The organism is Streptomyces sp. NPDC047000 (genome assembly GCF_040644295.1).
Classification (GTDB): domain Bacteria; phylum Actinomycetota; class Actinomycetes; order Streptomycetales; family Streptomycetaceae; genus Streptomyces.
Genome location: NZ_JBEYWE010000005.1, coordinates 49,108 through 164,450 on the forward strand (window position 1 = coordinate 49,108; position 115,343 = coordinate 164,450).

The 115,343-nt window shown below is 71.3% G+C and carries 98 protein-coding genes, 2 tRNA genes and 1 pseudogene (1 of these 101 running past the window's edge); 39 read left to right on the forward strand and 62 right to left on the reverse strand.

The genetic code is table 11. The annotated features are described in order from the left end of the window. Both ABZ862_RS10780 and ABZ862_RS10785 read right to left on the reverse strand, forming a co-directional pair. Nucleotides 1-489, reverse strand: a pseudogene (locus ABZ862_RS10780) (ribonuclease E/G); the annotation flags it as partial. A gap of 261 nt (nt 490-750) precedes the next feature. Then, a complete protein-coding gene (locus ABZ862_RS10785) occupies nt 751-1,527 on the reverse strand; it encodes a TIGR03936 family radical SAM-associated protein (RefSeq protein WP_360955599.1) in 777 nt (258 codons plus the stop codon). Nucleotides 1,528-1,786: 259 nt separating this feature from the next. On the opposite strand from ABZ862_RS10785, the gene ABZ862_RS10790 reads away from it, so the two are divergent. Beyond that, the gene (locus tag ABZ862_RS10790) at nt 1,787-2,170 is read left to right on the forward strand and encodes a hypothetical protein (RefSeq protein WP_360955601.1); all 384 of its coding nucleotides are present in this window, start codon (nt 1,787-1,789) and stop codon (nt 2,168-2,170) included. Nucleotides 2,171-2,338: 168 nt separating this feature from the next. Further along, a complete protein-coding gene (arsM, locus tag ABZ862_RS10795) occupies nt 2,339-3,166 on the forward strand; it encodes an arsenite methyltransferase (RefSeq protein ID WP_360955603.1) in 828 nt (275 codons plus the stop codon). A 52-nt stretch (nt 3,167-3,218) separates the two neighbouring features. Here the strand turns inward: arsM and ABZ862_RS10800 are convergent, their stop codons facing one another. Next, complete coding sequence (locus ABZ862_RS10800; RefSeq protein ID WP_360955605.1) at nt 3,219-3,575, reverse strand: carboxymuconolactone decarboxylase; 357 nt, start codon at nt 3,573-3,575, stop codon at nt 3,219-3,221. Between the two features lie 271 nt (nt 3,576-3,846). Between ABZ862_RS10800 and ABZ862_RS10805 the strand changes: the two genes are divergently transcribed. Further along, the gene (locus tag ABZ862_RS10805) at nt 3,847-4,377 is read left to right on the forward strand and encodes a flavodoxin domain-containing protein (RefSeq protein ID WP_360955607.1); all 531 of its coding nucleotides are present in this window, start codon (nt 3,847-3,849) and stop codon (nt 4,375-4,377) included. A gap of 86 nt (nt 4,378-4,463) precedes the next feature. Here ABZ862_RS10805 and ABZ862_RS10810 read toward each other — a convergent pair whose 3' ends face one another. The 11 genes from ABZ862_RS10810 to ABZ862_RS10860 all read right to left on the reverse strand — a co-directional run bounded on the left by ABZ862_RS10810 (nt 4,464) and on the right by ABZ862_RS10860 (nt 20,571). Beyond that, nucleotides 4,464-6,458 carry a TIGR03960 family B12-binding radical SAM protein gene (locus tag ABZ862_RS10810; RefSeq protein ID WP_360955609.1) on the reverse strand — a complete coding sequence of 665 codons (1,995 nt, stop codon included), beginning with the start codon at nt 6,456-6,458 and terminating at the stop codon, nt 4,464-4,466. A gap of 75 nt (nt 6,459-6,533) precedes the next feature. Next, the gene (locus ABZ862_RS10815; RefSeq protein ID WP_360955611.1) at nt 6,534-8,084 is read right to left on the reverse strand and encodes a CYTH and CHAD domain-containing protein; all 1,551 of its coding nucleotides are present in this window, start codon (nt 8,082-8,084) and stop codon (nt 6,534-6,536) included. A gap of 238 nt (nt 8,085-8,322) precedes the next feature. Beyond that, nucleotides 8,323-9,519: a rod shape-determining protein RodA gene (gene rodA / locus ABZ862_RS10820; protein ID WP_360955613.1), complete on the reverse strand. Its 1,197-nt coding sequence runs from the start codon at nt 9,517-9,519 to the stop codon at nt 8,323-8,325. Further along, on the reverse strand, nt 9,516-11,765 hold the full coding sequence (gene mrdA / locus ABZ862_RS10825; RefSeq protein ID WP_360955615.1) for a penicillin-binding protein 2: 2,250 nt from the start codon (nt 11,763-11,765) through the stop codon (nt 9,516-9,518). The genes rodA and mrdA overlap by 4 nt, the downstream gene beginning before the upstream one ends. A gap of 156 nt (nt 11,766-11,921) precedes the next feature. Further along, nucleotides 11,922-12,602 (reverse strand): rod shape-determining protein MreD, encoded by a 681-nt coding sequence (gene mreD, locus ABZ862_RS10830; RefSeq protein WP_360955617.1) that lies wholly within the window; start codon nt 12,600-12,602, stop codon nt 11,922-11,924. 15 nt (nt 12,603-12,617) lie between these two features. Beyond that, nucleotides 12,618-13,559, reverse strand: a complete 942-nt coding sequence (gene mreC / locus ABZ862_RS10835; RefSeq protein WP_360955619.1) for a rod shape-determining protein MreC — start codon at nt 13,557-13,559, stop codon at nt 12,618-12,620. Between the two features lie 159 nt (nt 13,560-13,718). Then, nucleotides 13,719-14,738: a rod shape-determining protein gene (locus ABZ862_RS10840; RefSeq protein WP_360956077.1), complete on the reverse strand. Its 1,020-nt coding sequence runs from the start codon at nt 14,736-14,738 to the stop codon at nt 13,719-13,721. Between the two features lie 494 nt (nt 14,739-15,232). Beyond that, entirely contained in the window at nt 15,233-15,646 is a 414-nt protein-coding gene (gene ndk, locus ABZ862_RS10845; protein ID WP_360955621.1) for a nucleoside-diphosphate kinase, read from the reverse strand. A 64-nt stretch (nt 15,647-15,710) separates the two neighbouring features. Beyond that, a complete protein-coding gene (locus ABZ862_RS10850; RefSeq protein WP_360955623.1) occupies nt 15,711-16,073 on the reverse strand; it encodes a DUF4233 domain-containing protein in 363 nt (120 codons plus the stop codon). 9 nt (nt 16,074-16,082) lie between these two features. Further along, nucleotides 16,083-17,603, reverse strand: coding sequence for a folylpolyglutamate synthase/dihydrofolate synthase family protein (locus tag ABZ862_RS10855; RefSeq protein WP_360955625.1), 1,521 nt, complete (start codon nt 17,601-17,603; stop codon nt 16,083-16,085). 343 nt (nt 17,604-17,946) lie between these two features. Further along, nucleotides 17,947-20,571: a valine--tRNA ligase gene (locus tag ABZ862_RS10860; RefSeq protein WP_360955627.1), complete on the reverse strand. Its 2,625-nt coding sequence runs from the start codon at nt 20,569-20,571 to the stop codon at nt 17,947-17,949. Nucleotides 20,572-20,709: 138 nt separating this feature from the next. Here ABZ862_RS10860 and ABZ862_RS10865 point away from each other — a divergent pair, with 138 nt between their 5' ends. Next, a complete protein-coding gene (locus ABZ862_RS10865; RefSeq protein ID WP_360955629.1) occupies nt 20,710-21,669 on the forward strand; it encodes a hypothetical protein in 960 nt (319 codons plus the stop codon). 76 nt (nt 21,670-21,745) lie between these two features. Here the strand turns inward: ABZ862_RS10865 and clpX are convergent, their stop codons facing one another. From clpX to ABZ862_RS10890, 5 genes are all read right to left on the reverse strand, one after another. After that, complete coding sequence (clpX, locus tag ABZ862_RS10870; protein WP_360955631.1) at nt 21,746-23,032, reverse strand: ATP-dependent Clp protease ATP-binding subunit ClpX; 1,287 nt, start codon at nt 23,030-23,032, stop codon at nt 21,746-21,748. 252 nt (nt 23,033-23,284) lie between these two features. After that, nucleotides 23,285-23,965 carry an ATP-dependent Clp protease proteolytic subunit gene (locus ABZ862_RS10875; RefSeq protein ID WP_360955633.1) on the reverse strand — a complete coding sequence of 227 codons (681 nt, stop codon included), beginning with the start codon at nt 23,963-23,965 and terminating at the stop codon, nt 23,285-23,287. A gap of 219 nt (nt 23,966-24,184) precedes the next feature. Then, complete coding sequence (locus ABZ862_RS10880) at nt 24,185-24,793, reverse strand: ATP-dependent Clp protease proteolytic subunit (protein WP_360956079.1); 609 nt, start codon at nt 24,791-24,793, stop codon at nt 24,185-24,187. A gap of 707 nt (nt 24,794-25,500) precedes the next feature. After that, nucleotides 25,501-26,901: a trigger factor gene (tig, locus tag ABZ862_RS10885; RefSeq protein ID WP_360955635.1), complete on the reverse strand. Its 1,401-nt coding sequence runs from the start codon at nt 26,899-26,901 to the stop codon at nt 25,501-25,503. 185 nt (nt 26,902-27,086) lie between these two features. Next, nucleotides 27,087-27,163, reverse strand: a tRNA-Pro gene (locus tag ABZ862_RS10890). 266 nt (nt 27,164-27,429) lie between these two features. Here ABZ862_RS10890 and ABZ862_RS10895 point away from each other — a divergent pair. After that, nucleotides 27,430-27,503, forward strand: a tRNA-Gly gene (locus ABZ862_RS10895). A gap of 66 nt (nt 27,504-27,569) precedes the next feature. Here the strand turns inward: ABZ862_RS10895 and ABZ862_RS10900 are convergent. The 15 genes from ABZ862_RS10900 to ABZ862_RS10970 all read right to left on the reverse strand — a co-directional run bounded on the left by ABZ862_RS10900 (nt 27,570) and on the right by ABZ862_RS10970 (nt 34,787). Further along, nucleotides 27,570-28,715, reverse strand: a complete 1,146-nt coding sequence (locus ABZ862_RS10900) for a site-specific integrase (RefSeq protein WP_360955637.1) — start codon at nt 28,713-28,715, stop codon at nt 27,570-27,572. Continuing rightward, nucleotides 28,715-28,927, reverse strand: coding sequence for a helix-turn-helix domain-containing protein (locus tag ABZ862_RS10905; protein WP_360955639.1), 213 nt, complete (start codon nt 28,925-28,927; stop codon nt 28,715-28,717). The genes ABZ862_RS10900 and ABZ862_RS10905 overlap by 1 nt, the downstream gene beginning before the upstream one ends. Continuing rightward, entirely contained in the window at nt 28,920-30,323 is a 1,404-nt protein-coding gene (repSA, locus tag ABZ862_RS10910; RefSeq protein ID WP_360955641.1) for a replication initiator protein RepSA, read from the reverse strand. Before repSA ends, ABZ862_RS10905 begins: the two co-directional genes overlap by 8 nt. Next, entirely contained in the window at nt 30,320-30,490 is a 171-nt protein-coding gene (locus ABZ862_RS10915; RefSeq protein WP_360955643.1) for a hypothetical protein, read from the reverse strand. Before ABZ862_RS10915 ends, repSA begins: the two co-directional genes overlap by 4 nt. Nucleotides 30,491-30,495: 5 nt before the next feature. Continuing rightward, entirely contained in the window at nt 30,496-30,681 is a 186-nt protein-coding gene (locus tag ABZ862_RS10920) for a hypothetical protein (RefSeq protein ID WP_360955645.1), read from the reverse strand. A gap of 92 nt (nt 30,682-30,773) precedes the next feature. Next, nucleotides 30,774-30,980, reverse strand: a complete 207-nt coding sequence (locus ABZ862_RS10925; RefSeq protein WP_360955647.1) for a hypothetical protein — start codon at nt 30,978-30,980, stop codon at nt 30,774-30,776. A gap of 89 nt (nt 30,981-31,069) precedes the next feature. Further along, nucleotides 31,070-31,303, reverse strand: coding sequence for a hypothetical protein (locus tag ABZ862_RS10930; RefSeq protein WP_360955649.1), 234 nt, complete (start codon nt 31,301-31,303; stop codon nt 31,070-31,072). 1 nt (nt 31,304) lies between these two features. After that, nucleotides 31,305-31,637: a SpdD protein gene (locus tag ABZ862_RS10935; RefSeq protein WP_360955651.1), complete on the reverse strand. Its 333-nt coding sequence runs from the start codon at nt 31,635-31,637 to the stop codon at nt 31,305-31,307. Between the two features lie 24 nt (nt 31,638-31,661). Next, nucleotides 31,662-31,817, reverse strand: coding sequence for a hypothetical protein (locus ABZ862_RS10940; protein WP_360955653.1), 156 nt, complete (start codon nt 31,815-31,817; stop codon nt 31,662-31,664). A 13-nt stretch (nt 31,818-31,830) separates the two neighbouring features. Next, nucleotides 31,831-32,019 (reverse strand): mobile element transfer protein, encoded by a 189-nt coding sequence (locus ABZ862_RS10945; protein WP_360955655.1) that lies wholly within the window; start codon nt 32,017-32,019, stop codon nt 31,831-31,833. A gap of 4 nt (nt 32,020-32,023) precedes the next feature. Continuing rightward, entirely contained in the window at nt 32,024-32,203 is a 180-nt protein-coding gene (locus ABZ862_RS10950; protein WP_360955657.1) for a hypothetical protein, read from the reverse strand. An 18-nt stretch (nt 32,204-32,221) separates the two neighbouring features. After that, complete coding sequence (locus ABZ862_RS10955) at nt 32,222-32,896, reverse strand: DUF2637 domain-containing protein (protein ID WP_360955659.1); 675 nt, start codon at nt 32,894-32,896, stop codon at nt 32,222-32,224. A gap of 22 nt (nt 32,897-32,918) precedes the next feature. Beyond that, on the reverse strand, nt 32,919-33,107 hold the full coding sequence (locus tag ABZ862_RS10960; RefSeq protein ID WP_360955661.1) for a hypothetical protein: 189 nt from the start codon (nt 33,105-33,107) through the stop codon (nt 32,919-32,921). Between the two features lie 5 nt (nt 33,108-33,112). Further along, nucleotides 33,113-34,459 (reverse strand): FtsK/SpoIIIE domain-containing protein, encoded by a 1,347-nt coding sequence (locus ABZ862_RS10965; protein WP_360955663.1) that lies wholly within the window; start codon nt 34,457-34,459, stop codon nt 33,113-33,115. A gap of 1 nt (nt 34,460) precedes the next feature. Next, nucleotides 34,461-34,787 (reverse strand): hypothetical protein, encoded by a 327-nt coding sequence (locus ABZ862_RS10970; protein WP_360955665.1) that lies wholly within the window; start codon nt 34,785-34,787, stop codon nt 34,461-34,463. Between the two features lie 190 nt (nt 34,788-34,977). Between ABZ862_RS10970 and ABZ862_RS10975 the strand changes: the two genes are divergently transcribed. Beyond that, on the forward strand, nt 34,978-35,736 hold the full coding sequence (locus tag ABZ862_RS10975; protein ID WP_360955667.1) for a GntR family transcriptional regulator: 759 nt from the start codon (nt 34,978-34,980) through the stop codon (nt 35,734-35,736). A 1,250-nt stretch (nt 35,737-36,986) separates the two neighbouring features. On the opposite strand, the gene ABZ862_RS10980 is transcribed toward ABZ862_RS10975, so the two are convergent. Then, a complete protein-coding gene (locus ABZ862_RS10980; RefSeq protein ID WP_360955669.1) occupies nt 36,987-37,211 on the reverse strand; it encodes a hypothetical protein in 225 nt (74 codons plus the stop codon). Between the two features lie 98 nt (nt 37,212-37,309). Continuing rightward, a complete protein-coding gene (locus ABZ862_RS10985) occupies nt 37,310-37,504 on the reverse strand; it encodes a hypothetical protein (protein ID WP_360955671.1) in 195 nt (64 codons plus the stop codon). Nucleotides 37,505-37,953: 449 nt separating this feature from the next. On the opposite strand from ABZ862_RS10985, the gene ABZ862_RS10990 reads away from it, so the two are divergent. After that, nucleotides 37,954-39,228, forward strand: a complete 1,275-nt coding sequence (locus ABZ862_RS10990; RefSeq protein WP_360955673.1) for an acyltransferase family protein — start codon at nt 37,954-37,956, stop codon at nt 39,226-39,228. A gap of 114 nt (nt 39,229-39,342) precedes the next feature. Here ABZ862_RS10990 and ABZ862_RS10995 read toward each other — a convergent pair whose 3' ends face one another. Together ABZ862_RS10995 and ABZ862_RS11000 are read right to left on the reverse strand one after the other, a co-directional pair. Then, the gene (locus tag ABZ862_RS10995; RefSeq protein WP_360955675.1) at nt 39,343-39,852 is read right to left on the reverse strand and encodes an HD domain-containing protein; all 510 of its coding nucleotides are present in this window, start codon (nt 39,850-39,852) and stop codon (nt 39,343-39,345) included. A gap of 56 nt (nt 39,853-39,908) precedes the next feature. After that, a complete protein-coding gene (locus ABZ862_RS11000; protein WP_360955677.1) occupies nt 39,909-41,084 on the reverse strand; it encodes a PP2C family protein-serine/threonine phosphatase in 1,176 nt (391 codons plus the stop codon). 186 nt (nt 41,085-41,270) lie between these two features. On the opposite strand from ABZ862_RS11000, the gene ABZ862_RS11005 reads away from it, so the two are divergent. After that, on the forward strand, nt 41,271-42,536 hold the full coding sequence (locus tag ABZ862_RS11005; RefSeq protein WP_360955679.1) for a GNAT family N-acetyltransferase: 1,266 nt from the start codon (nt 41,271-41,273) through the stop codon (nt 42,534-42,536). A 108-nt stretch (nt 42,537-42,644) separates the two neighbouring features. On the opposite strand, the gene ABZ862_RS11010 is transcribed toward ABZ862_RS11005, so the two are convergent. The 4 genes from ABZ862_RS11010 to ABZ862_RS11025 all read right to left on the reverse strand — a co-directional run bounded on the left by ABZ862_RS11010 (nt 42,645) and on the right by ABZ862_RS11025 (nt 45,788). Continuing rightward, nucleotides 42,645-43,478 carry a DNA-formamidopyrimidine glycosylase family protein gene (locus ABZ862_RS11010; protein ID WP_360955681.1) on the reverse strand — a complete coding sequence of 278 codons (834 nt, stop codon included), beginning with the start codon at nt 43,476-43,478 and terminating at the stop codon, nt 42,645-42,647. 136 nt (nt 43,479-43,614) lie between these two features. Further along, entirely contained in the window at nt 43,615-44,100 is a 486-nt protein-coding gene (locus tag ABZ862_RS11015) for a ribose-5-phosphate isomerase (RefSeq protein ID WP_360955683.1), read from the reverse strand. A 140-nt stretch (nt 44,101-44,240) separates the two neighbouring features. Further along, nucleotides 44,241-44,825: a biotin transporter BioY gene (locus tag ABZ862_RS11020; RefSeq protein ID WP_360955685.1), complete on the reverse strand. Its 585-nt coding sequence runs from the start codon at nt 44,823-44,825 to the stop codon at nt 44,241-44,243. A 297-nt stretch (nt 44,826-45,122) separates the two neighbouring features. Next, a complete protein-coding gene (locus ABZ862_RS11025; protein ID WP_360955687.1) occupies nt 45,123-45,788 on the reverse strand; it encodes a DsbA family protein in 666 nt (221 codons plus the stop codon). Between the two features lie 287 nt (nt 45,789-46,075). Here ABZ862_RS11025 and pepN (ABZ862_RS11030) point away from each other — a divergent pair, with 287 nt between their 5' ends. Next, complete coding sequence (pepN, locus tag ABZ862_RS11030) at nt 46,076-48,661, forward strand: aminopeptidase N (RefSeq protein WP_360955689.1); 2,586 nt, start codon at nt 46,076-46,078, stop codon at nt 48,659-48,661. Nucleotides 48,662-48,904: 243 nt separating this feature from the next. On the opposite strand, the gene ABZ862_RS11035 is transcribed toward pepN (ABZ862_RS11030), so the two are convergent. The 4 genes from ABZ862_RS11035 to ABZ862_RS11050 form a co-directional block, all read right to left on the reverse strand. Beyond that, on the reverse strand, nt 48,905-50,602 hold the full coding sequence (locus ABZ862_RS11035) for a GMC family oxidoreductase (RefSeq protein ID WP_360955691.1): 1,698 nt from the start codon (nt 50,600-50,602) through the stop codon (nt 48,905-48,907). A 152-nt stretch (nt 50,603-50,754) separates the two neighbouring features. Then, entirely contained in the window at nt 50,755-51,837 is a 1,083-nt protein-coding gene (locus tag ABZ862_RS11040; RefSeq protein WP_360955693.1) for an ROK family glucokinase, read from the reverse strand. A gap of 11 nt (nt 51,838-51,848) precedes the next feature. Continuing rightward, nucleotides 51,849-52,850: a sugar phosphate isomerase/epimerase gene (locus ABZ862_RS11045; RefSeq protein ID WP_360955695.1), complete on the reverse strand. Its 1,002-nt coding sequence runs from the start codon at nt 52,848-52,850 to the stop codon at nt 51,849-51,851. A 125-nt stretch (nt 52,851-52,975) separates the two neighbouring features. Further along, nucleotides 52,976-54,220 (reverse strand): ROK family protein, encoded by a 1,245-nt coding sequence (locus tag ABZ862_RS11050; protein WP_360955697.1) that lies wholly within the window; start codon nt 54,218-54,220, stop codon nt 52,976-52,978. A 192-nt stretch (nt 54,221-54,412) separates the two neighbouring features. On the opposite strand from ABZ862_RS11050, the gene ABZ862_RS11055 reads away from it, so the two are divergent. The 6 genes from ABZ862_RS11055 to ABZ862_RS11080 all read left to right on the forward strand — a co-directional run bounded on the left by ABZ862_RS11055 (nt 54,413) and on the right by ABZ862_RS11080 (nt 61,697). Continuing rightward, on the forward strand, nt 54,413-55,525 hold the full coding sequence (locus tag ABZ862_RS11055) for a Gfo/Idh/MocA family oxidoreductase (RefSeq protein ID WP_360955699.1): 1,113 nt from the start codon (nt 54,413-54,415) through the stop codon (nt 55,523-55,525). A 246-nt stretch (nt 55,526-55,771) separates the two neighbouring features. Further along, the gene (locus ABZ862_RS11060; RefSeq protein ID WP_360955701.1) at nt 55,772-57,193 is read left to right on the forward strand and encodes an MFS transporter; all 1,422 of its coding nucleotides are present in this window, start codon (nt 55,772-55,774) and stop codon (nt 57,191-57,193) included. Between the two features lie 213 nt (nt 57,194-57,406). After that, on the forward strand, nt 57,407-58,585 hold the full coding sequence (locus ABZ862_RS11065) for an ROK family transcriptional regulator (RefSeq protein WP_360955703.1): 1,179 nt from the start codon (nt 57,407-57,409) through the stop codon (nt 58,583-58,585). 101 nt (nt 58,586-58,686) lie between these two features. Beyond that, on the forward strand, nt 58,687-59,130 hold the full coding sequence (locus ABZ862_RS11070; protein WP_360955705.1) for a DUF6379 domain-containing protein: 444 nt from the start codon (nt 58,687-58,689) through the stop codon (nt 59,128-59,130). Next, entirely contained in the window at nt 59,127-60,116 is a 990-nt protein-coding gene (locus ABZ862_RS11075) for a TIM barrel protein (RefSeq protein WP_360955707.1), read from the forward strand. Before ABZ862_RS11070 ends, ABZ862_RS11075 begins: the two co-directional genes overlap by 4 nt. A gap of 105 nt (nt 60,117-60,221) precedes the next feature. Beyond that, a complete protein-coding gene (locus ABZ862_RS11080) occupies nt 60,222-61,697 on the forward strand; it encodes an MFS transporter (protein ID WP_360955709.1) in 1,476 nt (491 codons plus the stop codon). A 19-nt stretch (nt 61,698-61,716) separates the two neighbouring features. Here the strand turns inward: ABZ862_RS11080 and ABZ862_RS11085 are convergent, their stop codons facing one another. After that, nucleotides 61,717-61,866: a hypothetical protein gene (locus ABZ862_RS11085; protein ID WP_360955711.1), complete on the reverse strand. Its 150-nt coding sequence runs from the start codon at nt 61,864-61,866 to the stop codon at nt 61,717-61,719. A gap of 407 nt (nt 61,867-62,273) precedes the next feature. On the opposite strand from ABZ862_RS11085, the gene ABZ862_RS11090 reads away from it, so the two are divergent. Next, nucleotides 62,274-63,320, forward strand: a complete 1,047-nt coding sequence (locus tag ABZ862_RS11090; protein ID WP_360955713.1) for a hypothetical protein — start codon at nt 62,274-62,276, stop codon at nt 63,318-63,320. Between the two features lie 333 nt (nt 63,321-63,653). Here the strand turns inward: ABZ862_RS11090 and ABZ862_RS11095 are convergent, their stop codons facing one another. From ABZ862_RS11095 to ABZ862_RS11105, 3 genes are all read right to left on the reverse strand, one after another. Continuing rightward, nucleotides 63,654-64,847 (reverse strand): glycosyltransferase, encoded by a 1,194-nt coding sequence (locus ABZ862_RS11095; RefSeq protein WP_360956081.1) that lies wholly within the window; start codon nt 64,845-64,847, stop codon nt 63,654-63,656. Between the two features lie 161 nt (nt 64,848-65,008). Continuing rightward, complete coding sequence (locus tag ABZ862_RS11100; protein ID WP_360955715.1) at nt 65,009-66,772, reverse strand: TIGR03767 family metallophosphoesterase; 1,764 nt, start codon at nt 66,770-66,772, stop codon at nt 65,009-65,011. A gap of 281 nt (nt 66,773-67,053) precedes the next feature. Beyond that, nucleotides 67,054-67,566, reverse strand: a complete 513-nt coding sequence (locus ABZ862_RS11105; RefSeq protein WP_360955717.1) for an NUDIX hydrolase — start codon at nt 67,564-67,566, stop codon at nt 67,054-67,056. A 249-nt stretch (nt 67,567-67,815) separates the two neighbouring features. Between ABZ862_RS11105 and ABZ862_RS11110 the strand changes: the two genes are divergently transcribed. Next, nucleotides 67,816-71,154, forward strand: a complete 3,339-nt coding sequence (locus ABZ862_RS11110; protein ID WP_360955719.1) for a S8 family serine peptidase — start codon at nt 67,816-67,818, stop codon at nt 71,152-71,154. Between the two features lie 75 nt (nt 71,155-71,229). Here ABZ862_RS11110 and ABZ862_RS11115 read toward each other — a convergent pair whose 3' ends face one another. Together ABZ862_RS11115 and ABZ862_RS11120 are read right to left on the reverse strand one after the other, a co-directional pair. Further along, the gene (locus ABZ862_RS11115; RefSeq protein WP_360955721.1) at nt 71,230-72,054 is read right to left on the reverse strand and encodes a hypothetical protein; all 825 of its coding nucleotides are present in this window, start codon (nt 72,052-72,054) and stop codon (nt 71,230-71,232) included. 1 nt (nt 72,055) lies between these two features. Further along, nucleotides 72,056-72,535 carry a sigma-70 family RNA polymerase sigma factor gene (locus ABZ862_RS11120; protein WP_360956083.1) on the reverse strand — a complete coding sequence of 160 codons (480 nt, stop codon included), beginning with the start codon at nt 72,533-72,535 and terminating at the stop codon, nt 72,056-72,058. Nucleotides 72,536-72,927: 392 nt separating this feature from the next. Between ABZ862_RS11120 and ABZ862_RS11125 the strand changes: the two genes are divergently transcribed. Then, the gene (locus tag ABZ862_RS11125) at nt 72,928-73,944 is read left to right on the forward strand and encodes an aspartate-semialdehyde dehydrogenase (RefSeq protein WP_360955723.1); all 1,017 of its coding nucleotides are present in this window, start codon (nt 72,928-72,930) and stop codon (nt 73,942-73,944) included. A gap of 154 nt (nt 73,945-74,098) precedes the next feature. After that, nucleotides 74,099-76,669 carry an aminopeptidase N gene (gene pepN, locus ABZ862_RS11130; protein WP_360955725.1) on the forward strand — a complete coding sequence of 857 codons (2,571 nt, stop codon included), beginning with the start codon at nt 74,099-74,101 and terminating at the stop codon, nt 76,667-76,669. 154 nt (nt 76,670-76,823) lie between these two features. Here the strand turns inward: pepN (ABZ862_RS11130) and ABZ862_RS11135 are convergent, their stop codons facing one another. Both ABZ862_RS11135 and malQ read right to left on the reverse strand, forming a co-directional pair. After that, complete coding sequence (locus ABZ862_RS11135; protein ID WP_360955727.1) at nt 76,824-77,063, reverse strand: hypothetical protein; 240 nt, start codon at nt 77,061-77,063, stop codon at nt 76,824-76,826. A gap of 88 nt (nt 77,064-77,151) precedes the next feature. Next, nucleotides 77,152-79,188 (reverse strand): 4-alpha-glucanotransferase, encoded by a 2,037-nt coding sequence (gene malQ / locus ABZ862_RS11140; RefSeq protein ID WP_360955729.1) that lies wholly within the window; start codon nt 79,186-79,188, stop codon nt 77,152-77,154. Between the two features lie 740 nt (nt 79,189-79,928). Between malQ and ABZ862_RS11145 the strand changes: the two genes are divergently transcribed. Then, on the forward strand, nt 79,929-85,979 hold the full coding sequence (locus ABZ862_RS11145) for a DNRLRE domain-containing protein (protein WP_360955731.1): 6,051 nt from the start codon (nt 79,929-79,931) through the stop codon (nt 85,977-85,979). Nucleotides 85,980-86,070: 91 nt separating this feature from the next. Next, entirely contained in the window at nt 86,071-86,379 is a 309-nt protein-coding gene (locus ABZ862_RS11150; RefSeq protein WP_360955733.1) for a hypothetical protein, read from the forward strand. Nucleotides 86,380-86,585: 206 nt separating this feature from the next. Here ABZ862_RS11150 and ABZ862_RS11155 read toward each other — a convergent pair whose 3' ends face one another. Further along, nucleotides 86,586-87,137: a hypothetical protein gene (locus tag ABZ862_RS11155; RefSeq protein WP_360955735.1), complete on the reverse strand. Its 552-nt coding sequence runs from the start codon at nt 87,135-87,137 to the stop codon at nt 86,586-86,588. Nucleotides 87,138-87,230: 93 nt separating this feature from the next. Between ABZ862_RS11155 and ABZ862_RS11160 the strand changes: the two genes are divergently transcribed. Further along, nucleotides 87,231-88,001, forward strand: coding sequence for a transposase (locus tag ABZ862_RS11160; RefSeq protein ID WP_360955737.1), 771 nt, complete (start codon nt 87,231-87,233; stop codon nt 87,999-88,001). 422 nt (nt 88,002-88,423) lie between these two features. Here ABZ862_RS11160 and ABZ862_RS11165 read toward each other — a convergent pair whose 3' ends face one another. Beyond that, entirely contained in the window at nt 88,424-88,675 is a 252-nt protein-coding gene (locus tag ABZ862_RS11165; RefSeq protein WP_360955739.1) for a DUF397 domain-containing protein, read from the reverse strand. A 3-nt stretch (nt 88,676-88,678) separates the two neighbouring features. After that, nucleotides 88,679-89,560: a helix-turn-helix transcriptional regulator gene (locus ABZ862_RS11170; protein ID WP_360955741.1), complete on the reverse strand. Its 882-nt coding sequence runs from the start codon at nt 89,558-89,560 to the stop codon at nt 88,679-88,681. Nucleotides 89,561-89,697: 137 nt separating this feature from the next. Between ABZ862_RS11170 and ABZ862_RS11175 the strand changes: the two genes are divergently transcribed. Continuing rightward, nucleotides 89,698-90,150 (forward strand): ATP-binding protein, encoded by a 453-nt coding sequence (locus tag ABZ862_RS11175; protein ID WP_360955743.1) that lies wholly within the window; start codon nt 89,698-89,700, stop codon nt 90,148-90,150. Nucleotides 90,151-90,268: 118 nt separating this feature from the next. On the opposite strand, the gene ABZ862_RS11180 is transcribed toward ABZ862_RS11175, so the two are convergent. Next, nucleotides 90,269-90,805 carry an HNH endonuclease gene (locus ABZ862_RS11180; protein ID WP_360955745.1) on the reverse strand — a complete coding sequence of 179 codons (537 nt, stop codon included), beginning with the start codon at nt 90,803-90,805 and terminating at the stop codon, nt 90,269-90,271. A 317-nt stretch (nt 90,806-91,122) separates the two neighbouring features. Between ABZ862_RS11180 and ABZ862_RS11185 the strand changes: the two genes are divergently transcribed. From ABZ862_RS11185 to ABZ862_RS11255, 15 genes are all read left to right on the forward strand, one after another. Further along, nucleotides 91,123-92,229 (forward strand): mechanosensitive ion channel family protein, encoded by a 1,107-nt coding sequence (locus tag ABZ862_RS11185; protein WP_360955746.1) that lies wholly within the window; start codon nt 91,123-91,125, stop codon nt 92,227-92,229. A 247-nt stretch (nt 92,230-92,476) separates the two neighbouring features. Further along, nucleotides 92,477-93,100: a Uma2 family endonuclease gene (locus ABZ862_RS11190; RefSeq protein ID WP_360955748.1), complete on the forward strand. Its 624-nt coding sequence runs from the start codon at nt 92,477-92,479 to the stop codon at nt 93,098-93,100. Nucleotides 93,101-93,325: 225 nt separating this feature from the next. After that, a complete protein-coding gene (locus ABZ862_RS11195) occupies nt 93,326-94,576 on the forward strand; it encodes an ROK family transcriptional regulator (RefSeq protein WP_360955750.1) in 1,251 nt (416 codons plus the stop codon). Between the two features lie 103 nt (nt 94,577-94,679). Next, entirely contained in the window at nt 94,680-96,026 is a 1,347-nt protein-coding gene (locus tag ABZ862_RS11200) for an ABC transporter substrate-binding protein (RefSeq protein WP_360956085.1), read from the forward strand. Further along, nucleotides 96,026-96,973 carry a sugar ABC transporter permease gene (locus ABZ862_RS11205; RefSeq protein WP_360955752.1) on the forward strand — a complete coding sequence of 316 codons (948 nt, stop codon included), beginning with the start codon at nt 96,026-96,028 and terminating at the stop codon, nt 96,971-96,973. The genes ABZ862_RS11200 and ABZ862_RS11205 overlap by 1 nt, the downstream gene beginning before the upstream one ends. After that, nucleotides 96,973-97,866 (forward strand): carbohydrate ABC transporter permease, encoded by an 894-nt coding sequence (locus ABZ862_RS11210; protein ID WP_360955754.1) that lies wholly within the window; start codon nt 96,973-96,975, stop codon nt 97,864-97,866. The genes ABZ862_RS11205 and ABZ862_RS11210 overlap by 1 nt, the downstream gene beginning before the upstream one ends. 7 nt (nt 97,867-97,873) lie before the next feature. Further along, nucleotides 97,874-99,139 (forward strand): 6-phospho-beta-glucosidase, encoded by a 1,266-nt coding sequence (locus tag ABZ862_RS11215; protein ID WP_360955756.1) that lies wholly within the window; start codon nt 97,874-97,876, stop codon nt 99,137-99,139. Next, nucleotides 99,130-100,176 (forward strand): BadF/BadG/BcrA/BcrD ATPase family protein, encoded by a 1,047-nt coding sequence (locus ABZ862_RS11220; protein ID WP_360955758.1) that lies wholly within the window; start codon nt 99,130-99,132, stop codon nt 100,174-100,176. Before ABZ862_RS11215 ends, ABZ862_RS11220 begins: the two co-directional genes overlap by 10 nt. A 390-nt stretch (nt 100,177-100,566) precedes the next feature. Next, nucleotides 100,567-102,018, forward strand: coding sequence for a hypothetical protein (locus tag ABZ862_RS11225; protein WP_360955760.1), 1,452 nt, complete (start codon nt 100,567-100,569; stop codon nt 102,016-102,018). Between the two features lie 86 nt (nt 102,019-102,104). After that, on the forward strand, nt 102,105-103,073 hold the full coding sequence (locus ABZ862_RS11230; RefSeq protein WP_360956087.1) for a glutamate ABC transporter substrate-binding protein: 969 nt from the start codon (nt 102,105-102,107) through the stop codon (nt 103,071-103,073). 159 nt (nt 103,074-103,232) lie between these two features. After that, the gene (locus ABZ862_RS11235) at nt 103,233-104,567 is read left to right on the forward strand and encodes a hypothetical protein (RefSeq protein WP_360955762.1); all 1,335 of its coding nucleotides are present in this window, start codon (nt 103,233-103,235) and stop codon (nt 104,565-104,567) included. Then, nucleotides 104,564-107,164: a tetratricopeptide repeat protein gene (locus tag ABZ862_RS11240; RefSeq protein WP_360955764.1), complete on the forward strand. Its 2,601-nt coding sequence runs from the start codon at nt 104,564-104,566 to the stop codon at nt 107,162-107,164. The genes ABZ862_RS11235 and ABZ862_RS11240 overlap by 4 nt, the downstream gene beginning before the upstream one ends. 2 nt (nt 107,165-107,166) lie before the next feature. Beyond that, a complete protein-coding gene (locus tag ABZ862_RS11245) occupies nt 107,167-108,624 on the forward strand; it encodes a protein phosphatase 2C domain-containing protein (protein ID WP_360955766.1) in 1,458 nt (485 codons plus the stop codon). A 256-nt stretch (nt 108,625-108,880) separates the two neighbouring features. After that, a complete protein-coding gene (locus ABZ862_RS11250) occupies nt 108,881-110,251 on the forward strand; it encodes a VWA domain-containing protein (protein WP_360955768.1) in 1,371 nt (456 codons plus the stop codon). 35 nt (nt 110,252-110,286) lie between these two features. Next, on the forward strand, nt 110,287-111,897 hold the full coding sequence (locus ABZ862_RS11255) for an FHA domain-containing protein (RefSeq protein WP_360955770.1): 1,611 nt from the start codon (nt 110,287-110,289) through the stop codon (nt 111,895-111,897). Between the two features lie 46 nt (nt 111,898-111,943). Here ABZ862_RS11255 and ABZ862_RS11260 read toward each other — a convergent pair whose 3' ends face one another. After that, a complete protein-coding gene (locus tag ABZ862_RS11260) occupies nt 111,944-112,930 on the reverse strand; it encodes a methyltransferase domain-containing protein (protein ID WP_360955772.1) in 987 nt (328 codons plus the stop codon). A gap of 84 nt (nt 112,931-113,014) precedes the next feature. On the opposite strand from ABZ862_RS11260, the gene ABZ862_RS11265 reads away from it, so the two are divergent. Next, a complete protein-coding gene (locus tag ABZ862_RS11265) occupies nt 113,015-113,419 on the forward strand; it encodes a globin (protein ID WP_360955774.1) in 405 nt (134 codons plus the stop codon). Nucleotides 113,420-113,451: 32 nt separating this feature from the next. Here the strand turns inward: ABZ862_RS11265 and ABZ862_RS11270 are convergent, their stop codons facing one another. The 3 genes in view from ABZ862_RS11270 to ettA are tightly spaced (at most 9 nt apart) and all read right to left on the reverse strand, a layout consistent with a single transcriptional unit that may run on beyond the window. Then, nucleotides 113,452-114,153 carry a hypothetical protein gene (locus ABZ862_RS11270; protein ID WP_360955776.1) on the reverse strand — a complete coding sequence of 234 codons (702 nt, stop codon included), beginning with the start codon at nt 114,151-114,153 and terminating at the stop codon, nt 113,452-113,454. Further along, on the reverse strand, nt 114,150-114,593 hold the full coding sequence (locus tag ABZ862_RS11275) for a thioesterase family protein (protein ID WP_360955778.1): 444 nt from the start codon (nt 114,591-114,593) through the stop codon (nt 114,150-114,152). Before ABZ862_RS11275 ends, ABZ862_RS11270 begins: the two co-directional genes overlap by 4 nt. Nucleotides 114,594-114,602: 9 nt before the next feature. Then, nucleotides 114,603-115,343, reverse strand: partial view of an energy-dependent translational throttle protein EttA gene (ettA, locus tag ABZ862_RS11280; RefSeq protein ID WP_360955780.1) — the 3' portion only. The gene runs 924 nt beyond the window's last position; only the last 741 of its 1,665 coding nucleotides appear in the window; the start codon falls outside the window, past its right edge; its stop codon occupies nt 114,603-114,605.

Genomic DNA, 115,343 nt, shown 5'->3' on the forward strand with positions numbered 1-115,343 from the left:
CGGCGCCCCGGCGGGCGCGGAAGCCCGACGCGTCGCACGGCGACGCGCACGCGGAGCAGGCGCCACCTCCTCCATGGCCTCGGCCTCGTCCGCCACGACAGCCTCGTCGGCCACCGGAGCGGCCTCGGCCACCGGCACCACGGTCTCCACAGCCTCACCACCACCCGGCGCCCCGGCGGGCGCGGAAGCCCGACGCGTCGCACGGCGACGCGCACGCGGAGCAGGCGCCACCTCCTCCATGGCCTCGGCCTCGTCCGCCACAACGGCCTCGTCGGGCTTCTCCTCGGGGTCCACGGCGGACTCCACGCCGGGATCGGCGGGGGCAGCGAGGTCCGTGGAGTCAGTGGAGTCCGTGGGGTCCACGGCTGTCCCGGCGGCCGCCGGCGGACCTGCCGGCCGGGACGCGGCGCGGCGCCTGCGGCGCGGCGGCAGCGTGTCGCTGGGAGTGTTGAATTCGGAACCCTCGGTGGGTTCGGTCGGTTCGAGCATGCGGGTGGTTCTCCCGTCAGGCTCCCGGGCGCCGCGCCTGGTCCGGTGCCGGTCTTTTCGACCGGCCTCCGTTGACGTCCGCGGCGCGCGCGACTGCGCGTTCGCCGCCGTCCGGGGCGCGGGCGCCGCACGGGAGCTCTCTGTGTCCTGTCTCGCCGGTTCCGTACCCCTTGTCGTGCACGGCCTGGCGAAAGTCTTGTGGTGGGTGCGCTGCCCGACCCAGATGGCTCCCGAGTCAGAGGGCGGCGCTACGGCGTGTCCTTACGCGGAACCTTCCGGCGCGGGCGGCGTCGCGGTGGCAGCAGCCGCGGCCGTGAGGGCCGGTACTGCCTCGCGGTCGGGCGCGAGCGGGTCGGTCACCGCACCGGTCTCTTCATCGAACAGCCCCTGCGCCAGCCTGGTCACCGCTGCGGGGACCGGCGGCGCCAGGTCGGCCACGGCGCGGAGACCGGACAGGACGTCGTCGGGTCGTACGGCAGGCGTCACGTGCCGAACCACCAGCCGCAGTATCGCACAGGGCCGGTCGTCAGGCCTATCGGCCCGCGCATCGTACGCTTCGAGTCGCGCCACGGCGGCCCGCGTGTCGAAGCTGCGCAGCCCGTTCTTGGTCATGCGCTGGACCTCGACGGCCCCGGCCGACTCGAACGCGGCGACCGCGTCGGCGGCCTCCGCCGGGTCGACGCCGTCCAGCCGCAGCTCCCACACGGAAGCCGTGAGCCGGTCGGCGAGGCCCGAGGTGCGGACCTCCACCGCGTCGACGATGTCCAGCCCGGTGGGGAGTGACTCGTCGAGGAGCAGCCGCAGTTCGCCGGGATCACGCGCCTCGGTGAGCGCGATCTCGAGGTACTCCGCCTCACTGCCCGTGCCGGTGGGTGCGGCATTGGCGTACGACACCTTCGGATGCGGCGTGAAACCGGCCGAGTACGCCATCGGCACCCCGGCGCGGCGCAGCGCACGCTCGAAGGCGCGCTGGAAGTCACGGTGGCTGGTGAACCGGAGGCGGCCGCGCTTGGTGTAGCGCAGTCGGATGCGCTGCACCGCGGGTGCGGGCGGCGGGCCTTCGGGCTGTCGCTTGCCCAGTGTCGCTCAGTCCTTCGTGAGTGCGGTCGTACTGCTACCAAGAGTACGTGTGCCGCGCCCCGGGGGTTCCCGCCACCCCACCGACACGGGCTTCCGCTTCCCGGGGCGGCGCGGGGCGCACCCTGGGCCGGGTGGCCCCGGGCCGCCGCCCGACCGGCCCCGCGGTGGGGTCCGGCGGCATCTGCAACGGGCCGCGCGGGCACGGGACGCTGGCTCCATGACCGCCAACCAGGCACGACCCGGCGCAGGTTCACGGACCCCCAGCGGTTACATGATCCTCACACCGGCACAGATCGAGGTCACGGCCGGGGAGGACTTCTCGTCCTCGGTGACCGTGTGGCCCGCCGGGCCGAGGCACAGCGTGAGCGCGTCCGTCCCCGACGGTTCCGGGCTCCGGGTGGAGGTGGCGGGCCACAAGGTGACCGTCACCGGCTGCCTGGACTGCGCGGGCGAGCAGCACGACGTCGTGGTGACGACCGTACGGGACGGGGCGGAGATCGCCCACGACGTCCTGACGGTCGAGGCCGCCACGCTCGCCGCGCGGCAGGCGGTGCCCCGTCCGGCCCCGTTCACGGCCCGTTCCCGCCGTCTGGGCGCGTAGCGCCTGTCCGGCGGATCGCTGATTCGACGGACGCCTATGTTGACGTTTGTCGATCCAAGGCGCACCCTTGTCACATTGCATCGACAAACGTCGATACGGCCGTGTCGCCGTGCGGTCCTGAGGCCATGCGGCCTGCGGCGGCCGTACGGAAAGCCGAGGGAGCGACGGATGCCCGACGAGACCACGACCCGCCCCACCCACCCCACCCCCGATCCCACCGCCGAGACGACGACCGGCACGACGACCGGCACGCCGACCGACCTGCGGGAGACCGTCCGGCAGCGCTACGCCGCGGCGGCCCTCCGGGTGACGGCGGGCAGCACCGCCTGCTGCGGCCCCGAACCGGTCGAGGTGGACGACCGGTTCGGCGCGCACCTCTACGACGCCGACGACCGCGACGCCCTGCCCGCCGAGGCCGTCGCCGCCTCACTGGGCTGCGGCAACCCGACCGCGGTGGCCGAACTCCGCGAGGGCGAGCGCGTCCTCGACCTCGGCTCGGGAGGCGGGATCGACGTCCTGCTCTCGGCCCGCCGGGTCGGCCCCGCCGGCAAGGCGTACGGCCTGGACATGACCGACGAGATGCTGGCGCTGGCCCTGGCGAACGCGAAGAAGGCCGGCGCGGCGAACGTGGAGTTCCTCAAGGGCACCATCGAGTCGATCCCGCTGCCGGCCGGCACGATCGACGTGGTGATCTCCAACTGCGTCATCAACCTGTCCACGGACAAGTCCGCGGTCTTCGCCGAGACCTTCCGCGTCCTCAGGCCCGGCGGCCGCCTGGGTGTCTCCGACATCGTCGCCGAGGACACCCTGAGCCCGGCCCGGCGCGCCGAACTCGGCGACCACGCGGGCTGCGTCGCGGGCGCCCTCTCGTTCACGGAGTACCGCGAGGGCCTGGCCGCGGCCGGTTTCACCGGCATCGAGATCACCCCGACGCACGAGGCCGCGAACGGTATGCACTCGGCGATCGTCCGCGCCGTGAAACCGTCCGCGGCCTGACGGGCGGCAGTCTCCGGGACGTGCCGCCGAGGCGTCCTGCTACGGCGTGCCGCTACGACTTGCCGCGGCGCTTCGCGTCGGCCGAGGCCATCGCCTCCGCGTCGCTCTCGGCCACCGCGACGGCGAAGCCCAGCGCCTCGGTGATGTGCCCCGCGGCCGCCATGACACGCGCGGTCCCCACGACGGGCGCGATCGCCACGAGGACGTCCTGCACGTGTTCCAGTGTCAGGTTGGCCTTCAGGGCGGGATCGACATGGGCGAGGTACGAGATCGCCGGCGCGTCCATGGCCGCGAGCGCGGCGATACGCGTGAGGATCAGCGTCGCGTCGTCCATGTTGCAGCGCTCTATGGAGTCCATCGTCATCGCGGCGAGTGTCTCGAGAACGGGGGCGTCGGACGTGGTGGCCATGGGCAACCGCCTTCTGGTTCTGTTCTGTGGGAAGCCGACGCGCGGCACGGCAAACCCCCCGGCGTCCGCGCGCCGTCTGCTTGCCCTCCCAACGTAGGGTCCCGGTGCCCCTCCCGCACGCCGGGACGGCGCCGGTCCCGCCCCGGCCCGCCGGGTCCGGGGCCAACGGCCCTGTCGGGTCCGGACGCGGCGGCGTTCACTGGAGACATGGCGTTCGCCGTACCGGACGCCCCGGCCACGGCGTCGCCCGTCACGGAGGGAGCGCGCCCTGATGACCGTTCTGGTGGGATACGCGACCGCGCACGGCTCCACCCGGGAGATCGCGCGGCGGATCGGCTCGAGGATGCGGACGGCCGGCGTCGAGGCGGAGGTGCTCCCGCTCGACGCCGTCCACGACGTGAGCGGGTACGACGCGTTCGTCGTCGGCAGTGCCGTGCACGGCCAGAAGTGGCTCGCCCCGGCCCGGGACTTCGTACGCCGCCCCGACCTCGCCGCCGGGTCCCGGCCGGTGTGGCTGTTCAGCGTGGGCATGCCGGGCGCGCTGCGCGGCCCGTGGAAGCGGCTGATGGACAAGGAACTGCCGGTCATCGAGTCGGACCTCGCGGCCCCGATCACCGTCCGCGCCCATCGCCTGTTCTCCGGGGTGATCAGACCCGGGCACCTGAACCGCACCGGCAGGCTGCGGTTCCGCCTGATGGGCTGCCGCTACGGCGACCACCGCGACTGGCCGGAGATCGACACCTGGGCCGACCAGATCGCGGCATTCCTCCCCCACCCCAGCCCCGGCCCTCTCCGCGATTGAGGGCACTTCAGGACAGCCGGCCCTCCGTTTCACCCCGATATGGCCGGATCGGATCCTGAACCGTCCGGCGTTCCCCCGTGCCCCGTTCAGCCCGCCGGAGCCGGCTTCTCGACCGTCAGAGGCAGCAGCTTCCTGCCGGTCGGGCCGATTTGAATATGAGTGTCGAGGGCGGGGCACACGCCGCAGTCGAAGCACGGTGTCCAGCGGCAGTCCTCGACCTCGGTCTCGTCGAGGGAGTCCTGCCAGTCCTCCCAGAGCCAGTCCTTGTCGAGGCCCGAGTCGAGGTGGTCCCAGGGGAGGACCTCCTCGTAGGTGCGTTCGCGGGTGGTGTACCAGTCGACGTCGACGCCGTAGGGGGCGAGGGCCTTGTCGGCGCAGGCCATCCAGCGGTCGTAGGAGAAGTGCTCGCGCCAGCCGTCGAAGCGGCCGCCGTCCTCGTAGACGGCGCGGATGACGGCGCCGGTCCGGCGGTCGCCGCGGGAGAGGAGGCCCTCGACGATGCCGGGCTTGCCGTCGTGGTAGCGGAAGCCGATGGAGCGGCCGTACTTCCTGTCGCCGCGGATCTTGTCCCGGAGCTTCAGCAGGCGGGCGTCGGTCTCGTCGGCGGACAGCTGCGGGGCCCACTGGAAGGGGGTGTGGGGCTTGGGGACGAAGCCGCCGATGGAGACCGTGCAGCGGATGTCGTTGGAGCCGGAGACCTCGCGGCCCTTCTGGATGACGTGGGTCGCCATGTCGGCGATCTGCAGGACATCCTCGTCCGTCTCGGTGGGCAGGCCGCACATGAAGTACAGCTTCACCTGGCGCCAGCCGTTGCCGTAGGCGGTGGCGACCGTGCGGATCAGGTCGTCCTCGGAGACCATCTTGTTGATGACCTTGCGCATCCGCTCCGAGCCGCCCTCGGGCGCGAAGGTGAGGCCGGAGCGGCGGCCGTTGCGGGTCAGTTCGTCGGCCAGGTCCACGTTGAACGCGTCGACCCGGGTGGAGGGGAGCGAGAGGCCGACCTTGTCGTCCTCGTAGCGGTCCGCCAGGCCCTTGGCGATGTCCGTGATCTCCGAGTGGTCCGCGGAGGAGAGGGACAGCAGGCCGACCTCCTCGAAGCCCGTCGCCTTCAGGCCCCGCTCCACCATCTCGCCGATGCCCGTGATGGAGCGCTCGCGCACCGGACGGGTGATCATGCCCGCCTGGCAGAAGCGGCAGCCGCGCGTACAGCCGCGGAAGATCTCCACCGACATGCGCTCATGGACCGTCTCGGCGAGCGGCACCAGGGGCTGCTTGGGGTAGGGCCACTCGTCGAGGTCCATCACGGTGTGCTTGGAGACGCGCCACGGCACGCCCGAACGGTTGGGGACCACGCGGGCGATCCGGCCGTCGGGGAGGTACTCGACGTCGTAGAACGCGGGGACGTAGACACCGCCGGTGCGGGCCAGGCGGTACAGGACCTCCGTACGGCCGCCGGGGCGGCCCTCCGCCTTCCAGGCGCGGATGATGCGCGTCATGTCGAGCACGGCCTGCTCGCCGTCGCCGACGACGGCCGCGTCGATGAAGTCCGCGATCGGCTCCGGGTTGAAGGCCGCGTGGCCGCCGGCCAGGACGATCGGGTCGTCCTCGGTGCGGTCCTTCGCCTCCAGCGGGATGCCGGCGAGGTCGAGCGCCGTCAGCATGTTCGTGTAGCCGAGCTCCGTGGAGAAGCTCAGGCCGAAGACGTCGAATGCCTTCACCGGGCGGTGGCTGTCCACCGTGAACTGCGGGAGGCCGTGCTCGCGCATCAGCGCCTCGAGGTCCGGCCACACGCTGTAGGTGCGTTCGGCGAGGACGCCCTCCTGCTCGTTGAGCACCTCGTAGAGGATCATGACGCCCTGGTTGGGCAGCCCGACCTCGTAGGCGTCGGGGTACATCAGCGCCCAGCGGACGTCGCAGCCGTCCCAGCTCTTGACGGTGGAGTTCAGCTCGCCGCCGACGTACTGGATGGGCTTCTGCACATGCGGGAGCAGGGCTTCCAGCCGCGGGAACACGGACTCCCCGGACCGGGTGGACCGGGCGGACGGCGTGGATTCTGCGGCCGCAGAGACTTCGGCAGGCATCTCGCGAACCTTCGTGACTCGGGTGGCGGGGTGACCACTCAGCCTAACGCGATCCGGCCATCCGCCCCGCATCGCTCAGAGATCCGTCTTCTCCCGCACCGACGCCCACAGCCCCGGCAGCTCCGCCTCGTAGCCGGCCGCGCTGCTCTCCTCGCGGCCGTAGAGGAGGCCGTAGGTGAAGGCGCTCTCGCCCGCCGCGTGCGCCTGGGCGGCGATGTCGCGGATGGCCCCGCGGGCCATGACGCTGTCCTGGTGCTCGCCGAGCAGGTTCTGCAGGGACTTGGCCGACTTGACCAGCGTGGCGGCCGGATCACCGAGTGCCGGTACGGCCGATTCGGCGGCGTAGCGGGTGCGCTTGGCCTTCTTGCGGGCCTCGTGCAGGGCGAGGTCGCGGTCGTGGCCGGGCGGCAGGTCGATCGCCTGGTCCACCAGGGACGCGAGGCGGCCGTAGTCCTTGCGGACCGCCTTGCCGATCACCTTCGCCGGGTCGCCGGACGCCTTGTCCAGCCAGGGCGGCTCCGCGATCAGCGCGTCCAGGACGTCGAGGAGGGTCAGATAGCGGCGTCCGTCCAGGACGGCGATCAGCCGACGGCGGGAGCCGGAGCGGCGGGCGTTGCCCCAGATGCGCAGCCGGTTGCGGATCGGCCCCGTGACGAGGGTGCGGGGCAGCCGGCCGACCGCGGCGGCGATCCGCTCGGCCAGCACCTCCTGGTCGCGGTCGACGCCGAGTTCGCCCCCGAGCCACCTGAGTTCCTCGCTGACGGGGTCGGTGACGGTGCGGTCGAGGACCTTGCCATAGGAGTGCAGGACGCTGCGCATCCGGCGGGCGGCGACCCGCATACGGTGCACGGAGTCGTACTCGTCGCGGCGCACCGCCGGGTCGAGGCCGACGATCGCGTCCCGCTGGGTGCGCAGGTAGGCCAGGACGTGGTCGCCCGCGGTCACCGGTTCGGACGGCTCGGCGGCAGCGGCGGCGGCCTCGGCCTCGGCCGCGGCCGAGGCCTTCGCCTTGCGGGCCTTCTTGCCTCCGGGAGTGGTCTCCGCGAGCGCCCTGGCGAGCTTCGACGGCGCCTTCGCCGGGCGTACGCCCGCCTTGCGCAGGCGTTTCTCCACCTTGTCGAGGAAGGCCGGGTCCCCGTCGTCGGCCAGCTCGACCTCCAGTTCGGTCCACTGGACCTCGCCCCCGTCCCCGGTCAGCCGCTCGGCGCGTACGGCGTCCACGCTGACCTCGGCGAGGAGGGTGCCGTCGGCGTCCACCAGATGGCGGATGTCGCGGGCGGTGCGCAGTCTGACCTCGGGCCGCAGCCCGGCGTTGCGGACCCGGGAGCGGATCAGTCCGGTGAGGACGCGCGGCACGGCGTCGGAGAGCGGGGCGTGGATCTCGTCCCGTACGCCTTCGGAGACCGGGAACTTCAGGTGCCAGCCCTCGTCGGAGCCGCCGGTGCGGCGGCGCAGCGTGATGTGCGCCGAGGCGAGGCGTTCGTCCTGGGTGTCGTAGTAGGTGGCGTCCAGTTCGACCAGGCCCTTGTCGATGACGTCCGCCACCCCCGCGACACCGGTGAGGTCGGGCAGCCCGCTGTCGTCGGACTCGTATTTACGCTCGATCTCGCGCTTTATGTCCGCCATAAGTCGAATCTAGTGCCCGCGATGGGGCGGTGGCATGTCCGGCGAAGGGTGAACGGAGGGAAAAATACCGGGGGCCTGGAGTTGTCCGGAATTCACCCCCGGACGACTCCAGGCCCCGTGCGCCGCTCCGTGGCGGGGGCGCCGCACCGTGGCGGGGGCGCCGCACCGTGGCGGGGGCGCCGCACCGTGGCGGGGGCGCCGCACCGTGGCGGGAGGCGCCGCACCGTGGCGGGAGGCGCTACGCCGACAAGGGGCGCTGCACCTTGATCGACTGGAGCAGTCCGACGGCCACCCACACCGCGAACATCGAGGTGCCGCCGTAGGACACGAACGGCAGGGGCAGGCCGGTGACCGGCATGATGCCCAGCGTCATGCCGATGTTCTCGAAGGCCTGGAAGGCGAACCAGGCCACGATCCCGGCGGCGACGATCGTGCCGTACAGCTCGGTGGTCTCGCGGGCGATCCGGCAGGCCCGCCACAGCACCACCCCGAGCAGGACGATGATCAGTCCGGCGCCGAGGAAGCCGAGTTCCTCGCCCGCCACCGTGAAGACGAAGTCGGTCTGCTGCTCGGGGACGAACTGGCCGGTGGTCTGCGAGCCGTGGAACAGGCCCGCGCCGGTGAGGCCGCCGGAGCCGATGGCGATGCGGGCCTGGTTGGTGTTGTAGCCGACGCCGGCCGGGTCGAGGTCGGGGTTGGCGAAGGCGGCGAAGCGGTTGATCTGGTACTCGTCGAGGATGTGCAGCTGCCAGACGGCGACCGCGCCGAGCACGCCCGCGCCGAGCAGGCCGAACACCCACCGGTTGGAGGAGCCGGAGGCGAGCAGCACGGCCAGCACGATGATCACCATGACCATGACCGAGCCGAGGTCCGGCATCAGCATCACGATGAGCATCGGGACGGCGGCCAGGCCCAGGGCCTGGAGGACCGTGCGGTGGTCGGGGTAGGGCTTGTCGCCCGCGTCGACCCGGGCCGCCAGCAGCATCGCCATGCCGAGGATGATCGTGATCTTCACGAACTCGGAGGGCTGGAGCGAGAAGCCGCCGCCGAGCACGATCCAGGAGTGCGCGCCGTTGACGGTGGAGCCGAGCGGGGTCAGCACCAGGAGGATGCCGAACACGGACAGGCCGTAGAGGACCGGCACGGCGTTGCGCAGGGCCCGGTGGCCGAGCCAGACCGTGCCGGTCATCAGGGCGAGCCCGATGCCGGTGTTCATGAGGTGCCGGAGCAGGAAGTAGTACTGGTCGCCCTGGTTGATCTCGGTGCGGTTGCGGGTCGCGGACCAGACCAGCAGCGAGCCGATCAGGGAGAGCGCGAGGCAGGCGAGCAGTATCGGCCAGTCCAGGCGCCGGGCCACGGAGTCCCGGGCGAGGACCCGGGTCCAGCCGGCCCGCTCGGGGCCGTACCCGGAGACGGAGAAGCTGTTGCCGGTCACGTGAGCATCCTCCGGCTTCCCCGGCGGCGCGGGCGCCTGCGGGTGGTGCGGCTGGTCGAGGTGGGCGACGGGGTGGTCGCGGCGGGCGTGGTGCCGTCACCGGTGGTGCCGGCCTGCTGGGCGGCGCGCTCGTCCTTGGCGGGGTCCTGGGAGATCTTCGGCGCGGCGATGGTGCCGTCGGTGCGGACCTTGGGCAGGCCCTTCTGCGGGGTGGGCAGCAGGGCCTTCTTGTTGTCGACGGAGCCGTCGGCCTGGACGCCGTAGAGGGCGCTGTAGATGTTGCGGACGGCCTCACCGGAGGCGCCGGAACCGGTACCGGCCTGGGCGATCGTCATGATGACCGTGTAGTCCTTGGAGTACGTGGCCAGCCATGAGGTGGTCTGCTTGCCGTAGACCTCGGCGGTACCGGTCTTGCCGTGCAGGGCGATCTTGTCCTGCGGCCAGCCGCCGAACTTCCAGGCGGCGGTACCGCGGGTGATGACGCCCGCGAACGCCTCGTCCATGCCCTTGAGGGTGGCCTGGGTGACGGGGAGCTTGCCGGCCTTCTTGGGCTTGATCTGGGTGACGGTCTTGCCGTCGGCGCTGATGACCGCCTTGCCGATGGTCGGCTGGTACAGGGTGCCGCCGTTGGCGACGGCGCCGTAGATCACGGCCTCCTGGATCGGGGTGACGAGGGTGTCGCCCTGGCCGATCGAGTAGTTGATCTCGTCGCCCTCCCGCATCTTGTTGCCCTCGAGGCAGTTCTCGTAGGCGATCTTCTCGACGTAGGTGCCGTCCTTCTTCCCCGTCTTGCACCAGGAGTCCTTGTTGGCCTTCCAGTAGTCCAGCTTCCACTGGCGGTCCGGGACGCGGCCCTTGATCTCGTTGGGCAGGTCCACGCCGGTGGTCTTGCCGAGGCCGAACTGGTGGGCCGTCTTGAAGAACCAGTCCTTCGGCTCGCCCTTCTTGGGGTTGATGCCGCCGTCCTTCTTCCACTGCTGGTCGGCGAGACCGTAGAAGACGGTGTCGCAGGACACCTCGAGGGCGCGGCCGAGGGAGATGGGGCCGAAGTTCTCGCCCTCGAAGTTCTTGAAGACCTGGCCGCCCACCGAGTAGGAGCTGGTGCAGGGGTAGCCGCCGTCCCACTCGTAGCCGGCCTGGACCGCGGCGGCCGTGGAGACCACCTTGAAGGTCGAGCCGGGCGCCGCCTCACCCTGTATGGCGCGGTTGAGCAGCGGGTAGTCGGAGTTCTTGGCGGTAAGGCTCTTGTAGTCCTTGGCGGAGATGCCGCCGACCCAGACGTTCGGGTCGTACGTCGGCGCGGACGCCATGGCGACGACGCGGCCGGTCTTGGCCTCCATGACGACGACGGCGCCGGAGTCCGCCTTGTAGTTGGTGCCGGTGATCTTGTCGTACTGCTGACGGGCCGTCTTCATGGCCTGGTCCAGCTCGTACTCGGCGACCCGCTGCACCCGCGCGTCGATGCTGGTGACCAGGTTCGAGCCGGGTTCGGCGGCGTCGGACTCGGCCTTGCCGATGACCCGGCCCAGGTTGTCCACCTCGTAGCGGGTGACGCCCGCCTTGCCGCGCAGCACCTTGTCGTACTGCCGCTCCAGGCCGCTGCGGCCGACCTGGTCGGAGCGCAGGTACGGCGAGTCGGTGTCCTTGGCCTGCTGGATCTCGTCGTCGGTGACCGGGGAGAGATAGCCGAGCACCTGCGCGGTGTTGGACTTGCCGGGGCCGGCGTAACGCCGTACGGCCTCGGGCTCGGCGGTGATGCCGGGGAAGTCCTCGGAGCGCTCCCGGATCTGCAGGGCCTGCTTGGCGGTGGCCTCGTCGGTGATCGGGATGGGCTGGTAGGGCGAGCCGTTCCAGCAGGGCTGCGGGGTCTTGGCGTCGCACAGCCGGACCTTCTGGATGACCTCCGCCGCGTCCAGCCCGAGGACACCGGCGAGCTTGGTGAGGACCGCCTTGCCGTCGTCCTGCTGCTTCAGCAGGTCGGTGCGGGAGGCGGAGACCACCAGACGGGTCTCGTTGTCGGCGAGCGGCACACCGCGCGCGTCCAGGATGGAGCCGCGTACGGCGGGGTCGACGACCTGCTGGACGTGGTTGCCGGAGGCTTCCTTCTGGTACGCGGCGCCCTCCCGGATCTGGAGGTACCACAGGCGCCCGCCGAGGGTGCCGAGCAGGGAGAGGACGAGGATCTGGATGACGACGAGGCGGATCTGGACGCGGGGGGTGCGGCCCGTCTCGGGGATGTTGGTCATGGGCGCGGCCCATTCGCTCGAGGGTGGTGGGTGGGTGACGGGCGGGAGTGCGTCACGGCGCCTGCCTCCCCCTCTCCGGGGATGTACGAGTCATGGTGGTACGTGTCTTATACGACGGAGCTGTGAGCCCTGCCGCCGCGGCCGGGTGACGTGCGGTCACAGCCGCTTGACCCCCTTGATGCGCCCGGCGCGGGCGGTGCGGGTGCGGGCTCTCGTCTTCAGGCCGCCGAGGCCCCCGCGCTGGCCGCCGATCCGCAGTCCGGTGCCGCCGGCGAGCCAGCCGGAGGAGATGTCGGCGGGCTTCTTGCCGCCGGGGGACGTCTCGGCGAGGGGGTCGTTCTCGGCGCGGCGGGCCAGCGCCATGATCCCGGGGACGACGAACGGGGCGAGCAGCAGGTCGTACAGGGCGGCGCTGAACAGCAGTCCGGCCAGGCCCACATGGCGGGCGGCGGTGTCGCCGACGAGGGCGCCGACCCCGGCGTACAGCAGGGTGGAGCCGGCGGCGGCGGCCACCACGACGGCCATCGGGCCGGTGGCGGACTTCAGTTGGCCGTTCTCCGGCTTGACGAGCCCGGCCAGGTAGCCGACGACGCACAGCACCAGGGCGTAGCGTCCCGCGGCGTGGTCGGCGGGCGGGGCGAGGTCGGCGAGGAGTCCGGCGCCGAAGCCGACGAGGGCGCCGCCGACATGGCCGTAGACCATGGCGAGGCCGAGGACGGTGAGCAGCAGCAGGTCGGGGACGGCGCCGGGCAGGTGGAGGCGGGCGAGGACGCTCACCTGGACCACCAGGGCGACGACGACCAGGGCGCCGGCGAGCAGGATCCGGTTGACGCGCATGGGGTGGTTCAGCTCCTACTGCTGCTGGCCGGCGGTGTCGGTCGCGTTCGCGGACGGGGTGACCGTGACGGTCACCGTCGGGGTCGGGGTGGGCCGGGATTTCGCCGGGAGCACGGTGTCGCGCGGGTCCTTCTTCGGCGCCTGGACGACGACGCCGACGATGTCGAGCTTGGTGAAGCCGACGAACGGCGTGACGTAGAGGGTGCGGGTGAGGCCGCCGCCGGAGGGGTCGACGCGGGAGACGATGCCGACCGGTACGCCGGGCACGAAGGGCTTGTCGGCCTGGGAGCCGAAGGTGACGAGCCGGTCGCCCTTCTTCACCTCGGCCTTGCCGTTGAGGAGTTCGACGCGCAGCGGGCGGTCGCCCTGCCCGGAGGCGAAGCCGAGTTCGTCGCTGCCCTCCATCCGGGTGCCGACGGTGAAGTCGGGGTCGTTGGCGAGCAGTACGGTCGCGGAGTCGGGGCCGACGGTGGTGACGCGGCCGACGAGTCCGTCGCCGTTGAGGACGGTCATGTCGCGCTTGATGCCGTCGTGGGCGCCGACGTCGATGGTGATCGTCCAGGAGAAGCCCTGGGCGGACCCTATGGCGATGACCTCGGCGCCCTTGATGCCGTACTGGCCCTCACCGGCGATCTTCATCATCTTGTCGAGCTGTCCGAGACGGCTGCGGTTGCGGTCGTCGCTGCCGAGCCTGGCCTTGAGCGCGGCGTTCTCCTTCTCCAGCTTGGCGAGCCGGTCGTGGCGGTCGCCGGAGTCGCGGACGGCGGTCACGGCGTTGCCGACCGGGTCCACGACGGCCGACATGCCGTTCTCGATGGGGCCGAAGACGGTGGCGGCTGCCTGCCGGGCACCGTCGACCGGAGAGTTCTGTCCGCCGCGGATGTCCACCGTGATCAGTGCGAACGCGATGGCGATCAGCAGTACCAGGAGCAGCCGGCTCTCTCGTGTGTCCCTCACGTGCGGCGGCCGTGCCTTCCTCGAATCGGAGTGAGCCCGGGTACGGGTGGGCTCACGGAAGTGGGCTTCGTGCCTCTGTGTCGGCGATCCGCCACAGGAGAGGTGATTCCCCCGCACTCTTGGAGCGGGGGAATCACCGGGCGGAATCGAAGAGTTGTGTCATCTGCGGGGCGCGGCGTCCAGCACCTGCTGGAGCGCCTCGAACTCCTCGACGCACTTGCCGGAGCCGAGGGCCACGCTGTCCAGCGGGTCCTCCGCGATATGGATCGGCATACCGGTCTCCCGGCGCAGCCGTTCGTCCAGGCCGCGCAGCAGGGCGCCGCCGCCGGTCAGAACGATTCCGCGGTCCATGATGTCGCCGGACAGTTCCGGCGGGCATTTGTCGAGGGTCGTCTTCACCGCGTCGACGATGGCGTTGACGGGTTCCTCGATGGCTTTGCGTACCTCGGCGGCCGAGATGACGACCGTCTTGGGCAGCCCGGAAACGAGGTCCCTGCCACGGATCTCGGTGTGCTCGTCGTCTTCGAGTTCGTACGCCGAACCGATCGTGATCTTGATCTGTTCCGCCGTCCGCTCACCGAGGAGGAGGCTGTACTCCTTCTTGATGTGCTGGATGATCGCGTTGTCCAGTTCGTCGCCCGCGACGCGGATGGACTGGGCGGTGACGATGCCGCCGAGCGAGATGACCGCGACCTCCGTGGTGCCGCCGCCGATGTCCACCACCATGTTGCCGGTGGCCTCGTGGACCGGCAGCCCGGAGCCGATGGCGGCCGCCATGGGCTCCTCGATGATGTGGACCTGCCGGGCGCCGGCCTGGGTCGACGCCTCGATGACGGCGCGGCGCTCGACGCCGGTGATGCCCGAGGGCACACAGACGACGACCCGGGGCCGGGCGAGATACCGCCGCTTGTGGATCTTCAGGATGAAGTAGCGGAGCATCCGCTCGGTGATCTCGAAGTCGGCGATCACGCCGTCCTTCAGCGGCCGCACGGCAACGATGTTGCCGGGCGTGCGCCCGATCATCTTCTTCGCTTCGGCGCCGACCGCGAGGATGCCACCGGTGTTGGTGTTGATCGCGACCACGGACGGCTCGTTGAGTACGATCCCGCGACCCCTGACGTACACCAGCGTGTTGGCGGTCCCGAGGTCGACAGCCATGTCACGGCCGATGAACGACATTGAGTTCCCCATCAGGATTCGTCTGGCCTTCCCAGGAGCTTTTGAGGGCTTTTCAGGTTGGCGAAGGTGGGTGCTGAGAGGTGAAGGCTTCCATCGTAGACGCGCCTTCCCGGACACTGCGCGAGGGTCTTCGCCATTGTCGGCAGATGGCGCGCCGCCTCGCTTGTGGAGACGGTCCATCGGGGGCACCCGTTCCCCCGATCGGTACGCATATGCCAGCAGGTGGCGGAAAGCGTACGGCAAACGGGGGATGCGGGGACCTTTGCGATGTGACGTTCCGTCAGCAAAATATTCCGGAAATTCACGCTACGGCGGCATCATGATCGCGTCGGGGTCCGCGCCGCCGGGGCCTGACGGGGCACATCCGGCGGGCCGAACGGCTCCCTCCGGGAGGGGGACCGTACGGTGCGCCGCCACCGGGCGGCACGGGGTGCCGCCGCAGGGGCGGTGGGACGGGCTTCCGGGTGCCCGGAGCCGGGTGCGGCCGGGAGCGGTCAGGCGTGGGCCGGGAAGAAGATCTTGATCTCACGCGCCGCGGACTCGTCGGAGTCGGACGCGTGGATCAGGTTCTCGCGGACGACCACGCCGTAGTCACCGCGGACCGTGCCGGGCGGGGCGACGATCGGGTCGGTCGGGCCGGCCAGGGCACGCAGCCCCTCGACGACCCGCTCGCCCTCGACGATCAGCGCGACCAGCGGGCCGGAGGCCATGAACTCGACCAGCGGCTCGTAGAACGGCTTGCCCTTGTGCTCGCCGTAGTGCTGCTCCAGCGTGTCCGTGTCCAGCGTGCGCAGCTCCAGCGCGGTGATCCGCCAGCCCGCCTTGCGCTCGATGCGGCTGATGATCTCGCCGGTCAGGCCACGGCGGACCGCGTCGGGCTTGAGCAGGACGAGGGTGCGCTGGGTCACGGGAGGACTCCTTCTGGCCGTCGGGTGCGGTGGGACGAGATTACAGGGCGTCGCCCCGTGCCCGTCACGCAGCGTCAGGTGCACCGGAGGCGGACTCGGCCTGCGCCGCGAAGCGGGCCTTCGCCTCGTCGATCCTCCTGCCGTAGTGCACCGACGCCCACCACAGCGCGGCGAACACCACGCCCAGGAAGAACATCGTCGGCACGAACACCCCGGAGACGACCAGCGCCAGCTGGAGGGCCCAGCCGAGGGCGACCCCGCCGGGGCGGGTGATCACCCCGCACAGCGCCAGCGTCAGGAACATCGCGACCCCGCTGACCGTCCACACCGTCGCGGCGGACAGGTCCGGGTCCTTCATCGCGACCAGCGCGGCGAAGGCGATGACGAAGAACTCACCGATCAGCGTCGAGGAGCACAGCGTACGCATGGTGGTGCCTCAGCCTTTCCCGAGCAGCAGGCGGGCCTCGCCCACCGTGATGACCGACCCGGTGACCAGCACGCCCGCGCCCGCGTACTCGCCCTCCTCCTCGGCGAGCGTGATCGCCGCCTCCAGGGCGTCCGGCAGCCGCGGCTCGACCTGGACCCGCTCCTCGCCGAACACCTCGACGGCGACCGCGGCCAGCTCGTCGGCGTCCATCGCGCGATGACTGGAGTTCTGGGTGACCACGACCTCCGCGAAGACCGGCTCGAACGCCTCCAGCAGCCCCCGCACGTCCTTCTCCGCGCTGGCGCCGACGACGCCGATCAGCCGGCTGAAGTCGAAGGCCTCCCCCACCGCCTCGGCCGTCACCTGCGCGCCCGCCGGGTTGTGGGCGGCGTCCAGGACGACGGTCGGGGAACGCCGTACGACCTCCAGACGGCCCGGCGAGGACACCGCGGCGAACGCCTTGCGGACCGTGTCGAGGTCCAGCCGCTCCGCGCGCTGCGCGCCCACGCCGAAGAACGCCTCCACGGCGGCGAGCGCGACGGCCGCGTTGTGCGCCTGGTGCGCGCCGTGCAGCGGGAGGTACATCTCCGGGTACTCGCCGCCGAGTCCGCGCAGGGTCATCAGCTGGCCCCCCACGGCGACCTGGCGGGCGACGACACCGAACTCCAAACCCTCCCGGGCCACCGTCGCGTCCACCTCCACGGCCCTCTTCAGCAGCACCTGCGCCGCGTCCACCGGCTGCTGGGCCAGGATGACGGTCGCGTCCTGCTTGATGACCCCGCCCTTCTCCCGGGCGATCTCCGCGGGCGTCCCGCCGAGGCGGTCGGTGTGGTCCAGGGCGATGGGGGTCACCACGGCCACCCCGGCGTCGATGACGTTCGTCGCGTCCCAGCTGCCGCCCATGCCGACCTCCACGACGGCGACGTCGACCGGGGCGTCCGCGAAGGCGGCGTACGCCATCGCGGTGAGGACCTCGAAGAACGACAGCCGGTACTCCTGCTGCGCGTCCACCATCCCGACGTACGGCTCGATGTCCCGGTACGTCTCGACGAAGCGCTCCGCCGTGACCGGGGTGCCGTCCAGGCTGATGCGCTCGGTGATCGACTGCACGTGCGGCGAGGTGTAGCGGCCGGTGCGCAGCTCGAAGGCGCCGAGCAGGGCCTCGATCATGCGGGCGGTGGAGGTCTTGCCGTTGGTGCCGGTGATGTGGATCGACGGGTACGAGCGCTGGGGGTCGCCGAGGACGTCCATCAGGGCGGCGATACGGGTGACCGAGGGCTCCAGCTTGGTCTCGCCCCAGCGGGTGGCCAGCTCGGCCTCGACCTCGCGCAGCGCCGCCGCGACCTCCGGGTCGGCGGGACGGAGCGCCTCCGGCTCGGGCGCGGGGCCCTGGGTGCGGAGGGTTCGGCTGCCTGCCTCGATGGCGGCGAGGTCGGGGGTCGGGGTCTCCCCTGGTCGAGCGCCGTCGAGAGCTTGGGGAAGCTCGGTCTCGTTGGCGACGATCTCTTCGAAGGGGTCGCTGTCACTCACGCGGCCAGTCTACGGAGCGCACGGCGTGCGGCTTGCGGGGGATTGGGTCGTTGTTCGGCTGACCGGCCGGTGGGGGCTGGTCGCGCAGTTCCCCGCGCCCCTGGGGAGTGCAGCCGACGTCGGCTGGAAGGCTGTCCCCCCTGGCCGCGGGCAGTCGTGCCTCCCCCAAGCTCTTCGAGCAGGGGGGACCCCCAGGGCGGCACGGGTGGGCACGGGCGGCACCTCGCCGGCGCCGAGCAGCGCGACCCACCCCCGGCCCGCACCGACACCCGCGGTGCTCGTGCTTCCGGCAGGCCGGGCAGGGGGTACCCCACCCAAGAGGTACCCCCTGGACACCCCGCCGCTACGCCTGAGGCAGCCGCGTCAGCTGTGTCTCGATGCGGGTGATGTCCTCCCCCGCCTTGGCCAGGCGCGTGCGGATCTTCTCCACGACCGGGTCCGGCGCCTTGGCGAGGAACGCCTCGTTGGAGAGCTTCGCCTCCGCCTGCTGGCGTTCCTTCTGCGCCGCCGCCAGGTCCTTGGCGAGCCGCTTCCGCTCCGCCGCGACGTCGATCGTCCCGGAGAGGTCGAGGGCGACCTCGGCACCCGCGACCGGCAGGGTGGCCGTGGCGGAGAAGCCGTCGCCCTCCGGCTGGAGGCGCAGCAGCTGCCGGATGGCGGCCTCGTGCGGGGCGAGGGCCGTACCGTCCAGGCTGAGGCGGGCCGGAACCCGCTGCCCCGGCTGGAGGCCCTGGTCGGCGCGGAAGCGGCGGACCTCTGTGATGACGGACTGGAGGGTCCCGATCTCCCGCTCGGCGCCGGCGTCACGGAAGCCGCTGTCGGAGGGCCACTCGGCGATGACGACCGACTCGCCGCCCGTGAGGGTGGTCCACAGCGTCTCGGTGACGAACGGGACGATCGGGTGGAGCAGCCGCAGCGTGACGTCGAGGACCTCGCCGAGGACCCGCTTGCTGACCTCGGCCGGCTCGCCGCCCGCCTGGAACGTGGTCTTGGACAGCTCGACGTACCAGTCGAAGACCTCGTCCCACGCGAAGTGGAACAGGGCGTCGGACAGCTTGGCGAACTGGAAGTCGTCGTAGAACGCGTCGACTTCGGCGACGACGGAGTTGAGCCGGGAGAGGATCCAGCGGTCGGTCGCCGACATCCGGGAGGGCTCGGGAAGCGGCCCCTCGATCGTCGCGCCGTTCATCAGCGCGAAGCGCGTCGCGTTCCAGATCTTGTTGGCGAAGTTGCGGGACCCCTGGACCCAGTCCTCGCCGATCGGGACGTCGACGCCCGGGTTGGCGCCGCGCGCGAGGGTGAACCGGAGTGCGTCGGAGCCGTACTTGTCCATCCAGTCGAGCGGGTTGACCGCGTTGCCGAAGGACTTGGACATCTTCTTGCCGAACTGGTCGCGGACCATGCCGTGCAGGGCGATGGTGTGGAACGGCGGGGTGCCGTCCATGGCGTAGAGGCCGAACATCATCATCCGGGCGACCCAGAAGAACAGGATGTCGTAGCCGGTGACCAGGACGGAGTTCGGGTAGAACTTCGCGAGCGACTCGGTCTGCTCGGGCCAGCCGAGGGTGGAGAAGGGCCACAGGCCGGAGGAGAACCAGGTGTCGAGGACGTCGGTGTCCTGCCGCCAGCCCTCGCCGGTGGGGGCCTCGTCGTCGGGGCCGACGCAGACGACCTCGCCGTCGGGGCCGTACCAGACGGGGATGCGGTGGCCCCACCACAGCTGCCGCGAGATGCACCAGTCGTGGAGGTTGTCGACCCAGTCGAAGTACCGCTTCTCCATCTCCTGCGGGTGGATGGCGACCTTGCCGTCGCGGACCGCGTCACCGGCGGCCTTGGCGAGCGGACCGACCTTGACCCACCACTGCATGGACAGCCGCGGCTCGACGGTGGTCTTGCAGCGCGAGCAGTGGCCGACGGAGTGGACGTAGGGCCGCTTCTCGGCGACGATCCGCCCCTCGGCGCGCAGCGCGGCGACGATGGCGGAGCGGGCCTCGAAGCGGTCCAGTCCCTGGAAGGGGCCGTGCGCGGTGATGACGGCGTGCTCGTCCAGGACCGTGATGGACGGCAGGTCGTGGCGCCGGCCGATCTCGAAGTCGTTCGGGTCGTGCGCCGGGGTGACCTTGACGGCGCCGGTGCCGAACTCGGGGTCGACGTGCGTGTCCGCGACGACCGGGATGGAACGGTCGGTCAGCGGGAGCCTGATGAGCTTGCCGACCAGGTGTTGGTAGCGCTCGTCGTCGGGGTGGACGGCGACGGCGGTGTCGCCGAGCATCGTCTCGGCGCGGGTGGTGGCGACGACGATCGTCTCGTCGCCCTCGCCGTAGGTCATGGAGACGAGTTCGCCGTCGTCGTCCTGGTACTCGACCTCGATGTCGGAGATCGCGGTCAGACAGCGCGGGCACCAGTTGATGATGCGCTCGGCGCGGTAGATCAGCTCGTCGTCGTAGAGGCGCTTGAAGATGGTCTGGACGGCCTGGGAGAGGCCCTCGTCCATGGTGAAGCGCTCCCGCGACCAGGCGACGCCGTCGCCGAGGCGGCGCATCTGGCCGCCGATCTGGCCGCCGGACTCGGCCTTCCACTGCCAGACGCGCTCGACGAACGCCTCCCGGCCGAGGTCGTGGCGGGACTTGCCCTCCTTGGCGAGTTCGCGTTCGACGACGTTCTGGGTGGCGATGCCGGCGTGGTCCATGCCGGGCTGCCACAGCGTCTCGAAGCCCTGCATGCGCTTGCGGCGGGTGAGGGCGTCGATGAGCGTGTGCTCGAAGGCGTGCCCGAGGTGCAGGCTGCCCGTGACGTTCGGCGGGGGGATGACGACGGTGAAGGGGGGCTTGTCGCTCTTCGCGTCCGCCTCGAAGTAACCGCGTTCCACCCAGCGCTCGTACAGCGGAGCCTCTACATCGGCCGGCGCGTACTGGGTCGGCAGTTCGGTGGCGGGCGCTGGTGGCTGCTGCTGAGCGTTCTCGGTCACGGGCCCAGTTTAGAGGTGTCACGGGCACGTCCCGAAACGCGTTTCTTTCGTAACGGTGCGGCCCCGGATGCCATGTGCACGCTGTGACTGGGCCAGGATGTCAGTAACACGTAAAGCACCTGGAGGGGGACCCCAGAGATGAGCTACAACCAGCCTGGCCCGTACGGCGGGCCGCCGCAGCAGCCCGGACCGTACGGCCAGCAGGGTCCGTACGGCCAGCAGCCGCCCCAGCCCCCTCAGGCGCCGCAGCCCGGCTACGGCTACCCCCAGCAGGCCCCGCCGCCGCAGCCCCCTCAGCCGGGCTACGGCTATCCGCAGCAGCCCGGCCAGCCCGGCCCCTACGGCCAGCAGCCGCCGCCGTACGGCCAGCCGCCCTACGGCGTGCCGCAGCCGCCCGCGCCGGGCGGTGGCAAGAAGAAGACCGGCCTGGTCATCGGCGCGGTGGCGGTCGTCGCCGCGATCGCGGTGGGCGCGTACTTCGTCATCGGCAACAGCAGCGGGAGCGGCGGCGTCGCCGACGACGGGGCGCACAAGCTGACGGCGCCCGCGACGGTGATCAACGGGACGTACAAGAAGTCGGACAGCGCGGACTCGGCGGACTCGCTGACCGCCGACGACAAGGCCGACTTCGAGAGGTGGGGCGTGAAGAACCCCACGGACGTCAGCGCCGGTTACGCGCTGGGCACCGGGCTCAGCACCAAGAACCTGAACTTCAGCGGTGTCTACGGCACCATCGACGACCCCGAGGCCGTCGTCGACGCGATGTTCGCCAAGGTGAAGTCCGAGTCCGAGAAGGACCAGAGCGGCGACAGCAGCACCGGCAAGCTGCTCGGCAGCCCGGAGAAGGTGTCCCCGGCCGGCTTCTCCAACGGTGTGATGAAGTGCCAGGTGGCGCAGATCACCGACAACAGCTCCACGGGCACCTCGGCCGGTGCCGCGAAGAACATCAAGATGCCGATGTGCATCTGGGGCGACCACAGCACGGTCGCGGTCGTGTCGGCGTTCAGCTACGCCGACCTCGCCACCGGCGGCTCGTCGGTCGACACCACGGCGACCCTGGCGGCGAAGCTGCGCAATGACGTGCGCAAGCCGGTCTGACGGCGCGTCCGGCCGTACGGACGCCAAGGGGCCCCGGTCGATGTGACCGGGGCCCCTTGGCGCAGGTGGGTGGCCGTCAGGCCGACTTCTGCTCGCCCGAGCCGCGGCCGCGGGCGTCCCTGGGGATCAGGGTGGGGTTGACGTTGGAGTGGACGACCTCGGCGGTGATGACCACGCGGGCCACGTCCTTGCGGGACGGGACCTCGTACATCACCGACATCAGGACCTCCTCCATGATGGCGCGCAGACCGCGGGCGCCGGTCTGGCGGAGGATGGCCTGGTCGGCGATGGCCTCCAGCGCGGCACGCTCGAAGTCCAGCTCCACACCGTCGAGTTCGAAGAGCCGCTGGTACTGCTTCATCAGCGCGTTGCGCGGCTCGACGAGAATCTGCAGCAGTGCCTCGCGGTCCAGGTTGTGCACCGAGGTGATCACCGGGAGACGGCCGATGAACTCGGGGATCATGCCGAACTTGACCAGGTCCTCCGGCATGATGTCCTCGAACATGTCCTTGGACTGGAGTTCCCGCTTGGAGCGGATCGTGGCACCGAAGCCGATGCCCTTCGCCCCGGCGCGCGACTCGATGATCTTCTCCAGGCCGGCGAACGCGCCGCCCACGATGAACAGGACGTTCGTGGTGTCGATCTGGATGAACTCCTGGTGGGGGTGCTTGCGTCCGCCCTGCGGCGGCACGGACGCCGTGGTGCCCTCCAGGATCTTCAGCAGCGCCTGCTGCACGCCCTCGCCCGACACGTCGCGGGTGATGGACGGGTTCTCGCTCTTGCGCGCGACCTTGTCGATCTCGTCGATGTAGATGATCCCGGTCTCGGCCTTCTTGACGTCGTAGTCGGCCGCCTGGATCAGCTTCAGCAGGATGTTCTCGACGTCCTCGCCCACATAGCCGGCCTCGGTGAGCGCCGTGGCGTCGGCGATGGCGAACGGCACGTTCAGCATCCGGGCCAGGGTCTGCGCGAGCAGCGTCTTGCCGGAGCCGGTGGGGCCCAGCAGGAGGATGTTGGACTTCGCCAGCTCGATGGCGTCCTCGCGGCCCTGGGCGCCGCCGTTCTCACCGGCCTGGACCCGCTTGTAGTGGTTGTAGACGGCGACGGACAGGGCCTTCTTCGCCGCCTCCTGGCCCACCACGTAGCTCTCGAGGAACTCGTAGATCTCGCGGGGCTTGGGCAGTTCCTCCCAGCGCACCTCGCTGGTCTCGGCGAGTTCCTCCTCGATGATCTCGTTGCAGAGGTCGATGCACTCGTCGCAGATGTACACACCGGGCCCTGCGATGAGCTTCTTGACCTGCTTCTGGCTCTTGCCGCAGAACGAGCACTTGAGCAGATCGCCGCCGTCACCGATGCGTGCCACGGTGTGCTTCCCCTTCGCCTGGGAGCCGCCTGGACGCTACGAGTCCAGCGACTCCTGGTGCTGCCTTATGTCGACGGTACCTTGCCTGGCCCCTCGTACGGGCCCCCCTTGGCACGGTTCACTTCCCGGTGGACCGTGCCGAGGGGCGGCAGATGCTACCTCGCCTCTTGTCGTACGTGCCGCTTCACCCGCCGCGTCGGCCCTGGTATCGGCCACCGCGCCGGCCGCCGAAGCGGCCGCCTGGCGACCGGGTCAGCGGACCGCGGCGTTGTTCATCTTGCGGGTGGAGACGATCTGGTCGATCAGGCCGTACGACAGCGCGTCCTCGGCCGTGAGGATCTTGTCGCGCTCGATGTCCTCGCGGATCTTCTCGATCGGCGTGGTGGAGTGCTTGGCCAGCATCTCCTCCAGCTGCGAGCGCATCCGCAGGATTTCGTTCGCGGCGATCTCCAGGTCGGAGACCTGGCCGCGGCCCGTCTCGCTGTAGGGCTGGTGGATCAGGACGCGGGCGTTGGGCAGCGCCATGCGCTTGCCCGGCGTGCCGGCGGCCAGCAGCACCGCGGCGGCGGAGGCCGCCTGGCCCATGCAGACCGTCTGGATGTCGGGCTTCACGAACTGCATGGTGTCGTAGATCGCGGTCAGCGCCGTGAAGGAGCCGCCGGGGCTGTTGATGTAGACCGAGATGTCCCGGTCGGGGTCCATCGACTCCAGGCACAGCAGCTGCGCCATGACGTCGTTGGCGGAGGCGTCGTCGATCTGCACGCCGAGGAAGATCACGCGCTCCTCGAAGAGCTTCGCGTACGGGTCGTACTCGCGGACGCCCTGGGAGGTGCGCTCCACGAAGCGCGGGATGACGTAACGGGACTCGGCACGGGGGCCGGTGTACTCGGCCGCCGTACGGGCGTAGAGGCCGCTGCCGGGGAAGTCGTTCACGGTGTCTCCTGAAGGGGGCTGGGCTGGGGCGGTGGCTGGGGGCGGAGGGGCGCTGCGGGGCGCTCTGGGGGCCTGGGACTCGCCGGGCGTCTCCCCGGGACCCGCCTGGCTCTTACGGGCGCCTTACGGGGCCTCGGGAGGCTCCTGGGCGCCGCGCAGGGCGCAGGGGGTGCCGTGCGGGACGCCGTCCGGGTCCCGGACGGTCCCGGTACGGCGCCCTTACGCCGCTCCCGTCCCGCCGCCGCCCGGCATGCCCGCCGCCGTGGGGATGACGTCGTCGATGAGGCCGTACTCCTTGGCCTCGAACGCGTCGAACCAGCGGTCGCGGTCCGAGTCGCGGGTGACCTGCTCCACCGACTGGCCGGTGTGCTGCGCGGTGAGCTCGGCCATGCGCTTCTTGGTGTGCAGCAGCCGCTCGGCGTGGATCTTGATGTCCGAGGCCGAGCCCGCCAGGCCCGCGGAGGGCTGGTGGATCAGGATCTCGGCGTTCGGCAGGGCGAAACGCTTGCCCGGGGTGCCCGCGCTCAGCAGGAACTGGCCCATCGAGGCCGCGAGGCCCATGGCGATGGTCACCACGTCGTTCTTGATGAACTGCATGGTGTCGTAGATCGCCATACCGGCCGTGATGGAGCCGCCGGGGCTGTTGATGTAGAGGTAGATGTCCTTGTCCGGGTCCGCGGCAAGGAGCAGCAGCTGTGCGGTGATCTTGTTGGCGATGTCGTCGTCCACCGGCTGGCCGAGGAAGATGATCCGCTCGTTGAGCAGCCGGTTGTAGACCTGGTCGCCGAGGCCGCCACCGATGGAAGGCTCGCCGGCGGCGGAGGGCATCAGATTCGTCACGTATCCACCTGCTCGTCTTACGACGGCGCGACGGGCCGTCTCACGTGTTCTGCCGGGGCGTGGAGCCGTCCGGCGGTTCGGCGACTCCCCTGCCCTCGTATTCATGGACCCTAACGCGCGGGTCCCTTCGGGGAATCCCGCGGACGGGGGTGTTCGCCGGGGGCGTAGCCGCTCCGCTCGGGTTCGGCCGGATCCGGTTCGCCCGGGGGCTGCGCGTGTGCGCTCCGCTCGGGTTCGGCCGGGGGCGGCGCGTGTGGGGTTCGGGCCGGCCGGATCCGGTTCGGGTGGGGCGGCGCGTGTGCGGTTCGGGCCGCGGGCCGGTGGGGGCCGGTCGCGCAGTTCCCCGCGCCCCTGGAGGGGGTGCGCGTCGTGCGTCGGGTGCGGGACGGTGGGGGTTGAGCGCGCGGTTCCCCGCGCCCCTGGAGAGGTGCGTGTCGTGCGTCGGGTGCGGGACGGTGGGGGGTGTCCGTGGTCACTCGGCGGAGCCGCTCGTCGGGACGGCGCCCGCGCTGCTGGGCGGGGCGGGGTGCCTGGTTGTCTCCGGGCGGCCGTGCCGGCCCAGGGGCGCGGGGAACTGCGCGACCCGCCCCCACCGGCCCGCAGCCGAAGCGGCCCGGGAGCCGGCCCGCAGGGCCGGGGGCGGGGACGCGAACGGGGCCCCGGGGTCCACCCCGGGGCCCCGTTCGGGGGACCGGTTACGCCTCGGTCTGCTCCGGCGTCTCCTCGGACTCGGTGGCCTCCGCGACGACCTCCGCCGCCGACTCAGCGGCAGCGACCTCGTCCTCGTCGTCGTCCAGGTCGACGATCTCGCCGTTGGTGTCCTTCACCGTGGCCGCCTCGACCACGACGGCCAGGGCCTTGCCGCGGGCGACCTCGCCGACCAGCAGCGGGACCTGGTTGTTCTGGACGACCGCCTGGGCGAACTGGTCGGGGGACATGCCGGAGGACGCGGCGCGGCGCATGAGGTGCTCGGTGAGCTCCTCCTGGCTGACGTTGAGCTTCTCCCGCTTGACCAGCTCGTCGAGCACGAACTGCGTCTTGATGCCCTTGACCGCCGCTTCCTCGGTCTCGGCGTCGAACTCCTCGGGGGTCTTGCCCTGGATCTCCAGGTACTGCTCGAGGTTCAGGCCCATCTGGCCGAGCTGGTGGTGCTCGAGGTTGTGCTTGCGGGTCTCGATCTCGTCCTTGAGCAGCTTCTCCGGGACGGGGACCTCGACCAGCTCGAGGAGCTTCTCCAGCACCCGCTCCTGGGCCTGGGTGGCCTGGTCGTACTGCTTCATGTTCTCGAGGCGCTTGCGGCTGTCCGCCCTCAGCTCCTCGAGGGTGTCGAACTCGGAGGCGAGCTGCGCGAACTCGTCGTCCAGCTCGGGCAGTTCACGGCTGGCGACCTGGGTGACCTTGACGGTGACCTCGGCCTCGCGGCCGGCCGCCGTACCGCCCTTGAGCTCGGAGGTGAAGGTGGCCTCGCCACCGGCCTCCAGGCCCTTCACGGCGTCGTCGATGCCGTCCAGCAGCTCACCGGAGCCGATGGTGTAGGAGACGCCCTCGGCGACGCCGTCCTCCAGCACCTCGCCGTCGACCTTGGCCTGCAGGTCCACGGTGACGACGTCGCCGTCCTCGGCGGCGCGCTCGACCGGGCTGGTGGACGCGAAGCGCTCACGCAGCTGCTCGACCGACTCGTCGATGTCCTCGTCGCCGACCTGGACGGCGTCGACCTCGACCTCGATGCCGGAGTAGTCCGGGATCTCGATGGCGGGACGGATGTCGACCTCGGCGGTGAAGTTCAGCGTCTCGCCGTCCTTCAGCTCCGTGATGTCGACCTCGGGCTGGCCCAGCGGGTCGAGCTCGGCGTCGTTGACGGCGTCGGTGTAGAACCTCGGGAGCGCGTCGTTGACGGCCTCCTCCAGCACCGCGCCACGACCGAACCGCTGGTCGATGACCCGGGCCGGGACCTTGCCCTTGCGGAAGCCCTTCACCGTGACCTGCTGGTTGATCTTCTTGTACGCCGCGTCGAGGCTGTCCTTGAGCTCCTCGAAGGGCACCTCGACAGTGAGCCGAACCCGAGTCGGGTTCAGGGTCTCCACGGCGCTCTTCACGGTTCGGTCTCCTTGGTGGCTGACTGCTTGGTTTCTGCCGGGGCCAGACAGGCCCGGCGGATTTCGCCTGCCCGGAGGAGTTCGCAGGCCATGACGGACCGGGACACACGAGGCGGGCAGCTTGCATAGTAACCGCAGCCGGTGAGCACACCCAAAGGCGATCACGAGTGCGTGACTCCACGCGGTGGTCGGGGTGGCGGGATTTGAACCCACGGCCTTCCGCTCCCAAAGCGGACGCGCTACCAAGCTGCGCCACACCCCGTCTGGTGCGACACGTAGGGTACATGCCCGCAGGCAGTGCGGCTGCCCCCTTTCGGAAGCGGTTTCGCCCGCGGACCGCCCGGCCGGCCGGGCGCACGGATGCGGAGCGCGGCCGGAGGGCGCCGACCGGGGGCGCGCGGCGGGGCCCGCACTCCGGGGACCCGGTCGCGCTCCGCGACCGGGAGATCCGATTCGGGTGTGCACCGAGGTCGCACGACCCGCTACGATGCCTCGTGTGCCGCGGTCACCGACCCCGGCGCCGTCTGTGCGGGCGTAGCTCAATGGTAGAGCCCTAGTCTTCCAAACTAGCTACGCGGGTTCGATTCCCGTCGCCCGCTCCATACGACGAAGGCCCAGGTGGACGGTAAATTTACCGCCCCTGGGCCTTCGATCATTCCCCGAGCTGTTCAGCCCTCCGTGCCCCCCGCGTGCCCCTTCGACTTCCGCGCCCTTCGCCGACCCTTGTCGACCAGGTCGCTCAGCGCGTCGGCGATCAGCCGGTCACGGTCAGCACTGGCGTGCTGGTAGATCAGCGCGGCACGGGCCGTGCTGTGACCCATGCGCGCCATCAGCTCGCGCGTGCTGGCGCCGGTCGAGGCGGCGAGGGTGTTGCCCGTGTGGCGAAGGTCATGGAAGTGCAGGCCCTTGACCCCGGCGTCCTCGCACGCCTTGTGCCACAGCCGGTTGAAGTGGTTGCGGCGAGGAGTCGCCCCCTTGGCGCCGACGAACACCCGGCCGTCCGCGCCGGATTCCGCATACCGCGTCAGGTGATCGCTGAGGTCCTGAACGATCGCGGACGGGACGGACACCGTGCGCTTGCCCGCCGCGCTCTTGGGCGCCTTGATCTGACGCTGCCCGTTGTTCAGCTCGGCGACCGCCCGCCGGACACGCACGGTGCCACCGTCGAGGTCGATGTCCCGGCGGTGCAGGCCGACGAGTTCACCCCAGCGCAGGCCGAGGAAGCCCGCCATGAGCACCAAGGCCCGGTAGCGTGGCTGGATCGCGTCGGCGAGGTCATACACCTCCTGCACGGTGGCGATAGGCCGTTCGGGGGTGTGCACGGTACTCGCGCCCTTGATCGTGCACGGGTTGCGCCGGATCATCTGGTCTGCCACGGCCGTGCCCAGGACGGCGCGCAGCAGGGCGTACGCCTTGGCCACCGTCGTCGGACCGGTACCGGAGGCGAGCTTGTCCGCCCGCCAGCTACGCACGAGCGGGGGCGAGATCTCCGCGACGTTGACACCCCCGAAGACCGGTTCGAGGTGGTGGCGCAAAAGCGAGCCGTAGAGCTGCCGCGTGGTCGAGGTCAGCTCACGTTCCCGGATCCACGTCGAGGCGTACGACCCGAACGGCACTTTCCCGGCGTCCGGGTCGTGCCAGTCACCGCGCCGCAGCTCGGTCTGTTTGTCGGCCAGCCAGTCATCCGCCTCCCGCTTGGTCCGGAACGTCTCCGGAGCCGGGCGGAGCAGTCCGTCAGGGCCGAGGTAGCGAGCCTGGTAGCGACCGGACGGGAGCTTGCGAACGCGGCCGAACTGCCGGCGCTTCCCTGCCATCAGGCAGCCACCCCCCGCAGCGAGGCACGGCAGCGACGCGGCTGCACCGTGTTGGCCGCGATGTACTCCCGCAGCGCGCTCTCAGGGATACGCACATGCCGCCCGACCTTCACATAGGTGATGCGCCGCTCCTCGATCAGACGCCGCGGGAAGCGCACGGTCGTACCGAGGACTTCGGCCACCTCATCCACGCTCAGATACCGCTCATTCATGATCGTGCTCCCCTTCCTGACGCAGGTCTGCGAGTGCTTCACGTGCTGCCTCGCGGTTGTGTTGGATGTCGCGGCGGATGTTGGCGGCGAGCCAGGATTCGCCGGGGGTGTGGCCATGTCCGGCGTAGGTCCAGTGGGCGAGGGTGAGCGTGGTGGTCTCCGGGTCGTCGGGGTCGGGCAGGCCGAGGGCTTCGCGTTGCTGGGCGGCGCGGTAGTCGGCGCGGGTCTGGCGCAGGGCGCCGAGAGTGGTCGAGTAGCGGCGCGAGCGGGTGCTGAAGTGGCCGCGGAATCCGAGCATGTGGGCCCAGTCGCGCAGCTTGCGGTCCGGGTAGACGGGGTGCAGGTCCAGGCATGCTTCGATCAGCCGGCGGGCGTGGTCGGGCACGCCGAGCAGGAGCAGGGCCTCTTTGTTGCCGATGCGGCGGTCGACGGTGCCGGTGGTCTCGGCGGCTTTGGTGGCGTACTTGGCGACGTAGGAGGCGACGGCCTGTTCGGTGATCTCTTCGCCGTGACCGAAGGCGCCGATGGGCTGCACGTCGAGCTGTGTGCCCCAGCGCAGTTCCCAGCCGTCGACGTAGCCCCATTCCTCGTTGGGGGGCACCTCGACCCGCACCCGGGCGGCGGCAGCCCGGATGGAGTCGGTCAGCAGGTCAAGCGTCGCCCAGGCCGGGGGCGGGTCGTCGGGGCCGCCGGGTCCGTCGAAGCGGATCACGGCGTGGAAGTGGACGGCACCGCGCTTCTGGTACTCGGCGACCTTGCCGAAGGAGACGCGGGACTGTTCCCGGGCGTCCTTCTGGGTGAGCCCGGCCCGCTTGGCGATCTCGCGGCGCAGGTAGATCGTGAAGTAGCGCCACAGGTCGGAGGCGTGGTTGTTCCACAGCACGGCGCCCGCGTAGTCGTACGAGACCGGGTCGAGCGGGGTGCCGAGTTCCGGGGCGTCGTCGGGGTGGCGAGTGCCGCAGCGGCAGGGCCGGGTGCCGGGCCGGTTGTGGACCGGGCCGAACGACGGGGCGGTGAGGGTGGCGAAGACCCGCGGATGCTCGCGGACGGTGGCCGGGACGTCCTTCTTCGGGTCGCCGACAAGGCCCGCACGGATGACGTGGTAGGTGTCCCCGGCGTAGGTCCAGGCGCAGGACGGGCAGCGGGAGGCACGCCGGTTGCCGCAGGCGATGCGGAGGCGTCCGCCGGGTTCGGTGTCGGTGGAGTAGTGGTGCAGCACCGTACCGGTGGCCCGGTCGCGGGTGACGGTGGCGCCCCGGAGGTGGATCGGGTCGGAGCAGCCGCCGGTACGGCGGAGTTGTTCCTGTACGCGGTCGAAGCCGGACGACCCGGCCAGCCTCAACAGGTCCGTGAGGGTGGCCGGGTCGAGGCCCGCCGCGGTGGCGGTGTGGGTCACGCGTCGTCCTCCTGCTGCGGGTGGGCGTCGATCCACGCCTCCGCGCACACCTTGTGGACGGGCTTGCCCCGGTCGGAGCGGAGCGGGGTGGGCTTGTCGCAGAGCACGCACGGCTGGTCGCCGGTGTGGTCGAAGTGCTCCGGGGAGCGCCAGTCGAGGAGGGCCACGGCCGCTACCTCCCGGACCGGACGAGGGAGGTGGGGGCGGTGCGGGTGTGGCCCGTGCCCTTGCAGGCGGGGCAGGCGACGGTAAGGGTCTGGCGGGTGCCGTCCGAGTGGCGGAGGCCGGTGGTGACCATGGCCGAGGCGAAGCCGTCGCAGTCGCGGCAGACGGGCGGGTTCGGGGCGTGCTGGGGCATGATGGGGCTTCCCTTTCGGGTCCGTCGGATCAGGAATGGGTGGGCCCCCGGGGCGGCGGAAGTTTGGCGACCGAGGCCGCTCCGGGGGTTTGTCAGTTGCGCGGCTGCGCGGTGTGCGCGGCGGCGTTGGTGGAGGCGTCGCGGTAGGCGTCCTGGTAGAACGGCAGGCTGCCCGTGGACGGGTGGCCGGGGGTCGTGGTGATCTCCCCGATGCGGTGCGCGAGGCCGTCCGCGCGGTTCTGCTCGTCGGCGGCGAACGCCTCGGACGGCTGGTCGCTGGAGTTCCTGAACAGGCCCATCGTGGGTCTCCCTTCCGGGTCGATTGGTTCTGGACGGGTGGGCCCCCGCAGCGGCGGAAGTTGGCGACCGAGGCCGCTGCGGGGGTCGGTCAGCGTCGGCGGGTGCGGCGGCGCGGGATGGGCGGGACGGAGTTGTAGGAGTCCTGGCCGGCGCGGAAGTCGCTGAGGTCGGTCACGTCGGTGTCGGTGCCGATCTCCCGCATGATCCGGTTCATGGCCTTTGTGTCGCGGTGGCGGCGGGCGATGGCGTAGTCCCGGCCGAGTTCGGTCATGCGCTCGTCACGCTCGGGCTCGGGCGACGGCTTGCGGCTGAAGAGGCCCATGTCAGTGCTTCCTCTCGTGGTTGACCATGGAGCGCAGGACGACCGCGCACACGGCGACCGAGGCGGCGGTGACCGCGACGGCGAGCAGCATGGAGACCAGGACGGCGCCGACGACGAGGACGACACCGGTTCCGCCGGCGACGAGGGCGAGGGTGCTGCCCGGGGTGAGCTGCACCACCGGCCGCGCCGAGGCCGGGACCGGGGCGGGTGCCGAGGAGGCGGGGGCCGGGGTGGCGGACTGCACGGGGACGACCGGTGCCGGGACCCGCGCGGTGGTGTTCGGCACGGTGGGGGTGGGGGCGGTGTCGGTGGGCGGGTATTTCGGGGTGAACACGGTTGGTCTCCCTTCCGGAGATGGCTAGTTGAGGAGGGTGTCGAGGGCGGGGGCGAGGATGCTGTCGGCGATGAGGTAGCCGCCGAGGAGGAGCAGGACGACGAGCCACATCGGGGGGCGGGCGAGCTTGACGCCGAGGTAGCCGACGGCGAGCAGGGCGAGCCAGAGCGGGACGTGCACGGCGGTTGCCTTCCTAGGCGGTGCAGCGGTGGGTGCGGGCGGCGAGTTCGGCGGCGGAACGGTCGTGGTAGTCGGCGGAGAAGCCGCAGCGCGGGGCGGTGCAGGCGGCGGTGTGCTTCTCCCGGCCGCGCCCGTCGTAGTACGTGGCGACCTCCACCGGGCCGATCCGGGCCCGGTCGCGGAAGCGGCGGTAGACGCTCACGGGGTCAGTCCTCCCGGCCGGTGAAGTCGTCGGCGTGGTCGGTGAGCCACCGGTCGATCTCGGGCCCCTCGTCGTCGTCGGCCCGGTTGAAGGCGGCTTCGGCGACGGCGACGGCTTCCACGAGGCGGTGGTTACGGGTCAGTTCCGCCGACCGTTTGAGGGCGGCTTCGATGTGCGGGCGCACGATGTACTTCCTTCCTGGTCAGGCGAGTTGGAGTTGGGCGGTGATGGCGTCGGCCATCGGGGCGGGCAGGCCGAGGCGCTGCGCCAGGGCGGCGGCGGGCATCGGCGAGCCGGTGGACGCCCGGTGCGCGTCGGCGATCTTCCGGGCGTGGTCGAGGAGCGCGGCCGGGACGGCGGACGTGCCAGCCGCGGGCTGCGAGGGCGCGGGCTCCAGTTCCGGCACGACGGCCGGAGAGGGGGCGGGGGCGGGTGTGTCGGTGCGCTGTACGTCGACGGCCGCCACGTCGGGCACGTCAGCCGGCGGTGCGTTGACGGCAGGGGCCGGGTCGGGGGTGGCGGTGGAGTGGACGAGGAGGGTTCCGCCGAGGAAGGCGAGGGCGGGCCAGCCGGCGACGAGGATGCACAGCCAGGCCGGGACGTGGCCGAGGTCGAGGAGTCCGGCGGTGGCGACGTTGGCGCCGAGCGAGGCGCACAGGGCGATCACGAACCAGGTCCAGGCGGCCCCGTCGCGGCGGGCGGTGCGCAGCCGGTGCCAGGCGGCGACGAGCAGCAGGTCAACCGAGACGGGGTAGGCCCAGGCTTTCCACCCGGACTGTCCGGCCGCGGAGGCGAGGTCGTGCAGGTGGGCGAAGGACAGCGCGCCGGCGATGACGGCCTGTACCAGGACGGCGTCCGGGCGGATCGAGCGAGGCATGTGGGGTTCCTCCCTTCGAGGGTCAGGGCGCGGGGGCTTCGCCGGAGCCGAGGCAGTTGAGGCACAGCCCGGCTTGCTGGCCGACGGTGCGACGGTTGCGGCCGACGCGGACGGGTCGGGCGACCTCCCCCGAGCCCTTGCACACCGGGCACTCGTCGGGCGTCGCAGCCGGGGGCGGGAGCGGGGGCGTGGCGGGCTTGCGGGTGGCCACGGCGGTCACTCCGTGACCGGGCGCGGCTTGACCAGGACCGGGCCGGCAGCCGGTGCCACGGTGGGCACGGAGGGGCGGAACGGGTCGAGGAAGGGCAGGTCCGGGACCAGGTGGGCGAAGGTGCGGCAGACGCCGGCCACGTCCTCGCGGGTGACCTGCGGGGTGCGGATCTTCGCCCAGCCGCCCGAGGAGTCCGCCGCAACGGCGGTGCCGGGGCGGTTCATCGGGATCAGACTCGCGACCGCCACCGCGTCCGGAGCCACGTCCGCCAATCCCATCTCGGCGGTCTGTTTGTCGTTGACGCGGTGCACCACCCGGCCCGACAGCTGAGCGCGGAGCATGGTGGCGCCCTTGCCCAGGTCGGAGCCGAAGCGCTGCCCGCAGATCTCCAGATGGATGCCGATGGCACGGGCCATCTGCGCCAGCCGGATCAACGCGGTCACGATCCGCTCGCGGCGTTCCTCGTCCTTCTTGGAGGAGATCAGGAACAGTTCCGCCACCTCGTCGACCAGGACCACGATCGGCACCGGCCGCACATCTTCGGGCAGCTCCCACAGGTCCGAGACACCGTGGCGGCTCAGCAGGTCGAAACGGTCCTCCATCTCCGCGACCAGCACCGTGAGCAGCGAGGCGGCGGTGTCGGGGGTGGTGGCCAGGGCCGAGAGGCGGGGTGCGAAGGCGGACTGTTCCACCCCGCGCTTGCAGTCGACGCCGACCAGGGCGACCGGCAGTCGTGCCAGGCCCTTGATCAGGTTGCGCTGATACATCGACTTGCCCGAGTGGTTGGCGCCCAGGGTCAGCGCCATGGGTGCCTTGCGGTAGTCCCGCTCGAACGCGGTCCCGTCCTCGCGCACCGCGACCGGCACGACCATGTCGTGCGGGCGTGCCTTACGGGGCATCCGCACCCGGCGCAGCACGTCATAGCCGGTCATCCGCAGTTCCACGAAGCCGGGCTTCGTGGCGACCACGGTCACGGAGTGGACGCCCCAGGCGTGGCGCAGGCGCTCGGTCGAGGCGACCACGTCGGCGGGCTCCAGCCCGGCGGGAAGGCGCAGGGTGACCCGCAGTCCGGTCATCGTCCCGCGGATGCGGCGGATCTTCGGCGGCACCGGCAGCACCTCGCGGCGTGCGACGTTACGGGCCATGAACGCCCGCAGACCGGACGGCTGCACCGTCAGCCCGCACACGTCCATCGTGGAGCGGTACGAGTAGGCGAACCGGCCCCAGGTCACCGGCAGTCCGACCATCGCCCAGTACAGGCGAGGCGCCCGCACCTTCGCGAAGGCCGCACCACCCGCGCCGGCGGCGGTTAACGCGCCCGTGGTCTCCAGCAGGGTCGGCAGGTCCGTCATGTCAGACCGCCGGAGTGACAGCGACCGCGGAGAACGAGATGCCGGAGCGCTTCTCGCCCTTGATGACGTTCTCCCAGTCCCGCGCCTTCAGTCCGACGACCCGCACCGGCAGACCCGGGGTCAGCCCCTCCGGGAAGCCATTCTCCGGGATCGAAACCTTCAGGAGGTTGCCCTCCCCCTCGTCCGAGACCAGCAGGCCCACCACGGACATGGCCTGGCCCTCCTGGTTCACGGCCCGCTCACCGGTAGCGAAGTTCTTCACCTTGGGTTCCGGCGCGGTCGCCACGAACACCACAGCAGTCGAAACGTCGACCTTGAACGACGGCATGAGCACATCCCTCACGCTCAGGAGGCCGCTCGGTGCGGCCTCTCTAGACATCTCCATTGGAGCGCACATCTCTAGAGACGTCAAGCGGGATGTATAGAGAGGTTGATCGGGGCGGATTACGGCTACACGCAACGAGCGGACGCCCCACCTGTTGACCTAGGCTGTCTAGAGAAGAAAGGAGGGCTCCGGAATGACCAACACCGACGGCGACCGTCGGCCGAAGTACCAGCGGATCGCGGACTCTCTACGTGAGGCGATCCAGTCAGGCACCTACGGTCCCGGTGATCGGCTTCCCGGAGAGAACGACCTGATCGCGGAGCACGGCGTAGCACGCATGACAGCCCGCCAGGCTCTGAGTGTGCTCAAGGACGAGGGCCTTGCCGAGTCTCGGAAAGGTGCCGGCGTGTTCGTACGGTCCTTCCGCCCGCTGAGACGGCGGGGCATCCAGCGGCTGTCGCAAGAGCAGTGGGGAAACGGTCGGTCCATCTGGTCTGCGGACATCGAGAACCGCACGCTTGTGGTCGACCAAGTGACCGTGTCGGAGGAGACAGCGCCCGAGCACGTCGGGCGGGTTCTAGAGCTGGGAGACGGTGACACCGTGTGTGTACGCCGCCGAAGGTTCGTCTTGGACAAGAAGCCCGTTCTGCTCGCGACGAGCTACCTCCCCACGTCGGTGGTCGCGGGATCAGCGATCACCCAAGAGGACACGGGGCCAGGCGGAACGTACGCCCGCCTTGCCGACCTCGGCTACAAGCCCGTGCACTTCCGCGAAGAGATCCGCTCACGCATGCCTACGAGGGAGGACGCGGCGCAGTTGAGCATCTCCGCAGGCACCCCCGTGATCCTCATTTGCCGAACCGCATTCGCGGACGACGGCCGCCCCGTGGAGATCAACGAAATGACGCTCGACGCCGCCTCCTACATCCTGGAGTACGACTTCGACGCGTGAGCCGACGCGCGTTGTTACAGGTTTCTCTACCTCATCAAGTGCCCGCGCGATGCGCGGGCCGGCCCCCTGGGCTCGGCCCCTCTGCGCCTTCGGCGCCGGGGCCAGCCCTGGGGCCGTAGCGCACACGGCACATGAGTCGATCACCACACAGCGCGGCCCACGGTCAGGACAATGCCTCCGGCGGGGGATCGGCCGGCACCGGGATGGAGGGGACGCCGTCGCCGACCGCGGGTCCGTAAGTGGCGTGCGTGGAGGCTCCCATCCCGTCCGCCATCGCCCCAGGCAGAGCCGAGCAGACGCGGCCCAGGGCGTCAAGGTCGTTCGTACAGTGGCGCGCTCCACCTTGACGCCCTGAACCACGCCCGCTCCACATGCGTGTGGGTCGACGGCGGACGGGATGGGAGCCGAGGTGAGTGGTGGGCTAGGGGCCAGCCCGTAGGCGCCACGCCCCGTGGACGCTTTCCGGCCAACCTTGGCGGGTACGAGGTGGCTACACGTTGACTACACCGTGTAGATACACGTTGACCTCGTAGCCAGCTCCGACGCCAAAACGCCTCACAACTCCAAAATAGCCTTAGGCCAAGCGCCTAGTTGCCGGAAGTCGGCGGTGGCGCGGTCAGCCGCATGCAGGGCTAGGAGCTGCACTGTTACGGTCGCTAGCGCACGGACGGGAGCAGCAGCTCAAGACCCAGCAGAACAGCGGCAGTTGCCTGATGGTGACTGATAGGATCCGCCCACCAAGCACGCCAAAGGCCCGCGTGATGATGTGTCTTGGCGGACGCATCACGCGGGTCTATCGACATAAGGAGTAGATCGTGCCCAAGCGCGACCACCCTCGGCCCCAACCCCATGGCGTACGCAATGAAATATCGGCCGTACGGAATAGTACACCCGAGGCAATCGCCGAGCCAGTCTCGCGCAGTCGCCAGACGGCAGAGCTGATCACGGCTCTCGCCAGCCTCATCACCGCGTTGACCGGTCTGGCGGCGCTGCTGCTGTACCGAGCCTAGCCACTGGAGGGCGCGTGCCCCCGGCGTGCCCGCACGAGCAGCACCGAGCGGGGAGCAACGGGGAACCATGGCGAACAGCGCCGAAACGCGCAGGTCAGCGTATGGGCAGGTCAGGCCCGGTCCGCATACGCGATCTTCCAAACTAGCTACGCGGGTTCGATTCCCGTCGCCCGCTCCACATGGCTCAGGGCCAGGCCGGAGGGGTTCTTCCCGGCCTGGCCCTGAGTTTTGATCCGCACGTCATGTGTCGGCGCGGTGGAGCTTGATGTTCTTGTTGACGAAGAGCTGGACGTAGCCGCACCGCCAGCAGATCAGGCCGGTGGCGTTCTCGTCGGCCCAGGCCAGCTTCATGAACTCCATGGTCGTGCTGTTGAGCAGGACGCCCCGGTCCCGGAACAGGTCCCCCTTGCAGACCTGGCAGGTGAGCCAGACATCCCCCAGTGCCGCCCGTACCGGCTTCGCCATCGCGTCAACGCCCCCTCGTTCCCCGTTCGGCGGACCGAGCCTACGGGACGGCGGGAGCGGCCGGGCCGCGTTCGGCGTACGGAAGTGATCGCGCGACGTCAGAAGCTGATCGAGTTGATCGTCTGGGCTATCGAGTCGAGGAAGCGCTGGATCGAGGGGGCCATACCGGTCGAGGCGAGGAAGAAGCCGAAGAGGATGGCCACGACGGCCGGTCCCGCCTTGATGCTCCCACCTCTGATCAACACCACGAGGATGATCGCCAACAGCAGCACCACAGACAGTGAAATGGCCACAACTGATCACACCTTCGTTCGGTCCGCTCTCCCGCCCGGAGGCGCAATCCCGCGCACCCCCGCCAGAACCATCGTGCCACCAACCCGGCCACCGTATGCGGCCGGTGACGCATCGTTCGTCACCCGGTCGGCCGCGCCCGCCTCCCGCACATCAATTCGACCCTTCAACCGAACTGTTTCCGCAGGTAATTGACGGGCCCCTTCCGCCCGGCGCACACCCCATTCACAGCTCATTCAAATGACCGGGGCGGGAGCGCCACCCAGGGACCGCAACACCCCGAAAAATGCTGACCAAACATGACATAAGGTGTCTCTGGCGACTCGTCATGTGCCCATCATCACGTGGCCGCCAGGTGCACGATCTGAAAATACGGGGGTATCCGCACGCCTATACCCAGGAAAAGAACGGCAGTTTCCCGAATTCCACAGACAACGCTAGGGTGCCTGAGATGTTCGAGCCTGATACGCCCCCCGTTCAGCACCGAAGGTCCCTCCCACCGGCAGAGCCACCGAGCGGCGCGACGCCCGCCGCACGTGTCACGCCGGGCGCTTCGCGCAGCGGGGACAGACCGCAGGGGGACCCGGTCAAGGCACGTGACGCGTTCTTCGACAACGCCAAGTACCTGGCGATCCTGCTGGTGGCGATGGGGCACTCCTGGGAGCCCCTGAAGGACGACAACCGTCTGCTCCAGAGCCTCTACCTCGTCGTCTACACCTTCCACATGCCGGCGTTCATCATCATCTCCGGCTATTTCTCCCGCAGTTTCGACATGCGGCCCGACCGTCTCAAGCGCCTGGTCACCGGCGTCGTCGTGCCCTACATCGTCTTCGAGACCGCGTACCCGCTCTTCAAGCGGTTCGTCGGTGACGCCCCGGACCAGACGATCAGCCTGCTCGATCCCTGGTACCTGACCTGGTTCCTGTGCGCCCTGTTCATCTGGCGCCTGACCGCGCCGCTCTGGAAACTGGTGCGCGCCCCCCTGCCGCTGGCCCTCGCCATCGCGATGATCGCGTCGGCCACCCCCGAGATCGGCAACGACCTCGACCTCCAGCGGGTGCTGCAGTTCCTGCCGTTCTTCGTACTCGGTCTGTCCCTCAAGGCCGAGCACTTCCACCGGGTACGCGGCCGCGCCACCAGGATCCTCGCGGTGCCGGTGTTCGCCGCCGCCGTGGCCGTCGGCTGGTGGCTGGCGCCGGGCGTGGACCAGGCGTGGACCTACCGGCGCGGCTCCGCGCAGGAACTCGGCGCGCCGTGGTGGGCGGGGCCGGTCGTGACGCTCGCGCTGTTCGGCTGCGCGCTGCTGCTGACCGCCTGCTTCTACGCCTGGGTACCGCGCCGCACGATGTGGTTCACCGCGCTCGGCACGGGCACGCTGTACGCCTATCTGCTGCACGGGTTCCTCATCAAGGGCGGTATCTACGGGCACTGGTTCGACCACCCCTGGCTGCACGGGGCGCTCGGCGTGGTGTTCGTCAGCGCCCTCGCCGCCACCGTGGCCACGCTGCTGTGCACGCGGCCCGTGCGGCGGATGTTCCGCTGCGTGACGGAACCGGAGATGGCCTGGGCCTTCACACCGGACCCGGCCGAACTCGCCCGTGACCGCGAGCAGAAGCGGGAGCGCGAACAGGCGCACGAACGGGGGCGGCAGCGGGAGCGGGAGCAGGCTCAGGGTCGGGCTCAGGACGGGGAGCGGTCCCGCGAGCGCGCGGCGGTCGGCTCCTGACGCCTGGTTCCTGACACCTGGCTGTCGGCTTCCGGCTCCTGCCCCGTACCGCGTTCCCGCGGCCCGCTCACCGGTTCCCGATCCGGGCTTCCCCGTCGCCCGTCGTCCCCCCGTTCACGTCTCCTGGCCGAGCAGCGCGCGCATCCTCGCGTACTTCTCGGCCAGACGTCTGCGGGTCGGCTCGTCCAGGGCCGCCAGCCGGACCGGGTCCGCGTTGTGCGCCAGGTCCGCCTCCTTCACCAGCAGAGCGCCCGGCGTGGTGAGGATGCGGCGGGCGTACGACTCCGGGGGCTCGCCCGGGCGTTTGGTGACCGCCAGCACGATGTCCCTGGTGCGCCGGGGCAGTGCGGCGCCTCGCAGCCACTCCTCGGTCAGCGCGTCGTCCTCGACCGCGTCGTGCAGCCAGGCGGCGGCGATCTGGGCCTCGTCGCCGCCGCGCTCGCGCACGCCGTCCGCCACGGCCCGCAGATGCTCGGTGTACGGCCGTCCGGCCTTGTCGGTCTGACCGGCGTGCGCGGCCGTCGCGAGCGCCTCGACCTCGGCCGGCGTGAGGAACGGACGCGGAGACGGGGACGGGCGCTGAGACGGGGACGAGGGCGGGGACGGGGTCCGGGGCTCTGTCATGCCGCCAGTCTGCCCCGCGGGGCGGGAACCCGCCCCGGCCGGGCGGAACCCGCGGATCAGCGGGACGGCTGCTGGAGGCCCTCGCGGCAGATGAGCAGCAGCGCCCGGTCGTCGTTGACGTCCTTGGCGACCGCCTCGATGAGGTGCCAGGCGGCGCCCCGGAAGCCGCCGGCGACATAGCGGTCGGCCTCGCCGGTGAGGCGGTCGATGCCCTCCACGATGTCCCGTTCGGACGTCTCGACGAGGCCGTCCGTGAACAGCATCAGCACGTCCCCGGCCCGCAGCGAGCCCTTCACCGGGTCGAACTGGGCGCCGTCGTACACGCCGAGCAGCGGGCCCTCGGCGGCCTTCTCCTCCCAGCGGCCGCTGCCCGCGCTGAGCTGGAGCCCCGGGGGGTGGCCGGCGGAGTAGAGCTCGAAGTCGCCGGAGTCGAGGTCCAGGACGAGGTGGATGGAGGTCGCGAAGCCCTCCTCCCAGTCCTGGCGGAGCAGATAGCCGTTGGCGGCGGTCAGGAAGGCGTGCGGCGGGAGCGAGCCGAGCAGTCCCCCGAACGCCCCCGACAGCAGCAGCGCCCGCGACGCCGCGTCCATGCCCTTGCCGGACACGTCGGTGAGGACGACCTCCAGGGTGCGGCCGCCGTTGGTGCGCGCGGCGACGACGAAGTCGCCGGAGAAGGACTGGCCGCCCGCGGGCCGCAGCGCCATCTCGCGGTGCCAGCCGTCCGGCAGCTTGGGCAGCTTGCTCTGCACCCGGATGCGTTCGCGCAGGTCGAACAGCATGGTGCCGCCGCGCCGCCAGGGCACCCCGACGCGGCTGCGGAACTGTGCCGTCAGCAGCCCGAAGAAGCCGCTGGCGGCCACCACCAGCACGACGCCCGGGGTGACCCTGGAGGGGCCCTCGGTGTACGGCCCCAGGTGCAGCGACTCCACTATCAGTGCGGTGGCCGCGGCGGCGTAGAGGCCGAGCAGGCTGGCCGGGCGCAGGACGAGGCCGCCCGCGACGATCGGCAGGACCAGCGCGGCGGGCGAGAACCACACCGAGTTGGCGAGTGTCATCGAGGCGAGCACGGGAACGGTGAGGAGCAGGCCGACGAGTGCGATCCAGTCCGACCCGTCGCCGCGGAAGTAGTCGACGGCGCTTCTGCGCACGCCGACGCGGGCCCGGTGCCATTGAATCTTCAACCGGGCCGTGGGCGTCTCGGCCTTCGCTCGCCGCTCTCGTCCTGCTGCCATCAGTTGGGGACCCTATCCATCGGAGCAGCTGCTTGGCACGGGAGGTGGCGCTTGTCCCCCGTCCGGGGCTCAACTTCACAGTGAACTTCACCGGAAGCCGTCGCGCTGCGTCCAGAGGAAAACAGGTGACGGATCCTGTGCGGAAATTCGCTCGCTCGTGCCGCATTGCCCTGGTATGCAGGGTTCATGGCGACTGAGGGTGCGAGGGACCGCACGGCGGGGGCTCCGGTGGAACTGCGGAGGCCGGGCCGGGACGAATGGGACGTCTGGTACGGGAACTTGATCCGGGCGTTCGGCGGAGTGCCGGAATCGGCGGAGGAGTTCGCACTGTGGCGGACCCTGACGCCGCACGGCCGTTCGATCGGCGCGTGGGACGGGGACGAGTGCGTGGGGACGGCGGGGGCGTTCGCCTTCCGGCTGACCGTGCCCGGCGGCGCCCTGGTCCCGGCGGCGGGTGTGACGATGGTCTCGGTCGCGGCCACCCACCGGCGGCGGGGCGTCCTGACCTCGATGATGCGCCGGCAGCTGGACGACGTCCGTGAGTGGGGCGAGCCGCTGGCGGTCCTGACCGCCTCCGAGCCCGCGATCTACGGCCGTTTCGGGTACGGCTGCGGCACCTTCAACATCAGCGCGGTGATCGACACCGTGCGGACCCGGCTGTCGGTGCCGCCCGGCACGGACGCCGTGCGGCTGCGGTACGCGGACCCGGCGGAGGTCCTGGACGCGTGCGAGGCGGTGTACGCGGCCCTGGTGCCCGGCCGGCCGGGCATGGTGGCGCGGCTGCCCGGCTGGGAGCGCCTGGCGCTGCTGGACCCGGAGGGCCAGCGGGGCGGGGCGTCGCCGATCCAGTGCGTGGTCGCCGAGCGGGACGGCGAGGTCACGGGGTACGCCCGTTTCCGCGTCAAGCCCGAGTGGGGGCCGGGCGGGTTCGACGGCGAGGTTCGGCTGCTCGGTCTCTCCGCGCTCGACCCCGCCTCGGACGCGGCGCTGTGGCGCTTCCTCTTCGGTATCGACCTGACGGCCACGCTGACCGTGCGGACCCGGCCGGTCGACGACGCCTGGCAGTTCATGGTGTCCGACTTCCGCCGTTGCCGGGTCACGCCGAAGGACTCGCTGTACGTGCGGCTCGTGGAGGTCGGCACGGCGCTGGAGGCGCGGACCTACCAGGCACCGGTGGACGTGGTGGTGGAGGTGGAGGACGCCTTCTGCCCCTGGAACGCCGGACGGTGGCGGCTGTCCGGCGACGCCAAGGGCGCCGTCTGCTCCCGCACCGGTGACCCCGCGGAACTCGCCCTGTCGGTACGGGAGCTGGGGGCGGCGTACCTCGGCGGTGTGTCCCTCGCCGCGCTGGCGGGCGCCGGGCGCGTACGGGAACTGCGGCGCGGGGCGCTGGCGGAGGCGGCGGTGGCGTTCGGGGCCACGGTGCAGCCCTGGCTGCCGCACGGGTTCTAGTGCCGCGGCGCTGATGCGGCGGCGGGCAACGGGCTCGGTCAGCGGTGATTCCGCTTGCGGGACCGGGGCCGGGACCGATCCCAGGGCCGGGGCCGGGGCCGGGGCGGGTCATCTCCGCTGGCAGGCGGGGCACCAGAAGAGGTTGCGGGCGGCGAGGGCGGCGGTGCGGATCTCGCCCCCGCAGAGGTGGCAGGGCAGGTCCGCCCGGCGGTAGACGTAGACCTCGCCGCCGTGGTCGTCCACGCGGGGCGGGCGGTTCATCGCCTCCGGGGTGTGTTCGGGCCGTACGGTGTCGATGCGGTTGTTGCGTACGCCCTCACGCATCAGCTCCACCAGGTCCGTCCACATCGCCTCCCACTCCCGCGCGGTGATGTCCCTGCCGGGGCGGTACGGGTCGATGCCGTGCCGGAACAGCACCTCGGCGCGGTAGACGTTGCCGACGCCGGCGATGACCTTCTGGTCCATCAGCAGCGCGGCGATCGTCGTACGGCTGCGGCGGATCCGGGCGTACGCGGCGGCCGGGTCGGCGTCCTCGCGGAGCGGGTCGGGACCCAGGCGGGCGTGGACCGCCGCCTTCTCCGTGCCGGTGATCAGGGCGCAGGTCGTGGGGCCGCGCAGGTCCACGTACGAGGTGGCGTCGGCGAGGCGGAGGCGGACGGTGTCCGTGGGCGGGGGCGCGGGGGCGTCGCCGAAGCGGACCTTGCCGAAGAGACCGAGGTGGATGTGGACCCAGTCGGGGTCCTCGGGGGCGCGGAAGCCGAGGAAGAGGTGCTTGCCGTGGGCGTCGGCGGTGACCATGCGGGTACGGTCGATCAGCTCGGCGGCGTCGCTGAACTTGCCCTGGGGACTGGACGCCCGGACCGGGTCGCCGCTCCCGGCCCCGGCGGTGAAGCGGGCGGCGTAGTCCTGGGCCAGGCGGTGGATCGTGTGCCCTTCTGGCACGGTGGGGGTCCTTTCGCGCGGGTGTTCGCCCACCCGCTCACCCGACTCGGTCGGCCGAGAGGCGGACCCCGCCAGTTTCCCAGCCCGTCCCCGCGGCTCCCCCACCGGGGCCCGCGGGGACGTCCGCCGGGGCCGGCTACCGCTGGGGGTGGTGGGGCGGGATCGGGGGAAGGTCGCCGGTGGATTCGTAGGCCGTCAGCATGTCGATGCGGCGGATGTGGCGCTCGTCCTCCGAGAACGGGGTGTTGAGGAAGATCTCGACGAACTTCGTCGCCTCCTCCGTGGAGTGCATGCGCGCGCCCACGGCGACCACGTTGGCGTCGTTGTGCTGCCGGCCCAGGGCCGCCGTCTCCTCGCTCCACGCGAGGGACGCCCGCACGCCCTTCACCTTGTTCGCCGCGATCTGCTCGCCGTTGCCCGAGCCGCCGATCACGACACCGAGCGACCCGGCGTCCGCGGCCGTGCGCTCCGCCGCGCGGAGGCAGAAGGGGGGGTAGTCGTCCTGGGCGTCGAAGATGTGGGGGCCGCAGTCGACGGGGTCGTGGCCCGCCGCCGCGAGCCATTCGACGAGGTGGTTCTTGAGTTCGTAGCCCGCGTGGTCGGAGCCGAGGTAGACGCGCATGCTCCGAGTGTGGCACGCGTGTTTCCAGGTCACCCACCCGGCGCAGCCGGTGTCACCGGGCGCGAGACGGCCGGGACACCCCCCGTGGGTGCCCCGGCCGCCCGGTCCGTGACGAGCCCTTCCGGCGAACTCCCTTGCGCCTAGGCTTTGTTTGCGAACTTCCACGCCGTCGGCAGCACGCCCATCGCCAGGGCCGCCTTCAGGGCGTCGCCGAGCAGGAACGGTGTGAGGCCCGCCGCGATCGCGGCGGAGGCGGACATCCCGGCGGCGTAGGCCAGGTACGGGACGCCGACCGCGTAGACGACGGCCTCGCCGAGGATCATGGTGCCCGCGGTCCGCAGCACGCTCCGGTCGGCGCCGCGCCGGGCCAGGGCGCCCACCAGGGCGGAGGCCAGGACCATGCCGAGGACGTAACCGAAGGAGACGCCCGCCGCGCCCGAGCCGCCGCCCGCGAACCACGGCACGCCGACGACGCCCGCCAGGGCGTACAGCGCGAGGGAGAGGAAGCCGCGGCCGGCGCCGAGGGTCGTGCCGACGAGCAGCGCGGCGAAGGTCTGGCCGGTCACCGGGACCGGGGAACCGGGTACCGGGACGGAGAGCTGGGCCGCGAGGCCGGTGAGCACGGCGCCGCCGAGCACGAGGGTGACGTCGCGCACCCGGGAGGCGGGCAGCAGGTCGGCGAGGACTGTGCCGGGGCGGGTGGCTGTGGCGGTGGCGGTGCTCATGGAGGTCTCCGCGAGGTGGGCAGGTCGGGACACCGTGACGCTATCCCGGGCCGCGCGCGCCGGACACCGTCAGCGCTCGACAAAGGGTGGGAGGCGGGCTTGGTGGGCTCCGCACAAAGGATGGCCGCTACACCCGGCACGACGTGATACCTGTCACTGCGGTGACGTGGTCCTCGGTACGCGGCCGGGTGCGGGCCCGTCTGTGGGGATCCACCAATCGACCGCCCATCGGGCACCCGCCGGTACCTGGCCGGTACCGGCGGGTGGCCCGCCGGGTCCGCGGAAGCGTGCGGCGGTCTACAGGTTGCTGAAGTCCGGGCCCGCCGTGCGGGTGCGCTTGATCTCGTAGAAGCCGGGAACGGAGGCGACCGCGATCGTGCCGTCCCAGAGGCGGGCCGCCTGCTCGCCCTGCGGGGTGGGGGTGACGACCGGGCCGAAGAACGCGATCTGCTCGCCGTCCGCACCGGGCAGCGCGATGACCGGGGTGCCGACCTCCTGCCCGACCTTCTCTATGCCCTCCTTGTGGGAGGCGCGCAGCTCCGCGTCGAACTCGAAGTCCTCCTGCTCGGCGTAGTCGATCAGGTCCGCGGGCAGGCCCACGTCGGCGAGGGCTCCGGCGAGGGCCTCGAGGGTCGGGCCCTCGCCCCGGTTGTGGATGCGGGTGCCGAGTGCCGTGTAGAGCGGGCCGAGCACGTCGGCGCCGTGCTTCTGCCAGGCCGCCGTCACCACGCGCGCCGGCTGCCACGCCTTGGTGGCCAGCAGTTCCCGGTACTCGGGGGACAGGTCGTCGAGCTTGTCCTCGTTGAGGACGGCCAGGCTCATGATGTGCCAGCGGACCTCGATGTCGCGCACCTTCTCCACCTCGAGGACCCAGCGGGAGGTCATCCAGGCCCAGGGGCACAGCGGATCGAACCAGAAGTCCACGGGGGTCAGGGCGGTGGAAGCGGTCGCGGTGTCGGACATGGGTCTCCTCGGTGAGGGAAATACGGCCGCGGGTCGCGGACGCGGTGCGCACGCGGGTGCGGACGCGGAATCGTTGCCATGGGCAACATCGGGCCTCCTGTGTGTCATTCCCGGATGCCCTCGGTGAGGGGCTCGTGGCAGGATCGGTGCTGTTCACCGCGGGTTCCGTCACACCCGGGCCGCGCCCCGCCGCGGCCCGTCGCGATGCGCCCGGATCCACCCCGATCCACCCTGATCCACCCCGATTCACCCTGCTCCGATCCGATCCTTCCGAGGGAGTGCCGTCCGTGCCCGGTGAGAATCTGTCCCGTGACGAGGCCCGGGAGCGGGCCGCCCTGCTGTCCGTCGACGGGTACGAGGTGTCCCTCGACCTGCGGTCGGCGGTGGGCGACAGCGGCGGGGAGGGGCCGCGGACGTTCCGGTCGGTCACCACGCTCCGGTTCCGGTGCGCCGAGCCGGGCGCGTCCAGCTTCGCGGACCTGATCGCGCCGGCCGTGACCGCCGTCTCCCTCAACGGCAAGGATCTCGACCCCGGCGAGGTCTTCGACGGCGCGCGGATCGTCCTGGAGGACCTGGCCGCCGACAACGAGCTGATCGTCGACGCGCAGTGCGCCTACTCCCGTACCGGTGAGGGCCTGCACCGCTTCGTGGACCCCGAGGACGGCGAGACCTACCTCTACACGCAGTACGAACCGGCCGACTCCCGGAGGGTGTTCGCCAACTTCGAACAGCCCGACCTCAAGGCGCCGTTCCGCTTCGAGGTGCGGGCGCCGGAGGGCTGGACGGTGTGGAGCAACGGCGCCGGGGAGCGGGACGGCTCGGACGGGGTGTGGCGGTTCGCGGAGACGAAGCCGATCTCGACGTACATCACCTGCGTGGTGGCGGGGCCGTACCACTACGTCACCGACTCCTACGAGCGGACCCTCACGGACGGCACCCGGCTGGAGATCCCGCTCGGCGCGCTGTGCCGCAAGGGGCTCGCGCCCTACTTCGACGCCGACGACGTCTTCCTCGTCACCCGGCAGGGGCTGGACTTCTTCCACGAGCACTTCGACTACCCGTACCCGTTCGGGAAGTACGACCAGGCGTTCGTGCCGGAGTACAACCTCGGCGCGATGGAGAACCCGGGACTCGTCACGTTCCGCGAGGAGTACATCTTCCGCGGGAAGGTGACGCAGGCGTCGTACGAGGCCCGCGCCAACGTCGTGCTGCACGAGATGGCGCACATGTGGTTCGGCGACCTCGTCACCATGGAATGGTGGGACGACCTGTGGCTGAAGGAGTCCTTCGCGGACTTCATGGGCGCGTTCGCCCTGGTCGGCGCGACGCGGTTCACCGACGGCTGGATCACCTTCGCCAACCGCCGCAAGGCGTGGGCCTACCGGGCGGACCAGCTGCCGTCCACCCACCCCGTCACCGCCGACATCCGCGATCTCCAGGACGCCAAGCTCAACTTCGACGGCATCACCTACGCCAAGGGCGCGAGCGTGCTCAAGCAGCTGGTGGCGTACGTCGGGCAGGACGCGTTCCTGGAGGGCGCCCGCCGCTACTTCAAGCGCAACGCCTACGGCAACACCCGCCTCGGTGACCTGCTGTCGGTGCTGGAGGAGACCAGCGGGCGGGACATGGGCGCCTGGGCGCGGGCCTGGCTGCAGACCGCCGGGGTCAACTCCCTCACCCCGCAGGTGCTGCTGGACGCGGACGGGCGGGTGAGCGAGCTGGCGGTGGTGCAGGAGGCCGCCGAGTCCCACCCCGAACTGCGTCCGCACCGGGTGGCGTTGGGGCTGTACCGGAGTACGGCGGACGGGGCGCTGGAGCGGTACGCGCGGGCCGAGGCCGATGTGTCCGGGGCGCGTACGGTCGTGGCGGAGCTGGCGGGTGCCGAGGCGCCGGAGCTGGTGCTGGTCAACGACGACGACCTCACGTACTGCAAGATCCGCTTCGACGAGACGTCGCTCGCGACGCTGCGGGAGCGGCTCGGGGACATGACCGATCCGCTGGCGCGGGCGCTGTGCTGGTCGGCGCTGTGGAACCTGACGCGGGACGCGCTGCTGCCGGCCCGGGAGTTCGTGGGGCTCGTCCTGCGCTTCGCCGGGCGGGAGTCCGACATCGGCGTGCTCCAGATGCTGCACGCGTGGGCGGAGTCCGCACTGGTGAACTATGTGGCGCCGGAGTGGCGTCCGACCGGGGAGCGGCTGCTGGCGGAGGGGGCGCTGAAGGAACTGCGGGCCGCCGCGCCGGGCGGCGAGCAGCAGCTGGCGTGGGCCCGGTTCTTGGCGTCCGTGGCGGCGGGGGCGGAGGAACTCGGGCTGCTGCGGGGGCTGCTGGACGGCACGGAGACCGTCGAGGGGCTGGTGGTCGACCAGGAGCTGCGGTGGTCGTTCCTGGAGCCGCTCGCGGCGTACGGGGTGGCCGACGAGGCCGTACTGGCCGCCGAACTCGCCCGGGACGACACGGCGTCCGGCAAGCGGCACCAGGTGCGGTGTCTCGCGGCGCGGCCGTCGGAGGCGGTGAAGGCGCAGGCGTGGGCGCAGGTCGTGGAGTCGGAGGCGCTGTCCAACGCGCTGGTGGAGGCGACGATCGCGGGCTTCGCCCAGCCGTCGCAGCGGGAGTTGCTGGCGCCGTACGTGTCACGGTACTTCGCCGCGATCGAGCGGGTGTGGGAGACGCGGTCGATCCAGATCGGGATGGACGTGGTGCGGGGGCTGTTCCCGGCGCTGCGGGACTCCGCGGAGACGCTGGCCGCTGCGGACGACTGGCTGGCCGCGCACGCCTCGGCGGCGCCTGCGCTGCGGCGGCTGGTGCTGGAGGCGCGGGACGATCTCGCTCGCGCTGTGCGGGGGCAGGGGTGTGACTCCGGCAGCGGTGGGTGAGGCCCGCAGGCCGGTGCGGTGACGGTGCCGTGACGGTGCCCTCGGCTGCGGCGGCGGATGCGTCGTTCGTCGGCTGGCGGCCGGTGGGGGCTGTTCGCGCAGTTCCCCGCGCCCCTCACGGGGCGACCGCCGTCCGCCGACTGCAGGCCGGAAGCACCCCGACACGGCACAGCCCCTCGCCCCCGGGCGGGGGGCTGCCGGACGGGGCGCGCCCGCGCGGTGATGCTCCGGGGTTCCTCTTCGTCAGGTCGGCTGGGTCGGGTTGCTGGTCAGGGTGCCGTCGGTGTGGTGGTCGGCTATGTAGGCGCTGGTGCGGGCGGCCAGGGCCATGATGGTGAGGGCGGGGCCGACCGTGCTGCCGCTGACGAACGACGAGGCGTCGGGGACGAACACGTTGGGAGCGTCCCACAGTTGGTTGACGCCGTTCATCACGGACGTCTTCGGGTCCGCGCCCATCCGCGCTCCGCCGCACTCGTGGATGGCGGCACCGAGGACGATGGACATCTTGATGCCCTGCTTGAAGATGAGACGCTGCAGCGGGTTGAAGTCGGGCCAGACGCGCTCGGACTCCAGCCCGGCGGCCGATCCGATGAAGTTGACGCGGTAGCCGCACTCGTCGGCCATCTCCTTCAGCGCGGTCATGGTGCGCTTGAGCAGGATCCTGTCGTTGTCGCCCATGGTGAGGTCGATGTGCGGGATCGGCATGCCCCAGCGGTCCTTGCGCCGCCGGTTGAGTGTGACGCTGTTGTCGTAGCGGGCGAGCATCTCGCCCGAACCGCCGAGCCCGAACGGCGCCGGGTGGCCGTCCGGCACGGGGAACCGGCCGCCCAGCCCCTGGAAGGAGACGCCGCGCAGGAAACCGGGGTCGTGCTCGGCGCCGAGGTTCTCGTAGCGGGGGACGAGGATGCCGCCGGGGGTGCCGTAGAAGGGGTCGGCGGGCAGGTTGTCCGCGCTGTCCCAGGTCCCGGTGTGGCGGGGCGAGTCGAAGAAGCCGACGCTGATGGTCTGGTCCATGAAGTACCGGCCCAGCAGGCCCGAGGAGTTGCCGAGCCCGTCGGGATGGCGGGTGGAGCCGGAGTTCAGCAGCAGCCGGATGGACTCGATGGCCGACGCGCAGACCACGACGGCGTCGGCGAAGACGCGGTGCTCGCGCTTGGTGCCCCGGTCGACGAAGACGGCGCCGGTGGCAAGGCCGGTCCGGTCGTCGGTGGTGATCCGGGTGACCTCGGCCTCGGCGCGGACGGTCAGCCGGCCGGTCTCGAGGGCGTCGGCGATGCCTGGCGGGACACGGTCGGGGAAGGGGGCCTGGATCCGCCAGGAGATGACCTTCCGCTCGGGCCAGCGGGCCTCGACCTTCTCCTTGAAGTCGCGCTCCACGCGGGTGAGGAAGCCGGGACCGATGTACTTGCCGTCCGGGGGGTGCGGGAGGCCGTCGGGGTCACCGAAGACGCCGAGGGATTCCTCGACCCGGTCGTACCAGGGCTCCAGATCGGTGTAGGCGAGGGGCCAGTCGTCGCCGTGGCCGTCCCGCGAGGCGGCCTTGAAGTCGGCGTCGGACATGCGCTGCAGAACCCTGCCGTAGCTGTGCATCCGGCCGCCCAGCAGCTTGCTGCGGACCCACAGGTAGGGGTGGGCGAGGGGGGTGGAGTAGGGGTCCTCGAAGTCGTTGACCAGGAACCGGTTGGAGGACTCGCTGAAGTACGGCCGGCACGCCTGGCGGTACTGTCCCGCCGCCATGGCCCTGGCGCGCGCGACCAGGTCCATCCCCATGGCGGCCGGCTTCTTGCCCCGGGGAGGGACGAAGTCCTCCTCGCGCAGTTCCCGGCCGGCCTCGAGCAGCAGTACGTCGAGCCCGCGTTCGGTGAGCTCCTTGACGGCGGTGCTGCCCGCGGGGCCTGATCCGATGACGACGGCGTCGAACCTGCGATCGGTGTTGACCATGACGTGTTTCTCCGTTGGATCAGTGGGGGGGGGTGGGGTCGCGGGCGGTGCGGACGGACGGCCCGCGACGTCACCTCGGATGCCCTGGCGGGCGGACACCGCCGAATAGCCACCGCGCCCACGGCGGCCCTCGCAGTGCGCCCTTCGACCGGTCAGGCCGGTACGGCGGCGGCCACCGGCGAGCCGACCGCGTCGGCTGCGTCAGGTGTGCCGGGCGCGTCCGCCGCGCCGGGCGCGGGGGTGCGGGCCGAGTCGGCGGCGCCGATGATCCCGGCGTCGTTGGCCAGTTCGGCGGTGACGATGCGCAGTTCGCCGCGGAAGCCGCGGCCGGACAGCTTGCCCAGGAATCCCTCGCGCGCCGCGGGCAGGACGAGATCGCCGGCAGCCGCCGCGATACCGCCGCCCACCACGACGACCTGCGGGTCGACGACCGCGGCGAGCGTGGCGACACCCACGCCCAGATAGTGGCCGAATCGCCACAGCAGGCGGGTCGCGACCGGGTCGCCCTGCCGGGCGGCGGCGGTGACGTGCGCGCCGGAGAGGGGCTCGCCGTCGGCGACCTTGAGCATGGCGCGGGCACCGTCCGGGTCGGTCGTCGCCACGGAGCGGGCGAGCTTGGCCAGCGCGGTGCCGGAGGAGTACGCCTCCCAGCAGCCTTCCTGACCGCAGCCGCAGAAGTGACCGTCCGGCACGATCTTCATATGGCCCAGCTCGGCCGCGGCGCCGAAGGATCCGCGGATCAGGCGGCCGTCGGCGATCACGGCGCCGCCGAGGCCGGTGCCGAGGGTGAGCATCACCATGTCCCGGGTGCCCCGGCCGTGGCCGAACCGGTACTCGGCCCAGGCGGCGGCGTTGGCGTCGTTCTCGATCACCACCGGCAGTCCGGTCCGCTCGGCGAGCCGGTTACCGAGCGGGTGGTTGCGCCAGGCGATGTTCGGGGCGAAGAGCACGGTGGTGCGGTCGGGGCCGACGAATCCCGCGGCGGCGGCGCCGACCGCGCCGACCTGGGGGTACTGGGCGCGCAGTTCGGCGACGGCGTCGGCGACGGCGGACTCGATCTGCTCCGGCTCCCGCGGGTCGGTGGTGCGGTAGGCGTGGGCGAGGATCCGTCCGGCGGCGTCCACGACACCTGCGGCGATCTTGGTGCCGCCGATGTCCACCCCGACCGTCAGGGCGTCGGCTCCGGCCGTCGGAGCAGCGGCCCCGGCCGTCGGAGCGTCGGTGTTCTCGTGCATTCCGGTGCTCCTCAGTGCCGGGAGAAGGCGGCGTCGAACGCGGCCGTCGGGGGTGTGAACAGGTTCTCGCGCACGAACCGCAGTGCCTGCGGGGCGCCGGTGAGCCGGTCCATGCCGGCGTCCTCCCACTCCACGGAGACGGGGCCGTCGTAGCCGATCGCACCGATGGTGCGGAAGATCGCCTCCCAGTCCACGTCACCGCGTCCTGCGCTGACGAAGTCCCAGCCGCGGCGCGGGTCGCCCCAGGGCAGGTGTGAGCCGAGCGGGGCGTTGCGGCCGTTGAAGCGGCGCTTGGAGTCCTTGCAGTGCACGTGGTAGATCCGGTCGGCGAAGTCGACCAGGAAGCCCGGCGCGTCCAGTTGCTGCCAGTTCATGTGGCTGGGGTCGAAGTTGAGGCCGAAGGCCTCCCGGTGGCCGATCGCCTCCAACGTGGCGCGGGTGGTCCAGTAGTCGTAGGCGATCTCGGAGGGGTGGACCTCGAGGGCGAACTTGACGCCGTTCTCCTCGAAGACGTCCATGACCGGGTGGAAGCGGGCGGCGAAGTCGGCGTACCCGTCGGCGATCATCTCCGCGCTCGCCGGCGGGAACATCGCCACGTACTTCCAGATCTTCGAGCCGGTGAACCCGGTGACCACCTGCGCCCCGAGGCGGCGGGCGGCGACGGCGGTGACCTTCAGCTCCTCGGCGGCGCGCCGCCGTACGCCCTCGGGGTCGCCGTCGCCCCAGATGCGGGCGGAGACGATGCCGCGGTGCCGCTCGTCGATCGGGTCGTCGCAGACGCACTGCCCGGTGAGGTGGTTGCTGATCGCGTAGACCCGCAGTCCGTACTTGGCCAGGGTGGCCCGCTTCGCCTCCAGGTAGGCGTCGTCCTCGGCCGCCGCCCATACGTCGAGGTGGTCGCCGGAGCAGGCGATCTCGAGGCCGTCGAAGCCCCATTCGGCGGCGTGCCGGCAGACCTCCTCGAACGGCATGTCGGCCCACTGGCCGGTGAACAGGGTGACCAAACGGGACATCGCGGCTCTCCAGACTCGTCACTGTGCGACCCGGCAGCACGACCGTCCCCGACTTGGCCACCCTGCCGACGCAAGGGTGCCTTAACCCTGCGTTCTTGTGCACAGATTATGCGCAAGTCCGTCGATCACGCAAGGAATGCGTGTTTGGCCAGGAGCTTCTCGACGTCGATCGGGAAGCCGGCGGGACCCCACTCGGCCAGGTACTCGGGGGCGAGGAGCGCCTCGGTGACCAGGGCCGCGGCGCCGGTGATCTCCTCCGTGCGCGCCGCGAGCCCGTGCCGCAGTTCGAGGTTGCGCACCGAGGCGGCGAGGGTGTGGGCGTTCAGGGTGCGGCCGACCGCGCCCTGGAAGAGGGAGCTGCCGGCGAGCTCGTTGCCGCCGATGACGACGCGCCGCGGGTTGAACCAGGTCACGACGCCGGCCAGCGCCCGTCCCAGCGCGTCGGCGGCACGCAGTACGACCTCGACGCAGGCCGGGTCGCCCACCTCGGCCCCGTCGACGACGGTCTCCAGGGTGATCGGCGGCCGGGCGTCGGCGAGGTGGCCGCCGCGGCCCTGGGCCAGCAACCGATGGGCCTCGGTCTCGATCGCCCACCGGGAGGCGAAGGCGTCCAGGCAGCCCACCCGTCCGCACAGGCAGATCCGGTCGGAGTCGGCGCGCACGGTGACATGGGCGATCTCGCCGGCGATCCAGTCCGCACCCCGGTGCAGCCTGCCGTCCGAGATGATCGCGCTGCCGACGCTGCGGTCCATCCGCACGAAGACCAGGTCCTCGGGCGCCCCCGGCTCCGCGCCCGCGCCGAGCACGGCGAGGTTGGAGACCGAGTCGACCCACACCGGGGCCTGCATCCGGCGGGTGAACCAGTTGCGCACGTCCAGCCGCGTCGCCCAGTCGATCCCGCTGGGCCCGGAGGCGACGGGTTCGGCGCTGCGGCCGGTGGTGTGGTCGACGGGGGTGGGCATGCCGATGCCGACCCCCCAGGCGGGGCCCTCCGGGTGGTGCTGCCGGAGCAGGTCGTCCATCTCCCCGGCGATCTTCTCGCAGGTGTCCACCGGGTCGGCCGACAGGTCCCACGGCAGACGGCGGTCCTCGATGATCCGGTAGCCCAGGTCGGTGAGGGCCACCCGCAGCTCGGCCGGTCCGACGACGGCGGCCAGGATGCACCCCCGGCTGCCGACGAACTCCCACACGTCGGCCGCGCGGCCCCCGCGGGAGCGCTGCCGGCCGGAGGGCTGGACCAGCCCGAGTTCCTGGGCGGTCTGGATGCGCTGGGTGATGATGTTGCGCCCCAGACGGGTGGCGTCCGCGAGTTCGGGCCGGGTCTGCGCCTCCCCCCGCCGGATCAGGCGGACGACCTCGGCCACTTGCACCCATGGATCCTGCGGTGAGACGGGGTACACCGGCGTTCTGCCTCCTCGAGTTGAGTCTGTGACCATCCTAGGACCCTTGACTTGCGCATGTTTCGTGCTTATGGTCCGAGCATTACGACCGCGGCGCACATAACCCCGTCGTTCTGAGCCGCCGTTTCCCGTCGTCGCTCGAGTCGCTCTGAGGGAACTTCCATGACCAAACTCCGCATCGGCATAGTCGGCCTGGGCTTCATCGGTACGCAGAAGCACCTGGCCGGTCTCGCCCAGCACCCCGACAAGGCCGAGATCGTCGCCTTCTGCGACCTGGACGCCGAGCGCGCGAAGACCGCGCAGGCCACCCACGGCTCCGCCGACTCCTACGTCACCACCGACTACCACGAGCTGCTGGCGGACGAGTCGATCGACGTGGTCCACGTCTGCACCTGGAACGTCAGCCACTGCGAGATCACGGTGGCCGCGCTCGAGGCCGGCAAGCACGTCCTGTGCGAGAAGCCCATGGCCATCACCGGCGAGGAGGCCCGCCGCATGGTGGCCGCGGCGGAGAAGGCCGGCAAGAAGCTGTCCGTCGGCTACCAGTACCGGCTCCGCCGGGAGTCGCAGTACATCCGCAAGCTGGTCGACCAGGGGCGCCTGGGTGAGATCTACGGCGGGGCGGCGCACGCCGTGCGCCGCCGGGGCGTGCCGATCTGGGGCGTGTTCACCGACAAGGAGAAGCAGGGCGGCGGCCCGCTCATCGACCTCGGCGGCCACGCGATCGACCTGGCCCTGTGGTACATGGACAACTACGAGGTCGAGTCCGTGACCGGCGTCGTCAACCACAAGCTCGGCGACAGGCCGGACGGCAACACCGCCGGGCCCTGGGACCCCGAGACGTTCACCGTCGAGGACTCCGCGTTCGGCTTCGTCCGCTTCACCGACGGCGCCTCGCTGCAGGTGCGGGCCTCCTGGGCGCTCAACGTCCCGGAGTCCCGCGAGTCCTGCGTCGAGCTGTTCGGCACCGAGGGCGGCATCGACGTGGTGCAGCGCGGCTCCGACCAGCTCGTGACGCTCAACTCCGTGCAGGGCGGACAGCTCGTCAACACCCGTCCGGAGGAAGGCGCCGCGTACTTCGGCTCCGGCGAGAAGACCATGGAGGGCTTCTCCTCCATGGGCGGCCTGGAGGCCGGCCTGTGGCTGGACGCGATCACGAACGACACCGAGCCGCTGGTCACGGCGGAACAGGCGTGCGTCGTCTCGGAGATCCTCGACGCCATCTACACCTCCGCGAAGACCGGCAGAACCGTCTACTTCAACCAGCCCGCCTAGGGACCTGCCCGGCGGATCCCGCAGGAGCCGCTGATCCGCCGGACGGACCCGAAGCCCGCGGTTGGCATGCGTAGACCCTGAACGAGCCGCCCTGAGAGGCCGCTCAGCAGCGGCGCCACCCCGCCCGTTCCGTCCGCTCTACGGCGGCCGGGGTGGCGCCCCCGACGGATCCGGGCACCGCTCCGATCCGGCCGGCTCCCTAGCCGGCAGCACAGTGTTGTGTTCACAGATCAGGGAACTCTCGACATGGCCCAACAGCAGACCGCGCAGGTCCCCCAGCCTCCGCGTGCCGCACCGTCCGAGGACAGACTGTCCTTCGGCACCAAGATCTCCTACGGTCTGGGCGACTTCGCCAGCCAGCTGATGTGGAGCCTGGGCTCCAGTTACCTGGTTCTCTTCTACACCGACAACGTCGGCCTCGCGGCCGGAGCCGTCGGCATCCTGATGCTCGTCGCGCGCGTGGCCGACGCGCTCTTCGACCCGATCCTCGGCGCCTACGCCGAGCGCCACCAGACCCGGTACGGCCGCTTCCGGCCGTGGCTGCTGTACGCATCCCCGATCCTGGCCGTCAGCGTCGTGCTGACGTTCATGACCGTCCCCGGCGGCCACACCGTCAAGATGATCTGGGCAGGCGTCACCTATCTGCTGATGGGCTTCATGTACTCGGCCGTCAACCTGCCCTACGGCGCCCTGTCGGCGGTCATGACCCGTGACACCGGCGAGCGGGTCGCGCTGACCTCGTACCGCATGATCGGCACCAACCTCGGCGCCGTCGTGCTCAGTGTGGCCACGATGCCCCTCGTCCTGCGCTTCAGCGGCGTCGGCGACGGCAAGACCACGAACGTGCTCGGCTTCACCGTCACGGCCGCGGTCATGGCCGTGGTGGCCGTGCCGATGTTCTGGCTGGTCTTCGCCCGGTGCAAGGAGGCCATCCAGCCCGAGATCTCCGAGACCAGGGTGCCGCTCAAGGAGACCCTCAAGGTCGTCCTCGGCAACAAGCCGCTGATGCTGGTCACCGTCGCACTGTTCCTCAGCCTCACCAACCTGTTCGGCCGGCTCGCCGTCGTCATCTACTACTACATCTACCTGATGCACCGCTTCGACCTGATCGCCTGGCTCATGGCCCTGCCGTCGATCATGGGTGCCATCGGGATCGCCTGCTTCGCCCGCCTGGCCAAGCACCTGGGCAAGAAGAAGACCGTCATCCTCTCCCTGGTCCTCACCGCGATCCCGACGATCCTGCTGTACTTCGTCGACCCGTCCGACGTCTTCCTGGTCGTGCTGCTGACGGCCCTGTACGGGCTGGGCAGCTTCGCGGTCCCGGTGATCATGTCGATGGTCCCCGACTCCATCGACTACGCCGAGGACCGCACCGGGATCCGCAGCGACGGAACCGCCTACGCCGCCACGAGCATGGGCACCAAGATCGCCTCGGCCGTCGGTGCCTCGCTCGGCGCGACCCTGCTGGGCGCCTTCGGGTACGTCGCCAACCACGACCAGACGGCGACCGCGGCGACCGGCATCAACTTCACCGCCAACGTCGTCCCGGGAATCCTGAGCCTCCTGGCGATCATCCCCATCGCCCTCTACCCGATCTCCGAGAAGAAGTACGAGGAGATCCGGGCCCGGCTCAAGGCCAAGGAGGAGGCCCGCGAAGCCGAGGCGTGAGCAGGCCGGTCCGGTGCGGCGCGCACCCGCACGCCGCACCGGGCCGGTGCCGCCCCGGCCCGTCCGCCGGGCACCGCACATGGGGCACCGCACACAGGCACCGCACATCGCACGCCGTCCGCCGGACACCGTCCGCCGGACACCGCTCACCGCACCGCTCACCATCCGCCAGGTGAGAGCGCAGGACCGGTGGAACAGGAAGCAGGGAACCTCGTGCACACGACAGGAAGCGCCGGGCATGTCCTGAGCATCTTGCGCGACGGCCGGTCACGGACACGCAGCGAGCTCGCCGACCTCACCGGCCAGGCCCGTTCCACCGTCACCCAGCGCCTGACCGTCCTCACCGGTGCCGGGCTCGTCCGGGAGACCCGGGAAGCCGCCGGCACCCGCGGCCGTCCCTCGGCCGCCTTCGAGTTCGACGGCACGGGGAACATCGCCCTGGCGGTCGACCTCGGCGCCCACCACGCCACCTACGCCGTCACCGACTTCGACGGAACGGTGCTCGCGCACGCCACCGACCAGGTCCGCATCGCCGACGGCCCGGCCGTCGTGATGGACCTGGTGGAGCGGCGCCTGGGCGAGCTGTGCAAGCGGCTCGGCCTCCCACCCCACCGGGTCCGGAGCGCCGGGATCGGCCTGCCCGGCCCGGTCGACCACCGCACCGGTCTGCCGACCAGCCCGCCGATCATGCCGGGCTGGGACGGGTACGACACCCGCCGCCGGCTCTCCGCCCGCTTCGGCTGCCCCGTCTTCGTGGACAACGACGCCAATGTGCTCGCCCTCGGCGAGCGGGCCGCGACCTATCCGCACATCGACGACCTGCTCTTCGTCAAGGTCGCCACCGGCATCGGCGCCGGCATCGTCAGCGGAGGGCAGCTCCTGCACGGCGCCGACGGCGCGGCCGGGGACCTCGGCCACACCTATGCGCAGGCCGCCGCGGGCCGCCCGTGCCGGTGCGGCAACCTGGGCTGCCTGGAGACCCTGGCCGGTGGTCAGTCGATCGCCGCGGACCTGACGGACCGGGGCATCCCGGCCGCCTCACCGCGTGACGTCATCGCCCTCGTCCGGGACGGGAACCTGGACGCCGTCCAGGCGCTGCGTGAGGCCGGCCGGGCGCTCGGCGACGTACTGGCCACCTGCACCGCCCTGTTCAACCCGGCCGTCGTCGTCCTCGGCGGCGAGATCGTGGCCGTCGGCGAACCGCTGCTGGCCGGGGTGCGCGAATCCGTCTACTCCCGCGCGCTGCCGCTGGCCAGCCGCAATCTGCGGGTCGCCGTCGCCAGGTCCGGTGCGCTCGGCGGCGTCCTCGGCGCGGCGCGCCTGGCCGTCGACGGTGCGCTGTCACCCGGCCATCTCGACCTGGCCCTGGAACCGCGAAGGGCCGCGAGCTGACCCGGGCGCACCGCGCCCGGGGCCCCGGCGGCCCTCCATCCCTCACACCGTCTCCCCCGTACGGGAGGACGGGCGGAACCCTCACATGAAGGAGACAGACAGTGCCGACACTGTTCATGAAGCTCGTGCACGAGGACAAGGTGCTGCGGCCCGATGCCCTGCGCGAGCTCAAGCTGGGTGAGGAGACCGTCGGTTACACCCTCGACATCGGCCTCAACTACTACCGCGGACTGCCGCTGTCCGCGATCGAGAAGCTCGAACTCACCGTCGACGGTGAGCCGGTGTCCCCGGAGCGCATGCTCTTCGAGTTCAACGAGAAGCTCTTCCAGCCCGAGCATCTGGCCCTGGCCTGGACCGAGTTCTGGGGCATCAAGCGCGACCTGCGTCTCAAGGTGTTCAACGGCGGCCTCGGCGACGGCGAGCACGAGGTCGCCCTGCGCCTCGAACTGCGCAACGTGTCCATGAAGTTCGGCCCGGGCACCTACGGGATGATCGACGGTTCCGCCACCCGCACGCTCGTGCTGCAGAAGGAGGAGAGCAAGTGAAGATCGGGACCATCGAGCAGGCCGTCTCGCTGTACGGCTTCGAGCAGCGTCTGGTGGACCTCCGCGAGTACGGCGTCGACGACATGTTCGCCGAGCTCGACGAGCTGGGGGTGAAGAAGTTCGAGCTGATCGGCTCGATGGTCTTCGACCAGTACCCCCGTCCGAAGGCGAGCGAGATCGACGCCGTCGTGCGGGCGGCCGAGCGGCACGGGGTCACCCCGTTCAGCTACGGCGGCTACATCGACCTCGGCAGGATCACCGGGCACGACGCCACCGACGCCGAGATCATGCTGGACGTCACCGCGGACCTGATGACCGCGCGCGACCTGGGCGTGCGGTACCTGCGGGCGGGTGCCATCCCGGTGCACCTGCTGCATCAGTCCGCCGCGATGGCGGAGCGCTACGGCATCCGCATCGGCATCGAGGTCCACGCCCCGTCCAAGCCGAGCGACGCGAACATCCAGAAGCTGCTGGCGACGATGGACGAGATCGACAGCCCGTACCTGGGCCTGGTCCCGGACTTCGGGTGCTTCATCGAGCGCCCCGCCCAGCCCGCTCTCGACCGCCATCTGGCCAACGGCGCCAAGCCGGAGCTGCTGGACTACGTCATCGAGCACCGGCACGGCGGCCTCGACGAGCCGGGCATGCAGGCGAAGATCGCCGAAATGGGCGGCGGGGAGGCGGAGAAGATCGCGATCAGCGAGTTCTTCGGGTTCCTGTCCTTCGGCCCGGCGGACGTCGAGGGCTTCAAGACCCTGCTGCACCGCACGCAGTACTTCCACTCGAAGTTCTACCACGTCACCGAGGACCTGCAGGATCCGCAGATCCCCGTGGACAGGCTGCTGGCCGCCATCGTGGAGTCGGGCTTCGAGGGCGTCCTGCTCTCGGAGTACGAGGGGCATGCCTTCCATCTCGACGACGCCCACGAGCAGTTGGAGCGTCATCTGCGCCTGGAGCAGAAGATCCTCAAGCAGCTCGCCGGCTGAGACGACCGACCCGGCGGAAACGCCGCGCGCATGTCACGAAGGGCCGTACGCCGCCGGCGGCGGCCCTTCGTGACGCCCCCTCATCCATCCCCTCGGAGCCCCCGCATGCCACGACGCCCCGACCCCGCGTCCCACCGGTGGTGGACACTCGCCGCCGTCTCCCTGACCCAGCTGCTCATCGTCCTCGACAGCACGATCGTCAACATCGCCCTTCCCCGGGCCCAGGCCGACCTGTCGCTGGACGACGCCGGCCGTCAGTGGGTGGTCACCGCCTACGCACTCGCCTTCGGCGCGTTCCTGCTGCTCGGCGGCCGGGTGGCCGACTACTGGGGACGCAAGCGCACCTATCTGCTCGGTCTCGTGGTCTTCGGCGCGGCCTCCGCCTGGGGCGGCCTCACCCACAGCGGCGGCGAACTCCTCGCCGCCCGGGGCCTGCAGGGGATGTCGGCCGCGCTCATGGCGCCGTCCGCCCTGGCGTTCGTCACCCTCGGCTTCCCCGACGGCAAGGAACGCAACCGCGCCTTCGCGGTCTTCGGCTCGGTCGGCGGCGCCGGCTCCGCCGTCGGCCTGCTGCTGGGCGGGATGCTCACCGAGTTCCTGTCCTGGCGCTGGTGTCTGCTGATCAACATCCCGCTCGTCGTCATCGGCCTCGTCCTGGGCCAGATCCTCCTCACCGAGAGCCACGCCGAGGGCGACCGGCGCTACGACGCCGCCGGCGCCGCCACCGCCACCTTCGGCCTGGGCCTGCTGGTGTACGGGCTGACGCTCGCCGACCGGTCGTGGACCTCCGCGGCCACCGTGGGGTGCGTCCTGGCCGGCCTCGCGCTCCTGGCCGGGTTCGTCCTGATCGAGCACCGGTCGGCCCACCCGCTCCTACCGCCCCGCGTCCTGGCCGACCGCACCCGGGCCGCCGCCTTCCTGGTGCAGAGCCTGATCGGTGCCGTGGGCATGGGGACGATGGTCTATCTCGCGTTCCACCTCCAGGTCGTCCTGCGGCTGCAGCCCGTGCGGGCCGGGCTCGCCACCCTGCCGTTCACCGCGTCCCTCATGGCCGCGGTGCCGTTCGCGGTCCGCATGATCGACCGGATCGGGCCGCGCCGTCAGATGGTCTTCGGTCCGCTGATCAGCACCGTCGGAGCGCTGCTCCTCACCCGGGTCACCTCGGGCGGCGACTACTGGATCCAGATCCTGCCCGCGCTGGTCCTGATGGGCGCCGGTATGGGATTCACCGTCGTACCGCTGAACAACCTCGCCCTGCACCGGGTTGCCCCACAGGACGCCGGTGTGGCGTCGGCGACCGTCACCGCCACCAACCAGATCGGCGGGTCGATCGGGCTGGCGGCGGCGACCACCGTCTACACGGCGGTGGCGGCCCGGTCGGGCGCCGCCGGGCAGGTCGGGGAGGCGGTCGCCGGCCACCGTGCCGTGTTCGCCGTCGGGGCGGGGATCTTCGCCGCGGCCGCGGTGGTCTCCTGGTGGCTGGTGCGGCCGGGCGGCGCCACCGGCCAGGGCCCGGTGCGGAGTTCGTCCGGACACAGCCAAGGTGCCGGGACGATCGGCGAACGTCCCGGCACCCGGTGACCGTGTCAGGCGGCCGGCGTCAGATCGCGGCGTCCGGGTCGACCGGCGCGGGGACCGGCGCCGTGCCGGAACCGCCGCGCAGGGCCTCCCGGACGCGTGCGAAGAGACGGGAGACCTCGTGGGCGATCTCCTTCACAGCCGGGTCGAAGGTGATGGGCTCGTTGTGCATGAGAGTCCTCCGGATGTCCGGCGCGTGCGCTGACCGAGCCGGGCCGGCGGATTGCCGACACGACAAAGGCGCCCCTCGCCACCATGGCGGGACGCCCCTACGCGCTACAGACATTGACCAGTTTACCAAATTCGTGTAGAGCGAAACCGCCTCAGGCGGATGTGGCGGTCGCCACACCCGCCTCGGCGTCAACTCCGCGTGCACGCAGAAGGCGCCCGACGCGATGCGCGGTTGTTGCGGAATTCGTGCCGTCCGGACCGTAACCAACCGGCGCGGTCGGGGGACCTGGGGGTATGCGTGATCGCGGGGACTCGAACCGGTGTGCGCAAGAGCTGACTTGTCATGATTCGCCGACAGGTCGGTAACAAGGGTTCAGCTGCACCGAGTGGGCGGGGAGTCTGCCGGGCATGAGTCACAACCCCCCGCTGTCCCCCCGTTTCCCCCGCCCTCTCACCGAGGGCGACCGGTGTGTCCGGTCCATGGCGCAGCTCCGCTCGCAGGGCTTCTCCGCCGCCGAGCTGAGCCGGCGCTGCCGGCCCGGCGGGGGCTGGCAGCAGTTGCTGCCCGGTGTCTTTCTGCTGCGCCCCGGGTCGCCCACCGGTGAGGAGCGGCTGCGGGCCGTCCTGATGTACGCGGCACGGCGGGCGGCGGGCGGCAAGGTGCCGTCGCAGCCGGGGCCGGAGGCCAGGGACCGGCGGCCGCCGGTGTCCGCGGACGCCGTCCTCACAGGGGCCGCCGCTCTCGCGCTGCACGGCTTCGCCTGCGTCCCGCCGCCGGAATCGCTGGACCGGATCGACGTGCTGGTGCCCAGACAGCGGCGGCTCCGGTCGGCGGGCTGCGCCCGTGTGATCCGCACCGCCGACCTCCCCGAGCCCCGGCAGATCACCGGTCTGCCCGTCGCGCCGGTGCCCCGGGCCCTGGCCGACGCGGTGGCCGCGCTCCGTGACGCCGGTGCCGTACGCCTGCTGCTCGCCGAGGCGGTGCGCGGCGGGCACTGCGAACCCGCCGCGGTGGTCGAGGCGCTGACCGCGGCGAAGCTGCTGGACCGCCCGCATGTGGTGGGCGCGGTGGAGGCGTTGCAGGCGGAGAGCCGGGCGCTCGCGGAGGAGCGGCTGTACGGGATGGTCCGCGCCTACCGGCTCCCGGCCCCGGTGTGGAACGTGGACCTGCGGCTGCCCGGCGGCCCGGCGCTGGGCGCCCTGGACGCCTACTGGCCCGACGAGGCGGTGGCCCTGGAGCTGGACACCCGCCCGCCGCACCGGGAGGACGACGCGCCGTGGCCGGAGTACGCCCGCAAGCGCGAGCGTCTGGAGCGCCTCGGCATCACCGTCGTACGGGTGACGCCGAGGCGGCTCCGGGAGGCGCCGGAGCAGCAGGCGGCGGTGGTGCGCACGGCGCTGATGGCCGCGCCGGACCGGCCTCCGGCGGCGCGCGTCGTACTGCTGCCCCGGTGACGTCCCCGAGGGGTCACGGGATGCCCGGGAGCGGGGGCCGGGCATCCCACCGGGTCTCCGGCGGCCCCGTTGGCGGACGGACCGGCAGGATCTCCCGCTGCCCCGGTCGCGGGCGCACCGGCAGGGCCTCCGGCGCGCCGGGAAGTTCCACCGCCCCGGTGACGTCCCCGAGGGGTCACGGGATGCCCGGGAGCGGGGGCCGGGCATCCCACCGGGTCTCCGGCGGCCCCGTTGGCGGGTGGACCGGCACGGTTTCCCGCTGCCCCGGTCGCGGGTGGACCGGGAGGGTTTCCGGTGGGTCGGAGGGGGGCGCCGTGCCGGTGGCTCGCGTCGTCACAGCGGTTCCGTCAGCGGGGGAAGCGTGGCCTCGGCGTGGACGCGGTCGATCAGGTCGGCGTACGCCGCGATCATCCGCGTACGGCTGAAGCGCTCGCGGCTGCGCAGCAGGGCGGGGCCGAAGTCGGCGCGTCCGGCGAGGGCGCCGGTCCAGGCGAGGGCGATGGAGTCGGGGTCCGGCGGGGTGAGGATGCCGTGCCCGGAGACGATCGCCGCGGTGTCGCCGACGTCCGTGGCGACGGGCACCGCGCCGCACATCATGCCCTCGATGAGGCACAGCGGGGCCGCCTCGCCCCACGCGGAGGTGAGCGCGACGACGTCGGAGGCGGCGTAGAGGTTCTCCATGTCGCGCCGCACCCCCAGTGGGTGGAGGCGGGGCGCGAGCCGGCTGAGGTCCGCGCCGAACGCCGCGCTGATGTCGGCGAGGAGGCCGGGGTTGGACGCGGTCATGCCGGCACCGCACATCAGGACGTGCCCCTCGCCCTCGTGGGCCAGCCAGGCGCGGGCGGCGCGCAGGAACAGCGGCACGTTCTTCATGCCGTCGTAGCGGGCGGCGAAGACGACGACGGGCGCGGTGTGCGGGATGCCGAGGGTGTCGCGCAGGGCGGCGCGCCGGGCGGCGTCGGGCCGGAAGCGCAGCAGGTCGACCCCGTTGGGGATGACGTGGAGCAGGTCACCGGGGACGCCGGCGGCGCGGTAGGCCTCGCGGGTCGACTCGGCGCAGCAGACGCAGGCGACGACGGTGCCGTCGGCGATGGCGGTCCTGAGGTCGTCGAGGGCGCTGCCCTGGTGCTCGGGGTCGGAGCGGTGCAGGCACACGATGACGGGCCGGCGCGGCAGGCCGCGCTGGTTGAGCAGGGCGAGCGGCTGTTCCTTGAGCGACAGCACGACGTCGGCGCCGGCCATGGCGCGGGCGGTGCCGGCCAGTTCCCGCCCGGTGAACGGGAGGCGGTGGCCGGGATCGCCCGCGCCGAAGCTGCGGCCCAGGGCGGTGACCGGGACCCCGGCGGCGGTCAGCGCCCGGTAGCAGGCGTCGTCCTCCATCCGCTGCCGGGTCGCCTCCCGGTGCACCTCGGCATGCAGGCTCAGCACCTGCTGCCGGTGGCGTCCGCCCTCCTGGAGTCCCATGACGACATCGCTGTGAACGATCCTGGCTCCTCCGGAGAAGAAGCCTTCGTAGACCGACAGCACGTGCAGCCCGCGCACACGACCACCCGCCTTGCACCTGACCTAGAACCATCCCCGTGAACAGCGGGTTAGCCGTTATGAGGCGGCACGGACATTTCACGCGGATGAACGTGGTGTCTCATGTCCGGGTCCGCTCGGTAACACCCTGCTGCCCTCTGCGGGCTTTACCGTTTCTTGAGCACCAGCTCCGTGTTCCGGTCGGCCGCGGCGCCCAGGAAGGTCTTCTGCTTGGATCCGGGGGCGTTGAAGCCGATCTCGCGGTAGAGGGCCGCGAGGCCGGTCTGGGAGAGGTCCGCGAAGTCCGTCCGGTGCGGTGCGGCGGACTCGATGAGGGTGGTGAACACGGACAGCGTGCCGTCCTTGTTGTCCACCAGTTCGATGATACGGGCGAGTTGCGGATAGTCGACATGTGAGGCGGTGCAGATTTCCCAGAAGGAGCCGCCGCCGGACGACGGGTGCGGGGTGATGATGTTGCGGTGGGTGTGGCCGTTCACCCAGGCGAGCACGTTGGAGTGCCTGGCGAGCGTCGCCACGAGTTCCGCGCCGCCGTGCCGGCGTTCGGTGGGGCGGGCGGGGTCGGGCTGGGTGTTGGTCATGGTCTTGCTGGTGTGGTGGGTGAAGACGATCGCGTAGGAGTCCTTGTTCTCCTTCAGGGTCCGTTCCAGCCAGGTGAGCTGGGCGGTGCCGAGGGAGCCCTCGTAGTGGCCGCCGGCGTCCGTGGTGTCGAGGCTGATGCCGATGACGTCGTCGGAGACCCGGAAGGCGTAGTACTGGGTGCCCGCGGCGAGGTTCGCGTCGGAGTAGCCGTGGCCGACGGGGCCGAGACCTCGGTGGGCCGGGTCGAGGTGGGCCTTCAGGTACTCGGCGGGGCTGTAGGCGGCGCGTGTCTCGTCGGGCGTGACGGGGCGCATGTCGCGGGCGTGGGCCTTGAGCAGGTCCCGGTAGGCGACGCCCTTCGGGGAGGAGGCGTTCTTGACCTGCTTCTGCAGCTTGGCGGCCTCGGCCGGGGACACGCTCATCAGTTTCCGCCCGCCGACGGCGAGTTCGGTGAGGTAGGGGTCGCCGCGGTAGCCGAAGCAGCCGCCCGGGAGCGCGTCGTGGTTGCCGACGGTGGAGTACCAGGGCAGGTTGAGGCCGGGGCTGCGGACCTCGCGGATGGCGGCGGCGAGGAAGCCGTGCATCTGGGGGAAGCCGAGCTGCTTGTCGGCGTCACGGACGGCCGAGTCGGGCTGCCAGTACAGCTTCAGGCCGCTGTCGAGGACGCCCTCGTAGTGGGTGGGGTCACCGGTGTTGGGGGTGAAGCGGCCGCCGCTCATGATCTTCATGAACCATTCGAGCTCGGACTTCGCGTTGTTGTCCGTGTTGTCGCCGGTGGTCATCACGAAGTGCAGCGCCGAGCCGGTCACCGGGGCGCCGCGCAGCGCGTTGACGCGCTCCACGAGGGAGATCGCGCCCTGCACGTTCAGGGCCTCGTGCGGGCGCCAGGAGTGCACGTCGTTGGCGCGCAGGAACTCGTAGCGCAGCGGGTGCTGGGTGTCCGCCACGTGCATGTCGGTGAACTGCACGAACGCGGCGAGGGCGGTACGGCGGGCCGCCCGGCCGGACTTGGGGGCGGCCAGCTCGGAGCGTACGACGCGCGCCCAGCCGGGGCCGTCGCCGAGGCGCCGGTAGCCGGTGGAGGTGCGCGGGGCGGCGACGCCCGCGAGGGTGGTGCCCTTGGTGTACGGGGCGAGCGGGGCGGCCTCGGCCGGGCGGCCGGCGGCGGTGACGGCGCGGGCCGCGGCGTCGGTGCGGGCGGCGGCCTCGCTGTCGGTGGGCCGCAGGGCGTAGCCGGTGCCCGCGGAGACGGTGGCCGCCGCGGTGGCGGCGAGAACGGTACGGCGGTGGACCCCCGTGGCGGAGGCGGCGACTGAGCGTATGCGCGACATGGCGCGGTCTCCCCGAGTGCGAACGCGTCGGCTGTGGTCGCGGGCGGTCGCTGTCGCGAACATCCCGCTCACTGTGGATGCTTGGCACCGGGGATGGCCTGCGCGTGAACGAGGCGGCAACGTGTGACGCCGATCGCCGTACGTGGATCTCCGCCCACCTGATGTGTCCGCGACCGCTCGCCGGGCGGCCCGGAGGCGGTCGCTCCGTGTTCATCTTCCGGGGTACCGGGGCTTGTCGGGGGGCGGTCCGCGAACGTGACGGGCGTCCCGACGGCGAACGCTCAGGCGCCGCCGGGGCGCCCGTCGCCGGGGCCGGCGGCGTCGGGGTGTTCACCGTCGGTCACCTGGAGGCGGCCGGCCGGCGGGCGTTCCAGCCACAGCAGCAGGCCGGCGTCGACGAGCGGGACGCGGGTCAGGTCCGGGACGGCGGCGAGGTCGTGCCAGGCCGCCATGTCGGTGGATCCGCCCACCTCGTAGCGCAGTTCGCCGCCGGTGACCCGGGCCTCGTAGACGAGGCGTACGGCGTGGTGGTCGCGCGCGGGGCGGAGGCCGCGCCGGGGATGGCGGCCGCGTACCGAGTCCACGCCGAGCAGGCCGGTGACCTCGACCTCGTAGCCGGTCTCCTCCTCGACCTCGCGGACGACGGTGTCGTGGGGATGCTCGCCGTGGTCCATCCCGCCGCCGGGCAGGGTCCATTCGGGCGCGCCGTCCTCGTGGCGGATCCAGCGGGCCAGCAGGACACGGTCGTCACGGACGCAGACGGCGTAGGCCGCCACTCTCAGGGTCTGTCGCACACCCCGAGTGTGTCGCACCCCCGGAGCGAGTCGCACCCTCGGACGGTAACGCGCCGGAAGTCGGCAGAAGACCCCACAAACGAGGACGTATCTCCTTACGGGGCATCGGGGGTTTTCCCCATCGGTCGATATCGATTCGGTCAACGCCTCCCAAAAATCCTTGCGTTGGGTAAAGCTGTGCGATCGTCCGGCTTTCGGTTGCCGAACAGCCGCCGGACACGCCCGTTCCTTTATCTGCAAGGGATGCCGATGACCTTCACCCCCCAGCGTGAACCCGAGTCCATACCAGGTGCCAGACGCGTGGTCCGTATCGCCGTGGCCGTGGGCGTGGTGGCCGCGCTCTCGGCCGCCGGGCCGGTGCCCGTGGCCTGGTCCGCCGACTCGCCCGCCGCCTCCGCCGGCAACACCGCCTCCTCCGGCGACACCGACGTCAAGTCGGCCGCCAAGAAGCTCGGTTCCGACGACGCGGACCTGCTCGCCGAGGCCAAGGCCGCCGGCGACAAGAACGTCACGATGATGATCGCGACCGCGCCGGGTGCCACCGAGCAGGTCGCCGGCCAGCTGGACGCCGTCAAGGGCGGCTCGGTGGGCCAGACCTACGACAAGCTCGGCTACGTCCGCGCCACCGTCCCCACCGGCCGGGCCGACGCCGCCATCGCGGCCGCCGCGAAGCTGTCCTCCGTGCACGCGATCGACCTGCGGCAGGAGATCCAGCTGGACGACCCGTCGCCGAGCACCAGCGGCAGCGGTGGAAGCGGCAAGTCGGCCTCCACCGGCAAGACTTACAGCGGGCCGGACAAGAACACCCCCGCCGAGAACCCGTACAACCCGTCCTTCGAGACGGGTGCCGTCGACTTCGTGAAGCAGCACCCCAAGGCGGACGGCCGCGGTATCACCATCGGCATCCTCGACTCCGGCGTCGACCTCGGTCACCCGGCGCTCCAGAGGACCACCACCGGCGAGCGGAAGATCACCGACTGGGTCACCTCGACCGACCCGATCGCCGACAGCGACCAGACCTGGCGCCCGATGGTGACGTCGGTGTCCGGGCCCACGTTCACCTACGGCGGCAGGACCTGGACCGCGCCCGCGGGTTCGTACCGGATCAGCACGTTCAAGGAGTCGTACACCGCGGGCGGTGACGCGGCGGGCGACGCCAACCGCGACGGCGACACCACCGACTCCTGGGGCGTGCTGTACGACGCGGCGGCCGGCAAGGTCACCGTCGACCTGAACGACAACGGCGACTTCTCCGACGACACGCCGATGAAGCCGTACAAGGACGGTTACCAGGTCGGTTACTTCGGCACCGACGACCCGACCACCGACGTGGCCGAGCGGCAGCCGTTCGTCGTGCAGATCCGCAAGGACGTCCCGATGGACCCCTACGGCGGGTCCTGGGTCGGCAAGACCGCCGACTTCGTCAACATCGGCGTCATCGAGTCCGAGCACGGCACCCACGTCGCCGGCATCACCGCCGCCAACGGGCTGTTCGGCGGGAAGATGAACGGCGCGGCGCCCGGCGCGAAGATCGTCTCCTCGCGGGCCTGCACCTGGAGCGGCGGCTGCACCAACGTCGCGCTCACCGAGGGCATGATCGACCTCGTCGTGAACCGCGGCGTGGACATCGTCAACATGTCCATCGGCGGCCTCCCCGCGCTCAACGACGGCAACAACGCCCGCGCCGAGCTCTACACGCGTCTCATCGACACCTACGGCGTCCAGCTGGTGATCTCCGCGGGCAACTCCGGACCCGGCGCGAACACCATCGGCGACCCCGGGCTCGCCGACAAGGTGATCTCGGTCGGCGCGGCCATCTCCAAGGAGACCTGGGCGGCGAACTACGGCTCGGCGGTGACCAAGCCGTACGCGATGATGCCGTTCAGCTCGCGCGGCCCGCGTGAGGACGGCGGCTTCACGCCGACGCTCACCGCACCCGGCGCCTCGATCAACAGCACCCAGACCTGGCTGCCCGGCTCCCCGGTGACCGAGGCGGGCTACTCCCTGCCGGCGGGCTACTCGATGCTCCAGGGCACCTCGATGGCCTCCCCGCAGGCCGCGGGCGCGAGCGCGCTGCTGCTGAGCGCGGCGAAGCAGAAGGGCATCGCCCTCAGCCCGGCGGACCTGCGCACCGCCCTCACCTCCACGGCCGACCACATCAAGGGCGTCCAGGCCTACGAGGAGGGCGCCGGCCTCATCGACATCGTGGCCGCCTGGGACGCCGTCCGTGACGGCGCCACCGCCCACGACTACACCGTCAAGGCCCCGGTCGACACCGCGATCGACTACGCGCTGGAGACCCCGGGCTACGGCACCGGCCTCTACGACCGCGAGGGCGGCCTCAAGGCCGGGCAGCGGAAGACCTACGACGTCACGATCACCCGGACCTCCGGCCCGGACAAGGCGCTGCGGCACGAGCTGCACTTCGAGAACAACGCCGAGGGCACCTTCCGGATCGTCGGCGACGACACGGTGAGGCTGCCGCTGAACCAGCCGGTCACCGTCAAGGTCCGGGCGGCACCGCGCTCCGCGGGCCTCAAGAGCGCGATCCTGGAGGTCGACGACCCGCGCACGGAAGGGGTCGACCAGCAGATCCTCGCCACGGTCGTGGTGTCGACACCCGCCACGTACACGTTCTCCGCGTCGGGTTCGGTGCAGCGCAACAGCACCACGTCGTACTTCGTGACCGTGCCGGAGGGCGCCAAGTCCCTGGAGGTCGCCATCGGCGGGCTCAAGGACAAGAGCCAGACCCGGTTCATCACGATCCACCCGTACGGCGTCCCGCTGGACAACACCAGCACGCCGTACTGCTACAACAACTACCTCGACGGCAACGGCTGCAAGCCGGACGTGCGGTCCTACGCCGACCCGCCGGCCGGGGTCTGGGAGATCGAGGTCGAGTCGCGCCGTACGTCGCCGCTGCTCGACAACCCGTACAAGCTGGACGTCACCGTCCTCGGCGCGGTCTTCGACCCGGAGACCGTGACCGTGCCGGAGGCGAAGGCCGGCGTACCGGCCACCGCCTCCTGGAAGGTGACGAACAAGTACGCCGCCCTCGACGGCAAGCTCGTCGGCGGCCCGCTCGGCTCGTCGAAGTCGGCGCGGCCGGGCATCCAGGAGGGCGAGTCGCAGACCACGACGGTCGTCGTCCCCGAGGGCGCCGAGTCGCTGGACGTCGCCATCGGCAACGTCTCCGACCCGTCCGCCGACCTCGACCTCACCGTCAAGAACGCGGCGGGCACGGTCGTCGGCCAGTCCGCCGACGGCGACTCCGAGGAGTCGGTGTCCCTGACCAAGCCCGCCGCCGGTACGTACACCATCGTGGTCGACGGCTACTCGGTGCCGGCCGGCACGACGGAGTACGACTACCGGGACGTGTTCTTCTCCGCCGCGCTCGGCACGGTCACCGTCGACGGCTCCGCCGCGGTGAAGCTGGGCACCGGTGACTCGGCCACCGTGTCCGGCCAGGTCACGGCGGCCGCGGCGGCACCCGAGGGACGGGAGTTCTTCGGACGGGTGCAGCTGACCGACGCGCGCGGCACGGTCGCGGGCACGGGCAGCGTGAAGATCGGGAAGGTCACGCCGTAGCGGTTCGCGGGTGACGGCAGGCAGGGGGCGGGCGTCCGTGACGGGCGCCCGCCCCTTTTCCCCGCGGTGTGCCGGTCAGGAACAGCCCGGATCCGGCGCCGGCGTGGCGGTGGCCTCGGCCTCGGCCTCGAGCAGGGCACGCCGGTCGGCGATCCGCCGCTCCCCGGTGATCCAGAGATCCGGGACGGCGGTGGCGGACGTCCCGGTGACCCCGACGAGGACGTGCAGACCGGTCCGGGGCCGGGGCTCGGCGGAGGCGTCGGTGACGACGGTGACCCGGTCCGGCACCTCGGCCGGCTGGTAGGCCCGCGTGACGTGCAACGTCACCCGGTACCGGCCGCTCGCGCCGCCCTCCGGCCGTACGGCGGTGACGTCGCCCTCGACGACGAGGCGGGCGCAGGCCAGGTACGGGGGCGAACCGTCGGCACCGGCACCACGGCCGCCCGCCTCGGCGCCGGCGGCGCTGTCAGCGGCCTTGCTGTCACCGGCGGCGGCGGTGCTGCCGCTGCTGCCGCCCGCCTGGGTCAGCAGCCACGCCATGCCGGACAGCACGGCGACGACGGCGGCCACGGCGAGCGCGCCGAGGGCGAGGGCGGCGGTGAAGGAACGGCGCCGCCGGGGCCGTACGTACCGCAGGCCGGACGGCTGAGCGGGCTCCCCGGCCGGCACGGAACCGGCCGACGTGGAACCGGCCGGCGCGGAACCGGTCAGGGCACCGGCGATCAGCCCGAGCTGCTCCCGCAGCACGGCGACATCGGCGGCGGCCTCGTCGTACCGGGCCATGAATCCGGCGTCGGCCCGCTGGGCGCCGGTGAGGGGCTCCCCGGCGACCGCGGCCATCAGCGGATCGGCGGACGGAGCTCCGTGGTCGGGGTCGTGACGCTCGTGTGGGGCGGTCATGTCACACCACCTCGTCCTCGTGCAGCCGGGCGCGCAGGGCCCGTACCGCCGTGTGCAGCCGGCTCTTGACGGTGCCCTCCGGGACGCCGAGCTCGTCGGCGATGGACCGCACGGACAGGTCGGCGTAGAAGCGCAGGACGAGGACCTGACGCTGGGCGTCGGGCAGCTCGTCGAGTCCTTGGGCGACGGTCAGGGAGAGCACCCGGCTGTCCTCGCCGGAAGGGTGGTGGTCGGGGCGGCGCTGCGCGGCGAGCCGTTCGGCCAGCCGCTCCTGGCGGCTCCTGGCCCGGTGCCAGTCCATGGCGAGCCGGGAGGCGACGACCGCCGCCCACGCCGACACGTCCCGCGGCGCGTCCTCCCCGCCCGCGGCCCGTTCCAGCAGCCGCAGGCGGACCTGCTGCACCCCGTCCGGCAGGTCCGCCTGCGGCACCCCGCCGAGGGCGAGCACCGCCCGCACCCGGCGTTCCTGGTCGGCGTCCAGCGGATCGGCGCCGCCGCCGTCCGTGTCGCGACCGCCGTCCGGCCCGGCGCCGCCGGCCCCGCCCGCAGACCGCCCGCGCCGGATGCTTCCGCTTCTTTCACGTCTTCCGCTTCTTCCGCGCAGCACGAGCCACCCCCTCCCGCGTTTCCTCTACGACGCGGCAGGAGCCGGAAACGTTCGCGGGCGCGCGGCGGCGGACGGAGGCGTACGTCACACCGCCGGGCACGGGGTGCGCGGCGGGGCCGGGGCGCCCGGGGTCACGGCCCGTCCCACCCTTCGGGCAGGGAGGGCAAAGGATTGGACAGCCGGGCCGGGGTGGGTCGCATGATGGAAAGGCCTCGGCCAGGCAACAGGCACGTAAAGCGTGAAGAAAGTCGGAAAAGGGAGTCGCCGTGAGGGTCGGAATCGTCGGAGCCACCGGTCAGGTCGGCACGGTCATGCGCAGGATCCTCGTGGAACGGGACTTCCCGATGGACGAGCTGCGGCTGTTCGCCTCGGCGCGCTCGGCCGGCAAGGTGGTCGACGGGGTGACGGTGGAGGACGCGGCGACCGCGGACTACACCGGCCTGGACATCGTGCTGTTCTCGGCGGGCGGCGCGACGTCGAAGGCGCTGGCCGAAAAGGTCGCCTCGCAGGGTGCCGTCGTGATCGACAACTCCTCGGCGTGGCGCAAGGACCCGGAGGTGCCGCTGGTGGTCTCCGAGGTGAACCCGCACGCGGTGGCGGACCGCCCCAAGGGCATCATCGCCAACCCGAACTGCACCACGATGGCCGCGATGCCGGTGCTGAAGCCGCTGCACCTGGAGGCGGGCCTGGAGGCGCTGGTCGTCGCCACCTACCAGGCGGTGTCGGGCTCGGGCCTGGCGGGCGTGGCGGAGCTGCACGGGCAGGCGCAGAAGGTCGTCGCCGACGCGGACAGGCTGACGCACGACGGCGGGGCGGTGGACTACCCGGAGCCGCAGGTCTACAAGCGGCCGATCGCCTTCAACGTGGTCCCGCTGGCGGGCTCGCTCGTCGACGACGGCCTGAACGAGACCGACGAGGAGCAGAAGCTCCGCAACGAGTCCCGCAAGATCCTCGAGATCCCGGACCTCAAGGTGTCCGGCACCTGTGTGCGCGTCCCGGTGTTCTCCGGCCACTCCCTCCAGGTGAACGCCCGCTTCACCCGCCCGATCAGCGCGGCCCGCGCCACCGAGCTCCTCTCCGACGCCCCGGGCGTCGTCCTCACCGACATCCCGACGCCTCTCCAGGCGGCGGGACAGGACCCCTCGTACGTCGGGCGCATCCGTGAGGACGAGACGGCCGAGCACGGCCTGGCGCTGTTCATCTCCAACGACAACCTCCGCAAGGGCGCGGCCCTGAACGCGGTCCAGATCGCGGAGCTGGTGGCGGAGGAGCTGGGCAGGTAGCCGGACACGGCGGTACGGATGAGGGGCGCCCGGCCGGGACCGGGCGCCCCTCACGCGTCCCCGACGCCACCGCGCCCGCAGGTCCGCCCTATCGGGTGAACGGGACACGGCGTGGAAGGATGTCCGGATCCACCCATGACGAGGAGATGACCGCGTGCCTGGCACAAACCTGACCCGCGAAGAGGCTCAGCAGCGGGCGAAGCTGCTCACCGTTGACTCGTACGAGATCGATCTCGACCTCTCCGGCGCGCAGGAGGGCGGCACCTACCGGTCCGTCACCACGGTGCGCTTCGACGTCGCCGAGGGAGACGTCGAGTCGTTCATCGACCTGGTGGCCCCCACGGTCCATGAGGTCGTCCTCAACGGTGACCCGCTGGACCCGGCCGAGGTCTTCCAGGACTCCCGGATCACGCTCCCCGGTCTGCCGGCGGGCCCCAACATCCTGCGGGTCGTCGCGGACTGCGCCTACACCAACACCGGTGAGGGCCTGCACCGTTTCGTCGACCCGGTCGACGAACAGGCTTATCTCTACACGCAGTTCGAGGTGCCGGATGCCCGCCGGGTCTTCGCTTCCTTCGAACAGCCCGATCTGAAGGCGACGTTCCGGTTCACCGTGAAGGCGCCGAGCGGCTGGACGGTCGTCTCCAACTCCCCGACGCCCGAACCCGTCGACGACGTCTGGGCGTTCGAGCCGACGCCGCGCATCTCGTCGTACATCACGGCGCTGATCGTCGGGCCGTACCACTCGGTGCACAGCGTGTACGAGAAGGACGGGCAGAGCGTGCCGCTCGGCATCTACTGCCGTCCCTCGCTCGCCCAGTACCTCGACTCGGACGCGATCTTCGAGGTCACCCGGCAGGGCTTCGACTGGTTCCAGGAGAAGTTCGACTACGCCTACCCCTTCGCGAAGTACGACCAGCTGTTCGTACCGGAGTTCAACGCGGGCGCGATGGAGAACGCGGGCGCGGTGACCATCCGCGACCAGTACGTCTTCCGGTCCAAGGTGACCGACGCGGCGTACGAGGTGCGCGCGGAGACGATCCTGCACGAGCTGGCCCACATGTGGTTCGGCGACCTGGTCACCATGGAGTGGTGGAACGACCTGTGGCTGAACGAGTCGTTCGCCACGTACACCTCGATCGCCTGCCAGGCGTACGCCCCCGGCTCGCGCTGGCCGCACTCGTGGACCACGTTCGCCAACTCGATGAAGACCTGGGCGTACCGGCAGGACCAGCTGCCCTCCACGCACCCGATCATGGCCGAGATCCGCGACCTGGACGACGTCCTCGTCAACTTCGACGGCATCACGTACGCCAAGGGTGCCAGCGTGCTCAAGCAGCTGGTCGCCTACGTCGGCACGGACGAGTTCTTCCAGGGTGTGCAGGCGTACTTCAAGCGCCACGCCTACGGCAACACCCGTCTGTCGGACCTGCTCGGCGCCCTGGAGGAGACCTCCGGCCGCGATCTGAAGACCTGGTCGGGCACATGGCTGGAGACGGCGGGCATCAACGTCCTGCGCCCCGAGATCGAGACCGGCGCCGACGGCACCCTCACCTCCTTCGCCGTCCGCCAGGAGGCCCCGGCGCTGCCCGCCGGTGCCAAGGGCGAGCCGACGCTCCGTCCGCACCGCATCGCGATCGGCCTGTACGACCTCGACGCGGCGACCGGCAAGCTGGTGCGCGGCGACCGGATCGAACTGGACGTCGACGGCGAGCTGACCCCCGTACCGGCGCTGGCCGGCAGGCCCCGCCCCGCGGTGATCCTCCTCAACGACGACGACCTGTCGTACGCGAAGGTCCGTCTGGACGAGGAGTCGCTGCGCACGGTCACCGCGCACCTCGGCGACTTCGAGTCGTCCCTGCCCCGGGCGCTGTGCTGGGCCTCGGCCTGGGACATGACCCGCGACGCGGAACTCCCGACCCGCGACTACCTCTCCCTGGTGCTGTCCGGCATCGCCAAGGAGACCGACATCGGGGTCGTCCAGTCGCTGCAGCGCCAGGTGAAGCTGGCGGTCGACCTGTACGCGGCCCCGACCTCACGCGAGGCGCTGCTGACCCGCTGGACCGACGCCACGCTGGCCCATCTGCGTGCCGCCGAGCCGGGCAGCGACCACCAGCTGGCCTGGGCGCGCGCCTTCACGGCGACGGCCCGCACGCCCGAGCAGCTGGACCTCCTGGAGGGCCTGCTGGACGGCACGCACACCGTGGACGGCCTGGTGGTGGACACGGAGCTGCGCTGGGCGTTCGTGCAGCGCCTCGCGGCGGTCGGCCGCTTCGACGAGACGGAGATCGCGGGCGAGTACGAGCGCGACAGGACGGCGGCCGGTGAGCGTCACGCGGCGACGGCACGGGCGGCCCGCCCGACGGCGGAGGCGAAGGCGGAGGCCTGGGCCTCGGTCATCGAGTCCGACAAGCTGCCCAACGCCCTCCAGGAGGCGGTCATCGTCGGCTTCGTCCAGACCGACCAGCGCGAGCTGCTGGCGCCGTACACGGAGAAGTACTTCGAGGTGGTGAAGGGCATCTGGGACTCCCGGTCCCACGAGATCGCCCAGCAGATCGCGGTGGGCCTCTACCCGGCGATCCAGGCCACCGAGGACACCCTCCGCAGGACCGACGAGTGGCTGGCCTCGGCCGAACCGAACGCGGCCCTGCGCCGACTGGTCTCGGAAGCCCGCGCGGGAGTCGAACGCGCCCTGCGCGCCCAGGCGGCGGACACGCAGGTATAAAAGCCTGTCCGGCGTTTGAGGACGAGGCCCGTCCGGGGCCGACAGGCCGACAGCGGGGGTCCGGGGGCGGCAGCCCCCGGGACGGGAACGGGAAGGGGCGGCGGGGGCGAAACCCCCCACCGCCCCCACACCCGAGGCAGACGACCCGCGGCCGCTAGGCCTTACCGGTCCCCTTACGGGACTTGTCCGCCAGAATCACCAGCCCGGCGATCACCACGAACAGCACGACGGGCGTGACGACATACAGCCCGAGCGTCTGCACGACGCTGAGCCCATGACCGGGGTCGTCACCGTCGTCACGCGTGAGCGCGAGCGCGGGGGACGACATGAGCAGCATCATCAGCGTCGTACCGGCAGCCAGGGCGCCGGCGCGCAGGGCGTTCTTCTTGTCCACGGTGCAAAAGTAGCGAACGCCGGAACACCCCGCGCGCCCGGGGTCCCGTACCGCACGCCCGCACGCCCGCACACCCCCGCCCGTCTGCCTACGTCCCCTCCCGCAGCACGTCGAACAGTGCCCGCGCCCGCGCCGAGGAGGCGATCTCCTCCAGGGTCACCGGCCTGCCGTCCGCGGCGGCAACCGGCAGCCGCCAGTTCGGGTACTCGTCCCACGTCCCCGGCAGGTTCTGCGGCCGCCGGTCCCCGACGGCGTCCGGGAGCCACACCCCCACCATCCGGGCCGGGGTCCGCAGCAGGAACCGGTGCACGGCCCGCACCGCGGCGTCCTCGGAGCCGTCTTCCAGCAGTCCGAGCCGGGTGAGCAGGGCCAGCCACTCCCCCGTGTCGGCGGCGGCCCCGGCCTGCTCCTCCTCCACCGGCCGGGTGAGCAGTCCGAGCCGGTCGCGCAACCCGACGTACTCACCGGTGAACCGGGCGGCGGTGGGCGGCAGATCGTGGGTGGTGACGGTGGCGAGGCAGTCGGCCCGCCACTCCTCCGGCGGCAGCGGCTGCCCGTTCCCCTCCCAGTCGCGCTCGAACCACAGCACGGAGGTGCCGAGCACCCCCCGCTCCTGGAGGCTCTCGCGGACCCCGGGCTCGACGGTGCCGAGGTCCTCGCCGATCACCACGGCCCCGGCGCGTGACGCCTCCAGCGCGAGGACGGCGAGCATGGCCTCGGCGTCGTAGCGGACGTACGTCCCCTCGGTCGGCGGCCGGCCCTGCGGCACCCACCACAGCCGGAACAGCCCCATGACGTGATCGATGCGCAGCGCACCGGCGTAGCGGAACAGGGCCCGCAGCAGCTGCCGGTACGGCTCGTAGCCGGACTCGGCGAGCCGGTCGGGCCGCCAGGGCGGCAGCCCCCAGTCCTGGCCGCGGGCGTTGAAGGCGTCGGGCGGGGCGCCCACCGACATCCCGGCGGCGAAGTGGTCCTGCTGGGCCCAGGCGTCGGCGCCCCCCGGATGCACCCCGACGGCGAGATCGTGGACGATCCCGACGGCCATCCCGGCCTCGCGGGCGGCGCGCTGGGCGTCGGTGAGCTGGGTGTCGGTGAGCCAGGCGAGCCGGGAGTGGAAGCCGACGCGGTCCCGGAGCCCGGCGCGGGCGCGGGCGGTCTCGGCGGACCGGGGGTCCCGCAGCCCCTCGGGCCACCGCTCCCAGTCGGCACCGTGCACCTCCGCGAGGGCGCACCAGGTGGCGTGGTCCTCCAGGGCCTGCCCCTGCTCGGCGAGGAAGGCGTCGTAGGCGGCCTGCCGCCCGGGCCCGAGCGGCACGGCGGCGACGAGTTCCAGTGCCTGCCGCTTCGCCTCCCACACGGCGTCCCGGTCGATGAGGGCGCCCTTGCCGAGCACCTCGCCCCGCAGCCGCTCGCCCTCCGCCAGCAGTTCCCGCAGCCGCTCCCGGTCCTCCGCGTACGCGTACTCGGGGATGTCCTCGACGCGCAGATACACCGGGTCGGGAAAGCGCCGGGAGGACGGCCGGTAGGGCGACGGATCGGTCGGCGGCCCGGGTACGGCGGCGTGCAGCGGATTGACCTGCACGAACCCGGCCCCGAGCGCACGTCCCGCCCAGCCGGCCAGCTCGGCGAGGTCACCGAGGTCGCCCATGCCCCAGGAACGCCGGGAGAGCAGGGAGTAGACCTGCACGAGCAGGCCCCAGGAGCGATCGGTCGGCGTGGGCAGCCGGGAGGGGGCCACGACCAGATGGACCCGCGCGCTCCGCCCGTCGGGCGCGGTGACGGTGAGCCGGTGCACCCCGCTCGGCAGCCCGTCCGTCCCGGCGCGGCTCTCGCCCTGCTCGGTCTCGACGTGGAGCACGGTGCCGGGCGGCAGCGCCCCCAGCGCCTCGGGCGTACCGCCCTGCCGGCACACCAGGGTGGGCGGCAGCAGCCGCGCGGCCAGCTCCGCCTCCCGGGCGGCGAGGGCGGCCCCGGGATCGGCGGCGTCGACACCGAGTGCGGCGAGCGCGGCGGTCACGGCACCGGCGGACGCGGCGACGGTCCGGCCCGGGGAGGGGCTGTAGGAGGCGGCGACGCCGTACAGCTCGGCGAGGCGGGAGAGCTCACGGCCGGGAGGTTCGGTCATCTAGGACCCCAGGGAGAGAGCGTCGGACGCGCCGTCGAGCAATGGCCCCCTGGTGAGCAGCACCTCGGCCCCGGCAGGCCAGGCAGCGGGCGACAGCTTCTCCCTGAATGCGGCGGCCGGATACCTGGAACGGACCGAAGACGCGAGTTGTGCGGCCACGGGGCCCCCTCGTTTGAGTACGGAGACGGATCACCGAAGCCCTACCCCGCCGATACAACGACACACCTAAACAACCTAAATTATCACAGTTTCGACAATTGCACAGGGGTGGCCCGCCAACCGGAACAGCACACGACCACCCATAAGCCCCATTAAATAATATTTACCAATTGATTCACTTCTTCTTTTATTTTTTAGAAAAGTTCTGAAGGCATTCGAGGGACCCATCGAGGCGTTACGGCCTTGATTTGATATCAGACTAAAAGTACATGAAAGCCTCACCCGAGGGCACACGCGATGCGGAATCGGAGCGGCTCCTTTGCCCCTCATTGAAGATCATTTGAGTTTGACGGGAGGCCCCTGCACAACGGCCCTGGGGAGGTTATGAGTCCGCCGTGAAGATCAGTTCGTTTCTATTGGCTCCGTGCTGCGGAGCGTCGGGAGGAAAGCTGATCATGAGTCGTAGACGCGTCTTATCTGGCGGGTTGAGGATAGGGCGGGGCCGACATCTGCGTCGGACGGCGGTTGCTGTGGTGCTGGCGATGGCCGTGGAGATTGCATTGGTCGCGCAGGACACCGGGATGGCGTTTGCCACGGGCGCTGCGGCTGCAGCGCCCAACTCCTCCTCGGCCTCCGGTTCCGGGGATGCCTCGGGGCCCGCGGAGGCGAAGGACGAGGCGTCGGCGCTACTGATGGCCCGTCTGCAGGACCGGAAGATCGAGGTGCTGTCGGCGCGGGCGGCGGACTCGACGACATACGCGCTGCCCAGCGGTGAACTGGAGACCGAGGCGTACGCGGGTCCGGTGCGGGTGAAGCAGGACGGGGTGTGGAAGGACATCGACACGTCGCTGTCCGACACCGGTACGGATCTCACCCCCGCCGCCGCGGCGGCGGACATCGCGGTCTCCGACGGCGGCGGCACGAAGCTGGCTTCGGTGGTCAAAGGCAACGAGTCCTTCGGGCTGGGCTGGCAGGACAAGCTGCCCGCCCCGTCAGTGAGGAACAGCACCGCCTCCTACGACCTGGGCAGCGGCCAGACCCTCTCCGTCACCGCCCTGGCGCAGGGCTTCTCGGAGAACATCTCCCTCGCCCTGCAGCCCGAGAACGACACCGTCTCCTACCGCATCCCCCTCGACCTCGACGGCCTGAAACTGTCCCAGGCCGATTCAGGGCACCTGCTGCTGAAGAACAGCAGCGGTGACCTGGTCGCCGAAGCCCCGGCTCCCATGATGTGGGACGCCTCCCAGGACCCCGCCTCCGGCGAGTCCGCGCACCGGCAGAGCGTCGACACGAAGATCGAGACCGCGTCCGACGGCTCGCAGAGCCTCGTCCTCACCCCGGACAAGACCTTCCTGGCCACCGCGACCTACCCGGTGACGGTCGACCCGACCACCACCCTGGCGGTCACCACCGACACCTGGGTACAGGACCCGGACTACCCCGACTCCCAGGTGTCGTCCCAGGAGCTGAAGTCGGGCACGTACGACGGCGGGACGGACAAGGCCCGCGCGTACCTGAAGTTCGACGTGTCGCCGTTCACCGGCAAACACATCACCGCGGCGACGATGTCGCTGTACAACTACTACTCGGCGACCTGCGCCACCACCGGGGCGGCCACCCAGGCGCAGCGGATCACCTCCTCCTGGTCCTCGACCTCGATCACCTGGGGCGCGCAGCCGACCACGACCGACACCGGGACGGCCACCAACACCGGCCACTGGGGCTACGACTCCTCCTGCCCGGCCAACTGGTCGAACTGGAACCTGCAGAACATCGTGCAGTCCTGGGCCGACGGCGCCACCAACTACGGTCTGCAGATCAGCGCCGCCAGCGAAAAGGACTCCACCACCTGGCGGCGCTTCCGCTCGGCGAACTACACCACCTCCGGCTACGCGCCGAAACTGGTCGTGACGTACAACTCGTACGCCACGACCGCCTCGGCCGCGGTCTCGCCGAACTTCCCCAACCCGTACAACGGCAAGCTGTACGTGACCTCCCTGACGCCGACGCTGTCGGCGAAGGTGACGGACGCGGACGGCTCCACGGTCAAGGGCCAGTTCGAGGTGAGCCCGGACCCGGCGTACGCGGACACCACGTACACCTACACCGGCACCTCCGCCGCGGTGGCGTCCGGGTCGGCGGCGAAGCTGACGATCCCGTCCGCCTCCATGTTCCCCGCGGGCTCGCACCTGCGTTTCCGGGTGCGTGGCTACGACGGCACCGACTACGGGTCCTGGTCCTCGTACACGACGTTCGTGCTGAACACCGCCCTGCCCACCGCACCGGCCATCTCCTGCACCCCGTACAGCGAGAACACCTGGACGGCCAAGGCGGACTCAGGTGCCACCTGCACCCTGGACACGTCCTCCACCGACGGCATGGGCTACTACTGGGGCCTCGACGACCCCTCCGTCCCTCAACGCGCATATGACACGACCGACGGCAGCGGTGGCAACCCTCTGACGATCACGATCAAGCCGGGCGAGGACTGGCACAAGCTCTACGCCAAGACCGTCGACTCCGGCAGCAACCTCTCGGCCTCGGTCACGGCCTACGCCTTCGGTGTCGGCGACGGCGCTGGCCTGCTCACCCCGGGCGACGGTGACAGCGCCGCCCGCCGCGTCAGCCTCACCTCCACCGGCAAAACCAGCTACACCGGCGTCACCTACCAGTACCGGCGAGGTGAAACCGACACCTGGCACAACGTACCCGCCGTTGACGTCACCAAGTCCTCCGACGGCTCAGCCGTCTCCACCTGGCCACTCACGGTCACGGGCGGCTCACCCCCAGCCCTCACCTGGAACGTGACCTCGTCCCTGTCAGAGGACAGTCCCGTCGACATGCGGGCGGTTTTCACCGACGGCACCACAACCGCTTATTCCCAGCCCCACACCATCATGGTGGACCGCAACGCGGGCACTGCACCCAGCGAGGGCATCGGCCCCGGCAGCGTGAACGCGCTGACCGGCGACTTCACGCTGTCCGCCACCGACGCGTCCGGGTTCGATCTGTCGGTGTCGCGGACCGCGTCCTCGCGCCGCCCGACGGCGGGTGCGGACGCCGAGGGCCAGGTCGCGATCTTCGGTCCGCAGTGGACCTCCGGCACCACAGCCGAGATAACCGACTCCGACTGGGCCTACGTCCGCAAGACCTCCTCCACCTCCGTGGCGCTGATGGACGTCAACGGCGACGAGACCGGCTTCACCGCCACTTCCTCCGGCGGCTGGAAGCCCGAACCGGGCTCGGAGGACCTCACCCTGACCGGCTCCCTGACCGGCTCGTTCACTCTGAAGGACCAGGAAGGCACCACCACCACGTTCGCCAAGGTCGACTCCGCGGCGACGACCTGGCAGGTCTCCAGTGCCTATCTGCCGACCGACAACTCCACCACCAAGGTGGTCTCGGAGAAGGTCATCTCCGGCAGCAGCACCCTGGCACGCCCCAAGTACGTGATCGCCCCCACCTCGGCGGTCACCGCGTCCACATGCGAGACCACACCGTCAACCAGGGGCTGCCGCCTGCTGGAGTTCGTCTACGCCGCCTCCACCACCGCCACCGGTTCTGCGCTCGGCGACTACAACGGCCAGGTACAGCAGATCAAGGAGTGGGCCACCGACCCGGGCGCCTCGGAAGCGACCGCTACGACCGTGGCGCAGTACGCCTACGATGGCTCAGGCCGTCTGCGCGAGCAGTGGGACCCCCGTACCAGCCCCGCGCTGAAGACCTCCTACGCCTACGACAGCGCAGGCCGGATTGCTACCCTGACCCCGCCCGGTGAACTGGCCTGGACGTTCACGTACGGCAAGGCCGGCAACGCGGCCACCGCGGGCGCGGGCATGCTGCTGTCCGCCTCCCGCCCCAACCTGAAGGCAGGCACTCAGAACGAGACCGACGGCACCTACGCCACCACCAGTGTCGTCTACGATGTTCCGCTGACCGGCAGCAAAGCCCCCAACAACATGGGTACGTCGGACGTCGCGGCCTGGGGCCAGAGCGACATACCGACCGACGCCACCGCCCTCTTTCCCGCCGACTCGGAACCGTCGTCCAACACCGGCTCGGACCTGACCGCCTCCGACTACAAACGGGCCACGATCGCCTACACCGACGCCTCCGGCCGCCAGATCAACACCGCTACCCCGGGCGAGCACATCACCACCACCGAGTACGACCGCTTCGGCAACACGGTGCGCGAACTGACCGCTTCCAACCGGGAACTGGCATTGGCCACCAGCGGCGCAGGGCTATCAGAGCAGGTCTCCCTCAACATCGACCAGATGACGGCCGCCGACCGGGCCGAACTACTCTCCACTCGCTCGGTCTACTCCTCCGACGGCCTGCGCGAGACCGACGAGTACGGCCCCCTGCACCAGGTGACCCTCACCTCCACGCTGAACGCTGGCACCGGCGGCACCGACCTCCCAGCTGGCACCGAGGCGGCAGCGCGGCAGCACACCGCCAACACCTACGACGAAGGCCGCCCCAGCGACGGCACGGCCACGATCACCAACCAGGTCACCACCAGCCAGGCGGGCGCCTACGTGGACGGGTACTCCTCCGACGGCGACGTGCGCACCACGAAGACCGAGTACGACTGGGTCAAGGGCCTGCCGACTGCAACAACCACCGATCCGTCCGGTCTGGCGCTGAAGACAACCACGTCGTACGACTCGCAGGGCCGGGTCACCAAGACCACCCTGCCAAAATCGTCCGGCTCGGACGCAGGCGCCACGGTGACGACGTACTACTCGGCCACGGGTACCGGTACCTGCAACGGCAAGCCTGAATGGGCCGACCTGGTCTGCTCCACCGGCCCGGCCGACGCCATCACAGATGGTGGCTCCAACCCGGCTCAGCTACCTTCCAAGACCACCGAATACGACCGTTGGGGCAACACCGCCAAGACCACCGAGACTGCCAATTCCGTCACCCGCACCACCACCAAGACCTACGACGGCGCGGGCCGCATCCAGACCACCGCCGTCAGTGGCGGAGTCGGTACCGCCGTACCCGACACCACCACCACATACGACACCGGCAACGGTGACGTGGCCACGGTTAGCTCGAACGGGCAGACCGTCGTGCACACTTACGACCAGCTCGGACGGGAGGTCACCTACAACGACGGCGCGGGCAACACCGCCAGCACACAGTACGACGCGCTCGGCCGGCCGGTGAGGACCACCGATTCCGCCCCGTCCACCACCACCTACACCTACGACACCACCAAAGACCCGCGCGGCCTGGAGACCTCCCGCACCGACTCGGTCGCCGGCACCTTCGCCGCCGCCTACGGCGCAGACGGTGACCTCGCCACCGAGTCCCTGCCCGGCGGCTACACCCTGACTGTCACCCAGGACGAGACCGGCGCCGAGACATCCCGGGTCTACACAAAGGACAGCGACAATACGGTCGTCGCCTCCGACATGGTGGACCGCTCAGTGCAGGACCAGGTCGTCACAAACATCGACAGCAACGGCCAGACCCGGTCCCGCGCCTACACCTACGACGCCGCTGGCCGCCTCATTCGGGCTGACGACACCGACCCGAGCGGAGCCTGCACCCGCCGCGGCTACACGTTCGACGACAACGGCAACCGCACAGCGTTGACCACCTCGACCGGTAACATCGGCTCGGCCTGTACCTCGACCGGCGCGACCACCATGTCGTACTCCTACGACAGCGCCGACCGGCTGACTACCTCCGGCACGGTCTACGACGCCTTCGGCCGCACCACGGCAGAGGCCTCCGGCGCCACCATCGCTTACTACGCCAATGACCTCGTCCGCCAGCAGACCTCCGATACCAGCCGACAGACCTGGGCCCTGGACGCGGTCGGCCGCCTCGCAACCTGGACCACCGAGTCAAGCACCAATGGCACGTGGGCCCAGACCGCGTCCAAGACCAATCACTACGGCGCCGCCGACGACAGCCCAACTTGGACCGCCGAGGACTCCAGCGGCACGATCACCCGGGACGTGCATGGCATCGACGGCCAACTGGACGCAGTCACCGGTGCCTCCGGTTCAGCAACACTCCAGTTGAGCGACATCCACGGCGACGTGACTGTACAACTACCGCTGGACACCGCCCATTCGGCAGTCGCCCAATCCTACGACGAGTACGGCAACGCCGAAGGTGACACCGCCGCTGCCCGCTACGGCTGGCTCGGCACCGCCCAGCGTTCCGCGGACTCAGCTACCGGGGCCGTTCTGATGGGACAACGGCTGTACGACCCCACCGTGGGACGATTCCTGTCCGTAGATCCGGTCCTGGGCGGCAACGACGACGCCTACGTCTATCCGGCCGACCCGGTCAACCATCTGGACCTGGACGGAAGAGCAACGAAGAAGCCCGCATCGCTGAGCCACAAGGAGAAGGAAGCCCTCGACAACAAGGCGAACGGGCGCCCGTACGACCATAAGGCATTCAAGTCGGCGAAGAAGAAGCTCGAACAAGCCGAGAAGTATGCGGGCAGCCGCAACGCACGGAAGAACCGCTCACAGTCAGACAGCCTGCGGGTGGTGCTGAAGGATCTGGGGCTCTGGGTCTTCATCATCGCCCTCGTCGTCACCCTCGTCATTTTTTGGGAGGTTGACATCGTGGCCGCCGTTATCTGGGCTCTGGCGTAGCAGAGCCCAGAGCCGAGAGCGTTTGAGGGGTGGGCGGTCGACGAGCCGCCCACCCCGTGTACTGGCACAGGTAAAAAGAAATGGAAATCCGATGACTGAATTTTCCTGGTATGGCGTGCGATGCATTTTCCGGCATCTTTCCCTCGGCGTATACGAGGAGCGAGTCACTCTCTGGACCGCTCATTCGTTGGACGAGGCGATCGACCGCGCGGAGACTGAGGCATACGAGTATTGCGAAGTGCTCGGGGAAGTCGATTACGTGAACTTCGCAGAGGCGTTCCGTATCGGCGAGGTGCCCGGGGAGGGGGTCGAGGTCTTCTCTCTCATGCGGGAGAGTAAGTTGCCCCCGGGAGAATATGTACAGCGATTCTTTGCGACGGGAGATGAGCGGACCGGCTGACTGTTCAGCACCGCGTTCTCCGCTGCTAGTCGGGCGACCAACGCGTTCTCTGGCTGCGGCGGACCCGGCCGCCGCAGCCAGGGTGATCAGCGACAACAGGACCGAGCACAACAATCCCGCACACCGTCTCATGCCGCTCCCTAAGGGCTGTCCCGCAAAAGATCTTGGCTCCGAGTACGGAGCAACCTGAAGAGCTGGTGAGGTGCTCAGCCGGTGGTTCGTGAGGTGTTCAGGGACCGGGCGTAGTCGGCGAGTGCGCGGAAGTCGTTCTCCCGTAGGCCGATCCGTGGGTTGACGTGGTGGAGGAGGCCGGGACCTTGATGCTGGGCGGTCACGTAGGTCTGATCCAGCTCGCTCTGCTCGTCGTCCACCCAGGCGAAAGGACGGCCATTGGCGTAGTTCACCAGCGGGCCGGTTTTCCAGTGAACTCCATCAGGGCGTTCCTGGAGTAGGACGTCGCCGAAGTCGACGAAGGGAAGTTCCGGAAGGCCGAGCACTGGTGCGATCCACCGGTTGGCGTCGTCCATCCATGTGGTGGCCCAGCACAGTTCGAAGCCGAGCTGGGGCAGGATTCGTCCGTGCTCTGGGTTGAGCCAGACACGCAGGGGACGTCGTCGGGACGAGAGGCCCTTGTCGTCCTCATGGGAGTCGTTCCGGGGGACTCTGAGTGTGATGTAGCCGTGTGGACGCTTCTCCGGCTTGGCCGCGTAAGGGTTGAGCGGCCCGTCCACGTCGAGGAACAACAGTGGTCGGTTCACGGTTTCCCCCGGTCTTGCGCATTGTGGACTGCCCCGATCAGCGTAACTGTGGCATCGTCTCGGTATTGAGCCAGCCTGAGTGATGATCATGATGTGGCGAGTGTGATCACGGCATCGGAGCCGTCCTGGATAACCCCGTTCGCGGGGCTGAGCCCGCGCTGCTTCGGCAAACTGCTGACCACGCTGCGGCGCGATGGGGCAGATGTGGTCCACCGAGGTCGGCCGTGGAGCCTGCCGTTGGAGGACCGGGTGTTGCTGGTCACGGCCTACTGGCGAACCAATCTGACGTTGCGGCAGCTCGCTCCGCTGTTCGGCGTCTCGAAGTCGACGGCCGGCCGAGTCATCAACCACCTCGGTCCCCTGCTCGCACTCCAGATCCGCAAGCGGTTCGCCAAGGACGCCGTGCTCATCGTGGACGGCACCCTGGTGCCCACCCGCGACCACACGATCGCCGAGCGGTCGAAGAACTACCGGTACTCCACCAACCATCAGGTTGTCATCGACGCCGACACCCGCCTGGTCGTTGTGGTCGGCCGACCGCTCGCCGGGAACCGCAACGACTGCAAGGCATGGGAAGAGTCAGGCGCCAAGGATGCCGTCGGCAACACGGTCACGATCGCCGACGGCGGCTACCCGGGCACCGGACTGGTCATCCCGCATCGCCGCAAGCAGGGCCAGAGTGAACTTCCGGACTGGAAAGAGCAGCACAACAAGTCCCACAAGCAGGTCCGAGCCCGTGTCGAGCATGTCTTCGCCCGCATGAAGACCTGGAAGATCCTCCGCGACTGTCGCCTCAAAGGTGACGGCGTCCACCACGCCATGCTCGGCATCGCCAGGATGCACAACCTCGCTCTCACCGGATAGGTAAGCGGGCCGCACAGCGGCCCACCATGCCCGAGGCAACCTCAAGATCTTTGCGGGACAGCCCTTAGGCGCGCGCAAGTCATGGTCTTACACGACCGGCGACCGCTGGCCTAGGAGGCATAGTGCCGGGTGGTGACCCTCACATTCGAGTGGCGGAGGCGGTGCGCAGCGGCCATAACGCCACACCGGTCGGCGACCGAGGTGTCTTGCGAGGCGTGGAGGTCGTACGTGGTGACATCGGTCAGCCCGGCCGCCGCCACGACAGGGTCGAAGTACGCCGACTGAGGTCACGCAACGGGTCGGCCGGGTTGCCTTCAGGCGGATACCACCCCTCCCAGGAAGAAGACCATGGCCAGGGCGCCGGTGCTGGAGTCGGCGCCACGGGGGCCTTGGTCCACAGCCGGACGGTAGAGAAGGTCGACTCAATGGGGTTCACGGCGCACAGGTGGATCGATCCGGTGTTTCTCCGGGAAGCGCAACAGCCTCACGTCGATCGCGGGCCAGTTCAGCGACTCGGTGAACTTTGCCCACGCATCTGGAGCGAGGCGGACTACGGGGCCGTCGGGGGACTTGGAGTCGCGGACGGCGACCCTATGGGCGAGGTTGCGGGCCACCTCGACGCACTCACCGGCTGTGCTGCTGTAGCTGGACTTCACGAAGTCGAGACTCTGCATGGGTCAGATCTCCTGACGAATCGCGTCGATCAACAGAACCGAGTCGCGCTGGGCAAGGCTCAGTCGAGCCGTACGTTCGAAGAACTTGCTGTACGTGACGCTCTCCCCCGCGTTCTCCACCCAGACAGTAGACGCGATGGTGTCGGCATGGACCACGTCCACGGCTTCCGCCTCAGCGAACGAGATGATCGAGAACGAGCCCGGGATGCACGGGTGGCCGCCCGCGCGGAACGGCAGCACCTGAAGACGTACATGAGGCAGTTTGGCCACCTCCAAGAGGTGTTCGAGCTGCGCGCGCATGGTGTCGGCTCCGCCGACCAACTGCCGTAGTGCCGCCTCCCACACAAGCGCGTACACGTGAAGAGGGCGTTCCTCGTGGAGGCGGTTCTGACGACGCATGCGGATCTCGACCAGACGCTCGATGTCATCGGGGTCCTCCCACACCCCGGCGCCTTCGCTGACCGCCAGGGAGCGGGCGTACTCGGCGGTCTGGAAGAGGCCCGGGACCAGGGAGAGTTGCCACGTACGCACTCGGTTGGCGGCGTCTTCCAGCGCGAGGTATTCGGACAGTGTGCCGGGGTGGGGTGAGTGCTGCCACCATCCCCGCGCCCTGCGGCGTTCGCGGTCCAGCCTGGCCAGGTCCAGCAGTCGTGACGCCTCATGGTCGGCCACGTCGTAGAAGACACAGAGCGCCCGAATGTCCGGGTCACGCATGGGAACCCAGCCTTGTTCCATCTTCACGATCTTCGAGTTCGATGCGTTGATGGCATCGCCCGCCTGGCGTTGGGTCTTGCCCGCAGCGTCACGCAAGCGCAACAGCTCACCACCGAGCCTGCGACCCAGCACAGTTGACGTCCGATTACCCAAGGGTGAGGTACGAGTCACCGACCAAGTCTCCCTGTGAACCTGCTCCACGTCACTCGATAGAGACAATTGTCTCCGAGACGCTTGCACCCATCAGCTCCCCGCCCTTACTTTCGGCACCCAGGCACCTACTCAGCGCAACCGCCGGAGGTAACCGCATGCCCACTCACCCCCTCCTCCACGAGGACCAGCTCGACTACACCCCCACCACCCGCAGCGTCCCCCTCGCCCGGCAGCGCGTCGCCCGGCTCGCCGTCGAGTGGGGCTACCGGGCCCGCGCCGACGACATCGCCGTCGTCGCGTCCGAGGTGCTGACCAACGCGCTGCTGCACGGCAGCCTGCGGGACCGGCTCATCCGGGTGCGGCTGGCCGCCGACGCCGCGGGGCTGCGGATCGAGGTGAGTGATCCCCGTGGTGAGCGGCTGCCAGAGGCCCGGGACGCGTGTCACGGGGAGCAGTTCGGGCGGGGGCTGGCGATCGTCGGGGCGCTCGCCGACAAGTGGGGGGTGTGCCCGCGGGGCGGGGTCGGCAAGACGGTCTGGGCCGAGTGGGAACCCGTCCCGGCTTCCGGCGCGGGCGCCCCGCCGGCACTCAGCGAGACGTCAGGGTGACGGCACCGACGCACCCCGGGCAGCGCACACCGCGGAGCCGTGCGACCCCGGTGCGGCTGCCCGGCATCTCACGGCGGGCAGCCGCATCGCGGCCGTACGTGTGCGAAGGCCCGGATCGTCAGGCGGGGATGCCGTCGATCCGGGCCATGGCGTCGTCCGCGCCGTACGGCTGCAAGTAGGGCAGCCAGCGCGGGTCCCGGTGGCCGGTGCCGATGATGCGCCAGGCGAGGCCGGTGGGCGGGGCGGGTTTGTGGCGCAGGCGCCAGCCGAGTTCGACGAGGTGACGGTCGGCCTTGACATGGTTGCAGCGGCGGCACGAGGCCACCACGTTGTCCCAGACGTGCTTGCCCCCGCGGCTGCGCGGGATGACGTGGTCGACGCTGGTTGCGACGCCACCGCAGTACATGCACCGGCCCCCGTCGCGGGCGAACAGCGCCCGCCGGGTGAGAGGAACGGGCCCGCGGTAGGGAACCCGGACGAATCGCTTGAGCCGGACCACGCTGGGTGCGGGGACTGTGACGGTCGCGCTGTGCATATAGGCGCCGGATTCCTCGAGGCTGATGGCCTTGTTCTCCAGGACGAGGATGAGCGCGCGGCGGAGCGGTACGACGCCGAGTGGCTCGTACGACGCGTTGAGGACCAGGACATGCGGCACGGATGCCTCCTATTACGCCGGCGGCGCGTGGCTCGCGCCGGGACGATCTGCTGTCAGTTTCCCCTCATGCCTGGTGGACGCGCCACCATCTGCCGGTAACGGGCCGGGAGTGTTTTCGACCACACCCTCCTACGCCCTCCATACATCCCCAGGTCCGTGGCCTGTTCAAGCCCCCGTGCGCCGGGGGCGTGCTTCACACCGCGGTCGGGCGCACACACAATGCCCCGTTAGTGTGGTGGTCCTGCCCTTCCGGTGATCTTTTCGTGACCTTGCCCTTCGCGCCGGCGGGGCGGTGCAACGCCTGGAGGTGCCTTTTAGTGTCTTTGTCCGCCGTCCTCACGGCCGCCGGTTCGTCGCCGTCACCGTCGCCCTCTCCGACCCCTTCCGGGTCGGCGGCGCCGGTGGTGCCCACGCTCCAGGACGCCCAGGAGAGCGCGACCAACGCCGCGAGCTGGGTCGAGCAGAACTGGTCGACCTGGCTCGCGATCGGTCTCCGGGTGCTGCTCATCCTGGTGATCGCGGGCGTGCTGAGAACGGTGGTGCGGCGGTCGATCACCAAGCTGATCGACCGGATGAACCGCACGGCGCAGGCGGTCGACGGGACGACGCTGGGCGGGCTGCTGGTGAACGCCGAGCGGCGCCGCCAGCGTTCCCAGGCGATCGGCTCGGTGCTGAAGTCGGTCGCGTCGTTCCTGATCCTCGGCACGGCCGCGCTGATGGTGCTGGCCACCTTCGAGATCAACCTGGCCCCGCTGCTGGCCTCCGCCGGTGTCGCGGGCGTGGCCATCGGTTTCGGCGCCCGCAACCTCGTCACGGACTTCCTGTCCGGCGTGTTCATGATCCTGGAGGACCAGTACGGCGTCGGCGACCAGATCGACGCGGGCGTCGCCAGCGGTGAGGTCATCGAGGTCGGGCTGCGGGTGACCAAGCTGCGCGGGGCCGAGGGCGAGATCTGGTACGTCCGCAACGGCGAGGTCAAGCGCATCGGCAACCTGTCCCAGGGCTGGGCGACGGCGGGCGTGGATGTGACCGTGAAGGCATCGGAGGACCTGGACAAGGTCAGGCGGACCCTGAACGAGGTCGCCGAGCAGATGAGCAAGTCGGAGCCCTGGAACGAGCTGCTCTGGGGCCCGATCGAGGTCCTCGGTCTGGACAGCGTGCTGCTGGACTCGATGGTGGTGCACATCTCCGCCAAGACCATGCCGGGCAAGTCGGTGGCCGTCGAGCGTGAGCTGCGCTGGCGCGTGAAGCACGCCTTCTCGGCCGCCGACATCCCGATCGTGGGCGGCGCGACGGCCGTACCGGAGGAGGACCCGGCCGACCCCACGGCGTCCGTCGCGGCCCCGTCGGTCTACTCCAACGCCGACTCCCCGCAGGTCCAGGCGACGGCCCCGATAGGGCCGCAGCGCCCGCCGACGCGGTAGCGGACGAGCTCGCAGGAACAGGTCTCCCAAGAAGCGGCGTCCGGGCGGATTCGGACGCCGCTTCTCCGCGTATCCGGCCCAGTACCCGGCCAGTACCCGGCTCACGAACGGCAACCAGAACGGCTCTGCACACTCATTCGAGTGATCAGGCACCGTTCTCCGGCGCGGTGAGCGCGTCGCCGCCATTGTTCTGCCGGGGCACCCGACGCGGGCTTAGCCTGGCACCAGCATGACGAGGAGAACCGCGATGAGCGCCGAACCGATCATGGAGCCGGTCATGACGCAGGTGGACCCCATCGACCTGTTGAGCGCGATCGAAGAGGCATCCCCCGTGCCGATTCGACCCGAGTACGTCGAGGGGACGGTCATCGTGCCGCCGCAACCGGATGACAACCACAACGACGGCGCCTTCGAGCTCGGATACCAGTTCCGCGCGGCCGGATTCCGCCTCGTGGGCATGGGCAACGGCTACCGGGCCGCCAAGAAGGACGGCGGCACCATGTCGCTGATCGTCCCGGACTTCTACGTGCGCCGCCGCAGGGCCTCCGAACTCGACGAGTCGTACCGCAAGGTCCACAAGGGTTGGTACCCCGCCGACATGATCGCCCTGGTCGGCGAGGTCACCTCGTCCAACCACTGGACCGACACCGGCCCCAAGCTCCGCACATACGCCGCCGCGGGCATCCCGGTCTACGTCCTGATCAACCGCAGGACCAGGACGGCACACTGCTACTCCACCCCGATCCTCCCGGGCGAGGACCCCACCGAGGCGTACTACGACGACGAGACCAAGGTGGACCTGGGCGAGCCCCTCGAGCTGCCCCAGCCGTACCCCGTCCTGGACACGGCACCCTTTCTCCAGGATCTCTGACTCACCCCCGCCGGAACCGGGCAGCGGCGTCCTCACGTGACGACTCCGTCGCCCGGGGGGGCGGTTGCTCTTGACGGTGGCTCCAGCGAGGTCCTACCTTCCTCGCATCCGATAGGAAACTTTCCTAACAGTGTCCGCGGGGTGATCACATGTTGATCGTCGAGTGGACAGCCCTTCCGCGGCGCTGGAAGGGTGGGTCACCGGGAAGGGCAGGTGGCGTCACGTATGGCAGGAACCGCCGGTACGCCGGGCACCCCGCGTGTCCTGCGCGCCATGAACGACCGCGCCGCCCTGGATCTGCTCCTGGAGCACGGGCCCCTGTCCCGCACCCGGGTCGGGAAGCTCACCGGGCTGTCCAAGCCGACCGCGTCCCAGCTGCTGGCCCGCCTCGAGGCGGCGGGGCTCGTCGTCGTCACCGGCACGAGTGAGGGGCGGCCGGGGCCCGGCGCCCAGCTGTATTCGGTCAATCCGGCCGCCGCCTACGCCGCGGGGCTCGACGTCAACCCGGTGCGCATCCGTGCCGCCGTCGCCGACATCACCGGGCGCACGGTCGGGGAGTACCGGCTGGACACCCCTGGGCGGCGGGCCGGACAGAGCGTCGTACGGCAGGTCACCGACGCCCTCGACGGCGCCGTGAAGGCGGCGGGGCTGGCCCGCGCCGATCTGCGGCGGCTCGTCATCGGCACGCCCGGCGCCTTCGACCCGGGCACCGGGCGGCTGCGGTACGCCTCCCATCTGCCCGGCTGGCACTCCCCCGCGCTGCTCGGCGAACTGGCCGCCGCCCTGCCCCTGCCGGTGGAGTACGAGAACGACGTCAACCTCGTCGCCCTCGCCGAGCAGCGGCTCGGCGCCGCCCGCGGCCACGGCGACTTCGTGCTGCTGTGGAACCAGGAGGGTCTCGGCGCCGCCCTGGTCCTCGGCGGGCGGCTGCACCGCGGCTGGACCGGCGGCGCCGGTGAGGTCGGCTTCCTGCCGGTACCGGGCGCCCCGCTGGTGCGGCAGGTCACCAGGGCCAACAGCGGCGGCTACCAGGAACTCGCCGGGTCCCAGGCCCTCCCGGGGCTCGCCCGGGACCTCGGCGTCACCGGCGTCCCGGCGGGGCCGTACACCGACGTCGCCGCCGCCCTCGTCGCCTCGGCGGCCGACCGCGCCGACATCCTGGGCGGGACCGCCGCGGACCGCGCCGACGAGCCGCATCTGCGGTTCCTGCACACCTACGCGACCCGGCTGGCCACCGGTCTCGCCTCGCTGGTCTCCGTCCTCGACCCCGAACTCGTCGTCCTCAGCGGCACCTCCCTCACCGCCGGGGGCGAGGCGCTGCGCTCGCTCGTACAGGCCGAGCTGGAGGAGCTGGCCGCCTCCCGGCCCCGTCTCGTGGTGGGCGACGTCCGCGAGCATCCCGTGCTGCGCGGCGCGCTGGAACGCGCGCTCACCGTCACCCGCGACGAGGTCTTCGACACCTCCGCCGCCCGCTGACGCCCTCGTCCTCACCTTCCGACCCGCCCGGCATCCCCTCACCGTCCCGTCCCAGGGAGACCCAGTCATGCCCGACGCCCTGCCCGACGCCCTGTCCCACGTCATGCCCCGCGCGGCCCGTCCCGCCCGGAGGGCGGCTCTCGCCCTGTCCGTCTCGGCCGTGCTGCTCGCCGCCTCCGCCTGCACCGGTCAGTCCTCCTCCGGCGCCGACGACGACACCTCCAAGGAGACGACCATCACCTTCTGGCACGCCTGGAGCGCCCCCGGCGAGGTGAAGGCCGTGAAGACACTGGTCGCCGGATTCGAGAAGGCGCACCCCAACATTCATGTGAACGTCGTCGGCAACATGACCGACGACAAGATCAACCAGGCGCTGCGCGGCGGCGGCAGCAAGGCCCCGGACGTCATCTCCTCCTTCACCACCAACAACGTGGGCAAGTTCTGCTCCTCGGGCGCGCTGGTCGACCTGAACCCCTTCTTCGAGAAGGCGGGCATCGACCCGGGGACGACGTTCCCGAAGGCGATGAACGAGTACACCCAGTACGCCGGCGACCGCTGCACCGCCCCGCTGCTGGGCGACGCGTACGGTCTCTACTACAACAAGACCGCCTTCCGGAAGGCCGGTATCACCAGTCCGCCCCGCACCTGGTCCGAGTTCCTGGCCGACGCGAGGAAACTGACGGTCCGGCAGGGCGACGGCTACAAGCAGCTCGGGTTCATGCCGGACTACCACGGCTGGGAGACCACCACCGAGCACTACTTCGCCCAGTTCTCCCCGGCGTACTTCGACTCCGCCGGCAGGTCGAACCTCGCCGAGGACCCCGCGTTCAAGGCCGGTTTCACCCTCCAGAAGAAGCTCGTCGACGGGCTCGGCGGTTTCCAGCGGCTGGAGAAGTACCGGGCCACCCTCGGTGACGAGTGGGGCGACAAGCACCCCTTCCACACCGGCCAGGTCGCCATGCAGCTCGACGGCGAGTGGCGGCTCGGGATGGCGACGGCCGCCAAGCCGGGGTTCGAGATCGGCGTGGCCCCGCTGCCCGTCCCGGACGGCCAGGAGGACCAGTACGGCAAGGGGTACATCACCGGCACGATCACCGGTATCGCCGCCACCAGCCACCGGCAGAACGCTGCCTGGGAGTTCGTCAGGTACATCACCACGGACACCGACGCGGTGGTGAACTTCTCCAACGGCATCCACAACGTGCCGTCCACCCTCGCCGCCCTCAGGTCCCCGAAGCTGACGTACGATCCGCGCTTCAAGACGTTCCTGGACATCGCGGCGAACCCGGCGTCGACCACCACCCCCGCGTCCGTCAACGGCGGTGTCTACCTCGCCACGATCCAGAACTTCGGGTTCGACTACGAGAGCGGCAGGGCCAAGGACCTCGACAAGGGTCTGGCCGCCACCGCGCGGCAGATCGACACGGACATCGCCCAGGCGAAGCAGTGATGAGCGCCGTCACCGTCACACTCACGTCGAAGCGCCGCAGGGCGGCGCTCCGTACGGTCGCCTTCCTCTCGCCCGGGATCATCGGCTTCGCCGTGTTCTTCGCGTATCCGCTGGTCTCGACGGTCTACTTCTCCTTCATGCACTACGACGGTTTCCGCGCGCCGACGTGGAGCGGGACGAGGAACTGGACGTACGTCTTCGAGAACTACCCCTACTTCTGGCCCGCGTTGCGCAACACCCTGTGGCTGGTCCTGGTGATGGTCACGCTGCGGGTGCTGTTCGGGCTCGGCGTGGGGCTGCTCATCACGAAGATCAAGACGGGTACGGGTGTCTTCCGCACCCTCTTCTATCTGCCCTACCTGGCCCCGCCGGTCGCGGCCACCATGGCCTTCGCGTTCCTCCTCAACCCCGGTACGGGGCCGGTCGACTCGATCCTGGAGAAGTTCGGCGTCCCGGCCCCGGCGTGGTTCAACGACCCCGCCTGGTCCAAGCCCGCGCTCACCCTGCTCGCCCTGTGGGGCGTCGGCGACCTGATGGTCATCTTCATGGCCGCGCTGCTCGACGTGCCCAGGGAGCAGTACGAGGCGGCCGAGCTGGACGGGGCGTCCCCGTGGCAGCGGTTCCGCTACGTCACGCTGCCGAACATCTCGCCGATCGTGATGTTCGCGGTCGTCACCGGGGTCATCCAGACCATGCAGTACTACACCCAGCCCCTGATCGCCGGGAAGGTCGCCTCGGGCGTCATCCAGGGCGCCGGCGCCCAGTTCGAGCCCGGCTATCCGGAGAAGTCCACCCTCACCCTCCCTCAACTGGTCTACAACCTCGGCTTCCAGCGCTTCGACTACGGCTCCGCGTGCGTGGTGGCCCTCGTCCTGTTCGCCCTGTCGATGATGTTCACCGCGCTGCTGATGCGGCGCCGGGGCGGCCTCGTCCAGGCAGGTGACTGATGACGCAAGTCCTCGACAAACCGGTGCGGTTGAAGGCACCGGTCACCCCCGCCGAGCGCACGGCCCGGCGCCGGGCGCTGCTGGAGTGGATCGCCGTGCACTCCCTCGGGGTCGCCGCCGCCCTGTTCTTCACCCTGCCGTTCGTGTTCGTGTTCCTGACCTCGCTGATGAGCGACTCCCAGGCACTGAGCCGGGACCTGATCCCGCGCACCTGGGAGTGGGGCAACTACAGGACGGTGTTCGACACGCCGGGCTTCCTCACCTGGTGGCGCAACACGCTCGTCTACGCCGGTCTCGGCACCGTCCTCACCGTCGCATCGTCGATCCCGGTGGCGTACGCGCTCGCCAAGTTCCGCTTCCCGGGGCGCAGTACGGCGCTGATGCTGGTGATCTCCATGATGATGCTGCCCCCGCAGGTCGTCATCATCCCGATGTACCTCTTCTGGGCGAAGCAGCTGGACCTCTCCGGGACGCTGTGGCCGCTGATCATCCCGATGGCGTTCGGTGACGCGTTCTCCGTCTTCCTGCTGCGGCAGTTCCTGATGACGATCCCCGACGAGTACCTGGACGCGGCCAGGGTGGACGGCTGCGGCGACCTCAGGACGCTGCTCAGGGTCGTCCTGCCGATGGCGAGGCCGGGCATCGCCGCCGTCGCGCTCTTCCAGTTCTTCTACGCCTGGAACGACTACTTCGGCCCGCAGATCTACGCCTCGGAGAACCCGGGCGCCTGGACGCTGTCGTACGGGCTGGAGTCGTTCAAGGGCGCGCACCACACCGACTGGAACCTCACCATGGCCGCCACCGTTCTGGTCATGGCCCCCGTGATCCTCGTGTTCTTCTTCGCCCAGCGGGCGTTCGTCGAGGGTGTCACCCTCACCGGAGTGAAGGGTTGAATCGTTCATGAAACTCACCGTGGTCGGCGGCGGCTCGACCTACACCCCCGAACTCGTCGACGGCTTCGCGCGGCTGAGAGACACCCTGCCGGTCGAGGAGCTGGTCCTCGTCGACCCGGACGCCGGACGGCTGGAACTGGTCGGCGGGCTGGCCCGGCGCATCCTCGCGCGGCAGGGGCACCCGGGCCGGGTCGTCACCACCGCCGACCTCGACGCCGGGATCGACGGCGCGGACGCGGTGCTGCTCCAGCTGCGCGTCGGCGGGCAGGCGGCCCGGCAGCAGGACGAGACATGGCCGCTGGAGTGCGGCTGCGTGGGCCAGGAGACCACCGGCGCGGGCGGCCTCGCCAAGGCGCTGCGCACGGTGCCGGTCGTCCTCGACATCGCCGAACGGGTGCGCCGCGCCAACCCGGACGCCTGGATCATCGACTTCACCAACCCGGTCGGCATCGTCACCCGCGCCCTGCTCCAGGCGGGACACCGGGCGGTGGGACTGTGCAACGTGGCGATCGGCCTCCAGCGCAAGTTCGCCGCGTTGCTCGGCGTGGCACCGCACGACGTGCACCTCGATCACCTCGGCCTCAACCACCTCACCTGGGAGACAGGTGTACGACTCGGCGGTCCCGAGGGCGACGACGTGCTGCCCCGTCTGCTGGCCGCGCACGGCGACACCATCGCCGCCGACCTGCGGCTGCCCCGCCCGCTCCTCGACCGGCTCGGCGTGGTCCCGTCGTACTACCTGCGCTACTACTACGCCCACGACGAGGTCGTGGACGAACTGCGCACCAAGCCGTCCCGCGCCGCCGAAGTCGCTTCCATGGAGCGGCAGTTGCTCGACATGTACGCCGACCCGGCGCTCGACGAGAAGCCCGCGCTGCTCGCGAAACGCGGCGGCGCCTACTACTCCGAGGCCGCCGTCGACCTCGCGGCCGCGCTGCTCGGCGGGGGCGGCAGCACCTACCAGGTCGTCAACACGTACAACCGCGGCACCCTGCCCTTCCTCCCCGACGACGCGGTGATCGAGGTCCAGGCGGCCGTCGGCGCCAAGGGGGCGGTGCCGCTGCCGGTGGGCGAGGTGGACCCGCTGTACGCGGGCCTGACGGCGAACGTGACCGCGTACGAGGACCTGGCCCTCGACGCCGCCCTGCGCGGCGGACGCGACCGGGTGTTCCGGGCGCTGCTCACCCACCCCCTCGTCGGCCAGTACGCCTGTGCCGACGCCCTCACCGACCGGCTGATCGCGCACAACCGGGAGCACCTCGCGTGGGCCTGACCTCGGGCGTCCCCGCCGCCGGGGCGGACGGCACCGCGGCCGTCCTCGCCGTCGACGCGGGCAACAGCAAGACCGACGTGGCCGTCGTGGCGGGCGACGGGCGGGTCCTCGCCACGGCCCGCGGCGGCGGGTTCCGGCCCCCGGCGGTGGGCGTGGAGACGGCGGTGGACACGCTCGCGGAGGCCGTCGCACGGGCCTGCCGCACCGCGGGCGTCCATGCCGTCGAGCAGGTCTCGGCCTGCCTCGCCAACGCCGATCTGCCCGTGGAGGAGGAGCAGTTGGCGGCGGCGCTGACGGCACGCGGCTGGGGGGCGCGGGTGGAGGTCCGCAACGACACCTTCGCGATCCTGCGGGCCGGGGTCGACGAGCCGCGCGGCGTCGCCGTGGTGTGCGGGGCGGGCATCAACTGCGTCGGCATGCGCCCCGACGGCCGCACCGCCCGCTTCCCGGCGCTCGGCCGGATCTCCGGTGACTGGGGCGGCGGCTGGGGACTCGCGGAGGAGGCGCTGTGGTTCGCGGCGCGCGCGGAGGACGGCCGCGGCGAGCCCACCGCCCTCTCCCGCACCCTCCCGGCGCACTTCGGGCTCGGCTCCATGTACGCGCTCATCGAGGCCCTGCACCTGGGCCGCGTCCCGGCAGGACGCCGGCACGAGCTGACACCGGTGCTGTTCACCACGGCGTCCGCCGGCGACCCGGTGGCCCGCGCGGTCGTCGACCGGCTGGCGGAGGAGGTGGTGACCATGGCGGCGGTGGCACTGACCCGCCTGGACCTCCTGGACGAGGAGACCCCGGTGGTGCTGGGCGGCGGCGTCCTCGCCGCGGGGCACGCGCAGCTGGACGGCCGCGTACGGGAACTCCTCGCCGTCCGCGCCCCGAAGGCCACGGCACGGGTGGTGACGGCCCCTCCGGTCCTGGGCGCGGCCCTGCTGGGGCTGGACGGCGTGAGGGCGGGACCGGAGGCCCTGGACCGGGTACGGGCGCACTTCACCACGGCGGCCGAGGCGGCGGCAACCGGTGAGCGGGCGCGCACGCGGTGAACCGGTGCGGGCGCGCACGCGGTGCTTCCGGACACGGCCCGCGGGACCGGTCGGCCGACAGGACCGGTCGGAAAGGGGCGCGGGGAACCGCGCGACCCGCCGCGGCGCACCCGCGCCCGGCCCGGACGGTCCGGACGGCCCGGACGGCCCGGGTGGGCGGCGGCAGCCCCGATCGCCGCCCGGCCGCCCCTGATCTCGCCGTCCACGCACGTCATCGGGGGCTCGGGGGAACCGATCCCCTCTCCCCGTCGTATTCATCAGCAGGGGTGGTGAAAGACTCCGTACCGGCCCGGAGGGCGAGGCGCACCGGCCCATAGGGCAAACCCCGGTGCCATTGTCAGCGGCGGCAGCGATACTAGCGGCGACGGATGACCATGGGGGAGGTCAGCAGTGACACAGACGCCGAAGGGCACCACGGCGCCGCCGGGTTCGGGAGCACCCGCGACGCCGCTCGCACCACCACGGGGGCACCCCGTGCCCACCGCACCGCGCACGCCTCCCCCGCCGGGGGGCACCACGCGCCGTACGGCGTTCATGGAGGGCCTCGACCAGCTGCGCGCGGCGGCGGTGACCGAGCCGGGCAGGCTGCGCGTCATCGGCGCCGTACTGGCCCTGGTGGTCGTCGCGTTCGGCGCGGTCGCCGCCTGGCAGACCGACAGCAGGCAGAGCGCGGCGGACGACGTGCTGCACAGCAGTCAGCCGCTCAGCTCCGACGCGGCCGACATCTACCGCTCGCTCGCCGACGCCGACACCATGGCCGCCAGCGGCTACCTGGCCGGGCTCCAGGAGACCCCGGAGACCCGCGACCGGTACGAGAAGGACGTGCGCACCGCCGCCGCCAAACTGGTCACGGCCGCCGCCAACACCGACCCCGGCTCCCCCTCGGCGCGTACCATCGCCCAGCTCAACGAGCTGCTGCCGCGCTACAAGGGCCTGGTGGAGTCGGCCCGCGCCAACAACCGCCAGGGTTTCCCGGTCGGCGGCGCCTATCTGCGGCTGGCCAACGACACCCTGCAGAACCGGATGCTGCCCAAGGCCCAGGACCTCTACCAGCGGGAGAACCAGCGGCTGCGCGCCGACTACGACGACGCGACCCCGTACCCGTGGGCCGCGATGGCGCTCGGCGTCGTCGCGCTCGGCGCGCTCGGCTGGGCCCAGCGGCGCACCTTCCTGCGCACCAACCGGGTCCTCAACCACGGCCTGGTGACCGCCAGCGGAGCCACCCTGGTGGTGCTGCTGTGGATGGTCGTCGGGCACACCGTGGCGCGCGCCGGTCTGAACGACTCCTACGACCACGGGGTCCGCTCGCTGAACGTGCTGCACGACGCGCAGATAGCCTCCCTCAAGGCGCGCAGCGACGAGAACCTCGTCCTGGTCAGCCGCGGCGCCGAGACGAAGAAGCTGGCGGACGGCTCGCTCGTCGACGCCTACAACTGGGGCTACGACCAGGAGATCGCGCGGCTCGCGAAGACGCTCGGCCAGGCCGACGCGCTCGCCGACGACACGGCGGGCCGTGATCCGGTGAAGGTCGCGAACACGTCGATGAAGGCGTGGAAGGACCGGCACGAACAGGCGAGCGCGCTGAACGACAAGGGCGAGTACCAGCAGGCCAGGGACCGGGTGATCGGCGCGTCGCAGAAGACCTCGACGAGCGTGTGCTTCGACAACGTCGACACGTCCCTGGCGAAGGCGCTGACGCACGAGACACAGGAGTTCAGGTCGGCGGCGGGCGACGGCCTGGACGCGATGAGCGGTCTCGTCGCGGGCGCGGCGGTGCTCGCCGCGCTGGCCGCGGCCGGTGCCGTGCTGGGCGTCGGCCGCAGGCTGTCGGAGTACCGGTGAAAGGGGACGTGGACGTGACGACACGGGCGCGCGCATTCCCGAAGCGGCTCCGGGCCGGTCTGCGGGGCTGGGGCGGAGTGGGGGCGATGGCGGCGGTCTGCGTCCTCGCGCTCGCCTTCGTCCTGCTGCTGCCGCTGACCCAGTCGCACGGCGACGGCGCGCCGGGGCCGGCCGGCCGGGGAACGGCACGGGGCACCCAGACCAGGGCCGGGCAGTGCGACGACGCCACCGCGCAGGACCAGAGCCTGGCCCCGTCCGGCGCCGGCGGACAGACGGTCGCCGCCATCGAGGAGCGCGGCTATCTGCGGGTGGGCGTGGACCAGAACAGCTACCGCTGGGGCTATCTCAACCCCAACAACCCCTCCGGCAAACTGGAGGGGTTCGACATCGACCTGGCGTACGCCATCGCGAAGGACATCTTCGGCGGCGCGGACTACCAGCAGAAGATCCACTTCCAGGCGATCCCCACCGACCAGCGGGTCCCGGCGATCCAGAACGACCAGGTCGACATGGTGGTGCGCACCATGACCATCACCTGCGACCGGCTCGAGGACGTCCGGTTCTCCGCGCCGTACTTCAGGACCGGCCAGCAGGTGCTCGCCCCGCGGAACTCGGCGATCACCGGGTACGACGGGACGCTCGCCGGCCAGCGGGTGTGCACGGCGGCCACCTCCACGGCGTACGACAAGATCACCGCGGACCGGCAGGCGGGGAGGATACCGTCGAGCACGAAGATCGTCACGGTGCCCAACCAGCTGGACTGCCTGGTGCGGCTGCAGCTCGGCGAGGCGGACGCGGTGGTGACCGACGGTGCGCTCGCCGCCAGCCAGGCCGCGCAGGACCCGACGGTCGAGCTGAAGGGCACCAGCTTCACCAGCGAGTACTACGGCGTGGCGATGAAACTGACCGCCGGTGATCTGGTACGCCGGGTCAACCGGACACTGGAGGAGTACCGCAGCAGCGGCGGTTGGAAGGACTCGTACGACAAGTGGCTGTCCCCGACGCTGGGTGAGGACTCCGACTCGGCGAACCCGCCCGAGGCGCACTACCGGTGACGTGACGACGGCGGGACGGCCACGGCCACGGCAGCGCACACGGGCCACCACGGACCCACCACACGGACCGGCACACTGAACAGCACACTGAACAGCACGCGGACGAGCACACTGACCAGCGACGAGACCGGCAGCGAGACCAGTAGCGAGAGGTGATCGATGGGCGTCACGGGACCCCCTGGGCCGGTACTGGACCGGGACGAGGTGGACCGTGCGCTGGCGCGGCTCGGCGCGGAGCACGAGGCGATCGAGACCTCCCTCCTCGCCCTCCAGGACCACGCGGGCCGCAGACTCCTCGAGGGCGCCGGGCTGACCGGCGTCACCAAGGAGCGGTGGGCGGCCACCGAGGCGTCGATCACCCTGCTGTGGGCGTACTTCGACGCCTACGCGGGCGCCCTGCGCACCGCGCGGGAGATCCGCGCCCGGCGCCGCTGGTCCAGCCGGGAGGACCTGGCGGAGCTGACCGAACTGCTGCGCGGCGAGTGCGTCACGGTCGCGGGCTCCACCGTGGCCGCGGCCGGCGCGACCGGCCCGGACGGCACTCCGGGCCGGCTCAGCGAGCGGTACTCGCTGGCCGCGCTGGTCGACCGGATGAACGACCTGTACGCGACGTCGCTGGACGTGGTCGTCAGCGCCGACGCGGTGTGGTCCGCGCTGCCCGCCCGGATAGATTTACTGGCCGCCGAACTCCAGCGCACCCGCCGCCTGGCGCACTCGGTCGGTGTCCGTCCCGGCGAGCACCCTGCGGGCGACGACCTGGAACGCATCACGCGCACCCTGACCGGGCTGCGCGAGCAGGTGGTCAGCGACCCGCTGGCGTTCTGGACGCCCGCACCGGGCAGTTCGGCGCCCGGCGGCGGCAGACCGGACACCACGGTGTACGACCGTGAGGCGCGCGCCCTGGAGGAGGTGCGCCGGGAGATCGACGCCGTGCTCACGGTCCGTCAGGACGCCGAGCAGCGGCTCGTGAAGCTGCGCGATCTGCTCAGCCGCGCGGACCGCACCCTGGCGGAGGCGCGCGCCGCGCGCGGCGAGGTGCTGGCGAAGATCGCCGCGACCGAGGTGCCGGTGGTCGGCGGACCGCCGACCGTGCTCCAGGAGCAGCTGTCGACGGCCGCCGAGTACCGCAGACAGGCCCAGTGGCACCGGTTGTCCCCGCTGCTGGAGGCGCTGGAGCAGCGGGCGGAGGACGAACTGCTGCGCGCCCGCGAGTCGCTGACGGCGGTCACCGCGCCGCTGGCGGTGCGCGCCGAGCTGCGCGGCCGGCTCGACGCGTACCGGGCGAAGGTGGCCCGGCACGGTCTGGCGGAGGATCCGCTGCTGACGGAGCGGTACGACGTGGCGCGCCGCATGCTGTGGAGCGCGCCCTGCGACCTGCGGGTGGCCGAGCAGGCGGTGCTGCGTTACCAGCGGACGGCGGCCGAACTGCTCGGCGGCGGCCCGGGGGTGCCCGGACAGGCCGGGCCCGAGGACCACAGGGGGGAGTCGGGATGAGCCGGTCGGGACAGAGCTGCCAGCGGCCGGGGTGCGAGGGCGCCTACGAGGACGTGGGCGGCGGTGAGCTGTACTGCGACACCTGCGGACTCGCCCCGGTCGTCTCGGCGAAGGCCGCGGCCGCGGGCGGGGGTGCGGGTGCGGAAGGTGCCGGGGGTACGGGAGGCACCGGCCCCGAAGGCACCGGCGGCACCGGCAGTGCGCGCTCCGCGCGATCGGCCCGTACGTCGTCGCAGTCGTCCAGGTCACGGCGCTCGGTGTCGGGGCGGCTGTCGCGTTCGCTGTCCGGCAGCTCCAGCGGGCGTTCGGTGTCGGTGCGCAGCTCGGGCACCTCCACCGGCGGCGGTTCGCGCAGCCGGCTCGGGGCGGGCCTGGTGGAGGTGCCGGAGGTGCCGCGGCCCGACCCGCGCGCGATGGTGCTGGACGACCCGGAGGTGCCCGAGCGCAAGCGGTTCTGCTCGCGCTCCGACTGCGGTGCGCCGGTGGGCCGTTCGCGCGGTGACCGGCCGGGCCGTACGGAGGGCTTCTGCACCGAGTGCGGCAACCCGTACTCGTTCGTGCCGAAGCTGCGCGGCGGTGACGTGGTGCACGGCCAGTACGAGGTGGCGGGCTGTCTGGCGCACGGCGGTCTGGGCTGGATCTACCTCGCCGTGGACCGGGCCGTGGCGGACCGCTGGGTGGTGCTCAAGGGTCTGCTGGACACCGGCGACCAGGACGCGATGGCGGCGGCGATCTCCGAGCGGCGCTTCCTCGCGGAGATCGAGCACGCCAACATCGTGCGGATCTACAACTTCGTCGAGCACCTCGACCAGCGCACCGGCTCCCTCGACGGCTACATCGTCATGGAGTACGTCGGCGGCAAGTCGCTGAAGGAGATCGCCAACTCCCGCCGCGCCGAGGACGGCAGACGCGATCCGCTGCCGGTGGAGCAGGCCTGCGCCTACGGCATCGAGGCCCTCGAAGCCCTCGGTCATCTGCACAGCCGGAATCTGCTGTACTGCGACTTCAAGGTCGACAACGCCATCCAGACCGAGGACCAGCTGAAGCTGATCGACATGGGCGCCGTGCGCCGCATGGACGACGACGAGTCGGCGATCTACGGCACGGTCGGCTACCAGGCGCCCGAGGTCTCCGAGGTGGGCCCCTCGGTGGCGTCCGACCTGTACACGGTGGGCCGTACGCTCGCGGTGCTGACGTTCGACTTCCACGGCTACACGAACATGTTCGTGGACTCCCTGCCCGACCCGGACACCATCGAGGTGTTCCGCCGCTACGAGTCGTTCTACCGGCTCCTGGTGCGCTCCACCGACCCGGATCCGGCGCGCCGGTTCGCCTCCGCGCAGGAGATGGCCGAGCAGCTGACGGGCGTGCTGCGGGAGGTCGTGTCGTTGCAGACGGGCCGCGCGCGGCCGTCGCTCTCCACGCTGTTCGGGCCCGAGATGCGGGTCACGGACACCGAGCTGTTCCCGAAGCTGGACGGCGATGTGTCGGTGCTCGGATCGCGGGCGGCCCGGACGGCGGTGCGGGGGGCGTGGGTACGGAAATCCTCCCGGGTGGCGCTGAACGGCGGGCAGCACGGCCCGGCCCCGCTGCCGGGGGCGCGGCCGGGCGCGGGTGCGCAGCCGGGGGCGCTGTCCGGCTCGCCCGAGGGCCTCGTCAGGCCGGTCGCCACCAGGGCGGCCGGCCTCGCCCTGCCCGTCCCGCGGGTCGATCCGGCCGACCCCAACGCCGGTTTCCTGGCCGGCCTGCTGGCCCCCGGGCCCGCCGAGCTGATCGCCGTCCTCGCCGCCGCTCCGGCGCCGTCGGTGGAGACCCGGCTGCGGCAGATCCGTGCCTGGCTGGAGAACGGTGACACCGAGGCGGCGCTGACGGCCCTGGGCACGCTGGAGGACGAACGGCCCGACGACTGGCGGGTGGTGTGGTACCGGGGCGTGGCGGCGCTGGTCACCGGTGACTTCGAGGGCGCGGCGCTGTCCTTCGACGCGATCTACGACGCCTTCCCCGGGGAGACGGCGCCCAAGCTGGCGCTCGGCCTGTGCGCGGAGGTGCTCGGCCAGCTGGACAACGCCGCCGAGTACTACCGCCTGGTGTGGTCGACCGACCCGAGCTTCGTGAGCGCCGCGTTCGGCCTGGCCCGGGTCCAGTTGGCCGGGGGCGACCGGCGAAGTGCCGTGGGGACGCTGGAGTCGGTGCCGGAGTCGTCGATCCACTACACGGCGGCGCGGGTGGCGGCCGTACGCGCGAGACTGCGCCGGCGCGGCGCCACGGCGGCCGACACACCGTTCCTGGCGGACCTGACGGCGGCCTCGGCGCAGGTGGAGGCGCTGGACGCCTACGGTCTGGACCCGGCGCGCCGGGAGCAGTTGTCGGCGGAGGTCCTCGGCAGCGCGCTCGACTGGGTACTCTCCGGTAGCCGGGGTTCCGTGCCCCCGGGGGTGGACGGGCGCGTGCTGCTCGGCAGTGAACTGGACGAACGGGGCCTCAGGTTCGGCCTGGAGCGCTCGTACCGCACGCTGGCCCGGCTGGCCACGGGCGGCGAGGAGAGGATCGACCTGGTGGAACGTGCCAACCGTTACCGCCCCCGGACGTGGGTGTGACGATGTCCCAGATGCCCCAGCTGTCCGCCTGCCCGAGCTGCGAGGAGCCCCTCGAGTCGGGCGACCGCTTCTGCGGTGCGTGCGGATTCGACCTGTCGGCCGCCGCCGCGCCGCCGCCACCGGCCTCGGACGACACCCTGATGCTCGGTCTGGGAGGCGTCACGGGCGCGGGAGGCGCCGGGGACGCGGAAGGCTCGGGAGACACGAGGGGCGCGAGGGGCACGAGAGACGGGGCGGACACCGCCGGACCCGCCGCCGCGCCACCCGCACCCGGCCCGGCCCCCGGCCCCGGCCCGGCTCCCGCGCACGCGCCCGCCCCGGAGGTCCCGCCGCCGCCCCAGGCACCCCCCGTGCCTCCGGTCCCGCCGGTGCCTCCGGTACCGCCCGCCCCGTCGGCGCCTCCCGCCTCCGTCGCGGCGCACGGCGTGCGGTTCGACCGTCTCCCGGAGCCGGAGGAGTACCCGCTCCAGGCACCGGACCCGCGCGTGGCCGCCGACGCCCCGGCCACCGGCCCGCAGGGCCCCGCGCAGGCCGCCGGCGAGGAGCCCAAGGTGTGCGTGGCGTGCCGCGCGGGCCGGGTCGACGGGGACGGCTACTGCGAGAACTGCGGACACGCCCAGCCGCGCGAACGTGACCACATGGAGCAGGAGTCGGGCCCGGTCGCCGCGGTCAGCGACCGCGGGCTGCGCCACCACCGCAACGAGGACGCGTTCGCCGTCGCCACCGCCGTACTGCCGGACGGCACCCCCGCGCTGTGCGCGGTCGTCTGCGACGGCGTGTCCTCGGCGACCCGTCCCGACGAGGCGTCGCTGGCCGCCGCCCGGACGGCCAACGAAGCCCTGCTGGCGGCCCTGCCGCGCGGCACGCACCCGCAGCAGGCGATGCACGAGGCGATCGTCGCCGCCGCCCGGGCGGTCGACGCGCTCGCCGAGGAGCCCGCCGGGGCCCGTGAGCACTCCCCGCACCAGAACGCCCCGGCCTGCACCATCGTCGGCTCGGTCGTCACGTCCGGGCTGCTGGTGGTGGGCTGGGTCGGTGACAGCCGTGCCTACTGGGTGCCGGTCGACCGCGCCTCGCCCCCGGCCCGGCTCACCGAGGACGACTCGTGGGCCGCGCAGATGGTCGCCGCCGGCCTGATGAACGAGGCGGAGGCCTACGCCGACGAGCGCGCCCACGCCATCACCGGCTGGCTCGGCGCCGACGCGTACGAACTGGAGCCGCACACCGCTTCCTTCAAGCCGGACCGGCCGGGTGTGGTGGTGGTGTGCAGCGACGGGTTGTGGAACTACGCCGAGACGGCACAGGAGATGGCCGAGGCCGTCACTCCGGACGCCGCCGTACGGCCGCTGCACTGTGCGCAGGTGCTGGTGGGTCACGCCCTCGACGGCGGGGGCCACGACAACGTAACAGTGGCCGTGCTGCCGTTCCCGGCCCCGCCCCAGGGGGCAGGATCCGCCTGAGGCGGGCCGCCGTCGCACCCGGCGGGCCGCTCCCGGGACCCCGGGAGCGGCCGTACCGGCCGTCCGGCCGCACCGGGCGTCACGGTCGTCGCGGCTCCACCGGTCGTCGCGGTCGTCCCGGCCGTACCGGTGGTGCCGGCAGCGTCGGGGCCCCGGCGGCCTCACCGCCTCGCGGCGGACCGGAGGGGACCGGCCCGCACCCAGTCGTCACCCGCGGAACCCGGGTCCGCGGGCTCATAGGGGGATCAGGACAGGCATGGCCAATTTCTCGAAGTCGAACGTGCCGACGTTCTCGATGGACGTCTACCAGAACGAGTACCTGCCGGAGGGCGGCCGCGAGGTCAACGCGATCGTCACGGTGACCGCCACCGGCGGCGGCACGATCGGCGCCGCCGTCACCGCCCCGCACCTCTACGGGCCGGGCCAGGGCCCGTCGGCGGCGGTGGCCGTCATGGTCGACTGCTCCGGGTCGATGGACTACCCGTCGACCAAGATGCGCAACGCGCGCGACGCCACGGCGGCGGCGATCGACACCCTGCGCGACGGCGTGCACTTCGCGGTGATCGCCGGGACGCACGTCGCCAAGGAGGTGTACCCCGGCGGCGGCCGGCTCGCCGTGGCCGGCCCCACCACCCGGGAGCAGGCCAAGCACGCGCTGCGCGGGCTCGGCGCGGGCGGCGGCACCGCCATCGGCACCTGGCTGCGCCTCGCCGACCGGCTGCTGTCCTCCGCCGACGTCGCCATCCGGCACGGCATCCTGCTCACCGACGGCCGTAACGAGCACGAGTCCCCCGAGGACCTCAAGGCCGCCCTCGCGGAGTGCGCGGGCCGTTTCACCTGCGACGCACGCGGAGTGGGCACCGACTGGGAAGTGAAAGAAGTCACAGGGATCGCCGCCGCGCTGCTCGGCACCGCCGACATCGTCGCCGATCCCTCCGCCCTCTCCGCCGACTTCACACGGATGATGGAGACGGCGATGGGCAAGGAGGTCGCCGATGTCGCCCTGCGGGTGTGGACGCCGGTCGGCACGGCGATCCGGTTCGTCAAGCAGGTCGCGCCCACCGTCGCGGACCTGACGGACCGCCGTACCGAGGCGGGGCCGCGCGCCGGGGACTATCCGACGGGCTCCTGGGGCGACGAGTCCCGCGACTACCACCTGTGCGTGGAGGTCCCCGCGGCCGGCCTCGGCCAGGAGATGCTCGCCGCGCGCGTCTCCCTGGTCGTCCCGCAGCCGGAGGGCGCCGCCGGGAGCGGAGCGGGAGGGGGCGTCCTCAACCTGGGCGCGCAGGGTCTCGTACGGGCCGTGTGGACGGACGACATGACCGCCTCCACCGCCATGAACGCCCAGGTCGCCCACTACACCGGGCAGGCCGAACTGGCCAAGGTCATCCAGCAGGGCCTGGATCTGCGCAAAGCGGGCGATTTCGACGGTGCGACCGCCAAACTCGGACGGGCCGTGCAACTCGCCAGTGTCTCCGGGAACGCCGATACTGCGAAACTGCTTTCGAAGGTGGTCGACGTGGTCGACGCCACGACAGGTACTGTGCGACTGAAAGCGAAGGTCGAGGAGGCCGACGAGATGACTCTCGAGACCCGGTCCACAAAGACTGTTCGTGTAAAGAAGTGACCAGTACTTCCTGAAGGAGAGGGGGAAGAGCCGACATGCCGACCTGCCCGAACGGACACCAGTCGGGTTCCGACGACTGGTGCGAGGTCTGCGGTCACCGCATGGCCGGGGCTGTGCCTCCGCCTCCCCCGCCGCCCCCGGCCGGGGGCTACGGCTTCCCGCCGCCGGCCGGCGGCCTGCCCCGGCGGCCCATGGGGAACCCGCACCTGTCCGGCCCGGAGCACGAGCCGGAGCTCTGCCCGCAGTGCCGCACACCCCGCGAGGGCGGTGCGCCGTTCTGCGAGGAGTGCCGGTGGAACTTCCTGACCAACACGGCGACCTCGTACACCCCGGCCGCGCCGCCGCGCTCCCAGCCGCCCGGCCCGCCCTCCCGCTTCCCCCAGCCGCCCGGCCCGCAGGGCTTCGGCGGCGGTGACCCGTACGAGTACCAGGGCTCACGCCCGTCGCAGATCAACCGGCCCGCGGAGCCGATCCCGCCGTTCGGCGGCGACCCGTCGGGACCGTCGGCGTTCGGCGGCCCGCCGACCCGCGGCGGCGGCCCGGGCGGCCCCGGTCAGCCCGGCGGTGGGCCCGGCGGCCCCGGCGGCCAGGGCCGTGGTCCCGGCGGGCCCGGCTACGGTGCCGACGGCCCCGGCTACGGTGCCGACGGACCTGGTTACGGCCCCGGCGGACCCGGTGGCCCCGGCGGACGGCCTGGGGGCCCCGGAGTGCCTGCGGGTCCCGGCGGTCCCGGTGGACACGGTGGGCCTGGTGGCCCCGGCGGTCCCGGCGGGCCGTCGAACTTCGGTCCGGCGGGCACGGGCGGCCCGTCCGGCTTCGGCCCCGACCCGTCGCGTCCGTCCCCGCAGTCTCCCGGCCAGGGCCCCGGCGGCCGCGGCCCCGGTGCGGGTCACGGACCCGGCGGCACCGCGGGCGCCGGCATGGGCCAGGGCATGGGGATGGGCGCCGGCATGGGTGCCGGTCCCGCGCAGGCGTTCCACGGCGGTCCTCCCGGATCCTCGGCTCCCCCCGGACCGCCCGCTCCCCCGATGTTCCCGCAGGAGACCGGCGGCCGGTCCCCGCAGCAGGGCGGCCCGGCCTTCGGCGGTGCCGAGGACGACTGGGTGATCCCGCCGCCCTCCGGCGGCCCCGGTCACGGCGGCCCGGGCCGTGGAGGTCCCGGCGGCGGCTACGGCTACCCGCCGGTCGGCGCCCCGCAGGCCCCGCCCGGCCAGGGCTACCCGCAGGCCCCGCAGCGCCCGCTGACCTGGACGGCGACGATCGGCCCGGACCGCGACTACTTCATGGCGATGATGCAGCGCTCCGGCCCCGAGGCCACGGGCCTGAACCTGCCCGCGTACTCCCCCGAGCAGCAGCGCACGCTCACCGGCAACCAGGTCACCATCGGCCGCCGCCGGCACTCCACCGGCGACACCCCCGACATCGACCTGTCGGTGCCGCCGGAGGACCCGGGGGTCTCGCATCAGCACGCGGTGCTGGTCCAGCAGCCGGACGGCAGTTGGGCGGTCGTCGATCAGAACTCGACGAACGGCACGACGGTCAACGGCGGCGAGGAGCCGATCCAGCCGTTCGTGCCGGTCCCGCTCCAGGACGGCGACCGCGTCCACGTGGGCGCCTGGACGACGATCACGGTCCGCCGGGGCTGAGAACGGCCCGGCGGACGGGGCACACCGGGACGCACCGGGGCTCGGCTCAGCCCGGCAGGGGCCAGGAATACGGTCCCGCCGGGTCGTCCAGCCACGCCCACGCGCGCTCCCCGCTGACGGTCATGCCGTAGCGGGCCCGCCCGGGCCGGCCCTCCCGCTCCCACAGCACGTACGCCTCCTGCGGGCCGAGACGGCCGCGGGTGAGGGCCAGCAGGAACCGGAACAGGTCGTCCTGCCGGGCCGCGGCCGGTACGCCGCCCAGCGGCACCGGTTCCGGTACGGGGCCGGTGCAGCCGCGCAGCGGCACGAAGTAGGCCGGGGTGGCGAGGAAGCGCCCTTCGGCGCGAGCGGCGCCGGCCACGTCCAGGGCGACGACGCCGGTGGCGAACGGCATCAGGATCCGGCCGCCGGGACGGCACTGGGCGAGCCAGGCGCGCGGCACCGTGCTCAGCTCACAGGTGGCGACGATCCGGTCGTAGGGGGCGCGTTCGGGCACCCCGCGGGCACCGTCACCGGTGAGGACGGCCGGCCGGTACCCGGCGGCGGCCAGATGACGGCGGGCCGCCTCGGTGATCTCCGGTTCCAGGTCGACGGTGGTGACGAGGGCGTCGTCACCGAGCCGGTGGGCGAGCAGCGCCGCGTGGTAGCCGGTGCCCGTGCCGATCTCCAGGACCCGGTCGCCGTCCGCCACCTCCAGCGCGGTCAGCATCAGCGCCATCAGGGAGGGCTGGCTGCTGGAGGAGACCAGTTCGCCGTCGCGCAGCCGGGTCGCGAGCGGGACGTCCTCGTAGGCGCCGAGCAGCCAGCGCTCGCGGGCGGCCGGGTCCGGGCTCTCGCCCCACCGCCGCTCGTAGCCCCTGGGGCGGGCGACGAAGTAGTACGGCACGAAGAGATGCCGGGGCACCGCCGCGAACGAGGCCCGCCACACCGGGTCGGCGTCCCAGGCGCCGGTCGCGTCGATCTCCCGCACCAGCGCGTCCCGCGCCTCGGCGGCGAGGCTCCCGGTCTCCGCGTCCCGCGCGTGCCCGTCCATGGGTCCACTATCGCGCCGTTCCCGGCCCGCCCGTCGCGCCCGGGGCCTTGAATTCCCGGCCGGGGGGTCTGAGACGATGGACGGGTGAACGAGATCCGGCGTGGCACGCTGCAGGAGCAGACCTTCTACGAACAGGTCGGCGGGGAGGAGACCTTCCGCCGGCTGGTGCACCGCTTCTACCAGGGGGTGGCCGAGGACCCGCTGCTGCGGCCCATGTACCCCGAGGAGGACCTGGGGCCGGCCGAGGAGCGGCTGCGCCTGTTCCTGATCCAGTACTGGGGCGGCCCGACGACGTACAGCGACAACCGGGGCCACCCGCGCCTCAGGATGCGCCATGTCCCGTTCACCGTGGACCGCGCGGCGCACGACGCCTGGCTGCGGCACATGCGGGTCGCCGTGGACGACCTCGGCCTGTCCGAGGAGCACCGCGAGACGCTGTGGAAGTACCTGACGTACGCGGCGGCGACGATGATCAACACGGCGGAGTAGCCACCGCGCCGGCGGCACACCGGCCGACGCGCTCAGCGCACGCTGACGTCCAGCACCCCGAGGCCCGCCGGACCGCTCACCGGCCGTACGGCGACCGAGCCGTACGGCGTGCGCAGCCTGAGCCAGGGCCCGGAGACGAGCAGGACGGTGTCCTCGCCCGCCGCGGGGCGAGCCGGGGGGCGCAGGAAGCCCAGTGACTGGGCCGCGTGCAGGGCGCGCAGCGGCAGCCTGGTCCCGCCGACGTCACGGGACCAGATCTCCCGCCCGATCCGGTCGAGCGCGCCGCGGGTCCGCTCCTCGGGCGCCAGGCCGGCCGTACGGGAGCGGAACTCGGCGACGCAGGCCGCCACCAGGGCGCGCAGGCCGTCGGAGCCGGGCAGGCCGGGCTCGGCCCGCCGCCAGCCGCCGCGCGGCGGGAGGACACCCGCCCACGGCGGCCCGGTGACGGCGGACGGGACCACGGCGGTGGCCGCGTCCTCGTCCAGGGACTCCAGGAGTTCCCCCGCGGACACGGTCACGTCGAGGGTGACGTCGAGCCCGTCCTCGTACGGCTTGGCGAGCCGGGCGGTGCGGACGGCGAGCACCTCGAAGGACGGCGGCCGTCCGAACACGGCGAGCGTGGTGCCGGCGGCCTGGAGGCGGACGGCGGCGGCACGGTCGTAGTGGAGCAGCCGGGAGAGGAAGGCGGCGAGATCGGCCGCCTCCCCGTCGTCGGCGAGCTGGAGGACCGTCATGCGGCGACGGCCTTCTCCTCGGTGCCGTCGGGACCCGGGTCCCCGTCGCCGTCCTCGTCCCGGTACTCCGCGAGGAACTCCCGTTCCTCCGCGGTGAGTCGGCGCGGCCGCTGCGCCTCGAAGTCGAACGGCACGATGACGGTGGACGCGCGGACGTAGACCAGGTCGTCGTCCTTCACCTCGTAGCCGAGGGTGAAGGACGCGGCCCGGATCTCACCGACCCACAGCTCGATGTCCACCGGGTGGTGCCGGTGGACGAGCTGGTGCTTGTAGTCGATCTCGTGACGCGCCACCACGGACCCCTGCTTGAACTGCTTGTCCGGGCGGAAGAGGAAGTCGATGCGGGCCTCCTCCAGGTAGCGCAGGAAGACGGCGTTGTTGACGTGCCCGTACGCGTCCATGTCCGCCCAGCGCAGCGGGCAGCGGTAGATGTGGCGCATCTGCTTCGATCAGCCCCGGGTCAGCTTCTTGTAGGTGGCACGGTGCGGACGTGCGGCGTCCGGGCCCAGCCGCTCGACCTTGTTCTTCTCGTACGACTCGAAGTTGCCCTCGAACCAGAACCACTTGGAGTCGCCCTCGTAGGCGAGGATGTGCGTGGCGACGCGGTCGAGGAACCACCGGTCGTGGGAGACGACGACGGCGCAGCCGGGGAACTCCAGCAGCGCGTTCTCCAGGCTGGACAGGGTCTCGACGTCGAGGTCGTTGGTCGGCTCGTCGAGGAGCAGCAGGTTGCCGCCCTGCTTGAGGGTGAGCGCGAGGTTGAGGCGGTTGCGCTCACCGCCGGAGAGCACCCCGGCCGGCTTCTGCTGGTCCGGCCCCTTGAACCCGAACGCGGAGACGTACGCCCGGCTCGGCATCTCGACCTGGCCCACGTTGATGTAGTCCAGCTCGTCGCTGACCACGGCCCACAGGGTCTTCTTCGGGTCGATGTTCTCGCGGCTCTGGTCGACGTACGAGATCTTGACGGTCTCGCCGACCTTGATGGAACCGGAGTCCGGCGTCTCGAACCCCTGGATCATCTTGAACAGGGTGGTCTTGCCCGCGCCGTTGGGCCCGATGACCCCGACGATGCCGTTGCGCGGCAGGGTGAAGCTGAGGTCCTCGATGAGGACCTTGTCCCCGAAGCCCTTGTTGAGGTTGTTGACCTCGACGACGATGCTGCCCAGCCGCGGGCCCGGCGGGATCTGGAT

What these genes read in the sequence shown, in the direction of transcription:
- ABZ862_RS10965 (WP_360955663.1), bottom strand. Translation starts at nt 34,459, where the DNA reads ATGACGGACCTGCCGACCCTGCTGGAGACCACGGGCGCGTTAACCGCC.
- ABZ862_RS11055 (WP_360955699.1), top strand. Translation starts at nt 54,413, where the DNA reads ATGACCAAACTCCGCATCGGCATAGTCGGCCTGGGCTTCATCGGTACG.
- ABZ862_RS10955 (WP_360955659.1), bottom strand. Translation starts at nt 32,896, where the DNA reads ATGCCTCGCTCGATCCGCCCGGACGCCGTCCTGGTACAGGCCGTCATC.
- ABZ862_RS10980 (WP_360955669.1), bottom strand. Translation starts at nt 37,211, where the DNA reads ATGGCGAAGCCGGTACGGGCGGCACTGGGGGATGTCTGGCTCACCTGC.
- ABZ862_RS11145 (WP_360955731.1), top strand. Translation starts at nt 79,929, where the DNA reads ATGGCGTTTGCCACGGGCGCTGCGGCTGCAGCGCCCAACTCCTCCTCG.
- ABZ862_RS10920 (WP_360955645.1), bottom strand. Translation starts at nt 30,681, where the DNA reads ATGCCCCAGCACGCCCCGAACCCGCCCGTCTGCCGCGACTGCGACGGC.
- ABZ862_RS10900 (WP_360955637.1), bottom strand. Translation starts at nt 28,715, where the DNA reads ATGGCAGGGAAGCGCCGGCAGTTCGGCCGCGTTCGCAAGCTCCCGTCC.
- mrdA (WP_360955615.1), bottom strand. Translation starts at nt 11,765, where the DNA reads ATGACCAACATCCCCGAGACGGGCCGCACCCCCCGCGTCCAGATCCGC.
- ABZ862_RS11190 (WP_360955748.1), top strand. Translation starts at nt 92,477, where the DNA reads ATGAGCGCCGAACCGATCATGGAGCCGGTCATGACGCAGGTGGACCCC.
- ABZ862_RS11230 (WP_360956087.1), top strand. Translation starts at nt 102,105, where the DNA reads ATGGCGGCGGTCTGCGTCCTCGCGCTCGCCTTCGTCCTGCTGCTGCCG.
- ABZ862_RS10990 (WP_360955673.1), top strand. Translation starts at nt 37,954, where the DNA reads ATGTTCGAGCCTGATACGCCCCCCGTTCAGCACCGAAGGTCCCTCCCA.
- ABZ862_RS11110 (WP_360955719.1), top strand. Translation starts at nt 67,816, where the DNA reads ATGACCTTCACCCCCCAGCGTGAACCCGAGTCCATACCAGGTGCCAGA.
- ABZ862_RS10930 (WP_360955649.1), bottom strand. Translation starts at nt 31,303, where the DNA reads ATGGGCCTCTTCAGCCGCAAGCCGTCGCCCGAGCCCGAGCGTGACGAG.
- ABZ862_RS10995 (WP_360955675.1), bottom strand. Translation starts at nt 39,852, where the DNA reads ATGACAGAGCCCCGGACCCCGTCCCCGCCCTCGTCCCCGTCTCAGCGC.
- ABZ862_RS10925 (WP_360955647.1), bottom strand. Translation starts at nt 30,980, where the DNA reads ATGGGCCTGTTCAGGAACTCCAGCGACCAGCCGTCCGAGGCGTTCGCC.
- ABZ862_RS11080 (WP_360955709.1), top strand. Translation starts at nt 60,222, where the DNA reads ATGCCACGACGCCCCGACCCCGCGTCCCACCGGTGGTGGACACTCGCC.
- ABZ862_RS11245 (WP_360955766.1), top strand. Translation starts at nt 107,167, where the DNA reads ATGTCCCAGATGCCCCAGCTGTCCGCCTGCCCGAGCTGCGAGGAGCCC.
- ABZ862_RS11045 (WP_360955695.1), bottom strand. Translation starts at nt 52,850, where the DNA reads ATGTCCCGTTTGGTCACCCTGTTCACCGGCCAGTGGGCCGACATGCCG.
- ABZ862_RS11025 (WP_360955687.1), bottom strand. Translation starts at nt 45,788, where the DNA reads ATGTCCGACACCGCGACCGCTTCCACCGCCCTGACCCCCGTGGACTTC.
- ABZ862_RS10805 (WP_360955607.1), top strand. Translation starts at nt 3,847, where the DNA reads ATGACCGTTCTGGTGGGATACGCGACCGCGCACGGCTCCACCCGGGAG.
- ABZ862_RS11255 (WP_360955770.1), top strand. Translation starts at nt 110,287, where the DNA reads ATGCCGACCTGCCCGAACGGACACCAGTCGGGTTCCGACGACTGGTGC.
- ABZ862_RS11175 (WP_360955743.1), top strand. Translation starts at nt 89,698, where the DNA reads ATGCCCACTCACCCCCTCCTCCACGAGGACCAGCTCGACTACACCCCC.
- ABZ862_RS10970 (WP_360955665.1), bottom strand. Translation starts at nt 34,787, where the DNA reads ATGCCGTCGTTCAAGGTCGACGTTTCGACTGCTGTGGTGTTCGTGGCG.
- ABZ862_RS11035 (WP_360955691.1), bottom strand. Translation starts at nt 50,602, where the DNA reads ATGGTCAACACCGATCGCAGGTTCGACGCCGTCGTCATCGGATCAGGC.
- ABZ862_RS11100 (WP_360955715.1), bottom strand. Translation starts at nt 66,772, where the DNA reads ATGTCGCGCATACGCTCAGTCGCCGCCTCCGCCACGGGGGTCCACCGC.
- ABZ862_RS11240 (WP_360955764.1), top strand. Translation starts at nt 104,564, where the DNA reads ATGAGCCGGTCGGGACAGAGCTGCCAGCGGCCGGGGTGCGAGGGCGCC.
- ABZ862_RS11020 (WP_360955685.1), bottom strand. Translation starts at nt 44,825, where the DNA reads ATGAGCACCGCCACCGCCACAGCCACCCGCCCCGGCACAGTCCTCGCC.
- ABZ862_RS10850 (WP_360955623.1), bottom strand. Translation starts at nt 16,073, where the DNA reads ATGCGTACGCTGTGCTCCTCGACGCTGATCGGTGAGTTCTTCGTCATC.
- mreD (WP_360955617.1), bottom strand. Translation starts at nt 12,602, where the DNA reads ATGCGCGTCAACCGGATCCTGCTCGCCGGCGCCCTGGTCGTCGTCGCC.
- ABZ862_RS11275 (WP_360955778.1), bottom strand. Translation starts at nt 114,593, where the DNA reads ATGCGCCACATCTACCGCTGCCCGCTGCGCTGGGCGGACATGGACGCG.
- ABZ862_RS10790 (WP_360955601.1), top strand. Translation starts at nt 1,787, where the DNA reads ATGACCGCCAACCAGGCACGACCCGGCGCAGGTTCACGGACCCCCAGC.
- ABZ862_RS11000 (WP_360955677.1), bottom strand. Translation starts at nt 41,084, where the DNA reads ATGGCAGCAGGACGAGAGCGGCGAGCGAAGGCCGAGACGCCCACGGCC.
- ABZ862_RS10800 (WP_360955605.1), bottom strand. Translation starts at nt 3,575, where the DNA reads ATGGCCACCACGTCCGACGCCCCCGTTCTCGAGACACTCGCCGCGATG.
- ABZ862_RS10815 (WP_360955611.1), bottom strand. Translation starts at nt 8,084, where the DNA reads ATGGCGGACATAAAGCGCGAGATCGAGCGTAAATACGAGTCCGACGAC.
- ABZ862_RS11210 (WP_360955754.1), top strand. Translation starts at nt 96,973, where the DNA reads ATGACGCAAGTCCTCGACAAACCGGTGCGGTTGAAGGCACCGGTCACC.
- ABZ862_RS10840 (WP_360956077.1), bottom strand. Translation starts at nt 14,738, where the DNA reads ATGTCGTTCATCGGCCGTGACATGGCTGTCGACCTCGGGACCGCCAAC.
- ABZ862_RS11250 (WP_360955768.1), top strand. Translation starts at nt 108,881, where the DNA reads ATGGCCAATTTCTCGAAGTCGAACGTGCCGACGTTCTCGATGGACGTC.
- ABZ862_RS10810 (WP_360955609.1), bottom strand. Translation starts at nt 6,458, where the DNA reads ATGCCTGCCGAAGTCTCTGCGGCCGCAGAATCCACGCCGTCCGCCCGG.
- ABZ862_RS11040 (WP_360955693.1), bottom strand. Translation starts at nt 51,837, where the DNA reads ATGCACGAGAACACCGACGCTCCGACGGCCGGGGCCGCTGCTCCGACG.
- ABZ862_RS11270 (WP_360955776.1), bottom strand. Translation starts at nt 114,153, where the DNA reads ATGACGGTCCTCCAGCTCGCCGACGACGGGGAGGCGGCCGATCTCGCC.
- malQ (WP_360955729.1), bottom strand. Translation starts at nt 79,188, where the DNA reads ATGACCGAACCTCCCGGCCGTGAGCTCTCCCGCCTCGCCGAGCTGTAC.
- ABZ862_RS11200 (WP_360956085.1), top strand. Translation starts at nt 94,680, where the DNA reads ATGCCCCGCGCGGCCCGTCCCGCCCGGAGGGCGGCTCTCGCCCTGTCC.
- ABZ862_RS10975 (WP_360955667.1), top strand. Translation starts at nt 34,978, where the DNA reads ATGACCAACACCGACGGCGACCGTCGGCCGAAGTACCAGCGGATCGCG.
- ABZ862_RS11090 (WP_360955713.1), top strand. Translation starts at nt 62,274, where the DNA reads ATGAGTCACAACCCCCCGCTGTCCCCCCGTTTCCCCCGCCCTCTCACC.
- ABZ862_RS10905 (WP_360955639.1), bottom strand. Translation starts at nt 28,927, where the DNA reads ATGAATGAGCGGTATCTGAGCGTGGATGAGGTGGCCGAAGTCCTCGGT.
- ABZ862_RS10880 (WP_360956079.1), bottom strand. Translation starts at nt 24,793, where the DNA reads ATGCCCTCCGCCGCCGGCGAGCCTTCCATCGGTGGCGGCCTCGGCGAC.
- ABZ862_RS11150 (WP_360955733.1), top strand. Translation starts at nt 86,071, where the DNA reads ATGACTGAATTTTCCTGGTATGGCGTGCGATGCATTTTCCGGCATCTT.
- ABZ862_RS11235 (WP_360955762.1), top strand. Translation starts at nt 103,233, where the DNA reads ATGGGCGTCACGGGACCCCCTGGGCCGGTACTGGACCGGGACGAGGTG.
- arsM (WP_360955603.1), top strand. Translation starts at nt 2,339, where the DNA reads ATGCCCGACGAGACCACGACCCGCCCCACCCACCCCACCCCCGATCCC.
- ABZ862_RS11260 (WP_360955772.1), bottom strand. Translation starts at nt 112,930, where the DNA reads ATGGACGGGCACGCGCGGGACGCGGAGACCGGGAGCCTCGCCGCCGAG.
- ABZ862_RS11015 (WP_360955683.1), bottom strand. Translation starts at nt 44,100, where the DNA reads ATGCGCGTCTACCTCGGCTCCGACCACGCGGGCTACGAACTCAAGAAC.
- ABZ862_RS11195 (WP_360955750.1), top strand. Translation starts at nt 93,326, where the DNA reads ATGGCAGGAACCGCCGGTACGCCGGGCACCCCGCGTGTCCTGCGCGCC.
- ABZ862_RS11085 (WP_360955711.1), bottom strand. Translation starts at nt 61,866, where the DNA reads ATGCACAACGAGCCCATCACCTTCGACCCGGCTGTGAAGGAGATCGCC.
- ABZ862_RS11060 (WP_360955701.1), top strand. Translation starts at nt 55,772, where the DNA reads ATGGCCCAACAGCAGACCGCGCAGGTCCCCCAGCCTCCGCGTGCCGCA.
- ABZ862_RS11115 (WP_360955721.1), bottom strand. Translation starts at nt 72,054, where the DNA reads ATGACCGCCCCACACGAGCGTCACGACCCCGACCACGGAGCTCCGTCC.
- ABZ862_RS11165 (WP_360955739.1), bottom strand. Translation starts at nt 88,675, where the DNA reads ATGCAGAGTCTCGACTTCGTGAAGTCCAGCTACAGCAGCACAGCCGGT.
- ABZ862_RS11205 (WP_360955752.1), top strand. Translation starts at nt 96,026, where the DNA reads ATGAGCGCCGTCACCGTCACACTCACGTCGAAGCGCCGCAGGGCGGCG.
- ABZ862_RS11215 (WP_360955756.1), top strand. Translation starts at nt 97,874, where the DNA reads ATGAAACTCACCGTGGTCGGCGGCGGCTCGACCTACACCCCCGAACTC.
- ABZ862_RS10865 (WP_360955629.1), top strand. Translation starts at nt 20,710, where the DNA reads ATGAGCTACAACCAGCCTGGCCCGTACGGCGGGCCGCCGCAGCAGCCC.
- ABZ862_RS11005 (WP_360955679.1), top strand. Translation starts at nt 41,271, where the DNA reads ATGGCGACTGAGGGTGCGAGGGACCGCACGGCGGGGGCTCCGGTGGAA.